The sequence below is a fragment of the Parapusillimonas sp. JC17 genome (assembly GCF_052180245.1).
In the GTDB taxonomy this organism is placed as follows: domain Bacteria; phylum Pseudomonadota; class Gammaproteobacteria; order Burkholderiales; family Burkholderiaceae_B; genus Parapusillimonas.
Window position 1 is genome coordinate 3,785,423 of record NZ_CP197474.1, and the last position, 114,555, is coordinate 3,899,977.

Genomic DNA, 114,555 nt, shown 5'->3' on the forward strand with positions numbered 1-114,555 from the left:
CGAGGGCCGGACCTGGTGCAGCCAGGAACACGCCCGCCTGGGCTCCAAGCAGTGAGCACATTGTCGCTGGACCGGCACGGCTGGCTGCGGCCGTCGGCCGACGTCGTCCTGGCGCCTTCGCCCAATCATGATGAACGCCCGCCGGGCCAGGACGCAACCCTGCTCGTCATGCACAACATCAGCCTTCCTCCCGGCCAGTTTGGCGGCACGGAAGTCATCGATCTCTTTCTGAACCGGCTGGACTACGATGCGCACCCCTGGCTTCCCAGGCTGCGTGGATTGAAGGTTTCCGCGCACTTCCTTGTGCGGCGGGACGGCCGGATCGTGCAGTTCGTCGCCACGCATCTGCGAGCTTGGCATGCCGGCGTGTCGCGCTTCGAGGGACGCGAACGCTGCAATGATTTTTCGATCGGCATCGAAATGGAAGGCACGGACACCCAGCCCTACACCAATGAACAATACGCCAGCGCCAAGCGATTGGTGGCCGCTTTGCGTGCCCGGCATCCGCTGAAGGCTGTGCGAGGCCATGAACATATCGCCCCCGGCCGCAAGACGGACCCTGGACCGGCCTTCGACTGGAGCCGCTACGGCCGGGAAGGCGGCTGGCTGCGCAGGCAGCTGCCGCCAGCCTGACCGCCGAGCGCATATCCATCATTCCAGAAAGCGATGAAGGGCCATGCTTATTTATCGCTTTTTAGAAATGATCGGGCTTCATAGAATTAGCAGCACACATTCAAACAATGGACGGATACAACCCCATGTCGATCACACAAAATGAAATCAACGAGCTCGTCGAAGCCTATGCGAGCTCGTCGACCGCCATCATCAGCGACAACCTGGCGCGCGAACCGGGCGCCGTCGGCATACGGCCCTTTCATCGCTGCACCTCGGCCGTGGCCGGACGCGCCCTGACCGTGCGGACCCGCGCCGGCGACAACGCCACCGTGCACAAGGCGCTGGACCTGATCCAGCCGGGCGACTTCATCATCGTGGACGGCGGCGGCGACGAAAGCCGCGCAGTGATCGGCGAAATCATGGCAGCCATCGCCAAATCCCGCGGCGCGGTGGGCTTCGTCATCGACGGCGCCATCCGCGACGTAGACGTCATTGCCACAGACACCTTCCCCGTGTTCGCCAAGACAGCCATCCACCGCGGCCCCTACAAGAACGGCCCCGGTGAAATCAACGTATCCGTGTCCGTAGGCGGCATGGTCGTGAACCCCGGCGACATCGTCGTGGGCGACGGCGACGGCATCGTGGCCTTCCCCGTGGAAGGCGCCAAAGAACTGCTCGTGGCCGTGCGCGCCCAGGAAAAGAAAGAAGCCGAGATGCTGGCTTCCATCGCGAACGGCACGTACACCAACGCCTACGCAAAGTAAGCGGATGGGGCGAGGGGTCAGACCCCGTACGGGGTCTGACCCCAACTCGTGCGGCCCAGGGTCTGACCCCAATTCAAGCGATACAGGGTCTGACCCCATGCGGGGTCTGACCCTTCATCCATCAGCGTCGAACCCTATCGGGCCCGACCTTTTTCTCACCCCATCAACAACTTGTTCATGCGCTTCACGAACGCAGCCGGGTCCGCCAGGCCGCCGCCTTCGGCCAGCATGGCCTGATCCAGCAGCACCTGGGCCCACTCATTGAACGCATCGTCCGACGCTGCCTGCACCTTGCCGATCAGGCCGTGTTCCGGATTGATTTCCAGAATAGGCTTGACCTCGGGCGCGCTCTGGCCGGCGGCCTGCAGCATGCGCAGAAGATGCGGGCTGAGCTCGTGCTCGTCGACCACCACGCAAGCAGGGGAATCCACCAGGCGGCCCGTGACGCGCACATCCTTCACCTTGCCTTCCAGCGCCGTCTTCAGACGCTCGACCAATGGCTTGAAGGTTTCGGCGACTTCGGCCTGGTGTTTCTTTTCTTCCTCGTCCGCCAGCGAATCGAGATCCAACCCGCCCTTGGCGATCGAAGCCAGAGGCTTGCCTTCGAACTCGCGCAGGTAGGACAGCATCCATTCGTCCACCCGATCGGACAGCAGCAGCACTTCCAGGCCCTTCTTGCGGAAGATTTCCAGGTGCGGGCTGTTGCTGGCCGCCGAATAGGTTTCGGCGCTGACGTAGTAGATCTTGTCCTGACCTTCCTTCATGCGCGATACGTAGTCGGCCAGCGACACGGTCTGCGCCGGGCTGTCGTTGTGCGTGGACGCAAAGCGCAGCAGCTTGGCGATGCGCTCGCGGTTGGACGGATCTTCGCCCGTGCCTTCCTTCAGCACCTGGCCGAACTGCTCCCAGAACACCGTGTAGTCTTCCGTCTTGTTCTCGGCCAGGTCTTCCAGCAGCGACAGCACGCGCTTGGATGAACCCTCGCGGATCACGCGCACGTCGCGGCTTTCCTGGAGGATCTCGCGCGATACGTTGAGCGGCAGGTCGGCCGAGTCGATCACGCCCCGCACGAAACGCAGGTAGGCCGGCAACAGTTGTTCGGCGTCGTCCATGATGAAGACGCGCTTCACGTACAGCTTCACGCCGCGCCGGCCTTCGCGGTCCCAGAGATCCAGGGGCGCGCGCTTCGGAACGTACAGCAGCTGCGTATATTCGCTGCGGCCCTCTACCCGATTGTGCGTCCAGGCCAGCGGACCGTCGAAGTCGTGGGCGACGTGCTTGTAGAATTCTTGATACTGCTCATCGGTAATGTCCGACTTGGAACGCGTCCACAAGGCGCTGGCCTGGTTGATGGTCTCCCATTCGGCCTTCTTGACCTGCTCCGACTTTTCGCTGTCCCATTCTTCCTTGAGCATCTGGATGGGCAGGGAAATATGATCGGAGTAACGGCGCAGCACTTCGCGCAGCTTCCAGCCGCCGGCGAATTCCGCTTCGTCGTCGCGCAGGTACAGCGTGATCGACGTTCCCCGGTCGGCCTTCTCGACCGGCGTGACCGAGAATTGGCCCTGCCCGTCGGATTCCCACATGATGGCTTCGGTTTCGGGCGCGCCGGCGCGGCGGCTCAGCACCGATACCTTTCCGGCCACGATGAAGGACGAATAAAAACCCACCCCGAATTGCCCAATGAGCTGGGCGTCCTTTTGCTTGTCGCCCGTGAGCTGGGAAAAGAATTCCTTGGTGCCGGAACGCGCGATCGTTCCCAGGTTCGCGATCGCTTCGTCGCGGGTCATGCCGATGCCGTTGTCGGACACCGTAATGGTCTTCTTGTCCGTGTCGTATTCGACGCGTATGCGCAGTTCGCCGTCGCCTTCATACAGATCGGGATTGTCGATGGCCTCGAACCGAAGCTTGTCGCAGGCATCCGAAGCATTGGAGACCAGTTCGCGCAGGAAGATTTCCTTGTTGCTGTACAGCGAGTGGATCATCAAATGAAGCAATTGCTTCACTTCCGCCTGAAAGCCCAAGGTTTCTGACTGTGGAGGTGTTTCTGTTTGAGTCATGGTCGCAACCTGATGAAGAGGAATGTTCAAAAAAAGACGGACGTCTATCGCGCGCCGACCGTTTCCACAAGGGATCCTTTTCACAATGGGGACTCGCTCTCCGTTTTTCAAGGGCGAGCAGGCTGAAATATATACATACGGTTACAACAAACTTGAAATAGAACGTGTACGGTTGATGCCACGACTGACAGTACATGAAATAAGTCCGTCTTGTTCACTGGTTCATTGCCCGTAGCAAGGAGTTCCATCATGCAGGCGCATACGCTTTTCAATATCCTGAAAATAGTGAGCCGTGTGGTTCTGGTACTGATGGTCGTGGCCATCGGGTACGCCTGTACCATCGGGGTCGCATACTGGTCCGGCATCGGCGTCTGACCGCGGAGACTACGATGAATAAACGTCAAACCCGCGTATTCGCCATCGCGTCGACCGCCATTGCATCGCTGATCTTCCTGGTGCTTACGGTAGACAGCCATCGCCAGTTTCCCAAGCTGACCAACTCTGACCAGATCACGGACGCCGTCGTGCGCGGCCAGGATGCCTGGCACCGCAACAACTGCATCAACTGTCATACCATACTGGGCGAAGGCGCCTACTATGCGCCCGACCTCACCAAGATCACCCAGCACCGCGGCGCGCCCTACCTGACCGCCTTTCTTAAAGACCCGTCGCAGTTCTACGACGAGCAAACCCATCGACGGCTCATGCCCAACCAGAATCTCAGCGACCAGGAAATCGAAGACCTGATCGCCTTCATGGATTGGGTAAGCAAGGTAGACAACCAAGGTTGGCCGCCCCGCCCCATCCTGGTAACAGGCGGCTCCATCCCGGGCACCGACCTTAGCCTTGCGCAGCAACAGGCCGGCGGCGATGCTGCCACGGGACAGCCCCCCGCCGCGCGGCCCGTTACCTCGGCCAACGACCCCATCGCCCTGGGCGAAGCCCTGTTCCGGTCGGCCGTGCCGACCTGTGCCGCCTGTCACTCCACCGCGCCGGGCGTCAACCTGGCGGGGCCCACCCTGGCCAACATTGCCGCCACCGCGGAAAAAACCATGGCATCGCCCGACTACAAAGGCAAGGCCAAGACGGTCGAAGAGTTCATACACGAGTCCATCGTGGAGCCCAGCGCCTATCTGCACCCTGGGCCCATGTATTCCGCCAATGGGGTGTCCTTCATGCCCACCACCTATGGCAAGGACTTGACGCCGGAACAGATCGATCAATTGGTTGCGTACCTGGCCTCCTTCAAATAACGAAGGCCATACACCAGCACCGCCTCAAGCAAAACAGGAGTCGCCATGCGTTACCGCTCTCAATCCGTCGCATACTGGTATTTCGCGCTAGCCCTGATTCTCTTCGGGCTGCAACTCGTCTTCGGGCTGCTGTCGGCCGCCAAGTACCTGGGGCCCGACCCGCTGCTGAACATCATGCCCTTCGACGTCACCAAGACCATCCACACCAACCTGCTGATCGTATGGGTGCTGACGGGCTTCATGGGCGCCACCTACTGGATCATCGCCGACGAATCCCGTTCCGAGCTGCATAGCGTCAAGCTTGCCTACATACAGCTCATCCTCTGGGCCATCATGGGCGTCACCGCCATCATCGGCTATTTCTTCCGCTACGGCACGGGCAACAAGCTGCTGGAACAACCGCTGCCCCACAAGCTGGTCATCGTCGTGTGCATGCTGATCTTTTTATACAACATCGGCATGACCATCAAGAAGTCCGGCCGCTTCACCACCACCGAAGGCGTGCTGCTGCTGGGCTTGGGCAGCTCGGCCGTGCTGTACCTGCCGGCGCTGCTGCACTACGAGAACTACATCGTCTCCATCTACTACCGCTGGTGGACCATCCACCTTTGGGTAGAAGGCGTATGGGAAATGATCCAGGGCTCCTTCCTGGCCTACCTGCTCATCCGCTTGTCGGGCGCCGACCGCGAAGTGCTTGAAAAATGGCTGTACGTCATCGTGGGCCTCGTCTTCATTGCGGGCATACTGGGCACCGCCCACCACTATTACTGGGTCGGCGTGCCTTCGTATTGGCTGCCCCTGGGCGGATTCTTCAGCGCGCTGGAACCCGTCGCCCTGGTCGGCATGGCCATGTACGCCTACTTTGCCATGCGGCGCACCGGCGTTCGCCACCCCAACGGGCTGGCCCTGCACTGGACCATAGGCAGCGCCGTGTTCACCCTGTTTGGCGCCGGCCTGCTGGGCCTGGCGCACACCTTCCCCGACATCAACAAATGGACGCACGGCACCCTGATCACCGCCATGCACGGGCATGCCGCCTTCTATGGCGCCTACGCCATGATCGTCATGGCCGTCATCAGCTATGCGCAGCCCAGCCTCACCGTGGGCCGCAGCGACCAAGGCACGCCCATCGGCTACTGGGCCTTCTGGCTGCAGATCGCCGGCATGTTCGGCATGACGCTGTCCTTCGCCACCGCGGGCATCGGTCAGGTCTATCTGGAACGCGTGCTGGGCATCGGCTACCTGGACGTGCAACTGAAAATACAAGTGCACTTCCTGATGCTGGTCGCCACCGCCTCGCTGTTTGCCGTGGGCGTCGGCTTGTTCATCTATGACTTCTTCCGGCATGCGCCGCGACTGGAGCCCATACAAGAATTGGACGCTACCGACCACCACCACGCTGGCGGCCTGGCCAGCGGCCGGAGCGCCTGACGTGGCCGAGCAGTCCAACGCCGTGGCCAGGCTGGATAGGCGAGAGGGCAGCCAGGAACCGCCCTATTACCTGCCTGCAGCCGACGAGGTGGCACTGTTCGAACAGTGCCACCACAACAAATTGGCGGTCATGCTGAAGGGGCCCACCGGCTGCGGCAAAACGCGCTTTGTGGAGCACATGGCCTGGCGCCTGCAACGCCCGCTGATCACCATTTCCTGCCACGACGACCTCAGCGCCAGCGACCTCATCGGCCGCTTCCTGATCCGGCACGACAGCACCGTCTGGCAAGACGGCCCGCTGACCACCGCCGTGCGCAACGGCGCCATCTGCTACCTGGACGAGGTCGTCGAAGCCCGGCAGGACACCATCGTCGTCCTGCACCCCCTTACCGACTACCGCCGCCAGCTGCCCATAGACAAGACCGGCGAAGTCATCGACGCCGCGCCCGGCTTCCAACTGGTGGTGTCCTATAACCCGGGCTACCAGCGCATGCTGAAAGACCTGAAGCCCAGCACACGGCAGCGTTTTGTTGCCCTGGACTTCGACTTTCCGCCCGCCGACCGTGAAGCCCAGATCATCACCCAGGAAAGCGGCGTGCCGGCCGACACCGCCCATGCCTTGGTCGCCCTGGCCCACAAGCTGCGCGCCTTGCAGGACCGCGGCTTGGCCGAAGTGCCCAGCACCCGCCTGCTGGTCGCCACCGCCCACCTCATTGCCCGCGGCATCCCCATCAAGCGCGCCTGCCAAGTCGCCCTGGTGTCGCCCCTGTCGGACGACGCATCCCTGCTGGCCGCCATGAACGACCTGGTCGACCTGACCTTTCCGTGACCCCCGGGCAACAACATGGCTGAAGCGGAAGACGTCATCACCGATGCGGCCCGTCACGCCACCATCTATGCCCGCGACCTGTGGCAGCGCCATCGCGGCAAACCCGACACCCCTCGCCCACTGGGCCTTGCCGACGTCGCCCACCGCCTGAACCTGTTGATTGGCGCCGTCTTCAATACTCACTACCCACTGAGGATTGCCCAGGCGCCGGCCATCCCCAGCCTGCTGCTCAAGATATTCCGGCGGCAAGACGTGACCCCTGGCCGCAGCGCCCTGCCCGCCACCGACGGCAGGTCCATCTGGCTGCCCGCCGACCTGCAGACCACCGACCATGGCATCGCTATAGAGCGCTACCGCTGCCTGGCCCTGCAACAAGCCATGCGCGCCCAACGCGGCAGCCCAGCGCTGGCCGGCCGGGATCCCGACCCGCGCGTACGCGCCCTGTACCTGATCCTGGAAGCCCAGGCCTGCGACCGGGAACTGGCCCGACACTTGCCCGGCATGGCAGCATCGCTGAACCGACTGCGGCACTGGGCGATGCAAGCGCGGCCCGACATACGTCAGCTTCCCGAGTCATGCCGCCCGTTGGAACAATGGTTGCAGAGCCTGTTGATCCAACCTGTGGGTGTAGCGAATACCACCTCCCAGGACTTGCCCAACTGCATCGCCCCACAGGAATCACTGAGTCTCGCCCGGCAGCTAGTCAAAGACCTGGACGACCGCCAGCCTGGCAAAGCGCCCCACACTCACGCCCTGATCAAGGACTTCTGGACCGGCGACCTGATCGCAGCAGACGGCGCGACCGCATCCCCGGCAGACTCGCCAGGCCACGATCAGAACCAGGAGTCCGACCAGACGCCCCGCAGCGCCCGCATGCCGCGTCGTCCCAAACAACGCCAAGCCAAAGAAGACGAAGACGACGACAAGCCCGGCGTCTGGATGGTGCAGACCAACGCACCACTGGAGAAAGCCGAAGACCCCATGGGCATGCAGCGCCCCGCCGACCGCGACGAAGACACACCCGCCGACGAGTTCGCCGATGCCTTGTCCGAACTGCCCGAAGCGAGACTGGTATCCACCCCCGGCAAGCCCAAGGAAGTCCTGATCTCGGACGACCCGCCCGACCAGCGCAGCAAAGTGGCGCAGACCAACACACAAACCGCCCGCCAATTGCTCACCTACCCCGAATGGGACTATCGCCAGAACGGCTACCGCCACCCCGGCGCCCTGGTCCACCTGATGGCGGCCGACCCCGGCCCCCAAGCCTGGATAGACGCCACACTGACCAGCTACCGCAGTATGCTGGACACCATACGCAAACGCTTCGAGATCCTGCGCGCCGAACGCCAATGGCTGCGCCGCCAGATGGACGGCGAAGACATAGATCTGGACGCCTGCATAGACGGTGCCGCCGAAGCCCGCGCCGGCCTGCCCATGCCCCAGGCCCTGTACCGCCAGCAACGTCCCCAGACCCGCAACATGGCCATTACCCTGCTGGTGGACATCAGCGGATCCACCGATTCCTGGCTGGCCACCAGCAAACGCATCATCGACGTAGAGCGCGAAGCCCTGCTGCTGGTGGCCATCGCCCTGGAAAGCATGGGCGAACCCTACAGCATCCTGGCTTTCTCCGGCCAAGGCGCACCCAACGTCAGCATCTACCCCATCAAATCCTTTACCGAAGCCTACGACAACGACATCGCTCGCCGCATCGCCGGCCTGGAACCCCAGTACTACACCCGCGCCGGCGGCGCATTGCGCCACGCCACTGCGGAGCTGATGAAACAACAGGCGCAGCACAGGCTGTTGCTCCTGCTGTCGGACGGCAAGCCGAATGACGAGGACCACTACGAAGGCAGGTACGGCGTGGAAGACATGCGCAGCGCTGTGTACGAAGCCAAGGCGCAAGGGATCTTCCCCTTCTGCCTGACGATAGACCGGCAGGCGGCGTCGTATCTGCCCAGGGTATTTGGGGAAAGGCAGTATGCCTTGTTGAGCCGGCCTGAGGCGTTGCCGGTGGTGTTGCTGGATTGGATGAAGCGGTTGGTGTCGCGGTAGGGGTGGGTGTTAGCTGAACTGAAGGGCCGGAGCAGGAATGCAAAATTTTTAGAGTCTGCGTATAATTACGCCTTCTTGCCACGCCCCGAGTTCTTCGGGGCGACTACTTGAAGTGCCCGGGTGGTGAAATTGGTAGACGCAGGGGACTCAAAAATAGGCACTTCTACCTATATACAGCCCTCTGAAAACGTCGTCAAAGCCGCGCCAGGCAAGGGTTTTGAAGGTTTTAGGGTTCTTAGACAGAAGGCCGTTTTTTCGGTCTAGGAGCCATATAGGAGCCAACAGCCATCATGGTGGCTCCAGACAGGTAGTACGAGGTAGTAGTTGTTGTACACTGCTTCACGATTTTGCCCGGGTGGTGAAATTGGTAGACGCAGGGGACTCAGACCAAATTTGAGCCCTCCGAGGGAAACCTCAGAGGTGAAGCCCGTCAAACTCGGTGAAGGCCCTGGACGCAAGTCCGAGCTAATGCCGAGCCAAGCCTTGGAGCCGAAAGGTTCCTCGGAAGGTGTAGAGAGCAGACGGCGGGCACCTAAGGCTGAAAAGCTATGGTGAAGGCGTGCTCCAGACCACGAACGTCATGCGCAAGCATGGCGGCGGCGAAAGCCGAAGTGGGAAGAAAATCCCCCGCCGCAAGGCGTGCCGGTTCGATTCCGGCCCCGGGCACCAACGGCTTGTTCCAGACACGTTCAAGTTGCACCAAATTCTCAAGGAAATCATGCGGTTAGGTTAGAAACCTAACCCATGAGGTTCCATCAAGTTTCAGCAAATCCCAACGTTGCGTGCCCCCCAAGGTGTACCCTAGACTAGTTGTACCCAGTTTTCTTTTTGCAGGGGTACACCTATGGGATTCTTGACTGACCTGAAGATCCGCACCCTCTCGCCCAGCGTCAAAGAACAGATGTTCAGTGACGGCGATGGCCTCTACCTTCGCGTGCGCGCATCCAGCAAGAGCTGGCTCTATCGGTACAAATCCGGTACGAAGCAAATCAAGATCGGCCTGGGCGCCTACCCCACCGTGACCCTCGCAATGGCACGTGAACTCACCAGAGAGGCGAACGCGCTACGCGCCCAAGGCATCGACCCGCAGGACGCCCGACGTGAGCAGCAAGAGCAAGCCAAGATCGCCAAGATGAATACTTTCGAGCTGATGGCGCGCGCCTGGCTCGAAAGTGCCAGCAAGGATCGCGTCTGGTCTGCCGGCTACAAAAGCAAGGTCACTCGCCACCTGGAGATTCACGTATTTCCCTGGGTAGGTGACAAAGCAATGGAGACCATCAGGCCCCCGGAAATCGTTCGATGCCTGCATCGCATCAAGGATCGTGGCAACCTGGAAACGGCACAGCGTGTCCGCGAGGCCGTCCAGCATGTCTATCAGTACGCTGTAGATACCGGCGTACTGGAACCGGCCCAGAACTTCGTCAACAACCGTACGGGTGGCTTGCCAACACCACGCGGCCGTCACTACGCCGCCATCACTGACCCGCAACTACTGGGCCAACTGTTGAGGGACATGCGCGCCTACTCCGGCAACTTCATTTCCGTTGCCGCCTTGCGCTTGGCGCCCCTGGTCTTCCAGCGGCCCGGCCAGCTGCGCCTGGCACATTGGGAAGATGTCGATCTCAAAAAGGGACTGTGGCGCTGCCCGCCAGAGAACATGAAGATGCGCGAGTGGCAGAAACGCGATAGCCGCACCCCTGCGCATATTGTGCCCCTGTCACGCCAGGCGCGACGGATTCTAGAGGATCTGCTGCCGATTACCGGCCCGTCCGGCCCTGTGTTCCCCAACATGGCCAGGCGCTCTGACAAATCACGCTATATCAGCGAAAACACGATCAACTCGGCTTTGCGCACGCTGGGGTACGACACCAAGGAACAAATCACGGGCCATGGCTTTCGGGCCACCGCACGCACGATGATCCGAGAATATCTTGGCTGGGAATCGGACGTCATCGAACGCCACCTGGCGCACGTGTCGAAAGAAGAACTGGGTGCCAGCTACGACCGCGCCACCTTCTTGGCTCAGCGCAAAGTGATGGTGCAGCAGTGGGCGGATTTTCTGGATGAGCTGGAGGCGGGAAAAATGCCCAAACTTGCGGAAAACGTCCTCTGGCTCAAGCGTGCGTAGTCCAAGCCTGCTTGGTTTTCCATAGTAACCCAGAGCATCCCAGAAATGGTATATTCACATGGAGCCTTCCACCATGAAGCCGCTTTTCTGGCTTGGCAGCAGTAAGAAAGACCTGTTGGCTCTGCCGGTGGCCGTACGAAAGTTCTTCGGCCATGCGCTCGACACCGCCCAGCGCGGCGAACAGCACGAAGCAGCGAAAGTGTTGAAGGGTTTTGGCAGTGCTGGCGTACTGGAAATTGTCGAAGACCATACTGGCGGCACTTACCGGACTGTGTACACCGTGCGTTTCGCTGAAGCCATATTCGTACTGCACGTTTTTCAAAAGAAGAGCAAGCGAGGTATTGAAACACCCAAGCCTGATATGGACATCATTCGTCAGCGCATGAAGGCCGCCGCAACCGTCGCGCAGGAGTTGAGAAATGAATAAACGCATCATTGAAGGGATTGAGGTCGAAGCCAGTTCGGGGAACGTGTTTGCCGACCTGGGCCTGCCTGGTGCCGACAAACTACAGATCAAGTCTGGTCTGACCGTCGAAATTGCCAAAGCCATCCGCGAACGCGGGCTGACGCAAGCCGAAGCGGCGAAGCGCATGAGTCTGACCCAACCCAAGGTGTCGAGCTTGCTACGTGGCGAGTTTTCGAATTTCTCCGAGCGCAAGCTGATGGACTGCCTGAACCGTCTGGGCTATGACATTGAAATTCGTGTGCGCGAGACGGCAGAGCCAATCGGTCATCTGGTGTTGACCCACGCCTAAGTCGATGACTAGGATGTGGCCGCTGCAACACGCCTGACACGGCCACCAGCGGAGCTGGTTTCCTCCACACAATGGGTTAGTGGCCGATAGCTCACCGGATCTTCGATCCATTCCAATAATGCCGCGCGCCGCCATCCTTTAGCTCGTCCACCGAGCGATACAGGAGCGGGAAAATCCCCTGATGCAATACGACGGTAAAGACTTGAACGGCTCAAGGCTGTAATCCGTAACACGTCCGCCATGCGGTAAAAGGCTGGTTCAGGCTGGCCGAGTTTTTCGACAACATCTGACTGTGACATAACTGCTCCCATAGGTCTCCGATAGCACCTATAGGATGCCTGACCGTATCATGCAGCAAAACTCACTGGAGAGTGCTACAGCAAAGTACGGCAAGGTGGGCTGGACCTTATGCTACCGTGAGGCGCGTCTTGAAGTTCGAGAAGGCTTGCTGTAACGTACTCGGTCGCAATAGAAACAGCGAACATGCCCAGATGTCACCTTCGCCATACTCAACGAAGGCGAAAATTACAGCACACTCGCGCTCTTCCAGAAAAATGGGACTGCACTTGCCGGACGTGCTGCTTGTCCCGTCGCTGGCCATGCAAGAACTTGGATCATGCGGTCTCTCTACTACCTTCTTCTTCGATGCTCAGGACCGCCTGGTGCGTCGCATGTGGGAAGCTGATACTTGCCACCTCAGCCGCACCGTCTCTCGCCGCTTTACCCTATCGCTCGATCACAACCAAAAGAGGAAGCTGGCCTATCCCTCGGTCAAACTGACGGGGATCTTGAGGTAGCGCACGCCGTTGAATTCAGCCTCCGGCAAGCGGCCCGCACGGATGTTGACCTGAATGGAAGGCAGCAGCAGCGTGGGGGCCGGAAGTGAGGCATCGCGAGACTGGCGCATCCCGATAAATGCCTCGGCACCCACGCCATCGCGCACATGCACATTGCTCTGGCACTGCTCGGCAACGGTCGATTCCCACGCATACTCGGTGCGCCCCGGAGTCTTGTAGTCGTGGCACATGAACAGACGCGTTTTTGGCGGCAACGCCAGAAGCCGACGAATCGACAGGTACAGCATGTATGCGCTACCGCCTGGAAAGTCAGCGCGAGCCGTGCCGTAATCAGGCATGAACAAGGTGTCCCCCACGAACACAGCGTCACCGATACGGTACGACACGCAGGCAGGCGTATGGCCTGGCGTATGCATAATCTCTACGGTCAGCGCACCGATGTGGAAGGTTTCGCCATCGCGAAACAGCCGGTCGAACTCGCTGCCGTCGCAGGAAACATCGTCCAGGTTAAACACTGGACGGAAAATCCGCTGTACGTCGCGAATATGCTCACCGATAGCGACAGGCGCACCTGTACGAGTTTTGAGGTAAGGCGCTGCGCTCAGGTGGTCCGCATGCGCATGGGTCTCAAGAATCCATGCAATCTGCAGTTCACGCGCATGGACGGCGGCCAGCATGCGATCAGCAGAGGTGGTGGAAGCCTTGCCGCTGCGGTGGTCGTAATCCAGCACCGGATCAATGATGGCGGCTTGGCGGGTGGATGGGTCAGAAACTAGATAGCTCACCGTATTGGTGGCTTCATCGAAGAAGGACTGAATGTCAGCGGCAGGAAACATAACTTGTCCATCCAGGGGTACGGAGTCTTGAATATATATTAGTTTATGCTAAATTAGAAAAATACGAAATAAATTGTGATTGTGACTATGAAAGACAAGCAGTTCCTACAAGACGGAGCGAAGCAGGCGGCTGCCATGTTACGAACCGTCGGCAATGAGCACCGCCTGTTGACCCTCTGTTTACTGATCGAGCATGGGGAAATGACGGTAGGTGCGCTGCATGAATACGTACCCTTGAGCCAATCCGCGCTGTCCCAGCATCTGGCCAAGATGCGCGAAGAGGGCCTAGTGACGTTCCGCCGAGAGGCACAAACGCTGCATTATCGGATCGACAACCCAAACGTGGCCACCCTCATTGCCACACTCAAGGCTATTTTCTGCCCCTGAACCCGACTGTCCGGAGTCAATTTTCATGTCTTTAAAGTCTATTTCCCCCCAAGAAACCCGCGACCTTATAAGTCACGGTGCAATCCTGATCGACATCCGTGCAGCGAACGAATATGCTCGCGAGCACATCGCCGCCGCACGCCACGTCCCCATGGAAGATCTGAAAAGCTCAGCACCGCTCGACGCCACGGCGGGCCTCATCTTTCACTGCCGTTCCGGCAATCGCACACGTATGAATGCTCAGACACTCAGCGCATGTGCGGCCTGCGAGGCTTATGTACTGGACGGGGGACTCGATGCCTGGAAGAAGGCAGGGCTGCCCGTGGTGACAGATACTTCCCAGCCGATGGAGTTGCAGCGCCAGGTGCAGATTACGGCAGGCTCGCTGGTCCTGTTGGGCGCTGTGCTGGGCGCCACAGTCTCGCCCTGGTTTCATGCGCTGTCGGCAACCATCGGCGCTGGCCTGGTGTTTGCTGGTGTATCTGGATTCTGCGGGATGGCCAGCCTGTTGATGCGTATGCCATGGAATCGTAAGGCTGTGGCCGGCTAGGCTGGATACGTCTGCCTCCAGGCATCTTATCACCACGCTCCTGTCTTTCCGACGTTTCTATGTGACTGGCGCACTGCACTCGCAAAAGGCATCAAATCAGCCATTTTTCTCCCTGCTGCTCCATTCGCCACCTCTTCTAAACCCACGATCTCCCGCTATGAACGCCTCCAGCATGTGCGGGATCAACGTCACTGTACTCACGGTTTTCCCGTAAGTCTGCGTGTGTAACGCTGCATAGCGGTCGAGATCGGCTTTCAGGCTGGCCGGACATACGAAGGTTACCTTGACAGTTTCAGTCTTGGGAAGCGGTCCCAGCCGCAGTTTTCGGGTGGTGCTCATTGTGATGCTCCCTTGTTGAAGAACAGTGGCTGGTACGGCCGCAGCACCAGATCGCGATTGACGATGATGCGCACCGGCAAGCCGGCGCGGATGGTCAGGGTCGGCTGAATATTCATGTTGCGCCGGGTCATTTCCTGGCCAACCTGATTGATGTTGTCTTGGGCGCTGTCGCGTCCGGCGATGATGACACGGTTGCCGTCCTGCCGGTTTTCCGGCGCGGCCAACTCGGCTCCGACGCCCAAGAGCGTCGTCAGCACGGCACCGCCTATGATGCGATTCCAATGCCAGTCCACATCGTCTTCCAGACCGGCGAACCCAGTCGGGTCGGCACCAACTAGGTTATCCAGCGTCAATGAGGACGTATCAGGCAGGATGACCCGATGCCATACGACCTGCACCCGGCTTTGCCCATAGCTGACCTGGCTGTTGTAGCGCCCCAGGATGCGCGAACCTTGGGGAATCAACAGGTGCTTTCCGGTCGCGGAATCGTAGACAGGTTCAGTCACGGTGCCGATCACATCCCCCGGAAGGTCAGACTTGATGCCCGTAACCAGCGCAGCGGCGATTACAGTCCCCGCCATAACCTGATACGGCGAGGCCGGCATTTGCAAATCCCCAGAATTACGGGTTTGCGTAGAACCGGATTGCAGGAAGGCTTCTTTCTGGTCTTGCCGGTTCTGTGCCGCAGTGGGATCGGTAGATTGCGCCTCCGTCGAGGCTGGCCCTGCGGCCAACGGGTCGAACGCAGCTAAGGAACCATCCATTCCGGGCGCGACAGGCATCGCCTGCGCAGCCGTTACCGTGGGCTGGCCGGACTGGCCCTGGCCGGTGCGGAAGAATACAGGTGAAGCGGCTGCTGCTTCTGCTTCCTTACGCCGCGCTTCGCGTTCGGCAGCTTGCGCGTCAACCCCCGGCGGCGCATAGGTGGCAACCGCCGGCTGCTGACTATTCACGATGGCCGGCCCCAGGTCGCCCGGCAGGGGCGGCCCGAGCTCCGGTACATCGGACGGCACGTCCGGGGCCGACAGCATGGAATAGTCAGCGGGCAAGATGTCCAACCCTTCCGACTTGGACACCCGGTCGACGTTGTACAGCTCAGTGTGCTCGCCCGCGCCGCGCCGCTGCGGTTGCAGTGACCATATGGTGGCACCCAAGACCGCCGCCGACAGCCCTCCCACCAGGAGGGCGAGCATGCGACGGTTTAGTCGCGTGACGGGCCGTGGCCGTGCGCGCAGCGCCACGGTTTCAGGGGCCACCTTATCCGTCGCCAGTGGCGTGGCTTGTTCGGATCTGTGTTCCTCACTCATACTCAGTCTCTCCGCGCCACGCCATCGGTACGCTCTATGCGCACCACGTCGCCTCGATCACCGCCCAGACGCAGTTCGGCTGCGCCAAAGAGTCGATCCACGATGTAGTACGGCGAACGGAAGCGATAGTTGACCAGTTGACCGTCGCCCTCAGCACCGATCACAAAGAGCGGTGGCAGCTCCCCTTGAGCAATCCCTGCAGGAAACTGGATATAGACCTTCTGTCCGTCATCAAAGGCGCGCAGCGGTTTCCAGGGCGGATTGCTGCCGCTGACTGCGTACCGAAAGCGCAGGCTCTCCAGCGCCAGCCCGGTATCGACGGGCGCGCCAGCCTGCGCGGCCCGGTTCTGGCGGTGCAAGGCTAGCATCCGATCCTTCGGGTACTCCCAAGACACCGACGCCATCCATGTCTTTTCGGTGGACGTCAGTTCCAGCAGATAGGTCCGGCGATTGGTGGTGATGACGAGGTTCGTTTTCAGGCCTGAGCGGATAGGCTTGACCAGCACATTCACGCGCAAGTCCGCGCCACTGCCGCTGGACGTATCGCCCACGATCCAGCGCACGGTGTCGCCGGCGGCCACCGTCACCAGCTCCTCGCCGGGCTGCAGCGCAATCACCGTTACGCGGCCCACGCCGGTATAGACCTGATAAAGCGCCCCATCGCTATAGGGCCAGACCTGAATGGCATTGACATAACCTTCGCGTGTGGGCGCAATCCGCGCTTCGGCATTGGCTCGGGACACCCGGACGGTTTCATCGGCGGGCTCGGGCGTGGACTTGCCCGCGTCCGAGCCCGGCAAGGGTTTCAGTTGCGCCGGCAGCGCCAGCGGTTCGGGCACGGCAATCACTTCGACCGGGCTGGGTGGTTCGGGCAGCAGCTCGGCGGCTACCGGCTCATCGAGCGAAATGGCTGGTGGTGGCTCGCCGTGCGTAGCGCACCCAGCGAGGATGATCAGGGTTAAGGGGGCAACCCACATGCGGACAACATTAATCATGGCTGTGCTCCTTCCGACACGTTCAAATCTCGACTCCAGGACAATCCATGAACATACAGGCCCAAGGAATTCTTTCTCAGTTCGTCCTCTGTTTTCGGCGCCTTATGGACAAGCGTGACGACGGCAGACCAGCGCTGCGTGGACGCAAGAGCGCCGTTGGCGTAGTGCCGTTCAATCCAGCGAATGTTGAAGGTCATGTCGCTGGCTCGAACCACGCTATAGACCTCCACAGTTGTGGACTCCTTACCCACTTTTGCGAAAGGACTGTTCTGCCGTGCATACTCGTTCAGTACGGCGGCACCGCGATCCGTCGTGTAGCGGTAGGCTTCAAGCCAGTTATCCCTCACTACCACGGGGTCAATAGAAAGCGAGCGAACAAGCTTGATGAAGCGTTCAAGATGCGTAACGATCTCAGCCTCCTTCGGGCTGTAGGGTTCTGTAGCTTTGCCGACCGCCCGCGTATTCCCCAGGCTATCGACCTCCACTACATAGGGAACGATCGTGGACTGCATCGAGCGCCACACCAGGCCACCGGCCATGAATAGCGCGAGCAGCAGGCAGCCGAAGGCCATCAGCCGCCAGTTTTTGGTCTGTACGCGAGCCGAACCGATCCGGTTATCCCAGACCTGGGCGGCGGATTGATATGGGGTTGCAGGTTGCGGTGTCTCGGCATAGCGCACCTGCGGTCGTTTGAAACGCATGGTTTTTCTCCTTATGAATCGGCATCACGAAGACTCGGACCTTGGCCCGTGCCGCCGCCATCCCCACCGCGTAGAGCGTGGGCAGCAGTCGTGGCGGCTTGCGTCAGTTGTTGTCGGCGGTGCAGGCGCTTGGCCCAGGCCGGTTGTGCGGTGCCGGCTGTTTCAGATGACGCAACACCGGACGCACCCATCCCGGCGCCAGAAGCGGAAGTCACCCCCGCCGTTCCTTTAAGGCCACCACTCGCCGCACCTGTCTGGAAGGCCGACCGAATGCTGCCCGCGCTTGAACCGATGGAGCGCGCTGCGCCGGATGTCATGCGGGCGGCACCCGGGACCATGCGCGCGCCTGCCGCCACCGCACCACCGACCCCTGTGGCGGCCGCACCGACGGCAACCGCAGTCCCGACAGCACCCACGGCGGCACCGGCCATGGAGCCCGCGCCCAACTGCGGCCCGCCGGAGACAAGCCCCGTAGCGATGCCCGGCCCGAAGATCCCTAGCGCCAGCAAAGAGAGCGAGGCCAGCATGATGACCAGCGCATAGTCGATGGACGGCTCATCGGGATGCACCTGGAACTCGGCAAACAAGCCGCTGCCAATGCCAACGATCACGGCCAGCACCAGCACCTTTACCCCTGAAGACACCACATTGCCCAGCACCTTCTCGGCAAGAAACGAGGTTTTGTTCCAGAGGGCAAACGGCACCAGCACAAAGCCGGCAAGTGTGGTCAGCTTAAACTCGATCAACGTCACAAAAAGCTGGATGGCGAGCACGAAGAAGCTCAGCACCACCACCGTCCAGGCCAGGAACAGCACCACGATGGGGTCGATGTTGGCGAATACTTGGGGAAAGCCCGCCATGTCGCCGATCTGCTCCAGAATCGGCGCGGCGGCATCAATGCCGGTCTTGGCCAGCCGCCCGGGCTGCAGAAAGTTACCCATGCTCAACGACGAGCCCGAGGCCATCAGCCCCAGTCCCGCGAACGAGCGGAACAGGATCCCAGCCAGCGCGTTGAAATTGCCGATAATGTAGGCAAAGGCGCCGACGTAAAGCACCTTGCGCAGCAGCTTGGCGATCACGTCATCGCCCTGGCCGCTGGCGTGACCCATTGCCCAATACAGGCCGGCCAGCGTCATGTCGATGACAACGAGGGTGGCGGTGAGAAACGCCACATCACCTTGCAGCAACCCGAACCCCGAGTCGATGTACTGCGCAAAGGTAGCGAGAAAACGGTCGATCACCGCCACGTCATTCATGGCTCCAGCGCTCCTATCAGTTGCCGTAGAAATTCACGGCTTGCGGCGTATACGGCGTGCCGCTGCCCTGAAAGCGCTGGCGCACTTCACGGGCGCGCTCGGTGGCCGCTGCCTGGCGTGCCAGCTCCAACGAGGCGGCGCGGTCCTGGGTGATCTGAAGCTGTTGCGCCTGGATGCCCTGCTTGGCCTGCAAGGCCAGAAGCTGGTTGGTCGCTTGCATAGCCTGCAACGCGCCTTGCGCCGACTGGCTTTGATTCACCAGATCGACCAGCGTGCTTTCATCGTCGCGCAGGTTCTGCGAGGCTTGTGCCTGCACCTGCATGGCGGTATGCAGGCCATCCAACGTATTCTTCCAGCGCTCACGGGCATCCTGAGCCATGCTGTCGCCGCTCACGGTGGCGGCATACTGGTCGGGATACAGGCGCGCGAACTCCTGGTCCATGTTCGCCACCTCGTAACTGAGGCCCTGCGCCTCGCCGATCAGGCGCTCGGTAGCGGCCAGCGTGGTGCGCAGGCGGTTGACAACATTGAAATCCAGACTCGCCAGATTGCGGGCCTGATTCATCAACATCTGTGCCTCGTTCTGAAGCTGGTTGATCTGGTTGTTGATCTGCTGCAGCGTGCGAACGGCGGTCAGCGTGTTTTGCGTATAGTTTGATGGGTCAAAGACCGTTTTCCAGGCCCAGGCGGGCTCAGCGGCGAATAACGACGCCGAAAGCACGGCAGCAAGCGATACAGATAGCATGCGGGTTTTCATGACAGGTTCTCCTGTGGGTGGGAAGGAACGGCGGTGACTGAGGATGCGAAGCCGGGAAACCCAGGCAACAGATCTGCGGCCCAATCCAGGCCGCGATGGCGCAACCAGCCGCCCGCAAACCCAGGTACGCCGGCGTCCTGCAGAATGCGGTCGATATCTCGCTGATCCTCTGGGGTAGACGCTCCGGCAAAGGCCAGCGTGGCCGGCCCCAGATCAAGGTCGAACAGACGATTGCCCAAGCGGGATTGGTAGTAGTAGTCGCGCTTGGGTTGAGCGGTTGCCACAATCTCGATCTGCCGGCTGTTCAGGCCAAAGCCTTCATAGATCGAGCGAATCTGCGGCTCGGTTGCCTGCGGGTTGGGCAAGAAAATGCGGCTGGCGCAGCTTTCAATAATCGCGGGCGCAATGCTCGAATCCTTGATGTCAGCCAGCGACTGCGTGGCAAAGATCACCGAGACATTCTTCTTGCGCAGGGTCTTCAACCATTGCCGGATGCGGGCGGCAAAGGACGGTTCATCCAGAAACAGCCACGCTTCATCCAGAATCAGAAGGGTTGGCGCACCATCGAAACGCTCATCAAACCGGGCAAACAGATAGCGCAGTACCGCCTGCACGGCGGCGGGACTATGCATCAGCTCTTCCATCTCAAAGCCCTGCACGTCGGCCCTGCCCAGCCGGTCATGATCAGCGTCCAGCAGCTTGCCGTGCGCGCCGCCCAGCACATAGGGCGCAAGCGCCTGGCGCAGCATGTTCGATTGCAGCAGTACGGAAAAGCCCGTCAACGTACGCTGCTCCACCGGCGCACCCGCCAAGCTCCCCAGCGCCGACCAGATAGCGGCTTTGTCGTCGGGGCTAACGGCCATGCCTTCGTGCTGCAAACGGCCTTCAATCCATTCCGCCACCCAGGTGCGGTAACCTTCGTGGTCAATGCGTGCCAACGGCTGAAAGGCAATCTCGCCATCATTGCCAAGGTCATAGTGCTCGCCCGCCAGACCCAGAATGGTGGCGCGCATCGAGCGGCCCATGTCGAAAGCAAAGATGCGTGAACCGGGATACCGACGAAATTGCTTGGCCAGGACGGCCAGCAATACCGACTTGCCCATGCCGGTCGGCCCGGCGACCAGGGTATGGCCCACATCGCCGATATGCGTCACCAGCCGGAATGGCGTCGCGCCTTCGGTGCGCGTGACAATGAGCGGCGGCCCATCCAGATGCTCGTTCTTCTGTGGCCCAGCCCACACTGCCGACACTGGCATCATGTGAGCCAGATTCAATGTAGACACAATAGGCTGGCGCACGTTGGCATAGGCATTGCCGGGAATGGATGACAGCCAGGCATCCACGGCGTTCAGCGTCTCGGGAATGGTCACGAAGCCTCGGCCCTGAATGACGCGCTCGACCAGCCGCAGTTTTTCATCGGCTACGGCAGGGTCGGCATCCAGCACCATCACGGTAGTGGTGACATAGCCAAAGGCAACTTGGTCGCTGCCCAACTCCTGCAGAGCGGCATCCGCATCGGCGGCCTTGTTGCTGGCATCGGTATCGACCAGCGGCGACTCCTGTTGGAAAATCGTTTCCCGTAGCAGCGCCACGACGTTCTTGCGCTTGGCGAACCATTGACGACGCAGGCGGCGCAGCTCCTTTTCCGCCTCGGCTTTGTCCATGCACAGAAAGCGCGTGCTCCAGCGATAAGCAAAGCCAAGCCGGTTCAGGTCATCCAAAATGCCCGGCCAGGTGGAAGTCGGAAAACCTCGCACCGATACCACGCGCAGATGCACATCGCCCAACGTCGGTGCCAGCCCACCCACCAACGCGGAGTCGGTCAGTAGCGCATCAAGGTGAAACGGGACTTCCGGCACACCGATGCAGTAACGCCGTGTCGAGATAGTGGAATGCAGGTAGGTCAACGTCTGGCTATCGTCCAGCCAGGAAATTTCCGGCATGACGCCATCGAGCAGGTCAAAGACGCGATCCGTTTCCGCCACGAATGCGGCCAGGCGCTCGCGCCAGTCCACACCTTCGGAGGGACGGTTCTCGTACAGCAGCCCCGCCGCGCGAGCACGGGATTCCTCGGGCGGCAGAAACACCAGCGTCAGGTGATAGCCGCTTTCAAAGTGGTTGCCCGCCTGCTCGAAGGCGGCGCGGCGCTCCTGATCGACCAGCCAGGACAGGGCTTCAGGGAAGTCCGAATGGGGATAATCCGCCGCTGCACGGCGTTCGGCTTCAATGAACAACGCCCAGCCCGACCCCAGGCGGCGCAGTGCATTGTTCAAGCGGGCCGACGTGGCAATCAGTTCGCCTTGCGTCGCGCTATCCAAGTCCGGCCCGCGAAAGCGTGCCGTGCGCTGAAAGGAACCGTCCTTGTTCAGCACCACGCCCGGCGCAATCAGTCCCGCCCAGGGCAGCCAATCTGCCAATAAGGCGGGACGCTGACGGTATTCGGCAAGGTTCAGCATGGCGTCATCCTCTACACGTCCAGCAGCGGTTTGTGCTTGATGTGGCGCGCGAACACCTGCATGAACTGCGGATCCACCCGCGCACCCCATACCGCCAGAGAATGGCCTACGATCCAGAGCACCACGCCAGGAATCCACAATTGCAGGCCCAGCCCCACGGCGGCGGCCAGCGTGCCGTTGGCAATGGCCATAGTGCGCGGCGCGCCACCCATCAAAATCGGCTCGGTGAGTGAACGGTGCAGCGGAATCTCAAAGCCAGGGGCGAAGCTGGATGGGCCTTCGGTGCCGGTATTCATACGACGGCCCCGCCGGAGAATGAAAAGAACGAGAGGAAGAACGAAGATGCAGCGAACGCAATGGACAGGCCGAAGACAATTTGAATCAGCTTGCGAAAGCCGCCGCTGGTGTCGCCAAAGGCCAGCGCCAGGCCCGTGGCAATAATGATGATGACGGCAACGATGCGCGCCACCGGCCCTTGGATGGACTCCAGAATGGATTGCAGCGGCCCTTCCCAAGGCATGGAGGAACCAGCGGCGTGTGCTGCGCCGGCCAGGAGCATCAACATCATGGCCAACAGCAACCCTTGCGCGGCATGCCAGACAAGCAGACGCAGGCGGTTCATAGTAGAAAGCGGAATCACGGAAATACGAAATACATCAGCAGGCGTCATGGCTGTTCTCCAAGGGCGTCAGGGGATAGGAAATTCGCTGTAGCCGATACAGCATCGGCAACAGGCGACCGTGCAGAAAGCGGTGCTGCCAAGGCATCCGCCAGGTGATAGCCCGCCGCATCGAAGCCCATGACGCGGGCAATACTGTCAACACGGCGCTTGCGGCCCCGTCCGGCGATGTAGATCACGACGTTGACTGCCTCGGCAATCAGCGCCCGGGGCGGATTCACTGCCACTTCCAAAATCAGTTGCTCCAGGCGCAGCAGCGCACCCACGGCAGAGCCGGCGTGAATGGTGGCGATGCCGCCAGGGTGACCCGTGCCCCAGACCTTGATGAGATCCAGGGCTTCGCCGCCACGCACTTCGCCGACCACCACGCGGTCGGGGCGCAAGCGCATCGTGGCGCGCACCAGTTCCCGCATTGACACCACCCCAGCACGGGTGCGCAGCGGAACATGGTCGCGGGCGGCGCATTGCAGTTCGATGGTGTCTTCGAGCACCAGCACCCGGTCGCCCGTGGCAGCGATCTCGGCCAGCAAGGCATTGGCAAGCGTGGTTTTGCCGGTACTGGTGCCGCCGGCGATCAGGATGTTCTGGCGCTCACGTACCGCACGCCGCAGAAATTCCGCCTGGTCGGCAGTGAGGATGCCATCGGCCACATAGCGATCCAGGCTGAGAATGCTTACGGCCCGCTTGCGCAGCGCGAAGGCCGGGCCGGGTGCGGCGGGCGGCAAGACGCCCTCGAAGCGTTCGCCCGTCTCGGGCAATTCAGCGCTCAAGAGCGGCTGGCCGCGATGCACTTCCGCGCCGACATGGGCCGCGACCAGACGAATGATGCGTTCGCCATCGGCTTCAGGCAGTTCAACGCCCAACGGCGTGCGGCCCATAGAGAGCCGATCCACCCAAAGGCTGCGGTCGGGGTTGAGCATGATTTCCACCACGTCTGGGTCTTCCAGCGCGGCGGCGATCAGCGGCCCCATGGCCGTGCGTAGCATCTGGATACGACGATCCAATGACGTGGACAAAGAAGACTTGGGAACGGCACTCATGAGACACGCTCCTGCGCTTCGAAATGCGCTGGCGCGTCATCCATCCGTATCGGCTCGGGGTGCAACTCTTCCACCACGTCGCGCACCAGGCTGCGACCGCGCAGCAGGTGGCGGCCAAGCTGTTCGACGAACTGCTCAAAGCGCGCTTTGCCTTGGGCGCGGGCCGCCTCCTGATGGGCCTCGGGCACCGGCGTACTGACCGTCAGGTAATAGCGCACGAACAGCGCCAGCGTTTCGATCTGGATGTTTTGGTCACGCTCCAGACGCTCGAACTGGCGTGACAGGCGATCAAGTCGCTTGGCCATCGCCGCTTCGCGCTGGTCGCCGGCATCGGGCGAGAGCCAGGATGCCAAGGCGGCCGCCACGATGGAGGATTTGGACACCCTTTTCTTGGCCGCCAGCTCATCCAGGCGCTTGGCGTGTTCAGGGTGGATAAAGAGGTTCAGGCGATATCGGCTCATAACTGGATTCCGTCATCAGGGTCGAGGGCAGCCATGCGCGCCACACGCTGCATGGCCGGATCAAGCTGGCGGGGAAGAACAGGCGGCAGGTCGTCGTCATCGAGCAGCGCCAGGTCGCTGGCCGGGTAGTCCGGCTGCGGGCTGTAGGCAACGGCCTCCGATAACTCGGGCTGATGACGCGGGCCGCCGTCGTCGGCGGTGCCCGCCATGCCCTCGCTGTCCGTTGAGGCGGGCGCAACAGGAACAGCCGGAATCGACAGACCACTCCAGTCGTCAGGGCGGGCCGGTGGCGCATCCGCATAGCGTCCGGCGGCGAGCACGGGCGGGGGCAGCACGCGGTGCTTGAAGTTGGCATCCAGGTAGTAACGCAGCTTCTTCGCCTTGATCGGCGCCACGCTGGACACCATCACCACGGCCTCATCGGGCGGAAGCTGCATCACCTCGCCGGGGGTCAAGAGCGGCCGCGCTGTTTCCTGGCGCGACACCATGAGGTGCCCTAGCCAAGGTGCAAGGCGATGGCCAGCATAGTTGCGCTGCGTCCGCAGTTCGGTAGCGGTGCCCAGGGTTTCGGAAATCCGCTTGGCGGTGCGCTCATCATTAGTGGCGAAGGTCACGCGCACATGGCAGTTGTCCAGAATGGAATGGTTCTGGCCGTAGGCTTTGTCGATCTGGTTCAGCGACTGCGAGATCAGAAAACTGCGGATGCCGTAACCCGCCATGAAGGCCAGCGCCGTCTCAAAGAAATCCAGACGGCCCAGCGCCGGGAACTCATCGAGCATCAGCAGCAGCTTGTGGCGGCGCTCGATACCGTCGGAACCGTCGAGCGATTCCGTCAACCGGCGTCCGACCTGATTGAGAATCAGGCGAATCAGCGGCTTGGTGCGACTGATGTCGGATGGCGGCACTACCAGATAGAGCGATACTGGATGGTCGGAAGCAATCAGATCCGCGATGCGCCAATCGCAGCGCGAGGTAACTTCGGCTACTGTGGGGTCGCGGTATAAACCGAGGAACGACATGGCGGTGGACAGCACACCCGAACGTTCGTTATCCGATTTGTTGAGCACCTCACGGGCGGCGGAGGCCACCACAGGATGCGGTCTGCCTTCATCCCCATCCGGGCCCAGGTGCGGGGTCGTCATCATCCGGTGCAAGGTCAGCTCGAACGGACACGCCGGATCACTGAGAAAATTGGCAACGCCGCGCAGCGTCTTGTCTTCACCGGCATAGAGCACATGCAGGATGGCGCCCACCAACAACGCGTGACTGGTCTTTTCCCAATGGTTGCGACGCTCCAATGCACCTTCGGGGTCAACCAGAATGTCGGCAATGTTCTGCACATCGCGCACTTCATGCGCGCCGCGCCGGACTTCCAGCAGCGGGTTGTAGCCTGCGGATTGGCTATCTGTGGGGTTGAACAGCAAGCAGTGCGAGAAGCGCGCACGCCAGCCGGCGGTGATCTGCCAGTTCTCGCCCTTGATGTCGTGAATGACGGTCGACGCCGGCCAGGACAGTAAGGTAGGCACTACCAGGCCCACGCCTTTGCCCGAACGCGTGGGTGCAAAGGCCAGCACATGCTCCGGCCCTTCGTGACGCAGATACTGCCCCTCATGCTGACCCAGGAAGACGCCGACAGGTTGGGTCAATCTGGCTTCGCGGATGTCGCGAGTCTCGGCCCAGCGTGCCGAACCGTAGGTGGTGACCAGCCGCGCCTGGCGCGAACGCCAGATCGACATGCCGATGGCGACCACCACGGCAACCAGGCCACTGCCGCCTGCGATCACACCGCCGGTATTGAAGACCTCCGACGCGTAGGCGTCGAAGAAGAACCACCACTCGAACAGGCGCCAGGGGTGATAGATCGGCGTACCGTAGAAATCAAACCACGGCGAGCCCAGGCGTAGCTGATAACCCAGGGCGGCAGCTGTCCATTGTGTGGCGCTCCACACTCCGGCGATCACGATGCCGAATACGACGGCGATCTGCCCGAACAGTACGTTCGTCCCTTGCATGACCCAGCCTCCGACTTTCTTGCCTGACTTTCTCGCTCAACAGCGGCACACGAATGTGCCTGCCTATGAGGATCGGTGCCAGATCAGTGCTGGTCAAAGACTGTTATCGGGACAATGCTGATAAAAAAAGCATCAATTCATGGAGGGGCGAATACAAAGAAAACGCCGCAGGCGCGGGCGCGTTACGGCGTGTTGGTAAAGAAAAATGGGGTTCGTAGGGAAATGCCGACGACTCAGAACTTAGGTAGCGTATCCGGTGGGGAGTAAGGTACGGTGCCGTCACCGTAAAAGCGCTGACGCGTTGCTTGGGCCACCCGGTCACACAGTAGATCTTCCATATTGGTACGATCCGTCTTGCACTGCCCGCGTAGCTCTTTTAACATCGTAGGATCGGCAGCCAACTCTTGTACGGTCGGGACATCCGGCTTCTGTTCAGTCGTTTCTGACTGGCCGCAACCGCTCAGTATGACTACCAGAAAAATAAAGATGACTCGTTTCATGGCTCTATTTGCTCCTTAGAGTCGACCTCAGATTACATCGGCTTGAGCTGACGGAGTATGTCAATAGCCTGCACGCGCTTGATAAAGCGGGCCAACTCATCAGAAACGTCGTCATCCCGACGCAGCAGATACGTCATTAACACCGGCGAGCGGCCCGCAAGCGGCCGTGCCACTATACCTGGCTCCCGACTTGCTGCAATATGTGGGGCGCCAGCTAGGCTGAGTGCAAAACCCGCCGACACCAATGCCATCATCAGGTCGTAAGATGCAACTCGCTCTGCGATGAGAGGCTCTACTTCGGCCTGCCGCAACACCCGGTCTATTTGACGAGAGAACCCTTCACACGCCAAAGGATCACACAGCACAAGTGGATACCGTAAGACTTCACTCAGAGGAATTCGCTTATAACTCAGCAACGGATGTCTCGCCGGCACGGCTACCATCAGCGGGTCGCTCCATACCGGCTCGGCAACTATGCCGTCCCCAACCTCATTGGATTGTGCAAGCCCCACATCGTACAAGTCTTCTTGCAGCCCTTTGAGCTGCTGCGACACAGGCACCTCGAATAGGCGGATCTCAATCTGAGGTTCCTCCTGGCGGCAGAGCGCTAACAAGGCCGGTAAGCGTGATGGAGTAATGCCATCGGACAACGCGAAGCGCAATTGACCGTAGAAGCCATTGGCCGCCGCTTTGACACTGTCTCTGGCTTGCTCTAAGGAGACGAAGACTCGTTGTGCATGCTCCAAGAACAGTAGCCCCGCTCGGGTTAGCCGAGTGCTTCGTGTAGTTCGAGCGAACAACACCACACCCAACTCATCTTCTAGCTCTTTGATAGCACGCGACAGGGGTGACTGCTCGATGTGGAGCCGCTCCGCGGCGCGGGCAAAATGGAGCTCTTCAGCAACCGCTAGAAAGCAACGCAGATGACGCAGTTCCACCGTACTCTCCATTAATTAGCTTGACCAGATCCCACGAGCACTTAGCAAGTGTCGTAGTCCGTTAAAGGCGTTTTCCCCAATATCGATGTCCCGACTCTCAAATGCCTCCATTACTTCTGTAGCAGGACTCCGGCGCGTTCGAGTGCCTCCTGTTCGACAAGCGACGGCTATAACGACATCGGGCAGCAATCGTCAGAAAGACCGCCACCAATATCAGCGCGGGGATATCGCCGAAGCGGGTATACGGAGTCAGGCCCGTCATACCTTGCACAGTGACCGGCAGCACACCAGAGCGGTGCGGGGGCAATGCGGCTAGAACACGGCCATGCGGATCAATAGCTGCCGTAATGCCGGTGTTGGTGGAAGTAACCATAGGTCGAGCAGTCTCAATGCTGCGCAACCGGCCAATTTGTAGATGCTGGCGAAGTGCCCACGTATCACCGAACCAGCCGAGATTGCTTATGTTGACGATAACGCTCGCGCCTTCGTCGCTACCGGAGCTTGTGAGTAACGCCGGTAGAATTTCCGGCCCGAACACGTCCTCATAGCAAATGTTGAAAGCCAGTTGCTGCTCGCCTACCGTGAACGGAGTCTGTCGGATGGGACCACGGTCGAACTCGCCCATGGGCATGTCGAGCATCTGCACGAACCACTCAAAGCCCGGTGGCACATATTCGCCCCATGGCACTAAGTGGCGCTTATCATAACGCTGCGGCATCGTGCCTTCTATCAACTGCTGCACCGGCGTACTAGCATCAAAGCCGATTGCACTATTGGTATACCGAAACTCTCCGCTCGGTTGTGCGATTCGAAGAGGCGCCCCCATAGCAATCGTACTGTGCTGACGCTCGGCAATGTCGCGCCACGCTTCCCAGACATGGGTTTCGAGTTCATCCTGGAATACTGGTAGTACGGTCTCAGGCAGCACGATTAGATCGGGAGCTGGTTCGTCAGGAAGAGGCGGTTTCGCCGCAAGCTGCAAGTGTCTGGCAACGCCCAGTTCAAGCAATGCCGGATCAAACTTCTGAGACTGCTCAATATTGCCTTGAACTAGCCGAATATTCAATGGCTTACCTTCGGCCCAAGACCATTCGACATGAGTCAAAAGCTCGCCCACGCCAACTGCAACTAGTAGCCCGGATAGCGTGAAAATGGTAGGCCGGCGCAAAGAAGCAGGAAACGAACAAAGAGTAGCCAGTGCAGCCGCTACGAACGCAGCTGACAGCGCGGTACCATGCACGCCCAGGACTGTCGCCCATCCTGCCAGCGGGCTATCAACATGAGCGTAGCCGATATTCAGCCATGGGAACCCGGAAAAGGCCACAGCGCGCAGCCACTCCATACTTGCCCATGCTCCCGACCAAGCCAAAGCACTCATTAGTGGCGCTGTGCGCAAAGACGATGGCCGCAACCAAGAAAAAATTGCACATGCTATACCGGTAAATAAAGCCAGAAAGGCCGATAACGCAATTACACCAGCAGCAGCCAGCGTAGCGGAAAGACCTCCATAGTGATTCATGCTAATAAAGAGCCAGTACAAACCGACTCCAAAGCTCACCGCGCCGAACCACCAACCCCGTATGGCAGCTTGTTTAAGCGACTTGGCATCGCCAACGACGCGCACAAGCACCGCCAAAGATGCGATCTGTACAATCGCCAACGACCAGGAAGGCAGCGGGCCGACCGCGAATGTCATTGCGTGTACGCCACCAGACAGGGTCAACACCGTAGCGGAACGCAAATACCCGACCGGGAAGGAGGCTGACTTTATGCTTGGGAACACGCTATGCCAGATGGACAAGCTATTACGAACGAATGTATGCCCAACCGCTTTGTTGTAGGCGAACAAGCTCAAGGACTGCGGCTCTATCCAGTAAGCGAAGCGGCTGTCGATTCTGCCTATTGATTCGAGCAAGAGTATTCGGACACACCCATGTGAACTCGTCCGTATCTGGATGCGCCTCATCCAAGGCTTCGGCAACCGCCTCAGCATTAATGACGATACACACATCTGCTCCAGGGTCCTCCCGTCTCAAGTTCATCGCGTTGTTACGCGCCCGCTGAAGCGCCTCAGACGTCGGTGCGTGAAACACAACTTTCAGTTCATTATCTTGCTGCATACTGGTCATCGTAATTAGGACGTTAAATCGAGCAGTTGGCGGCTCGAAGGCCACGCTATATATGGATTACAAAAGCTGATCCGAGAATAAAGCTAGGAATCGAACGGGCATGGACAGTCATAAGCGGCTCCTATGAATGTGGGTCACTTTAAGTACCGATTTGCTGGGACGCCGATTTCAATGCACTCTGCAACATCTCCTCGATGGAGGGATGGTAGTACGGCATGGTCAGTAGCTCATCGACGGTTTGCTTCGCCTGAATCGCCCAGGCGAGCAGGTGCGCTATATGTTCACCTTGAGTCAGCAGCATGCTGGCGCCAAGCAAGATGCCCGTATCCGGCTCGGCATAAACTCGCAGCAGGTTATCTTTTGCACCCAATATCTTGGAGCGACCGTTGCCACTGCCTTCGGCCAACCCTATGATCGCACCCTTCTGCATCGCGGCAGCGTAGGACACCCCTACTGTGCAAACATCCGGGCCCGTAAACAAGATCGACATCGGTACCCGGCGTGATGCACTTGGCCACTGCTCATCGCGCAAGTAGGACAACGCGGCGTGCGCCGCCATTAGCCCTTCATCCGCTGCTTCGTGCATCAGAGCCCGGTCGGGCTGCACGTCACCAGCAAAGAAAATCGGCACATCTGATGCCTGCATGGTAACGGGGTCAATAGAGGGTCTACCTTGATCATCCAGCGAAATTCCCGCAGCCGCCAGATTCAGTGCATCAGTATTGGGAGTCCGCCCTGTGACGACCAGAAGGCGGTCCACAACGGCACTATGCTCACTCGTACGCATGAGCACACCGTCGCCAGCCGGGTTGATTTCCACCGAGTCTCCCAGCCACATCGGCAACTCGCTTATGAATGCAGAAATGGCCCGCTCCTGGACCATGGGATCTTGAATGCCACCGATAGTATGGCGCTGATCGGCTCCTATTACTTCTACGTCTAGACGAGCGAGCGCCAAACCCAGCTCAAGTCCAACCGCTCCCATGCCAAGAATTCCCAATCGTTTCGGCAGTGATTCCTGGTCGAAAAGCGTATCGGTTGTCAGGATTCTAGTCGCTACACCTTCAAGTGCTTTCGGCACAACGGGGCTAGAACCGGTCGCTACAATGATGGCGTCGGCTTCGAGACGCTCCGATCCTACCTGCAAAACGCCGGGTTCAATGAAGCTTGCTTCGGCCAAAATCAAGCTATCCTTTGCCGCATTGCGCGTACGCTCTGCTGCTCCGTTCGCCAACATGTCCCGTGTCTCGCGAGCATGTTTCCACAAAGCCTGTCGTCCCCGCGGGAAGAGGACAGCTCCGTCTGGCAATTGCTTTGCGGTCTCCCAACGCATACCCGCATGCAAAGCAGCTTTCGACGGCATACATCCGACGCGAGCACACGTCGTGCCCAGCGGCCCTCTATCAATGAGTACCACTTTCTTGCCTGCAGCCTTTATCGCATGGAATGCAGCGATTCCTGCGGTGCCTGCGCCAATAATGGCGACATCAATTTTCCGGTTGGGCATTGAACTCCCTTTATCCATAATTAAAGAAATGGGCGCTGAAGCACGTTCGCAACAGCACACCAGTCTACGAACGGCTATCCGATATTGCGCATGAGCATCATGGCCGCCACCACAACGCAGGCGATCGCAAAAACTCGTTGCAATACCGTTGAGGAAATCTTCGGCACCAGCAAACGAGCGCTCGCCATGCCTGCGAGTGTGGCGGCCGAGAATGCCCAGGTCCCAGCAGTAAGTAAAAGACCTTGTTCCGACGCAATGAAGACGGTGACTACAGATAGCAGTGCAATCACCAGCAGAGATGTTGCGACGATACTGTGCATGCGAAGTTCGCTGAAGTACCCCAGCGCGGGGACGATGATGAATCCACCGCCGACGCCCAACATGCCGGTAAAAAGACCCGAGACCACTCCGATACCGCCCAGCGTTGTGACGGTGCGTGGGTTCCAGATGAAGCGTCCGGTCTCCTTGGATACTTTGCAAACCCCAGATTGCACCATGGGCAACTCGCCATCGTTTTGAGCACCGCGTGAAGACATGAACATGCGGTAGGCGACCACAAGCATGACGGCGACAAAGATCAAGCTCAGCCACCGGGAAGGAAGCCAGTGAGCCAGCCTAATGCCGAGCGGCGCAGTAATGGCACCCGCTGTCGCCAAGACGATCGCGGCTTTGTATCGGACAAGGCCTTGGCGCAGCCCTTGCAATGCGCCAAGCATCGCTGCGGAGCCAACGGCCATGAGTGCCATAGGAGCAGCCGCACGCATATCCATACCCAGGCCAAACACCAGTGCCGGGACGGCAAAAATACCGCCTCCAGCCCCAGTGAGCCCTAAGACAGCGCCGATTACAAGCCCAAGCAGCCCGCCACTAAGCATCATGCCCCCTGCCTGGCACATAATTCCGTACGTCTGTACTCAGATGATCCATCAGCGCGGACCCAACACTTCGGTCAACGCGCCCTGTTGCGGCATGCCGTTGTACTTCTGGATAAACCCCTTGTCGTCCTGAACGATGATGCCAGGTGTGCCTCGAAACCCCATCGAAAGCATGAGCATTTGATTATCTTCGAGCGTCCGCTGTACATCGTCCGGTACGCTCTTGGCGGGCGTAATGCCGCCCTGATCGAACTTGACTTCATTCTCGCGCAACGCAGCCGAAGGGTCGGCTGCGCCAAGAATCGCCGCCGCTTTGGCCGGGCTGTCCTCTTTGATGACGCCGACCAACAGGTGGCGCAACTGGACCTTTCCAGCATCCACCCACGGGCGCGCGGCCTCCCAGAACAAATGGCAATAGGGACAATTTGCATCGGTGAAGGCATAGATAATACGCGGCGCGTCGGCCTTGCCATCCAGCACCCACGTGGCCGACTCCAGCTGCGCCCAAGCCTGGTCGCTGATGGGCTTGGCAACCAGGCTCTGCAGTGTCGCTTGGTCAATCGGCTCGCCCTTGGCATTCAGGCGCGTGCCCGCAACGGCATTGCCATCGGCCAGAACGTAGACCGCGACGGGGCTGTCGCCCAGGACACCGGCGAAGGCGCGCACGCCTTTACCGGCCTCGAACTCCTGCTTGAAGATGACACCTTGGTCTTCCAACGCGTCGATAACCGGCGGTTTATCCGTGACCTGGGCCTGGCCTCCGCTGGGTATCAGAATGAGAGGCGCCGCAGTCATAAAAGCGAAAAGCACACGCTGTGCAAACATAGTCGTTCCTTATCCGTACTGGGTTCGATGAATGGTCAAAAATGGCGTGATATCTTGTCTTTGAGATCGCTCATCGTGATCTCGCCTAAATGCAAGTCCACCATGCGCCCTTGTGCATCGAAAAAGAAGGTTGTGGGCAAGCCACCCGTTCGCATTTCCTGCATCGCCTTGGACGGTGGATCGAGCAGAACATCCTTCAAATTCAGACCTTCGCTATGAAGAAACGCTTTAGCCTGTTGCGCGCTTTCCCCCTGATTGATCAAGACGAAGGCAATGTCGGGAAATGCCGTCTGGGCCTGCTCGAGCACCGGCATCTCGCGCCGGCATGGTGGGCACCAAGTCGCCCAAAGATTGAGCACGACCGGCACCCCCACATACGAGCTCAAGTGGGCGGGACGCTCCTCCAGCGTCATTAGCTGCAAGTCCGGCAAACGCAGCGCGGCCTGCTGCGCCAGCTTGTCGGCTTCCAATCCCCGTGCTGTTGAGGAGTTTTCTGCGTTGTCTGTCTGATTGCAGCCCGCCATCAACACGAGAGTGACGACAATAAGAATGGGTAGGCGTAAAGCCGGTGTAAGCCTGGTTATCATTTTTCGGCCCCCGAGCCGGAAGATAGGTCGAAACGACGCAGCATCTTGTCCTTGAGACTGGGCATGGTGATCTCGCCCAAATGCATGTCCACTTGGCGCCCTTGCGCATCGAAAAACAAGGTGGTGGGCAAGCCGCGCGAGTTCATTGTGCGCATGGCTTCGGAAGCGGGGTCAAGTAAAACATCCGTCAAACTCAAACCCTCGCTTTCAAGAAAAGCCTGCGCCTGCTGCGCGCTTTCCCCTTGGTTAACCAACACGAAGGCCACATCCGGAAAATCGGTCTGAACCTGCTCAAACACCGGCATCTCGCGTCGGCATGGCGGGCACCAACTCGCCCAAAGATTGAGTACGATGGGGCGCCCTGCATACTCGCTCAGCGAAACGGGATGTTCGTCCAGCGTCGTCAGTTGCAGGTCCGGCAAAGGCGGCGCGGAGCGCAGCAATAAAGCGAGCACCCCGCCCGCGAGGGCCCATGCGACGACGCCGACCATGACGCCCGCCAGCACGGGGATGCGCAAGATCTGAGCGGACCGGGTTCGCTGCCAGATATAAGCAACGACCACCAGCACGCCGACCCACCAGACAAATCCACCATCGCCGATGGCGATCATGGATCTGGGTGCGGCCGAGTACTCCTCCCACCACTGCGCAATGTATGCCAAGCGTGCAGTCAAGAGTCCCCAAACCACGGCGTCAAGAATCATTGATCCGGCGGCTTTGTAAGGCACATCGGGCGTCCGCCGACCGACAATTCGTGCTGTCAGCCAAGCCAGCAGTACGGCGGCAATAACCGTGACGACCTGTATAGGAAATGGACCAATGCCGCTCATGACACCCCCGCCGCGTCCATGCGGTCCTGAAACTCGCGCGCACCGATCTCACCCACCACGCGCAGATCCCGCCGCTCCGTACCATCCGGCCCCACGAGTATGAGTGTGGGCGGCCCCATGACGCCCCAGTGTTTGAGCAGTTCCTTATCCGTAGCGTCATTACGTGTCACGTCTGGCCGCACGATCTGCATACGCGCCAGCTGCGCCGCAACCGCGGGATCGCCGAATACATTGCGCTCGATTACATGGCAGCTGACGCACCAGTCGGCGTAGAAATCAATCAAGGTCCACTGACCGCGCGCGGCGCCTTCCGCGAGGCGAGCATCCACGTCGGCCACCGATTTCGCCTGGATATAACTGACCTCGGCGGTTGGCGTGGCCGCAGCGGGCGCGCCGCGCAGATGCGCCAGGGGCTGCAAGACGGCATCACCCCCTGAAGCGGCGCCCATGAGCATCAGGACAGACCACAGACCGACGAATGCCGCCGCCGAACGCAAGCTCCACGCCAACCGCTGCCTGTTCGCAACGGCTTGCGCCCAAGCGACGAACCCCACCGCCACCAGCAGTATCCAGACCCCCCAGAGCAACAGGCTCATCGTGCCGGTCAGGAAACGCGTCAGCATCATCACTGCCATGCCAACCATGACATAGCCGAAGGCGACGCGCACCCGATCCATCCACGCACCGGGCTTGGGCAGCACACGGGCGCCGAACACAGCAATGGCCAACAATGGCAGGCCCATACCCAGACCCAGCGCAAACAAAGCCAGTCCCCCTTGAATCGCACTGCCCGTCTGACCGATGTACAACAGCGCACCCGCCAACGGAGCCGTCATGCATGGACCAACCAAAAGCGCCGACAGAAAACCCAGCACCGCCGCACCGGTGATACTCCCCCCCGAACGAGCAGGCCCCGCTGCCTGGAGGCGATTCATCACAGCGGATGGCAAGCGCAACTCGAACAGACCGAATAGCGAACTGGCCAGGATGAGAAAGAGTGCTGCGAAGGCGCCGAGCAACCAAGGCGACTGCAGCGTGGCTTGTAAATTGGCGCCCGCCAGTCCGGCCGCCACCCCCACTGCGGCGTAGGTACCCGCCATCGCCAGGACGTATGACGACGACAAGACGAAAGCCCGACGCGGCTTGGCCTGGCTACCAACGACCATGCTGGAAACGATGGGAATCATCGGCAAAGTGCAGGGCGTAAAAGCCAACAATAGGCCGAATCCGAAAAACAGCAGCGTGCCGGCGATAGGCCCCAGCGCAGCAAGCCGCTGAGCAGCCGCCTGATCCTCGCCAACGCTGGCGCCCGAAGGCGTGCCGGCCGAATCAGGCCCGCGCTCCGAGGCTGATTCAGGTTCCGATGCCTGAGGCGGCTGCTCGACAGCCTGACCGTCAGCTACCGCTGTTGCTACTGGCGCGCTGATCTGTATCGTCTGCGGTGGATAGCAGATACCGTCTTCTGCACAGCCTTGCCAATGCAGTGTCAGTGGGCCGGTTACAGCCGTCGGGAAGCGCAGACGGGCCGTATCGCCGGTGTAGATGACGGTATCGCCAAAAAACTCGTCGTGCCGGGGCGTTCCAGAAGGGAGAGCCAGATCAACAGCATTCTCTTTGTCGTCGACCAGCTTCAACGAGTGGCGGTAGACATAATAGCCGTCGGCAATATGCCCTTCGACTATATACTCTCGGCCTTGCTGCTTCACCTCCTCTACCTTGAATACATCCGAGGCTTCAAGAAATTCGGGTTCCGTGGCCGACGAGAATAGACCGTTACTGGCCCAGGCGTTTCCGACGGCAAAACAAAACAGTACGAGAGCCGCACGGGCAATCCGGTAGACAGACAAGCTGAACTCCTGCAGATAAACTTAGGTGGATCATGCACCTGCAGGATTAAGGGAAGCTTAAGGCTTCGCAGGAAACTCAAGAAAGCGTAGTATCGTCCGCTATTGGAAGCGTAAGTCGCGCTTCCAGCCCGCCGCCATCGCGTTCCAGAAGCTCAAATGCACCCGCATGTCGGCATGCAATCGCGTTCACAATAGATAGGCCTAGTCCGTAACCGGGTATTTTGGGGTCTCCACGCCAAAACCGATTAACTGCTTGAACCCGCTCTTGCGCATTCAGGCCAGCACCTTCGTCCAGCACACTAATTTGCATGGTGCCATTGCTTTGCGGCTCCAGACGAATTGTAATGGGAGTGTCGGGGGGTGCGTAGCGTATTGCATTATCAATTAGGTTTTGGATGGCCCCAACTAGAAGTGGCCGCGCAGCGCGTACCGGCCGCGAGCTGTCAACCCCTTGTACCGATATTCTAGCCACAGAGTCACCGTACATTGGCTTCAATGCCTCAATTGCAATGGATGCCGCCTCAATCGGGTCGCTAGCTTCCTTCGCGATGGAATGGCCCTCTAACCGCGCCAGATCAAGCAAACGCTGAAGGATATTTTGCAGCTGCTGTACCCCTTGGTCTGCGTTGGTCAGCGCAGCTTCCATAGTGGCTCTTTCCTCTCGCCGTTGCAGTGCAAGCTTCGCTACTTGAATGTGTGTTTTCACACCGGTAAGTGGCGTACGCAATTCGTGCGCAGCGCTATCGGTGAATCGGCGTTCTCGCACGATTGCATCCTGCAGCCTTTCCAAAAGTTGCTCAATCGTATGCAAGAGTGGCTGTAACTCTATCGGGGCCTTCACTTCCGGCAACGGGCTATCGTCGCCGGGTCGGCGCCGTGCCAGAAGGCTGCGGATACGCTCCACAGGCGCCAGTCCACGGGTGATGCCCAACCACAGCACGATCAGGGTGCCAAACAAGGCGACAACGAACGGCACCCCCGCCGAAAGGATCAACTCTTTGACCAATGCCTCTCTGACCTCGATGCTGTCGGCGGTGGCGATCTGAACATCGCCCTGCCGCAGTACATAAGTGCGCCATCGCTTATTACCGTATGTATAGGTGCTGAAGCCTGGATCAGCGTGCATCAGTTCAGGGCTGCCTGCCGTACGTGCCACGGTTTCAATCACGACTTCGCTGCGCACAAGGCTTACTTCGCACGCCACCCCATCTCGGGCGACGACGTCCAATGGCTTATCACCCATTGCGGCAATATCTCGAGGTTCGGGAAATTGGGAAACCAGCCCGGCAACCATTCGTGCCGACGCCGCCAGACGGTTGTCCAATGCCTGGCCTAACGACTGACGGGCGTCAATGAACATCCAGGTCGCCACCAAAGTCCAAAGCGCAGTCAGCGAAATACCGATATACAGCAGAAGGCGCAGCCGCAGACTCATGTTTCCGCTACCTTCTCGGTTGAGCCAAGCCTATAACCGAGTCCACGCACTGTTTCGACAATATTGTTTCCAAGCTTGCGGCGCAAATGATAAATATGGACGTTGATCGCATTGCTTTCCACGTTCTGCTCGTAACCATAGACGCTATCACAAAGCTGTTCTGTGCTAAGGATGGCCTGAGGATTCTGCAACAACGCGCGCAGCAATGACAGCTCACGGCGTGCCAGCGTAACCGGCTTATCGGCTAGCCATACTCGGCCTGTTGACGAACAGAACTTCAGTTCCCCGTGATTCATGCAGTCGGTGACACGACCTGCGACCCGGCGCGTCAGTACGTGCAATCGAGCCTGCAACTCATCCAAGTCGAAAGGTTTAACCAGGTAATCGTCGGCCCCTCCAAGTAACCCCTCCACACGGTGACTGAGTGCGTCACGTGCCGTCAACACGAGAACGGGAAGATCACGACCTTCTTCGCGCCAGCGGCGCAGTAACACCATTCCGTCTTCGTCCGGCAACCCAAGGTCAAGGATGCATACATCAAAGTATGACGTCGCCAATGCAGCATCCGCCAAGTTAGCCGTGCTCACATGGTCGATCGTCAGACCATGCAATCTCAATCCCGCCACGATACCGCTCGCGACGAGGAGATCGTCTTCGACGAGCAAAATATGCATTTCATTCTCCTTGCGTACCGGCGCTAAACATTCTCTGAACTCTCTATCAAGCAAAAATCTTAACAGCCTTTCAAGCTTTGCTCACCCGTTCCTCACCTCTTAATACTGCCTTAATTCTGGCAACTTATTGTGTCGTCAATTTCGCTGCTTTTAATCTGGATTGCCGCGTACCTCCTGAGGCGGGATCGGATTACGAATCTACCAAACGCAGCTGCCACTGGAAGCGGACACGTATGCTATGACACCTATACTGGGAACTTTGTTAGCGACAAGCTTTGTCGCTTCATTGGTGGCGCTGGGCATTCTCGTCTGGGCTGTTGCCAATAAGTTGATATTCGTGGGTAAAGCCGAAGCCTCCACGATTTTCATGGAGGGAGAGCTCGGCCATCCCGATGACAGCGCCTCTTTTGGTAAAAAGAACGAGGCCGAATCACATCGCTTCGACGTATTGCGGGCTGGCATCGATCACGCCGGGAAGGGCCCAGTTCTGGTTCTAATCACAGCTGGCATTCTCTGGCTACTGATAGGCTCGACGTTCGGCGTCATTGCATCTTTGAAACTGCACTGGCCAGATTGGCTCTCAGATGTTGCACAGATCACTTTTGGCCGTGCACGCACACTACATCTGAATATCGTTGCCTATGGCTGGCTTTCGGTCACGGGCATCGGCGTGGCTTTATGGCTGTTGCCACGAATCTTTCACACGCCGCTGCGACGGCCCAATATGGCCTATCTTGGGGCCTTTCTTTGGACGCTGGGTGTTCTGGGTGGGACCATCGCCGTCGCTAACGGCTGGTCCGATGGCATTGAGTGGCTGGAATTCCCATGGCAAATCGACTTGGTGCTTGCATTGGGCGGTTTCTTCCTTGCCTGGCCTGCGATTGAGACTGCTGCACGGCGGAAATCACGTCACATCTATGTGTCTGGCTGGTATTTCTTAGCCGGCATGATGTGGTTTCCCTTCTTGTTCCTAGTGGCGAACATACCCGGCCTACACGTGGGCGCCCAGCAGGCGACAGTGAATTGGTGGTTCGCCCATAACGTGCTGGGATTGTGGCTGACGCCCATGGGCGTTGGCATGGCCTACTACATTATTCCCAAGATCATCGGCAAACCGGTGTATTCATACAACGTCTCGCTCCTCGGCTTTTGGAGCCTGGCGTTGTTCTACAGCCAAGTCGGCATCCACCATCTGATGGGTGGACCCATCCCGACCTGGGCGGTGACGCTGTCCGTCGTCCACAGCATCATGATGTTTGTGCCGGTGATCGCTGTGGCGATCAACCAGCACGTCACTGTCGCCACCAACATGTGGGCGTTCAAGCAGTCAATGTCGCTCCGGTTCGTATGGATCGGCGCGCTGATGTACACCCTCTCTTCCTTTCAGGGCTCAATCGAGGCGATACGTTCGGTCAACTCGATCACTCACTTCACCCATTACACCGTCGGGCACGCGCACCTGGGCGCCTATGGCTTCGTCTCGCTTGTGCTATTTGGCACTCTCTATTACATGATGCCGCACATCGTTGGCCGGCGCTGGCCCTACCCGAAGCTGGTGCAAACGCATTTCTGGCTGGTGGTGGTCGGATTCACGATCTACTTCATCTCCCTCACCGTCGCTGGCGTCCTGCAAGGCATGGGGTTGATGAATCCGGGATCGAGCTTTGCCGAAATCACCCGATCGATGATTCCCTATCTCGAAGGCCGATCCATCGGCGGCACCTTGATGACCTTGGGCCACTTCGTCTTTGCCGCACATTTCGCCTTGCTGCTACTGAAAAAAGAATCGAGCACCAATTCCGTCGATACGTTCGCTCCTGTGAAAGCGTCATGAACAAACTTTTGCCACTTCTCATTGGCGCAATTGGCGTCTTGCTGCTCGCCACACTAATGCTGGTGATTCTGCCCGCCTGGCAGCTTCGCACATCGCAGCCGCCGGCGCAGCTCCAGCCCTACACCGAGCAGCAGTTGTTCGGACGCCAGCAGTACGTCGCCAACGGTTGTATCTACTGCCACAGCCAGCAGCCCCGCTCCACAGGCCAAACGCTATTCGACGGCGCCCGCGGCTGGGGCCGCGCCTCGACGCCGGGAGACTATTTCTACGACACGCCCCACCTGCTGGGCACCATGCGTACCGGCCCCGACCTGCTCAACGTCGGCGCCCGCCTGAAAAGCCGCGATTGGCATCTGACGCACCTGTACCAGCCGCGCGCCATCTTCGATTGGAGCATCATGCCTTCATATCCCTATATGTTCGACGTGAAGGATGAAGCTGCGCAGGACGACGTCGTGGTGCGCCTGCCTGCCCAGTTCCAGCCGCCGGGCGGCCGGGTGGTCGTGGCTCGCAAAGAAGCGCTGGATCTCGTCGAATACCTGCTCAGCCTGGATCGCACCTATCCGGCCAGCCACGAGGAATTGCAGAAGAGGGACCGCGGATATGACCACCGTCCGGAAACAGCGGCAGACGGGCATGCGGGTTAGGAACGCCATGAAAACTAATCACCACTCGACAACGCCCCGTGTCGACGACATCGATCCCACATTCGAACCTTGGGAGCCGCCCCGCCCGATTCCCATTTTCCTGCTGGCGGTGCTCATCGCCTTGGCGCTGGCCGGCGTCGGCATCTATCTAAGCGACCTGGCTCCATGGACGGACTCCGGCTCGCCCGATACGGTCGCCAGTGGCCCGGTCGCGCCGGTGACGCCCGCAGTGCCTGCCCCCATCGCGACGCAGGATGCACCCGAGCTGGTCCATGCCGGCCGAGGTAGCGTGTGGAGCTGCGCATCCTGCCATGGCGATCAGGGCGAGGGTGCCGGCAACACCCCCCGTCTTGCCGGCCTTTCAAAGGAATACCTGGCCAAGCAGCTGCGCGACTTCGCTTCCGACGAGCGCATCAACGAATCCATGCACTACGTGGCGCGCGAACTATCGGCTCACGATATTGCGGAAGTGACGGCCTACTATGCGAACCTGCCCGTCCCCCAGTTGATGCTGCCGCACTCCGATGCCGACATGGAGAGAGGCCGCCTGCTGTTCGAAAAAGGTGACTGGAAACTGGACGTGCCTGCATGCGTCAGTTGCCACGGAGACCAGGGACAAGGCGTGGGTGTCTCCTTCCCGCCCCTGGCTGCGCAACAGCCCGAATACTTGTTCGGCCAGTTGGCCGCCTGGAAAGGTGGTCACCGGCACAACTCACCGCAATCCTTAATGGACGACATCGCGAGCCGACTGTCCTACCAGGATCTGTATGCGGTATCCAATTACGCGGCGTCCTTGCCGGGAGACCGCGACGACACTGTCAAGTAAGCATAGAGAGCCAAGATGACACAAAACCATTCCTCTAACCGGCCGGAGCCGGGCATACGCAAGCGGATGTCAGGCGCCCGGCGGTTAGCCTGGAGCGCGGGACTGGGCATCCTGTTGTTCGGCGCCGGCTACCTGATTCATGACAGCGGCCTGATGTCGTTCTCTTTCACTTCCGAGAAAGGCGGCATTACCCAGATCGGCAGCCAGGTCTACACACGTGAAGCCATGGAGTCCGACCGCAAGACACACCAAGCAGACAGGGCTGCGCCCACAGCCGGCATGCCAGTCGGTGCCGATGGCTATTACTCCCCTCCATCGGAAAACAGTATTCCTGACAGTCCCTACGGCGATGCCGTCAAGCGAGGCCGCGCCATCTTCATGGAAACGTCGACCATGGTGTCTGACCACGTCGGCAATACGCTCGCTTGCGTCAATTGCCACCTTGATGCCGGACGCCGAGAAAATTCAGCTCCCATGTGGGGCGCCTATGTGCGTTATCCAGCGTACCGAAGCAAGACAAAGTCAATCAGTACCATTGAGGACCGCATCAAGGGCTGTTTCACGTACTCAATGAATGCACAGGGCTCACCATCGGGCCAGCCTCCACCAGCCGGGAGCGATATCTACCGCGACCTGACAACCTACTTCTATTGGATGGCCGATGGTGCGTCCACCGGAGAGAAATTACCCGGTTCAGGCTATCCCAAGCTCAAGAAACCCGAAGAAGACTACGACGTGATGCGCGGACAGACAGTCTACGCGCAGAACTGCGCCCTGTGCCATGGCGCGGATGGCCAGGGCCAGCGAGATCCCGACAGCGGTGTGGTGTTTCCCCCGCTCTGGGGCCCGAACTCCTACAACTGGGGCGCGGGCATGGCGCGTATCGATACGGCCGCCGGCTTCATCAAGGCCAACATGCCGCTGGGCAAGCCATTCTCGCTGACCGACCAGGAAGCTTGGGACGTTGCAGCTTTCGTCGACAGCCATGAACGCCCCAAGGATCCCCGTCAGACCGGCACCCTCGAAGAGGCGCGCGTCGAATTCCATGATGGGGAGGAAAGCTTCTACGGCAAGGCAGTCAACGGGAAGGTCGTCGGCGGGGGTACGGAACAAGAGGACTGATCACGCCATGCAGTCGACGACAACGGCCGCCGCAGCCAACACATTGGACCTAGAGTCGCTGCGCCCCGCCGGACGCATGATTTTTTCCGTGCGCGGCATGTTCTGCGCCAGTTGCGCCATGGCGGTGCAGCGCGTCATCGATAAAGCGCCGGGAGTGCTGGAGAGCAACGTAAATTTCACCTCCGGCTCCGCCTTAGTTCGGTGGGAACCGGCGCGCTTCGATTTTCAAAAGCTTTTTGATCGGGTGCAGGGCCTAGGCTACGAAATGTCGCCGCTGCTGGACGACAACGAGGTGAACCTATCCCTGGAAAAACAAGCATCGCGGATACGGCTGCAGTTGATCGTTGCTGCCTTCTTCGGCATGTGGAGCATGCTGGGATCCTGGATGCTTTACTTTGGCATCGAGGCCGTGGCCGGTATCGATGCCTTGCTGGTAGGCTGGACCGCAACCATTTTCAGCCTGCCGGTGGTTCTATACAGTGGCCTCGATTTTTATCGGGCGGGCTGGAAAACAGTGCGAGCCGGAGTTCCCGGCATGGATGCCCTCATATCGCTGGGCGTCTGGGGCTCCTTATTGCTGTCGCTATGGAACCTCACTCGAAATTCGCCCGCCGTATACGTCGATGCCGCCACGATGCTTATCACATTCCTGTTGGTGGGGCGGCTGATCGAGATCCAGGCACGCAAGCACAGCATGGTAGCGATCGACGCCCTGCGCCAGCTCATGCCGGAAACGGCACGCATCATCCAGCCTGACGGAAATAAAAAAATCGTTGCGCTGGAGTCGGTCCAGACGGGCTCACTAGTTTACGTGCTCGCTGGCGAACGCATACCTGTCGACGGGCTCATAGAAAAGGGCGCGTCGCATGTAGACACGTCTTTGCTGACGGGAGAATCTCTGCCGCTGGAGCGCAGCGCCGGCGAGTACCTGCATGCCGGCATGGTGAATCTGCAGGCCCCGTTAGTGCTGCGGGTGGAAAAGTCTCAAGGCGAAAGATATGCCGATAAACTGGGTCTGCGCATGCATGAGCTGTTCGGCGCGAAGTCCTCGATGTCGAAACTCGCCGAACAATTTGCCCGATGGCTACTTCCAGTGGCTGGCGCGATATCGCTGCTTGCGCTCATGCGCCACCTATGGATGGGTATGGCCGTCGACCACGCATTACTAGCCTCGCTCTCGGTACTCGTCGCGGCTTGCCCCTGCGCCGTCGGGCTTGCCCTGCCGCTGGCATTCTCGGCAGGCAGTGCTCGCGCTTCGCGCGCCGGCATCCTGTTCAGGGATCCCGCCAGTGTCGAAGCCCTGGCGCGAGGCCGCACATTTGCGTTTGACAAGACGGGAACGCTCACGACGGGGCAATTGACAGTGGCGCGCATGACAAGCGAGCACCTGGCGCCCGACGATCTCCTACGAGTCGTCGCGAACGCGGAAACAGGCGTTGCCCATCCTGTGGCCAACGCCATCGTCCAGCATGCTCGTTCTCGTGGAATCGAAGATCTGCCGCTGACGCCCCTTGTGGAGCGGCATGCGGCCGGCGTACGTTATATCGCGCCCGATGGGGCGACATGGCTGATCGGAGCCGTCAAGTGGCTGGAGCGGCAGGGCGTGCGCTGCACCGAGAAGGAGGAAGCAGCCGCTGATCCCGCAACAGGCCCAGCACCAAGCGCCACAGTGCACATTTCTCGTAACGGGCGATGGGAAGGCAAAATCGAACTGCAAGACAATATCCGGGCCGATTCGCTGAAGTCCTTGAACTTCCTGCGTAAAGAAGGCTGTCGAACTCTGCTGGTAACGGGCGATCACGCCATGGCGGCAAACTGGGTGGGTGAAAAACTCGGCTTTGCGCCGAAGCACGTTCACGCAGCCAGCAAGCCGGACGACAAAGTCGCAATCCTTCAGAAACATGGGCATGACACTGTTTTTGTCGGCGACGGCATCAACGACACACTGGTCCTTGCTGCGGCCGGCTGCGGTGTGGCCGTCACTGGTGCAAATGCCATCGCCGTCACGGCCTCAGGCGTGGTGATCACGCGAGGCGGCATGAGCCAAGTGGTCCTGGCACGTCAAATGGCCCGCCACATCATGCGGCGAATCCGTCAAAACCTCTTTTTCTCGATCATCTACAACGTTGCAATCGTTGCGTTGTTCTTGCATATCGGCGTTACCCCCGGTGCGGCCGCCGTCGCCATGCTTCTAAGCAGCATGACGGTCCTCGGTAATTCTGCTCGTCCATTTCAGTCCAACGGTCTGGCTTAGCCGCTCATTGAGCAGCACCGCCAAACCTTTCATCCCTCTTGCCTGGAAACTTATCCATGATCAAAGAACTCACCTCCGAAAATTTTGATACCGCCATTGGCCTACCCGGCGTACACGTTATGCGCTTCTGGGCTGAATGGTGTGGACCATGCCGGGCCATGTCGCCCACATTCAAGCAAACTGCCAGTGACATGGCCGACAACGCCCAATTCGGCGAGATCAACGTTGATCATGCGCCGGAATTGGCGCATCGCTTCGAGGTTCAGAGCATACCCGCAGTGCTGGTATTCAAGAATGGTTCACTCGTGAACCGAACGGTAGGAGCGATTGGAAAGGCCCAATTGAACAAATTCGTCAAGCAACACTTGGAGTGATCGAATGAGCACGCACCGTTCTCTCATTATCCTTGGCTCAGGCCCTGCGGGATGGACCGCCGCCGTCTATGCTGCACGAGCCAATCTTAGGCCCATGGTCATTACTGGCTTACAGCAAGGTGGTCAGTTGATGACTACTACAGAGGTCGATAATTGGCCTGGCGACGCACACGGCTTGGTGGGGCCGGAGTTGATGAGCCGCATGCAGGCACATGCCGAGCGCTTCGATACGGAAGTGGTGTTCGATCACATCCACACCAGCGACTTGTCGCGACGTCCCTTTAAACTTGTCGGCGACAGTGGCGAGTACACTTGTGACGCTCTCATCATCGCGACCGGCGCAACAGCTAAATATCTGGGGCTTGAGTCAGAAAAAAAATTTATGGGACGCGGCGTGTCGGCCTGTGCCACCTGCGACGGCTTCTTCTACAAGGAGCAGGACGTGGTAGTGGTCGGCGGCGGCAACACAGCAGTCGAGGAAGCACTATATCTGTCCAACATTGCCCGCAAGGTCTATCTGATCCATCGCCGCGATACGTTACGCGCCGAGAAGATCATTCAGGATAAGCTGTTCGAGAAAGCTGATATGGGAAAGATTGAACCCGTCTGGCATCACACCATTGACGAAGTGCTCGGCAACGATACGGGCGTCAGCGGCGTGCGAATCAAGTCGGTATCCGACGACAGCACTCGAGACATCGATGTACAAGGTCTCTTTGTAGCTATCGGCCATCATCCTAATACCGCCTTATTCGAGGGGCAGTTGGCCATGAACAACGGCTACCTGGAAATCAATTCGGGACTTGGCGGAAATGTGACACAGACGTCAGTGGAAGGAGTGTTCGCCGCTGGCGATGTGACCGATCAACATTATCGTCAAGCCATCACGTCCGCCGGATTCGGCTGCATGGCGGCGCTGGACGCAGAACGGTTTTTGGATCAGCCGCCTTTCGTGTGACTCTGCGAATAGAAGCAAACCTGACAGCCTCTGCCAGTTCAAACCGGCCCAAAGGCTGAAACCGGAGTTACATACGGCCACTGCGCCTTTAATATTGACTTAATCGGGTTGGCGTATCGTGTGTAATGATTGGCCCAATCGAACGGGTCATTACCCATACGAATGCGCTGAGCAGTGTGAATGAATCAACACATGCAACCTGCGCTTTTACCGATTGGGAGTAATCCCATAAATTGAGGTGAAGTTGTTCAAAGCTCTCAACCTAGAATGTGTACGCGGTGATCGCAGCTTGTTCAACGGCCTGAGTTTTCATCTCAAGGCCGGAGAGTGTCTGGTGATTCATGGCGACAACGGTAGTGGAAAAACGAGTCTGCTACGCACACTTGTGGGGCTGGCAGCCCCCGCTGCTGGCGCACTGTACTGGCACGGGCGCAAGATCGACTCTCTGGATGAAGAATACCGATGTCAGCTCATTTACGCAGGCCACCTCCCAGGACTGAAGGAAGAGCTAGATGCAGAGGAAAACCTGCAGTTTGCCTTGACCCTGGCGAATGAACCGTCCAGCGTAAGTGCGATACACACGGCATTGCATCAGGTCGGATTGCAAGGCAAGGAAAATCTGCCGACGCGGCTCTTGTCTGAAGGACAGAAGCGTCGAGTGAGCTTGGCTAGATTAGTACTGCAAAAACGCCCTTTGTGGGTATTGGACGAACCTCTGACCGCCTTGGACAGCAAAGCCGCCCAATGGGTGACGGAAACGATAGACCGGCACCTGTGCCGTGGCGGAATAGCCGCTGTCACGACGCATCATGAGATGAAACTGAAGCATGCGACGTATCACATCACATGCGGATAAGCACATGAGTGCGCCCCTGGGGCTGGCTTCTTTCCATGGAGTGATCAAACATGATTTAAAAGTCGCCATGCGTTGCAAGTCCGAAGTCCTGACTTCGCTTTCGTTCTTTGTCATCGTGGTCAGCTTGATTCCATTGGGCGTTGGCGCTGAACGAGACATACTCAGACAGATTGCACCCGGCATTCTCTGGATTGCCGCATTGCTGGCCACCTTGATCTCGTTGAATCGCCTGTTTGAACGGGATTATCTGGACGGGACCCTGGAGCAACTGCTCCTGTCCCCCGCTCCGTTGGGCGTACTGATATTGGGCAAAGTCGTCGCGTACTGGCTATTGACCGGCCTGCCGCTGACATTGCTGGCGCCATTTTTGGCACTGCAATTCGACTTGCCGCCTTCATCTCTATACGCGCTGACAGCCTCGTTATTGCTCGGCACCCCGGTGCTGAGCCTGCTTGGAGCGATTGGAGCCAGCCTGACATTGGGCTTGCGCAGCAACAGCGTGCTGCTGACACTGCTGATTTTGCCGCTTTACGTACCGGTGTTGATTTTTGGCACGGCCGCTGTTGACGTCGCCACCGGCGGGGCACGCACAGGCGCGAATATTTCGCTGCTGGGAGCGATGTTGGTGCTGGCCGCGTTTTTTGCTCCTTGGGCGACGGCTGCCGCGCTGAAGATTGCGCTGGAGTAATGAAAAACAGATGATCAACTGGTTCAAATACGCATCGCCAAGAACGTTTTATCCGCTTGCTGGGCGCCTGATCCCGTGGTTTGGCGCAGCCTCCGTCCTGTTGACTGCGGCGGGGTTATACGCAGGTTTCTTCATGGCGCCCACCGACGCCCAGCAAGGCGAGGGATACCGCATTATCTTCGTGCATGTGCCCGCCTCATGGATGTCGATGTTCATCTATTTGGTGATGGCTTTCTGGGCCGCAGTGGGGCTGGTTCTCAACAGCCGCCTGTCGGCCATGATGGCATCGGCCCTGGCCCCCACCGGCGCCATGTTCACCTTTCTCTCCCTATGGACCGGCGCCTTGTGGGGCAAGCCCATGTGGGGAGCCTGGTGGGTGTGGGATGCGCGCCTGACCTCAGAACTGATTCTGTTCTTCTTGTACATGGCCTTCATTGCGCTCCAGTCGGCCGTGGACGACCCTCGACGCGGCGACAAGGCCGCTGCCGTGCTGGCTCTTGTCGGCGTGGTGAACATTCCGATTATCTATTTCTCGGTCCAGTGGTGGAGCACCCTGCATCAGGGGGCCTCGGTCTCGCTGACACGCGCTCCGTCCATGGCAACGATCATGCTGGCCGGCATGCTGCTCATGGCCCTGGCCGCATGGGCGTACACCATCGCCACCGCACTAAGACGTATGCGCTGCATCATTCTGGAGCGCGAGCGCCATGCCGGGTGGCTGAACGAATTGAAGGAGATGAAAGAATGACATGGTCAAGTCCAACTGAATTCCTGGCCATGGGCGGCTATGGTGCATACGTATGGGGCGCCATGGGAATGTCCATCATCGCTGTGTGCGCCGAACAGATGCTTCTTGGACGGCGCCGTAGATCAGCGCTGCTGCAAGCAGTTCGCGAGCAGCGCATGCAAAAAAAGGCAGTCCAATGAAGAAGCGCCATCAACGCATCTTGCTCATTGGAGGCGGGCTGGCCGCCATCGCCATTGCGACGGCGCTCGTCCTCAATGCATTCCAGAATAATCTTGTGTTCTTCTTTACGCCTACGCAGGTCAATGCGGGCGAGGCTTCCCAGGAACGCCTCTTCCGCGTCGGGGGGATCGTGCAGGCGGGCAGCGTACGGCGTGACGGCCTAACCGTGCAGTTCGTCGTGACCGACAACGCCAAGACGGTACCCGTTAGCTACACGGGCATACTCCCCGACCTCTTCAGCGAAGGCAAGGGTGTAGTAGCGCAAGGCAGGCTTGAGCCTGGCGGCCGGTTCCTGGCCCAGGAGGTACTGGCAAAGCACGATGAAAACTACATGCCTCCCGAAGCTCAGCATGCATTGAACGAAGCCGAGAAAGCCACCAATGCAGGGAGGCCATGATCGTCATGCTTCCCGAGATCGGACATTTCTCACTAATCCTCGCACTATTCGTGGCGCTAGCGCAGGCCAGCCTGGCCCTTGCGGGCGCCGCGCGTGGCAATGCCGCCTGGATCGCCTTCGCGCGTCCCGCCGCCCGCGCTCAGCTTCTATTGGTGGCCATCAGCTTCATCGCGCTCGGCGGGTCGTTCTTCACCAACGACTTTTCAGTTCTCTACGTGGCGCAGAACTCCAACTCCCAACTGCCCTGGTTCTATCGAATCGCCGCGACATGGGGCGGACACGAAGGGTCGCTGCTGTTGTGGCTGCTGATGCAAACCGGATGGGCGTTTGCCGTAAGCTTTTTTTCAAGGCAACTGCCCGAGGCCATGGTGGCACGCGTACTGGGCGTGCTGGGCTTGGTCACCGCCGGGTTCCTGCTGTTTGTACTGGCAACCTCCAATCCGTTCGAGCGGCTTATGCCTCCCGCCATGGAGGGGATGGACTTGAACCCGCTACTGCAGGATATCGGCCTGATACTTCATCCACCTTTACTGTATATGGGGTATGTCGGGTTCTCGGTGGCTTTCGCATTTGCCGTGGCCGCCTTACTGGCCGGAAAATTGGATTCTGCCTGGGCGCGATGGTCCCGGCCCTGGGCTACGGCTGCCTGGTTGTTTCTGACACTGGGCATCGCCCTGGGTAGCTGGTGGGCCTATTACGAACTCGGATGGGGCGGATGGTGGTTCTGGGATCCGGTGGAAAACTCGTCCTTCATCCCCTGGCTTGTCGGCACTGCCCTGATTCACTCCTTGGCCGTGACGGAAAAACGCGGCAGCTTCAAGAACTGGACAGTGCTCCTTGCCATCTGTACGTTCTCGTTTTCCCTGCTGGGGGCCTTTCTGGTGCGTTCGGGTGTGCTGACGTCCGTGCACGCCTTTGCCACCGATCCCCGAAGAGGCGTGTTCCTGCTCATTCTTTTTGCTGTTGTGGTGGGAGCATCATTAGTGCTCTTTGCTCTGCGCGCCCCCAAAGTAAGCACAGGCGGCCAATTCTCATTGGTGTCGCGCGAGACTCTCTTACTGGTGAACAATGTGCTGCTGGCTGCAGCGGCCGGCGCCGTAACCCTCGGAACCCTGTATCCGCTGCTGCTCGACGCCTTCGACCTAGGCAAGATTTCGGTCGGTCCCCCGTACTTCAATGCCATCTTCGTGCCGCTGATGATTCCCGCCCTACTGCTTATGGCCATAGGGCCCGCAGCCAACTGGAAATCGGCGAAAATCGCGGCCTTGACAAAGCAGCTTCTGCATCCCGCATGGATAGCGCTGATCGTCGGCATCGGTGCCCCGCTCTTGCTGGGGCGATGGTCTGTGCTGATAGCGCTGGGACTGGGCCTGGCGGCCTGGATCGCGGCGTCGGTGGCCATCGGCGTGATGCAACGTGTGCGCGCCACCCGCAGTGGCCCGCTGAAACAGCCGCGCAGCTGGCTGGGAATGCATCTGGCTCATTTGGGCATTGCCGTGTTTGTCACGGGCGTCACGCTAGTCATGGGGTATGAAACCGAACAAGACCTACGCATGGAACCCGGCGCTACGGTGCAGGCGGGAAGCTATGACTTGACGTTCCGCGGGGTCACCAAGGCAACAGGCCCCAACTACGAGGCGGAAATTGGCGACGTGCTGCTCTCAAAGAACGGCAAAGCGCTGCGCACACTCCATCCCGAGAAACGCGATTACTTTTCATCGGACATGCCGATGACGGAAGCGGCCATTGACGCCAACGGCCTGCGGCACGTGTACGTCTCCTTGGGGGAACCTCTGGGCGGTGGATCGTGGAGCGTGCGGGTCTACTTCAAGCCGTTTGTCGATTGGATCTGGATCGGCTGTATCTTGATGGCACTTGGCGGGCTGTTGGCCATCAGCGATCGACGCTACCGGCTTAAACGCCGCCGGCGCCAAACAGACACGGCTGCCCATGGAGTTGACGCATGAATCGTTTTTTTTGGCCTTTGGCCGGACTGCTGTTACTGATAGGCCTATTGGCTATCGGCTTGACGTTGAAGCCCAGTGAAGTGCCTTCTCCGCTTATCGGCAAACCGGCACCCGTCTTTAGCTTGCCCAAGTTGGCAGCCCCGGACGAAACATTCTCGCCGCAATCCATGGACGGCAAGGTGTGGCTGCTGAATGTCTGGGCCTCGTGGTGCCCGCCCTGCCTTGAAGAGCACCCCGTCATTACCGATTTGTCGACCATCCACGGATTGTCGATTGTCGGTCTGAATTACAAGGATATGGCTGATGATGCAATCGCCTGGCTACAGCGCCATGGCGATGCCTATGAAGCAGTGATCACAGATCCCGAAGGCGTCGTCGGTATCGACTATGGTGTTTATGGCGTGCCGGAAACATATATCATCGATAAACAGGGTGTCATCCGCTACAAGCATATCGGCGCGGTCAGCTTCGGCGATGCTCGCGACACCATCCTGCCCCTGGTTCGAGAGCTGCAAAAATGAAGCGCATATGGCTGTTGCTGCTTTGCGCATCGGTTTGCCATCCCGTCTGGAGCAACGGCAGCGCGATTGAGGCGCGAATGCTGGATATCGCCACCGAGTTGCGCTGCCTAGTGTGCCAGAACGAATCAATTGCCGCCTCGCGCGCTGACTTTGCGAGGGACATACGGGAGCTGATTCGTAATCAGATCAAGGCGGGACGGTCAGAAGCTCAGATTCAGGATTTCCTGGTGGCGCGGTATGGCGACTTCATACTCTATCGGCCGCCATTGAAAGCTACCACGCTTTTTCTGTGGCTCGGACCCATGCTGCTGATGGTGGGCGGGCTCCTGGTGCTCGCCATGACACTGCGGCGCCGAAATAGAAACGCCGCGCCTGACCCGCTTGACGAAGACGAACAACGCATGGCTGACGCCCTTTTACAGCGCAGCACCAGCGAAACTCATTCAAAAGGTAATTCATCATGAGCTTGCTCTTCGCTGGCATCGTGTCGTTGCTTTGCACAACGGTGGCATTGTGGCTCGGCCGCGCCCTTTGGCGCGGCCCAGGCCAAGGTGATGAGATCGGGCATCACTCGGTCAACGCAACAGTTTTGCGCGATCAATTGGCTGAATTGGAAGGAGACGTCGCAAACCGTACACTATCCGAGCACGATTTTTCCGTGGCCAAGCAAGAGTTGCAGCGCCGCGCGCTGGATGAGGCGATACCTGGCTCGGTTCCCGCTACCGGTGCGCATAACAGCCGACGAGCAGCCGCGGTAGTGGGCATCGTCTTGCCTGTGGCCGCCCTGCTGGTGTACGCATACCTTGGCAGCCCGGCCGCAACGCGGCCCGCCCCAGCTCCCAGTGCTGCCACAATGACTCAGGCTGATGTGCAGAAGATGGTGGAATCTCTAGAGGCGCGCCTGAAAGAAAATCCGGACGATCCCGAGGGCTGGCTGATGTTGGGCCGCTCTTATCGATACTTTGGAAGATATGCAGATGCAGCCCAAGCTTTTTCCAAAGCTGCTCCCATCATCGAGGCGGACCCGCTTTCCCTGGCGGAATATGCCGAAGTGATCGCACGCAGCAGCGCAAGCGGATTTACCCAAGAAGCGACGCGACTACTTGACCGCGCCCTTACCCTCGACCCGGACGAACCATTCGCCCTCACCTTGGCGGGAAGGGCTGCATTCGAGCGCGGCGAATATCAGGCGGCCATTGGCTATTGGCAACAATTACTGGAACAGTTCCCGGCCGGTTCGGAAGCGGCCCAGGCGGTACTAAATGGCATTGATATGGCTCGACGAAGTGCTGGTGCCGCCTCTCCATAACCCATCAGCATACTTCGAACTCGCTTGGAAATCGCCTTCAAACCAGCTAATCGGTTTCTCGCATATAAGCCCGGGGACTGCACTTCATCTCGGTAGATCGATTCCAGACAGCTTGTCCGGACATCGATGTACGCTTGGACACCAACCACAAATCGGTGGACTTCGCAGCCCAGCGCATCGATATCGGTGTGCGCTACGGCATGGGGGGCTGGCCAGGCCTGAAGGCCGACAAGCTCATGGATGAAGAAGCTTTTCCCGTATGCTCCCCTGAGCTGCTGCATCAGTTCAGGCAACTACGCAAGCCAAGTGATCTAATTCGCGAAACGCTGATCCATGACTTGACGATGGCCGGCCATGCGGGCTTCCCGACCTGGGAGGAATGGATGAAGAAAGCCGGCGTTAGCGACACAGCGACGATCCATCGCGGCATGCCCCTCAATAACTCTGCAGCCGTGCTGCAGGCAGCTATTGAGGGGCATGGCATCGCGCTCGCACGCAGCATCATGGCCCGCGACGATCTGTCGAGCGGGCACCTCGTGAGGCTATTCCCAGACATCAGCTTAGCGTTGAATGCCTCTTATTACATCGTTTACCGACCCGAGTGCGCCAATCTACCCACACTAGCGGCATTCAGGGAGTGGTTAATCACTGAGGCGGATGACTAATCACAAAGTAAAATTTCAAACGGAAGGGCTGCGCTGTCGCCCAATCTCCCACGACACCCCACCGCCATGCACTGTTGCGGCGATCTGCTGGCCCAGCCGCTGCTCGATCACCGGTCGCCACGGCACCAGACTGAACCCCATGCCGTCATCAAGCATCGCGTAACGCCCGCTGACGAGCATGATTGAGCGTCGGTAGATACCGGCCACGCGCTGCCCATCAGCCACGGGCCGATGCTCCAGACCGGTTTCGGCGGCAATGTCCTTGGCAGCCCGCGCCAGTTCCCGATTGCGCAGCGTGCTCAGCAGATTGCCCGCCAGGATCACGCGCTGCCCGCGCCGCTGGACCAGTCCCTGTTCTTCGAGGAAGTCGGCGCGCTGCTGCATGGCTTGTTTGGCCTCGCCACCAAAACCCATATCCTCCAGCCCCTTGCCGCGGCCAATCAACTGGTGATCAAGCCAGGTGGCCCCAATCACGCGAGTTTGCCGCTCGATGGGAAGGTGCGATTTCAGTTCCACCGCCACACCTCCCTGCCGCTGCGCGTCATACTGGCGCCCACGTTCGGGGAGGTCACGCGGTACTTTCCATAGACCATCGGTCACGCGCTCCACAATTCCGGCGCGGCGCAGGGCTTCCAGCCGGCGAACATGCGCCGCGACGACTTCCTGCGGGTCGCGACCAGCTTTGGCGCGACCTTGCTCAATCGCCAGGTGATGATCGGTGCGATACAGTCCGTCGCTTGCCAGTTCCACGATGTTGCGGTCAGCCGCTCGAATGTCGGCGGAACCCTTCACTTCTACCACCGCACCGGTGGGATAGTTGGATGGCTCGTCACGGGCGCTGAGCACAACGTAGTGGGCCTTACCGTCCACCCCGTCAACTACCAGATAGCCCCGGTCGCGGAGCTCATCATTCAGCCCCTTGGCCGCTACGCGACCAACGATGGTACGGCCATCCTCGCCAGGCTGGAACACCGCCAGTTCACGCGGCTGGTCGCTCATGGCCCGCTGCATGGTGCGGATGATGTCGCCGCGCTCGCCGAGGGCGCGCAAGGTCTTTTCGGCTTCGGTATGAATGGCCCAGGTGCCGGGCTGCACTTCATCAGCTAGCCCCAGGCGCCGTAAGCGTTGCAGGCGGCCAATCAACAGCAGACGTTGGCGTTGCAGCCGGGTTTCGTTGAAGCGTTCGATCTGCACCTGGCCATCGTCGCTCACCTCCCGTTGCAAGGTGCGATCCAGGCTGGTCCACCGCTCCTGCTCCACTTCGCGCTGCATGGTCTGCTGGATCTCCAGCTCGGTGCGCGGCCCCAGCCATTCCGTTGCCAGCTCAGAAGCACGATGACGAAAACCCTGGGCGATATAGTCGCCCGCGATGATGAGATCTTTGCCGGTGTCATCGCGTCCGCGCACGATCAAGTGAGTGTGCGGGTTGTCGGTGTTCCAGTGATCGACAGCCACCCAATCCAGCCGTGTCCCCAAGTCGGCTTCCATCCGGTTCACCAGATGCCGGGTATAGGTGCGCAGGTCGTCCAGCTCGGCACCATCCTCTGGGGAGACGATGAAGCGGAAATGGTGCCGGTCCTCGGCGGCCCGCTCCTTGAAGGCATTCAGGTCGGCAACGTCCGCCTGCGGTCCATAGGCCCGGCCCGGTTCGCCATCTCGGCCTGCACCGTCGCGCTCGATGTAGCGCAAGTGCTTGGCGAGCGACTGCGGGCTGGCACGTTGGTGATTGACCAGCAGCGTCTTGATGGTCACGCGCCGCGACATGGGCGTCAGCTTCGCGCCAGCAAAACGCGCCGCCGTATGGCCGCGCCCCAGGCGCGAGCCGGGGCGCTGGCCAGCGCGTGCGCTATTGCCAGCGACCGCGCGGCGCATTGCGGACTTGCCGCCGCTGGCCTTGCCGGTCTGCTTGAGCACCTTGGAGACGAAGCTCTGGCCCTGCCCCTTGCCCCGGTTCTTCGGCGCGCTGGGACGCACCCTCAGATCATCGTCGCGGCGGTCGGTCATGGCTGCGCTTCTTGCAAACGTTGGGCGAAGCTATGGCGTAGTCGGTCGTGCAAAGCACACGGCCACCCCTGTCTTAGCGCAGGCCCCGCGCCCCAAGCGGCACGGCGGCAAAGCCGCGTCGTGCCGCGCCACCCCCATGTGCAGACTGGCTTTGCGGGCGGCTGTGTGCTGCACCCTTTTGTCTTGCCTTCCGCCTTTGCCTGTCGCTTTCGCTCCCGACGTCGGCGGTCCGGCAGCGCTGTGCTGCCGACAGCCAGCCCGCCGGCGAACGCGCCAATGGCCGCAGGCCGGGCGCGTTCGAGGCAAGACGCCTGCTCGTTGGACGGCTGCGCCGGATGTTGCGCGAGGCGCGGCGCGAATGCGCCCGTGCTGCACGCGCGACGACACGGCGGAAGCAGCCGGAACAGCATGCCCGATGGCACGATGAGATGCACGGCAACGTGCAGCGAATCGGCGGCCATCATGGATGTGTCTCCAGCCAGATCGGATGCGCGACGCCAATCACGCCGGATGCGCTGACCGGGCCGAAATAACGGCTGTCGAACGACGCCGGATTGGTCACGCTCAGCAGGAACAGTTCGCTCTCAAGGAGTGGTCGGCAATGCGGCCAGAAGGGCAGCGGCCGGCCTAGCCGGTCGGCAGGCAGTGCGGCGGCCACCGGCACGCCGTCGATACGCACCTGACCGTCGATAATGCAGACGTGCTGCGGCGCGACGGCGCCCACACGTTTGAGCAGCGGGATATGTGCGGGCAGGTAGCCGCGCTGCGCGGCCAGTACGGCGGCGTCAGCAGGCAATCGGGTCAGAACGAAGCTGCCCACGTGTAGCCGACGAGACAACGAGCCGGACTGATGTTGGAACGGTTCGACGCGATACCAGCCGACCGCTACGCTATCGGACGAGTTGTAGGTCAGGCGCGGCAACGGCGGCACAAAAGTCGTCCAGGCCAGTGCAGCAAGGCTGACGATGGACAAGCCCGCCAACACGATGCGAGCGCGCAGGCGCGAACGAGAATGCGGCCCGGTTCCAGCGGCCTTATTGAGCGTGGCAACCGGCCTCATGACAAGGCCCGCCCGGCCAGCCAGGCGGCATGCCGCTCGACGGTGTAGTCGGGCAAGGGCAAACGCGCCGCCAGACGATTGGCGAGCGTGCGCCAGTACGCGGGCGAGACGGCGGCGGGCGCAATGCCCAGCGCCTCGATGGCATCCATGCGTTGCAGCACGGCGCGTACATTGGCATCGCCTTCAACGTGCAGCAGCAGGCGTGCTCCCGGCTGCACGCCGGGGATGCGCTGCGCCGCGTCCAGCGGTGTGCAAGCCTGCATCACCATAAGCTGCCAGCGCACCGTACCATAGTCATTGGCCTGCCAGCGGATGCGGCATAGCACCGCGCCCGGCAGAAACACCGCCCAGCGCCGCCAGCGGTCCAGCCGCAGCGTGTGTGCCGGTTCACCAAAACGCAGGTAAAGATTGAAGTGGGGTTCGATTGTGGCCAGCGCCACCCGCGTCAGCGGGGCGCGGTTGGCATGAGGGCGAAGCGCGGCGGAGAGCGGCAGTGATGCCGCCGTGGCCGCACCAGCGGCAGGCGAAACAAAGCTATTCATGGCGTGTCCTCTTTGCGAGGTTCTGGAAACTCCCTATCCAGCAGACCGCGCAGCAGGTCGGCCACCGTCACGCCTTGCGTGAAGGCCGAGACCTTGATGCGCGCCCGCAGGGCGGGGGTGATGTCCAGCGTCAGGCGAGCGGTGTAGAGATCACCCTTGTTCAGCGTGTCGGCGTCGCCCTGGCGAATCCACGCCTCAGCGTGCGGATTCGCGGGTGGGCGCGCACCAATGCCCACGCGCTTGGCTGGACGTTTGCTGTTCAGTGGCAGCTTGGCTGTCATGTCGGCCACCGCAACAGTTCATCGACCAGCGCGGTGATCTCACGCGCCGCCGCGCTATCGGGCGCCGTTTCACGTGCCAGCCGCCCGGCGGCCACGCTGTCGGCAAAGACGATCCGCTGGCGAACCTCGGCGTGCAGCGCCGGCAATGGTTGCTCAGCCAGCGCCCGACGGGCTTCGCGTCCGATCACCGTGGTGCTGACCCGCCGGTTGATGACAAAGGCCGCTTGCAAAGCAGGCCGAAACACCTGGGCCTCGCGGATCAGCACCGCCATCTCAGCGCTGGCCCACAGGTCGTAGGGGCTGGGTTGCACAGGAATCAGCACGTAATCGGCTGCCAGCAGCGCGGAACGCGCCAAGGCGGCGATTCTGGGCGGACCATCAATAACCACGTGATCGGCCCGCTTGGCGAGTTCCGGCGCTTCCTGATGCAGTGTTTCGCGTGCCAGGCCCACGGCGCTGAACAGCCTGGGTAAACCTTGCTGGCTTCTGCGCTGAGTCCAGTCCAATGAAGAACCCTGCGGGTCGGCATCCAGCAGAATGACTTGCTGACCGCGCAGCGCCAGTTCTCCGGCGATGTGCGTGGCCAGCGTGGTCTTGCCCACCCCACCTTTCTGATTGAGCAAGGCAACGATCATGGCGCAGCCCTCCCATCTGAAAAACCCCTGAGTTCTTCTACTGTCGAGAGTGGCTGTTTTTTGCCTTGTTGAACGAAATGGTTTTTTCGGCTGATTTCTCCCGTCACGCTGTCGGGTGTTTCCCTTTTCAGGGTCTATCCAACGTGGCGGCGGGTCTTTATCAATAGTTAGAGTAGTTAAGTTAGATAAGTTAAGGGGCGCGCAAACCCAGTGCTGGCGAGGCTTTGCAGCCGATTGGCACGCCTGATAGCACGATAGTCCCACGCCCGATAGCACGATACCGGACACGCCTGATAGCACGACACTATCCACAGGGTATTCACAGCTTTTCCACAGACTTATCCCCGTGCCATATCCGGCACGGGCCGAAAGGTCAGCAACTCGCGCCCGCCTTCGGGAATCAACTCGATGCCCAGCACATAACCGGGCAGCGACTGCTTTGCCACCAGGGCGCGCAGATCGCAGGCGAAGTCGGCGGGCTTGGCGGTACTGCCGGACTTCTGGTGCAGGTAGCGAAAATCGAAACGCCAGCCCTCCGGCTGCTTGCCGCCGTGCTTGCGCACCAGGCGGTACAGCCAGCGCTCGATACCGCCCGTGAGCCGGAAGTACGCCGGGTCGATGGTCAGCACCAGGGCGGCATCCAGCACGCCCGCATAGAACCAGTCCGGCAGAATCAGTTCGATGCCCAGCGGCTTGCCGCCGGCATCGGCCAGCTCCTTCCATTCGTTGATCCACGAAAACCGATGCAGCCGCCGCCCCGTGGTTTCGCGGATGGAGGTTGCCACACTGGTCGATTGCAGCCGGTCGAGCGCCGCTTTCAGGCGCTGATAGTCGCGCAAGGAGGTGCCGCGCCCGATAAAGCGGAGGATTTCGTAAGGCGTGGCGCGTATCCAGCGCGAAGGCGTGATGCCTGCATCGCGTGCCTGCACAATCTGCGACGCGGCCCAGATCAGGATATCGGCATCCCAGATCGTGGCAATGCCGTGCTCCTGGGTGCCTTCCACACGGATGGTGACGTTCCCATTGCGAAAGTCGATGGGCGTGTGGCGGCGCGACTTCGCCAGCGAGAAAAAGGGATACGCCATCAAGTCCTGGGCATCGCGCGGTGCCATATCGCCGGGCAAGGCACGAAACAGGGCAAGCTGCTCCTGTTGCGATGCTGGCTGCGCGGCGGGCGAACGAGACATGGGGATGGCCGGCAGCGCGCAGACGATTAGCGGCCGTCACGATAATCACCCGCATGGCGTTCGGCGTACTCCGGGTCGGAAGTCGCTTCATAGCTGCGCGCATCGGCCCAGGTATCCAGATCGGCGATCGCATACATGACGCGCCGACCGAACTTGCGGAACTTCGGGCCGCCGCCGATCACGCGCTGCTTTTCTAGCGTGCGCGGCGACAGGCGCAGGTAGTCGGCGGCTTCGTCATTGGTGAGGTAGCGTTGGGGCTGCGCGGGCGCAGTGGCGGGAACGGCGGCAGGCCGTAAGGGTGCTGGTCGCATGGGGTGAGCCTCCATCGGTTGAGAGCGCCCGGCCACATAGCGAGGCCGGATGGAGACAGTCTCAACAAAGTCGGGCGACCTGCTCAGGGACGTTTTGCAGGGGATGAAGATCGTCCCTGTACAGGCTCGGCCAACTGTGCCAGGCGGCGATAGCCGCCGCGCATCAGCGTTTCGCCCCGGCGCACCAGGCGACGCATGCGGGCACGCAACGCGCCGTCGGCATGCCAATCGCGGGCCACTGTCTTGGAACCAAACAGTCCTTCGGCGATGTCGCGCAAGGACGCCCCCGCCAGGGTGGCATCGAGCGCCTGCAAGGTGTGCAGCTCCTGCAAGGCCGATAAAGCGGGCCGGGGCCGCACGACGGCAATAGGAATGGCATCGCTGGCCAGGGCCAGCTTGTTCATTTCCAGCGTGAATGCTTGCGCGTACACCAGGGGGTCGGCGCCGGCGCGCACGGCGTAGACGTAAGCCATGCCGTCGGCCAGGCCAGGGGCGAGCGCAAGCCGCAGACGGCCACCCGGCCAGCGCACCCGCAGCACCAGACGCACGCCGTCATGAATCAGGGATTTGTCGCCGGGGATGCGCCAGAGCGCGAACCGCTCGGCATCCGGCATGGGGTCGGTGTCCGGGTAAAGATGAACGCCATAAGAGTCGGGGAACCAGATGGGATGCGCGTCACGCGCATCCAGGGTGGGGTCTTCCAGCAGACGCAAGCCCCAATTTTGCGCCGCGTCTGGCCGCTGAAGACGATGCAACCAGTCGTGCCTGTACTCGGGATGACGGCGCAGGTATTCCCAGGCCAGTGCCGGGCCATCCAGATGCAGAACGTAGAGATACGCAGCAACCGGATGCCAGTGCTTGAAGCGCAAATCGACCATAAGGCACCCCCCCTTTCATTCAGCGGGGCCACCTCATCGCAAAATGCACAGAGCGCAGTTTCAATACGTTAATATCTGAATACTAATCGCATCAAATGAAACTGAAAATATCAAGTCCGATTGCGTCTTAACCGTTGCGCTGACAATCAGAATGCGACGATGGCTCCGCTGAAAAATCAGCAATCAGCATCCATGACCCTGCCGCATTTCGCGCAAAAGATTATGACTCTTTAAGTCTGGGCCGTCACGTATTTATGCAAGGCCCATGATTCAGACTCTGCTGGTCTTGAATATGACTGAAATAGTCTCAATACGCCTTGATTAGATGGACTGCGTGGGATGGACTGCGCGCTTTGATCGCAGTCATCGGTTTCAATCCGTGATCGAACCGTTTTCTTGCGCCAGGCGCACATATTCCGATAACGGGCGCACCGCCTGGAAATAGCAGTCACGCATTACGGGCTGCTTGCGCGGGCCGACGATAACCGCCAAGGCGGAAAGCTGCACTGTTCCCAGCTCCGGCATGCCTATCCCCAGGTCGATCAGCCCATAGGCCGTATCGCCGTCTTGGGGATCAAGGCAGGCCAGCAGCCAGCTCGCATGAGCATCTGGCGTGAAAATCCGCACCACAGGCAGCGGGTCAATGCTCTGGCCTGCGGCGCGAGCCTGCCCATGGGCAAGCAATTGTGCGCGTTCGTCGTCGGTAATGAGTGGATGATTCACGTGTGTTCTGCCAAAGCGTAAAGCCGCCGATCTGTCTTTGTGCGTTCGCGTAAAGCCCCGAAAGCGGTTTTTCTCGAATCCGTAAAAGCGGGCAAGCGTAATGCCGTTTATGCGCAAACCCTGAAAAGCACGATTGTGATTCTCCGCTTTTAAGGGAATCCACACTTACGGATTTCATTAATTACACAAGAAAAGACGAAACCCCAATAAATGAGTTAAAGATAACGTGGTTTTAATTGTGCCGCTAAACGACGCTTCTGTCTATGCAGAAGCGACCCGTACAGCGCGGCCGGCCACCCGGCGCCACCACCTTTGATGCCGAACTGGCCCAGGCCTTCGGCAGTGCGGTGCGTGCGCTGCGCACGGAACGCGGTATCGCCCAGGAAATGCTGGCGAACCTCGCGGGCATCGAACGCTCCCACCTGGGCAAGATTGAGCGCGGCGAGCACATGCCCACGCTGGCGATTATCTTCAAGATCGCCGACGCGCTGGAATGCAGCACGGCAGTGCTCATGACTCAGACAGAAACCCAGCTTACCGAAGGTAAGGTCTAACCATAAGGCCTGTGGGGCTGTGCCGCCATCGGCCTTTGAGTGGATACGCCCCGCCAAAAGGCGGGGCGTAGGGCTTTAAGCCGTTTGCGGCTTGCTGCGCGTCCACAGCAGATCATGCGTGCCGTCCTCGCCTTCGATCAGGCGAGCATAGACGGTGGCCGGGAACGAGGGGTCATCCAGAGTTACCGACAGGTATTCCCGCCCGGCCTCACTGGTTTTCTTCCACGCCGCGCCGATGTCATTGCCGGCGGCCTGCAGACGGAAGTCGGGGGCTTTGCCGTTTTCGCCCTTGTCGTTGGCAACCAGCTTGACCTTGACGTTAAGCGTCAGGGTGCGCAAGGTGCCGGTGTAGCCGTTGGTATCTGCGGTGAAGGTGCCGATGGTAGCCATGGTGATACTCCTTTCAGGAATTCAAGGTCGCGCTAGTGCGTCCTTGTTGTGATCCGGTCGGCGGGGGTGGGCGGGCTGCACCGCGCCAGCGGCCGTAACAGCGTGAAGGGCCGGGAAGCACACAGAATTTGTCTCGCGAGGAATGCGCGACAGCGCAGGGGAAATTGTTTGTGCTGGACGGTTGCGGCCCATAGCCCAAGGCGCAGCCGCCCCCCGCCAGGATTCACGACAAGACAAGGACGTACAGGCCGACCGCCCTGCAAGGAGAGATGGTGCACTCGGTTTCGCCGTATATACGCTCGACCGGCCAGTACCCTGATGCCGGCAAGAACCAGGTTGCCGACGTGGGGCGCAAAACTCCCCGCCGCACGCTGCGGCGCTGCCTTTGAAAGCGCGGTGTGGAAGCTCCATAACCAGGCTGGGCGGCATGTTGGTGAACCGCCCCTCGTGATGTCCAGACAAACAACCGCCAGCATCGAGGACGACACGCTTGCGTGCAACCTGCGCCAGCAAGCCCAGGCGTAGTCTTACCCGCACCGCCTGTGGCGGGGCACCATATAGAAGAAGCCGCAAGCACTTGAGCCTGCTTATCTGACAACCGCACAGGACATAACGCCCTGTGCGGTTGTCGGGGCTTTACATCTGCCCCAGCTCTGCCAGTGAGGCCGTGCTAGCCGCCGTCACGATGACATGATCGAGCAACCGTACATCTATCAGCGCCAGCGCGTTTTTCAGATGCTTGGTCAGATTCAGATCAGCCATGCTTGGTTCGGTTGAACCCGACGGATGGTTATGCGCCATGATGAGTGCGGCAGCGTTCAAGCGTAGCGCCGTCTTGACGATCTCGCGGGGATAGACGCTGGCCTGGCTCAACGTGCCCGACCCCTGTTCGATATAGCGAATCGGCTTGAAACGTGAGTCCAGATACAGGAAGGCAGCGCATTCGTGGCCCAGCCCGGCCAGCTTGGCCTGGAAAAACTGCTTCACCTTGGTCGGCTGATCGACCGGCGACGATTGGGAAACCAGGCTTTCCGCAGCCGTGCGGCCCGCCGCCAGAATCTGCTCGTCGCTGGCCAGCTTGTAGCGGCCGCTGGGACTGCGCACATACAGGGTGCATGTCTCGTCCATGTTGTCATAGCTCAGTGCGGCGATGGTGTTGTTCATGATGCTCTCCAGTGTTCAGGGCGGGATTGCCCGGAACCCGAAGGCATGGCGCAGCGCAGGTTTCAAGGGTCGAAGACGGCCAGCGGCCGCAAGCGGTGCCCACGGCGACGCGCCGCCCTTTAAACCGAGACCGGCATGACACAATGACCGGAAGCAAAACAGCCCCCACCGTGTCACTGGGGTTTGCGTTGGAATCCTCTGCGTAAAGCGCAGCCAGACTTGAATCGTTGCGCATCGCGCAGCCGGCAAACGAATGTGCGCAGCGCCGCAGGCGCGAAGGCGTGAGCAACTGTCTTGAAAGTCAAATTTCTCACAGAGCCCGGTCAGCCCCGCCTGCTTCTCAAGGTGGCTTTGCTTGACGACACTATCGAATTTCGTTATCGTTTTTCGATAATGAAAAAACAACCGATACCGCGAACGATGGAGCACCACGACCTGCTGTCGGGGTTGATCCGTTTGCATGTACTGCACCACGCGGCCGAGCAGGAGATCTATGGGCAGTGGATGATCGATGAGCTGGCTCATCACGGCTACCGCCTCTCCCCAGGAACGCTGTACCCGATGCTGCACAAGATGAAGCGAGACGGCTACCTCGTCTCCCACCAGGAACGTGAGGGACGAACCGTGCGCAAGCTCTACACGATCACCCCCAAAGGCAGGGAAGGCCTAGCGTTGGCCAAGGACCGCATCCGGGAGTTCGCCGGGGAGGCAATGCACAAATGACAGATCCAACCGGTACCGTGCAACAAGAATCCACTGCAGCACACGGCTCGCCCGTGGAGGTTTTCGGCGCCTTTCTCAAGCTGGGACTGACCTCCTTCGGCGGGCCGATCGCGCACCTGGGCTACTTCCGCTCGGAGTTCGTCGAGCGCCGCCGCTGGCTGGACGACCGCAGCTATTCCGATTTGGTCGCCCTGTGCCAATTCCTACCCGGCCCGGCTAGCAGCCAGGTGGGTATGGCGCTGGGCTTGGAGCGGGCGGGTTGGTTGGGGCTGCTGGCGGCCTGGGCAGGGTTCACCTTGCCGTCAGCAATCGTGCTGATCCTGTTCGCCTTGGGTATCGACAACTACCAGGGGCTGGCCCAATCCGGCTGGGTGCACGGGCTCAAGATCGTGGCCGTAGCCGTCGTGGCGCAAGCCGTCTGGGGGATGGCCAAGTCGCTGTGCCCGGATCGCCCGCGTGCTGCCCTGGCTATTCTGGCGGCGCTGCTGACCATGGTCCTGCCTTCGGCCACGGGGCAGGTTGCCGCCATCGTGGCGGCGGGCTTGCTGGGCTGGTGGGGGTTGAAAGTCGAGCAACCGCGCGGCGGCCAGGCCCACAGCTACCCAGTCTCGCGCAAGCTGGGCGTTGCCGCGCTGCTGTTGTTTGCCGTACCGCTCGCCGGGCTGCCGCTGTGGGCGGCGGCCACCGGCTCGTCTACGCTGGCCCTGGTGGAAGGGGTTTATCGCTCTGGCGCGCTGGTCTTCGGCGGCGGCCACGTCGTGCTGCCTCTGCTGCAGGCAACAGTCGTGCCCAGCGGCGCCGTGAGCAATGCCGACTTCCTGGCTGGCTATGGCGCGGCGCAGGCCGTGCCGGGGCCGCTGTTCACTTTCGCGGCCTATCTCGGCGCGGTGGCCAATGGGCCGCTGCACGGATGGGTTGGCGGGCTGGCGCTGCTGGGCACGATTTTCCTGCCCGCCTTCCTCATGCTCGTTGGCGCGCTGCCGTTCTGGGAAGGGCTGCGCCACCGCGCAGGCATCCAGACGACCATGGCCGGTATCAACGCCGGCGTGGTCGGCATTCTGGTGTCAGCCTTGTACGACCCGGTGTGGACAAGCGCCATCCACAACAAGGCTGACTTTGGACTGGCGCTGCTCTCGTTCGGACTGCTGACCGTAGGGCGGGTGCCGCCAGCGCTCGTGGTGCTGCTGGCCGGGCTGGCGGGCTGGGTCATGGTGATGGGTATCTGAAGCCGATCGGCTGACCATGCACAGTAGCACCACCCACTATTTTCAGGCCTGTGCCGACTGGTCACTCCATGGTCGTCCGCTTTTCACCATAGCATTCATGATGACCAGCAGCTTACGCATGCAAGCCACGATGGCCACTTTCTTTGGCTTACCAGCCGCCAGCAGGTGCTCATAACAACGCCGTATCACGGCGTTGTGGCGCATGGCGACAATAGCAGCCATGTACAACGCGCTCCTGACCGTGGCCCGCCCGCCACAAATGATGCGTTTACCGCGAGCCTGGCCAGAGTCCCGATTCATCGGTGCGACACCCACCAGTGCGCAGATCTGCTTGGCCTTGAGATGGCCAAGCTCCGGTAGCTCGGAAATCAGCGTAGCCGCCGTTGCCGGGCCGACTCCCTTGACACTCTTGAGCAATGCAGTCAGATCAGACTGGTATTGAACCAGATGCTCCGCAATCCTTCGATCCAACATCTCAAGCTGTTTTGCCAGCACATCCATCAGTTCCGCAATATCCTGCACGACCTCCGCATGTGCCATGTGTTTGCGCTGACGCTCGCTTACCAGCAAGCGCACCAGTTGCCGACGTCGAAGTACCAATGCGTGCAGCTGCTGTTGTGCTTGGTCGGGCATTGGTTTGATGAAACGATCTCGATCAGGGCGCTGATTTAGCACCTGTGCCAGTTCAGCCAGCATCCTGGCATCCACACTGTCAGTTTTAGCCAATCGCCCCATGGCCTTGGCGAAGTCCCGGGCCTGCCGCGGGTTGATGACGACGACAGCGAACCCCGCAGCCTGGAGAGCGCAAGCACAGGCCAATTGATACTGGCCGGTCGCTTCCATCACGATCAGCGAGACCTGATAGTTCTTCAATGCTGTAATCAGCGCTTGATGTCCAGCATCATCGTTACTGAACACGGTCGTGGACTGCTGCTCATGTCCAATGGCTACGTCCATAGTTCTCTTTGAAATGTCGATACCGACTGCAACTTGATTGGCCATGATTTCTGTGTCCCTTCCTTGCAAATGCGAACGACGTTCACGCAACTGTTCGGGCTTTCAGAAATCGGACGCAAGCATGCGCCCAGGACTCACGCACGGGCTCAAGAGGCACCGAGGGATGACGAGCTACATGCTAACGGCCAACCCTGAACCCTGACAGGTCCAGGCGTGACGGCACCGCCGAACACGCACCTCAAAGATACAAGGGATTGAAGCCTAATGGCCGTGACGACAACGTCGGCACGGGGCGCAGCCCGAAAGCCCGGCGGCGCTCGCGCCGACACGCTCAGGCTTATCCACAGATTCTGTGCGCAAGCCTGTGCATAAAAGATGAAGACTTTATGACAGCCCTTGTCATTCCGTGCTTTGCGCCTGGATGGGCTGCGATTTGTCCAGCGCAGCGATGGCCGTCCGTCCCCTGGCGCTTGTCTCACATGCTCCGGTCGCCGCTGCCCCTCCGAAGCGGCGACCGGCTGATTTGGCTTTTTGCCTTGGTTGTTGTCACCGGGCGCGGCGATGCAGCGCCCGGATTTTTGACCACCGGCCCCAATGACGCAACGGCGTTGGGGACGGTGAGATCTGAACCAATGACCACAGCCAGCGTCCCGGCTGGAACCGGGGCGCTGGCCTAGCTTCAAGATTATGCGGCTACTGCATCAGTCGGTTCAGTGGGTGTGTCGGCATCCTCGGCGGTTGCTTCGTCTTCCTCTGCCGCCGTGTCCTGCGGGCTTTCCACCCGGAAAATAGCGGGCATCCACCCCGTACCGGCCACCAATCGTTCCGCTTCGCTGGCAATGTCGGCTTTCTTGAGCTTCGCCAGCCGGGAAACGTGGTCAGGTGCGAACTCTCCCACTGCATCCAGAATCACGGCCTTGGACAGATGCTTGAAGTAGCCTTCACTGGTCGGCTGCCACCATGCCGCCATATCCAGCCCCACGGCCTGCGCCAGTTTCTCACCCGGTTGCTGCTCCGTAGCGCGGGGTGTGGTGACATCCACGCTTGCCGCCGCGCATACTGCCAGCAGCCGCACCAGTTCATCTTGTGACTTTGCTAACAGGACGGCAAACAGATCAGGACTGTCTATCGGCAACGCCTCGCCTATGGCTTTTTGCTGTTCGATCAGCGCAACGGCGGCGGGGGATTCGGGCGAGTCCGGGGCCATACTTTCCAGCCGGTCTTGTACGGTCAGCCGTATTTCCAGCGGTAAACTGTCGCGATAGTAATAACCCTTTTGCAAGACCGTCTGCACCATGCCATGCACCACAGCAGCCAGGGCGGCGTGTGGATTCCGCGCCAGTTCGATTTGCAGCGCGGCAGTGCGGTGGGCGCTCAAGCGTTGCGCCAGCCGGTCGGACATGACGGCAGCCTTGGACTGGTCGTCATCCTCGTTGTCTCCTTGCGTTTCGTCCTCGCAGCTGAACCCCTGCCACAGCCGTTCCAAGGTGCGCAATGCCTTCGCTTCGGCTTCACGCATCAGGCCGCGATGCACGACAACCTGACCTTGCCGATCAAGCGTGACGATGGCACCGGCAGCGGCTTTGACGTTCGGGGCGTAATCCAGCAGGCGATCTTCCAGCGCCTGCAATTGTTCGCCCAGGCTGTCGCCTTCTTCCTGCAAGGTGTCGGCCTTTTCTTCGTCGCCATCTTCCAATGCGGCATCAATCGCTTCACCAATGGCCTGCATCTTCGTTTCCAGCTTGTCCATGCGGTCGCTTTCCCGCTTGGTGGGATTGCGCCGCTCACGCGGGGCGCGTTGGAAGGCTTGCAGATCGGCATAGGTGGCGGCGGGCGTGGCATCCACCCATGCCCACCCCTCGGCCTTCACGGTGGCAGCGTGTTCGTCCAGCTTTTGGCGTACCAGCGTTTCCAACAGCGCCGCATCGGTGACATACACGCCGCTATCGTCTTGCGCGAATAGATCACGGCGGATACAGCCGCCTGCGGCTTCGTAGGCGTCCAGCCCCACGAAACGCACCAGTGCATGGCCTGCGTCGATTTCCCGCCCGGTCAGACGGTCGCGCAAGGCGTGGGGCTGGCGCTGCCATTCGGGCGCTTCATAGAATGCGGCTTCCTGCGCCGCGTGGTCATCCGTGATGGCAAGCGCCATCAACTGTTCAAGGGTGACGGCATCGGCGCGATAATCGGCCAGTAGACGCCGCGATACATTCGCCAGCTTCAAACGGCGCTGCACCACCAGCGGGGTGACGCTGAAATCCGCTGCAATGTCTTCGATGGGTCGGCCTTCGGCCACCAGCGCGGCGAACGCTTCAAACTGGTCTGCCGGATGCATGGCTTCGCGCTGCACATTCTCGGTCAGGCTCACGGTGCGAGCGCTGGCATCGGCCACCAGCAGGCACGGCACCGCCCAATCCTTTGGGATACGCCGGGTCTTTGCCAGCAGCTTGAGCGCGGCCAGCCTGCGGCCACCGGCTACAACTTCGAAATGCTCGCCGTCGCGGGCCAGAATCACGGTGAGGTTTTGCAACAGCCCCACGCGGACGATGCTCTCAGCCAGGACATCAACAGACTGCCTGATCTTGCGTACATTGCGCTTGGAAGCGCGAAGCTGCGACAGTGGCACGACAATCCGGTTTTGCGCCGGGGCGATGACTTCCTGCGTAGCAGTGTCGATGGCTTGGGTTTCGGTTTGGTTGATCGCGTTCATGGTGAAAACTCCTTGAGGTTTTAGTGCAGCCATGAAAGGCGCGGCAAGGGCGGCTGCCTGTTCCCTGCCGCGTAAGGGGTCAGGCTTTAAGCTGGCGCATACCCTCGGCCAGCAGCCACAGGGAACGGTTCAGGCGAATGTCGGAATCAATGCCTTGCACCGCCCGGGTGCTTTGGCGGCGACCATTGGCGCTGCGGCCCCGCAAACCGCCTTTAATCAGGTTTTCTTGCAAGCGGTTGAAGGTCATCCACAGATCGGGGCGGCGGTCATCAAACCGGCGCGGCATCAGAATCTGGCTTTCCGTGATGGGCGCGGGCTTGTCGGGGTCGTCGTATTTCAGGGCCAGCGCGGCGCGGGCGAATACTTCGGCTTCGCCCTCGTCCAGCGTGATAGCCTGCATGGCTTCGCGGGATTCCTGTGCCCGTTCAAAGCCGCTCAATACTTCATACGCGCCTTCGATCACCTGCCCGGTAATGTCGCCTTTATGCGGAATGCGTACGTCGGCCACGGTGTCGCCGCACACCAGACCATTTGAGCAGACGAATCGGAACGCGCCTGCCAGCATCTGATAACTGCTTGTGCCATCGTGGGAATTGAGCAAGATAATTTCATTGGCGATGCTGTCATTCACCTGATTAGCGTGGCGTAGCCGAATCATGTGCTTGGTGTGTTCGCGCCGGTCTTGGTTACGTACTCGGGTCTGCGTCACCATGAAGGGTTCAAAACCCTCTTTCCGTAGTTCCGTCAGCACCGCCGCCGTGGGGATGTAGCTGTAGCGTTCTGAACGGCTTTCGTGTGGGGCATCGGCATAGATGGACGGAACTACGGCCCTGATCTGATCGTCCGATAGCGGGCGGTCGCTGCGAAGCACCGGGGAATGGGAACCGAAGCGGGATGCAAGCATGATGTTTCTCCTGACAAAGAAAGGGTTTGCTGTTCACCGCACACCGGATTCCGAGATTCGGAAGCCCAAGGGTTTGAGCTGTTGATGTGCGGTCGGCACGAAGAACCCGGTTGGCCTCGTTGCCACCGTCTTTCCTGAGTTCGTCGCCCGCGACGGTCAGGAGCCCACGAACGTGGGCCGTCAAGGAAACAAGCGTCAGGGTGGTGCGGCCCGCAGGCGCAGCCGAGGACACGGCCTGGCGCGCCTTGACGGCACGCGGCCACGGGCTACAGTCGCGGATAAGGTGATGAAGTCAGGAAAGACGTGAGCCAAGCAACGACTAGGTCTTTGGTGCCGCCCGCAGGCAAGCGTCAGCGCGCAGGCCCGAAGATGGGAAGCCGGGCCGGAGGCGTCAGGGATGGGCAAGGCTGGCCAAGGCCAGTCCCGCCAGGGATGAGCGGACACGCGAACCTGAAGCAGCCCGGTCCGGCAGGCGGAGACGCAAAGATTATTCAGGCGCACCGGTAGAATCCACAGGGCCAGCTACGCCCCCCCATTGCCGCCGAGGAAGATAAATTGGTCACTGTGAGAACTACGAATAGACAGCCCCGGCCCTATCGCGCAAGATGGGACACGCAATCACCTCAGGGCATATGCATGTTCCACCCGGACGACAACGATGAAGCATTGGCGCTATTTGACGGTCCTCCCGCAGCTTGGATCGCACCGCCGCGCGTGGTGAACCAGCACGTCGCAGCAGCATTGGCCGCGGCGGTGCGCCTGGCCAACCAGGAACTGAATCAACCCAGCGAGGCCGCCATCATGCGGATTTTTCAAACAATGATGGACAGGACGGCTTTTGGAGAAAACGGCCACGACATCACGCCCTCCTCCCTACACTGACGGTCGTTCAAAGGAAAAGCGCATGGAAAATTTGAATCTGCTCAAGGCATTGGTCGAATCGGGCTGCGCACTGGCCGTAAACGTCCCTACGCTGAGCGGAAACCAAACCGTGATAGCGACGCCTGAACAGGCGTTGCGCCTGCTGCAAGACAAATACGCAGTCTACGGCGAGCTGATGGGTTTGAGCCGCACGGACCATATCGAGTGGGTCGCCAGCCAAGGCAGTGTGTACTGCTCGGCAACAACACAGAAGGGCATCGCTGCCGCAACCCTACCCCACACGACGTCAACGGATACGGTATCTACGTATAGCCACGCCTAAGAAAATCGCACAAAATGGAACCATGAATAATGAAACAAGTATTTGCAACATGATCCGCATGGCCAAGCGCATCGCCCGGGAAGAGCTGGATACGGACAACGTACCAGCCGTACTGGCTGTATTCGAGCGCCTCTGTCTGGAGCGCGACCATAAGCGCTTTCTGTCTGAGCCCTTACCAAGCGCATAAGACATGAATCAACCAGATATCGCTCGTGGCTTAGAGTGATTGAGGCTTAGAGCATGAAGGCAGGCTGAGTAATAACGACAGGGGTCACTACGTCACGAATTTCACAAAGGCCAGCAATGAGCAAGTCGTGCTGCTCGACACGCCGCCCTTGGTCCCATATGACTGGCAGTACTTTGCGGTATGGACTGCCGTGTTTCAGATAGAGGCTGACGTCCTCAGCGATCTGCGAGATCAGACCTTGTGGCGACGTCTTAACTCGCCAATACTTAACCTCAATCACCAGATACAGTGACGGGATCACCAGATCTGCTCGTGGCTTCTTTTGTCCCACTGAGGCTAACCATTCTTCATCACGCAAATCCGGGAATACCGGAGCCAGAACCGCCCACAGAAGATTCTGAAAATGGTATTCATTCTCAACAGCCCACTTCTGCGCGCTTGAGTTCGGCGTCTTTTTCTCCTCGTCCCAGGTCCACCTACGCAATCCGGATTGGAGCCGGCGCAGCAGAATACCCGCATCCTGCAGGCTCGGGGCGTGCAAATCTATATGAGAAGCCCCCTGCGTCAGAAAACGAAAGACAGCCAAATCTATGGCTGCCGGTTCAGGCTCTTCATAGACAACAGATTTAATGCGGCCAAGTACCTGCAAGGCCAACTCGTTATCGGACAACGACAGAAATCTTGCTAATCCGCGTGCCACATAGATAGCTGCCCCCACACTAGCCGGCATCAACTGCAGCTCGCTATGCAACCGCACCTCGGATCGCATCTTAACCATGCACAGCAGCTCCTGGCGCCATCCCCCTTCCGCAGACAGAAGAGGCTGCAGCCTTGCGAAGAGGGTAGCGAACCAAGCTCCAAATTTCTGCCATCGCTCATCATCGTCAATCGCAACCAAACCAATCAGCACTCCAGTGAGCGCTACAGGTTGCATCAGACTCGTCAAGGCTGTCTGCGAATCGCCACGGCGCCCCATCAGCCAATCCACTCCCTGCGCAAAGGAGTTCTGATTTGCTCCGATTAAAGACCTATCAATGCCCAGCAGAAAGCCTAAGGCCCCCACGGCCTGAATTGACCGGCCGCCGCCTGCGACTTCCTCGCTCAGCTCCTGAGCTAGCGGCATAGCCTGTGCGATGGGAAACTCCTCGGCGAGTACCCAGTGATAGAAAGCCAACGAAAGCGGGCCTGCGCTGGTCAATGTATCAGCCTGGCTCGATATAGCCCGCAGTGCCTCATGCAAGAGTGGGGTGCCGTCTGTCATAGAAACCACCTCGTTGTCCCGATCTTGCCAAGCATCACGCTTGGACTCCACCTACTACCTAATCGATCCAGCCGGCCTAAGAGGCTCGCAACGAGGCTGGAGTAGTATATGGTGACAGGCATAGCTGCCGGCAGGAAGCTGCGCCAGGAATGGTTCGAAAACCAGTAGACCTGCTTCGTGAGATAGATAGTGTCCCTGAACGTCGAATCACGATGCAGAGTCAGCAACAATGGCTTGGGCAATCCGTCCGTCGGACGCTTGAGTTGCTGAGGCCCGGTCAGAGTCAGCAAAGTTTCGTTGTCGCCAATCTCCGCATAGAGCCCCCGTATCGGTGTTTTCTCCCCCCTTCCTTTTATTCCGACAGAGTCGGCATCGAACAGTAGGTAGGGGTGATCTTGCTTGACATGCAGGAACGCGAACTGCAGATCAAACTCCGCGAATTCCTGGAGTGCCGTCTTGACCGACTCGATCTCTGTGTTGCGCATAGGTTTGAATGCGTGCACGATCACCCGAACAGAATCGCCCTTAATCCAGTTCATTTCGCTGCGGACACGATGGAGAGTTGCCTGCAACGAATCCGTCAGCGCCTCACTATACTTCTCCATCGGCACAGCATTTGACAGGTTGGAGAGCAGGTAGCCGCCATCACCGCGAAAGACACTAGTGATACCTACAATCCTTTCCCTCTTTAAGAATCGTGACTCGCCTATCGCTGCGCTACCCAAGCCAATGACCACTTCGTGCGCGATTCCCTTATCCGATTTGATCAACCAGGGTATACCGCCGAGCTTGGCATAAACAGCAAGTGCGAGATTACTCAGTGTGTAAGCCAGATTACCAGGTGCCATCGCGAAGGTCTCGACGGCAATGAACTGCGTGGGAATCTGGTTGGAGAGAAACGCCGCTTTGGCAACCAGATAGGGATTGCGTTGCGGTGGCAACTGTCGCGACTCCCGCTCGGTCTGCACCAAAGCCAAGTGCCACGACGTCCCTTCCGCGCTCATACGCACGGCCTTGGAAGCAGCCGCGTGGTACGCGTCTGCGGTGAAGCCGTCGGCCTCCACAAATGTCAGCGTGATGTCCTGCAGACCGTAGATTCCAAGAAATCCTCTACCGAACGGCAGTGACTTGCCGTCGACCGTCAATCCGTCCCGGAACTTCCTGAGGAACAGTTCGAATTGCCCACGTCGCGCCCGATCACAGATCACACAAATGTTCGGCCGTGTTGGCGTGAACACATGTCTGCTATAAGGGCCGAACTTCGTCAGTCCTACCGCCGCGCGCGTCTCTGACTTGAGCGTGCCAGCATCGAACACGTAGGTCGGTGTGCTGCCTTCAGCGAAACGCGGAAATACCGGACTATCTTTCTCGTTGATCAGGCTACCAATACTGACGCTCAGCCCTTCTTGCAACCCGATAGCACCCAACCCCCGGACCCAGTTCGAAATCCGGGTAATGTGCTCCATCCGAGAGCGCCCCCTGCTGTTCTCGAACACGATCTCGTCGATCTTGCTCTGCGCCCTTCCGGAGGCGTTCCCTGTGAAGTGCTGCAATAAATGCCGAATGTTCTCAGGCGAGGCCTCTAAGTACAACTCGCCCAGGGGCAGCAGCTCCTCAATACTCATAAACCGCTCAGACAGCCGAGCCTTGCCGTCTGCGATGCTCCCAACACGCCCAACAAGCCTGCGCTGGGGCAGCATGCGCACATCTTCCACCGATGTTTCTCGCTCCACCACCAATCCATCCAAGCAAACGCCATGCTCGCTCAGCACCGCCAGGCTGGTCGCGCACGTTTTCTGGATTTCAATATCCCATAGCAGTCCAAGCACGTAAGAGCCCTGTAATTTCAAGGATCGAATAGAGATCAAAACGCGCGACTGCAGATGAATATGCTCATCAGCATCCAGAAATCCTGTCGGTAGTATGCGTCCCACTGTCGTGATCGGGTTGTAGCGTGCTACTGGCCGCCTGTTTGCACTCAGCAATGACACCAGCCGCTGTTCAAGCAACGGTCGAATCAGCGAGGTGTGCTCGAGCGCCGAGACCTGTTTTCCCTGACCAATGGGCGTCGCTCCAGGCTCAAGTGGTAACGCAACAATTTGATCTGCCCGACGGATTACTGCAAACTGCGTTCGGTACTCATTACGTAGGTCATGCAATTGCTGTGAGTCTGTAAATGGCAAGGTCTGGAGTCGGATCACATCGCCATGCACAAGTAACGGTGTGAAGTTAAGTTGCAATCGTCGTCCCATACCCTCTCCTATTTTTTTCTCAGTCTTGGACCGTTCTCCCGGTCGCTGAAGTAGCCCTGCATCAGCCTGCCTCCCGGATGGAAGTGATCAGTGGCGACTCGTCCTCGTCGTAAGTAAGATGAATCTGCGTCTTAGCGCGCGTCACACCTACATAGAACAGCCGGGCCGCCTCTTCCAGCTGTTCTTCGGTTCTGTCATAGCCACTGGGAAATACACCATTTTCCAGTCCAACCATAATGACCGCCTGGAACTCCAGCCCCTTCGAACTGTGTAACGTCATCAGATTGATCTGATCCGGACTCTTGCCCTGATTCCCGAATATATCTACCGTGAATGCCTGCAAGGGCCCACCTGCTGCAGCGGCTTTTACCAAGTCATTCAAGTTGTCTTTCTCATCGGCGAGACCCGGCTCCTGCTGGAGCAGATCATCCAGCACGTCGCGACGCAACGCTGAAAGCCATTGGTGCAAAGGCAACGCACCATCCCGCAATGAGAACAAGGCCGCAATCAAGCACTTGCGAGCATTCAGCAATTCGGCTTCACGTGTAACTGAACGGTGCAACCGTCGCCAAGCCTTGAGCAATTGCGAAAGAGGCACCGTCCCAGTCTGCCAGCCCCCGGCGCACCATTGCGCTACGTCTGTAAGCCATTCAGTCAGGCGAGTACGCTTGATCGGTGAACCGTTATCAAGGCGGAAGTAGCGCAGACCAAGAGCATCTGCCGCTTGTGCGATCGGCGTCCCCTCATTGAGGGTGCGATAAAGCAACGCGATATCTCCCGGCGACCATAGCGGATTGGCCTCGAGCAGCCCTGGCACCAGCGTTCCGAGCGCATAGTCCGCCTGCTCGCGGATGTTGCGCTCCAGGCGGTGGATGTGGATTTCGCCCGCGCGGCCATCATGGGAATGAAACTCAGCCGGTTCAGGCAAGAGCGCCATGGAGGCCGCGATGATGCGATCAGCGCACCGGTAATTTAGTTTGAGCCTGATTGACTCCATCTGTGGGAGACGGGACAACGCTCGCAACAAGCCCGGCTTAGCGCCGGTGAACCCATAAATGGACTGATCCGGATCCCCTACCGCAACGATCCGGGTTCCTGCCCGAAGCAACGCCAACACGATACGGTGTAAGGGCAGACCAAGATCCTGATATTCGTCGATCACAACCACTGGATATTTAGCTTGAATGGCACGCTGGACCCACTCATGCTTCTCAACAAGCTGCAGGCCGGCAAGGACCAAGCCATCAAAGTCGATCAGGCCGTTTTCCAGAAGCAAGGCTTCGTAAGCCTCAACCACCGCCGTTTCGCGGGTAGTCCACGCACGCCACTCATCACTTCCCTTATCCGGGATGGTACGCCGCAATCTGTCACAGGCCATCCGAAACGAACTCGACACATTACCACCCACCTGCTCACGATAAGCATCTGCAAATATCGTTCGTGCCTGCGCCGGCGACGCCACAACAAGCGGATCTGGTATTTCGACACCTGCCAATGCTGCATAAGGCGACACCAGTTCCGTCAGACAAAAGGAGTGCACAGTGGAGAGCAAGGCACGATCACCGTCGTCCACACCGAGCTTGCTCAACCTTGATCGCAGTTCGCCGACACAAGCATTACTATAGGTAATGCATGCCAGTCTACGTGGACGGTGTACAACCTCAGCAAGCAGCCGGGCGATCTTGACGGTGATGGTCTTGGTCTTACCACTGCCGGGCCCGGCCAGGATGACACAGTTGCCCGTCGATTCGTACGCGCGCCATTGATCCTCGTTCCCGCGCAAATCTTCCGCGACCTTTAGAAGAGGGGAAGCTACAGCGGTCATCCCAGCCTGACCTTCAGGTAATCCAGCGCAGACTTGATGTACCTAGGGCATACATCGGCATTTTCCGCTATCAGCACCGACGCCAGCCGTTGCGCCATCCGCCCCTTGCCGATGGAATCGATATCTTTAAGGAACTGTGATGGGTCAAGCGAATCCGGGTCGGCTGCAAGGCTCGTGAAGCGAGCGTGCATCTTCTTGTTAGTAGTGAGTTCCTCGACGGCCGTCAGGAAGTAATCCTCTGCCCCTGTCCGGAAAACATCGATTTCAAACGTGAATTCATTCAGGAACACGCCATGCTTTGGGGCGAGCCCCAGCACCTGCGCAAAATTACTTGATTCCCAAGTATCTTCATCCAGTATATGCCTCATAATTTGGTTGACAACACGATTCTTGCCATAGCTATCTAAGACGCCTCCATCATCCGGATCCGCATCCTCCTGACTCGCAGATTCCTTCTTTGGATCAAAATCTGTCAGCACTACAAACGGGATATCAAGCCCCTTAGGGCCCAGCAATTGAACATAAGGAGCGAAGGTGGTACCGGCGATGGAGCACACGAAGATACCCATCGCGTCAAAATCCAGACTTTCGTCATATAGCTTGGCTAGCGTCGGTAGGAGAAACTTCTCCGCATCGCCTTCTACCAGAATGACGCCTTTCGAGAAAAACAGCTCGCCACGCGTGACGTCGAGATACCGTTCCAGATCTTCACGATCGCTGACATCGAGCTTTACGCCTCTGAGCGAACGCCCGATGGTATGCCCTTCGCCCATGACTTGGCGCAGGACAACCACATTGGCGAGCGGTGCCACACTTGCCACATTAGGCGAATGCGTGGTGAGCAGGATACTACGCGGTCCAGGCCCCGCTTGAGTGTCACCACGCGTTTGCAAGTAATTTCGATAAATGAGTCGCTGCAGATGAGGATGCAAGTGGGCTTCGGGCTCCTCTATCGCCAAAAATGTGTGTTGCCGCTCCCCCTCGTCCACAAGATATTGATGTTCCAGATGCTTTAGTGCGAGATAAAGCACGTTAGCTGAGCCGAGGCTGGCCTCTGCCACACCCCGCTTGCCACCGTCGATCATCATTTGTAGTGCGCGTATTAACCGTTCCGGCTCCGTCGGCGCAAATCCCAACGCCGTTTCGATGGCGTGCTTGTCTCCCACCATGACAGTAAGCTGATCGTTGACCTGATCTACAACTCCGGCAAGTTCAGGTAATGCTGCAATTCTTGAGGTGGTTGTGTGCACTTCATCAGCGATCGTGCCGAGTGCTTTTGCATCTATCGTCTTCGCAGCACGGTCAAGAAGCGGACGCAGCGGGGAGCGCCCCCAGCGCGCGAGGTCCGACTCGGCATCGCGCAACGCCGGGAACAAGTCCAGCGGCATCCAGCGCCTCAGGTCATAGCCGACCGCATTGTCGGGTCGGTCTCCGCCAAACACAATAAACTCGTAATCCGCCTCGCTGCGCGGTGCAGCTTCAAGCCCCTGCATTGGCTGATAGCGATACGTGATCCTTGCCACCATCGGGACAGGGCACACCAAATGATCAGCTAATACTGCCAGCAGATTTTCATTGTCTTCAAAATTTCTAAACTCTACCGACACCTCGATTACATCTTCTATTTTCAGCGGTCGTGCCAGTCCGTCCCAGAAGTCATCAAGGCGTAATCTACGCGATGAGTCAGGAAGTGTGGGGTCAAGAATCAGCCTCAATGCAAACAGCAGATTGGTTTTGCCGACTTTGTTCTCACCAAGTACTACTGCATGCTGCCCCAGCCGGACATCAAGATGCTTAAAGTTTCTGAAGTTCTTAATGACGATACGGCTTAGTCGCACAATTACACCCTTCTTATACTTTGATCTTCTTGATATCGATAAGAGGCAGATCGTTGAAAGAAGAACTTGACTAGCCTAACGTCGCCTCGCACTTACTCCAAATCATATCTTGTTTCATTGTGATAATGTTGTGAGCTGATTTCAAGCTCCCACTACAACCCTTTACCGCATCCCCGACAGCGTCTTCGCTGTCTCTCCCTCCTGTAAGAAGTTGACGCAGATATCCAACACTTTGTTGATCGGTATGCGCCCCTTCCCCCTTAAACAGCACTCCCAGATGGTGAGCACACGCCAGCCCAATGAAAGCAGCGCTTCATGCGCTATGGTATCGCGACGCTGATTAGCAACGATCTTTTCCGCCCAGAACTCGCTACGTGTTGCAGGCAGACGAAACATCGGGCAGTCATGTCCATGCCAGAAACAGCCATGCACCAGAATGACAGTCTTATATCGGGGAAACACGAGATCCGGCCGCCCCGGAAGACTACGGTCCTGCAACCGGTAACGAAAGCCCCGTGCATGCAACCCCCGCCGGATCAGCATTTCAGGTTTGGTATCACGTCCACGAATGCGGCTCATATTGAGCTGACGCTGCGCTTCGGTCAGGACGTCAACCATATATATGCTTTCCTACGCTGCAGCGTCTTCAACAATAGTCCGCAAGCCTGCCTGCAGATCGTCTGCGCTCATGCCGGGCCGTAGCGTTAGTGCACCAAAGCGGAACTGTTTACGGTATTTCGGATGAAACAGACGTCCCGGCATGACCGTCTTCTGGAACTCTGCCCCCAGAACCGGCACGTGCGGCGTGAGTAGATAGGCAGCGGTAACGATGCCTTCCATCTGGCCGTTCTGCACTTCCTGAACCAGCGCATCCCGATAGGTGTGGATCGAATTTAGCGCCTCATTCAAGCCGTCGTTGATGCGGTACTTCGCATCAAGCACGATCACCCGCCGCGTAGTGCTGCCGGTCTTCTTTTCCGCAAACACGATATCAGGAACCATCGTACGACTGAAACTGCCTTCACCCTCCGGTTCAACCCAGTATTCCCGGTATTGCCGCTGAAAGCAGAGCAGCTTGTCTGTCCCCACCGGCACAATGACGGAGCCTGCTGCAATCGTCACCCCACCCGCTGCGTTGGCAATGAACAGATTACCAAGCTCCGCTTCGGCCGGGTTGTACTCCTGCACAGCAGCGCGCAGCAGCCGCAGAAAGCACCACAACTCATAGAGCTCGTAGGTCCGGGCCAGTGGCATCTGCAGGAAATCACCAAACAACGCCGCCAGTCCAAGATTCATATCCTGCCAGAGCCGGTAGAAGCGGTGATAGACCGGATCATTACGAAACAGCGAAGACATCTGCAACGTCGCCGGGCTGTCACTGACCTCGGCCATGAAGCCTGTGTTGGTTGCGTCGTTGAACGCACGGGCGATACGTCGCGCGCGCTGCGCCCAGCCTCCGGTGGTGGTACGGACCTCCGGATCGTCTCCCTTGTCTGCCTTTGCAAGCAGCTCCGCGACACCAGACAACCAGGCAGCCCACGCTCTCAGGCAGCCTTTGATCTGCCGGTGCTCCGGAATATCCACACTGTTCTGGCGCTGCCGCAAGGTGATCTGCGCAGGCAGACGTCCCCCGAGCGCCGTCGGCAACCTGGAAGGCGTACTCATCTCGGTTCTTACCCGGCCAGTCCTGAACGATTTGATAATTTCAGGACCGGTCGCCCGCACGGCTCTGTGCAGAGGTACTGTGACTTCTGTGGCTCGCAGGAAATGACGCGGCGATCGGTTGATCGCGGAGACTGTCTGCATAATCTCATCCGCACGCGAACGCAGAAATTCCAGCCGTGCCAGCGGTGGCGGCCGGTTACCGGGTTGCCGGGCGATGCCTTTGCGAAATGCGCTGAGTGAAAACAGGGCGAAGGTATCTTCGAGCACCTCCCGTACCATGGTGTCGAAGTCGGCCCGCGTCAGTTTGCGCAGGTCCGGATCGGTGGTGATCTCAAAGCGGCGTATCCCGGTACCCGGAATACGCAGTACCGCTTCAGAAACACCTGCGTGAAAGCCGGGCGTCCAACGCCAGCGCGCTACCCGGGGCTGGCGCGACCGCAACGCCTCCACCGGAATATCATCAATAGACAGGTCCGCATCAAGGGCACCATCGCAGTCGCGCAGTTCAAACAGATAAGAAACGGCTTCGCGCACTTCCCCGGCCGGGATTTCATCCTGCACCGGCCAGACCTGCCAGGCAGATCCGCCATTTTCGCGCAGGATATATAGTGCGGTCACGCATTTACCTCATTGCCTGAAAAGACCCGAATTCGTCCAGATCATTGAGGAGTCCGCGGATGAAGGCTTGCGCGCGTGGCAGGCCTTCGCAACTCTGGTCCAGACTGTTAAGTAAAGATCGCTGGCGTTCCGAGCCACGCAGTTTGACCAGCACCTTCTGCACCAGCAGCTGATCGGTCACTTCATCAGGCGCATTTCTGAGATGCTGTGCATCAAAGGCGTGATAACGCACAAACTCCTCAATCAGACGGTAGCCGAACCCAAGACCATGCTGCTGCATAAACCCGTGAACCTCAGTCAGCTTCGGCTCGGACACGGCACGGGCAGCAGCCAGCTCTGGATAACGCGCTTCCAGCGAACCCAGGAAACCGGGTATATCCACCGTGGACATCTCAATCACCGACGCCCGGTCCAGCACTTTATCGCTGACCGGATTGGTCGTTTCATCGATGTTAATCGTGCCGATAATAAAAAGATTGTGCGGTAACCGGATCTCTGCTCGGACGCTGGTGCCAGTTGTGCCTTCCAGCGGAACGCTGTTGGAATGCAGTTGCAGCGCCCCTCTGGACTCGATGGCAGATAGCACATCCGAGAGGTAGTATTCCACCCGTGCCAGATTCATTTCATCCAACACCACAAAGACGGGCGAGCTCCTGTGCGCTGTCGCCACCAGCACCGCTTCCAGAAATGTCGGCACAACATATCGGTTAGTCAATACGTCGTAATAGCCTGTCAGGCTGGACGGATCCGTCCATTCAGGACGCACCGGACACTCAAAAATCAACGGATCAGCGTCAGTGTCGGAAGTCAGGCCATGTACTGCCCGGGCATACTTCAGCGCCAGCTGTGTCTTGCCTGTTCCTGACAGGCCCGAAAGAATCACGAAATGCTTGTGATCCAGAAAGTTCAGCGCAGCGTGAAACCGACGCACTTCTCCATTGGGGTAGTGGCCACCCAGCGCACTGACGGCCGCCTCAATCTGCTCGACCGGAATCATCGCAGGCATGCGGCACATGTCAGGGCTCAGCGTCGCCGTATCAGTCCAGACCGGCAGTTCGTGGATTTTCTCACGACCCACAAGCGTACCGAGCCAGCCAATGAACTCACGGGCGAGCAGACTGCGCCTGGCTGATGCGGTGGGGGGATGCAATGCGACTACGATTTCATCCGGCTCAGTACTCGGACCGAAAGGTGTCAGATCAAAGGCAAGACTATCCCAGAACTTAGCATTCCGTAACCACAACCGCCCGTCCTGCGCCAGATAGATCGGCACCAGATTATTCCGGGCGCTGTATCTGATGGTGGCTCCTGGAGTCTCGGAAGAGTCGTCATCACCACCGGACGCTTCCAGGGAAAATGCAGACGCGTCGGCACCATCGCTTCTTGTTGCCGCCCCCAGACGTTTCATATCAGCAAGACGCTGCAGAAAGTTCGCCTTGTCATTGCGTACCAATACCGCAAAATAGACCTCATCCTCGGGCGGGAAGCGTAGCACGCAACCAAAGATCATCGCCTCAATGTCGCCCCTCACATTGTCCAGGTTCACCACGCCAAGCTGGATACCGCCTTCAACAATCTTCGCGCTATTGGACACTCCGAACAACTCACGGGGCCGGACGACCCTCGACGTTCCGAAATGCCGCTGTGCCGCCTCAAGAAACTGCCGCTGCCGTTCGACAAGGCTCATCGGCCGCCTCCTTTTCAGTCACTGCCACTTTAAGCGTCTGCATCATATGCACAGCAAGCGCCTTAGCCAGCAAGGGTGGCACAGCATTACCAATCTGCTTGAAGGCAGGATTCATGGTGCCGCTGAAGCGGAAACCATCCGGAAATGATTGCAGGCGTGCCGCTTCACGCACCGATATCGTGCGCGCCTGTTTGCTGTCGTAATGAATATGGCTGTAGCCATCTTTACCCAGGTGCGCCATTAGTGTCCGTGCCGGCTGGTCACGCCACATTTTGCGCCACTTATTCGGAAATTTGCTTGCGTCATAGGGAGGCACAATAGACGCCCAGAGCGCCTTGTACTTTGCAGAGCCCTCAGGAATCTTTTCTCCCTGTGCTCTGGCCGAGGCCAGCTTCTCTTCAAACATGGCTACAGCGTGTACATACGCCTGAGGATACTGGTCGCCAGGATTCATCCGCGCAAACAGTTCATAGTCCCGGGGAAGATACCGGATCACATGGTCGGTTATTCCGTCTGCAGGTGCCTCATGGCCCGGCCAGTTACGCATCAGTTCTGCATAAGCAGAGGTTTTTCTGCGACCGTAACTGACTGGCGTATCAAAACGGCGTGCACCCCGCGCAATCTTGCCCGCCGCGAGCAGCTCCCGGGCATTGATAGCCGGCAGGTCCCCTAAAGCATCTTCAGCCGTCACCGCCTTCGGAAGATCCTCGCTGGCAGCAGGAGGAGCGATATAGGAGTGTGCCTCGCATTCAAGACTGCGCAATGTTTTCAGCGCGACCGACCGGGAGCCCTCGTAGCCAGGAGGCAGTACAAGCCAGTTCGTCGGTGAGGGAAATGACACGTCAGTGGCCAGCTCGTTGCGGTAGGCGATGAGGAACATCCTCTCCCTCATCTGCGGTACGCCGTAGAAAGCCGCGTTCAGCAGCGTATAGCCACAGCGATAGCCCTTACCCTCCAGAACTTCGCAGGTTTCCTCTGCAACGTTATGACCACCATGGTTCAGGATATCCGGCACATTCTCCATGAGCACAGCCAGCGGCTGGAAAGCGTCGACATACTCAAGGTATTTTTTGTAGAGCTGAGCCCGCGGATCATGGATGAAAGCTTCCGGATGCTCCTCAATTTCACGCAGCTTTGACCGGCCCACTCGGGCAAAAGCCTGACAAGGCGGACCACCGACGACCACATCAAACGCCTCTGCCACGCTTCCCAGACCAAGCTGCTCGCATAACTCGGCAGGCGTCGTCTTCGTAATGTCGATCGCCTGACTGTGCGACTCAGCACCATTATGGAAATTGAGGCCATGAGACCTCGCTGCTTCGGGGTCGAACTCGACCGCGCCGCCTATCTCAAAGCCGGCAGCTTCAAAGCCCAGGGAGATGCCGCCACAACCAGCAAACAGGTCCAACACCCGGGGTTTGGCCCCAGCCCTCAGGCGCGCCAGCTTACGAAAAATGACGTCATTACTCATCTAAGTCAGATCCTTCTCGGGAAGACAGGCGCAAGGGAAGCTCAAGCTGCCCCTGATGCTCATCCAGAAATCGCTGCACCGCCGTACGGATAATCCAGGCGGCGGATACATGGTTTGCATCAGCAAGTGCCTGGACGCGCAGGTGCGCCCCTTCCGGGAGCATCACAGAGGTTCTTACAGTTTTCCGGTCAGGAGTGATCGGACTTCTGGCCATATCTCGTCCATCAGTTGGAGGGAAATGGTGTCATTATGCACCACTATGCATACCACTGCACCATCGTTGTGGTAACCTGCAGGCAACGCAAAAAGTAACCAAAAGAAAGAAGGAACCTGCATGCCCCGCAAACTGGCATTGAAACGTCTGACCGCATCAGATCTGACATTTTTCAAGTGGCATTTTCAGTATCAGCCAGCGGGAAACCAGAAAGCATTCAATCTGGACGCCCGGATTCTGACTGGAGCAATGTATCCGGAACTGGGCAGGCCATCTACATTACGAAATCCCATCTATCTTCTCACCCTTCACCTTTTCGGGCCTGGCCTTGTACAGCCATACACGCTGGCGCGGAAGATTCTGAAACAGCAGAAGAACTGGCGTCTGAATGGCGAGCAGATTGATAACCCTGACGACGACCCGGAACGTTACAACATACTCTCTCCGGGAGACTTCGCATTGTTCGAGTTCTCGGGCAATGACAAACCGGAAGCAGTGAAAATCAACTTCGTGGCGAGCGGTGTTGCCGCAGATACGGCGATACACCGGGAGCTTGCCCGCAGATACCCCTCAGGCTCTATGTGGCTACTGCAGGAAACCATCATTGCAGACGTTCTGGCGGCAGCGGCACCTCCGGCCGGGCATCCACTTAATGGTTGGATTGAGAGCGACGCCCTCGAGGATGCAGCGTTGGGCGGCGCCACCGGTACCGCAGCCATCAACAGGCGCTCGGGAGGCCGTGGCATCACCCCCGAAGATTTCATCCGTTCCCGGCAAGCCGCAGAGCAGACTGGCGTTACAGGAGAGAACCTGCTGAATACCTATCTGGACTATGAACGTTCTCAAGGCCGGATCAGCGAATTCGAATGGACCGCCAGTATCAATGCCGTTGCTCCATTTGACTTCCAGGTGAGTCCAACTCCTGGTGAAACCCGTGCCATTGACGCGAAAAGTACCAGCGGAGCATTTACCAATCCGCTGCACCTTTCGCTCGGAGAGGTACAGCGGGCCGTTCACGGCCCCGAACCCTACGACATCTATCGTCTGTACGAGGTGACAGATGACACCGCAAAAATGCGGATTGCACGCGACATCGGTCCACAGCTACGAGACATCCTGGACCAACTGAGCGCTCTTCCCTCGGGTGTCACGGCGGACGGCATTTCCGTCAGGCCTAGTGTCCTGAACTTTGATACAGAGGAGCTTTTTCTCGCAAGCTCATATGAGGAGGATGCTGTCCAACGCCAGCACATATGAGCCCATCCCAACCTTACCATTATATGACGACACCGTTACCTCCAGCCACGGTCAATAATGCCAATCGCGTGCACCCGTCAGCTGAACCCTTTTAAGAGAAAGACTCCAAACACTGTAGTTGCAAGGAGGCACAGAACATGAACTTGGAACGGCGGAGTCCTTATGAAAAGTCCACCATTACTTTTTCGTATCTATTTGTTAGACTTCGTATGCTAGCCAACGAGTTAACCCATGGACGACTTATCTAGGGCGGCCCCATTAGGGCAAGTTATTTATCTCAAGGGCGATCGCGTATGGAGACCTTTCACAACCCTGACCGCTTCATGTCAGACCTTCGTCAGGTGCTCTCACAAGGACGAAAACGGGTAGGATTGCTTGTAGGTGCCGGTGCACCATTAGCGGTACGAGTCAATGATGAAGGGAATTTGGACCCAAACGGAAAGCCACTTATCCCGGGCGTAAATGAACTGACAGAGTTAGCAACTGCCAACCTGACAGACACTCACTCACCGGCCATGAACGCCATCAAACAGGAACTTGGCGCAGAAGCGAATATTGAATCGATACTCTCGCGGATCCGTTTGCTGCATCAGGCATTAGGCGGAGTTCAAGTTCATGGACTCGATAGCGATGGATTTAAGGGCCTTGCTGAAACTATCTGCGCTCAAATAGGTGCTGTAGTTGGTGCCGCTTTACCAACACAACGCAATGCATATTCCGAGTTAGTTGCATGGATAGGTGGCGCGATCAGAACACACTCCGTAGAAGTGTTCACCACCAACTATGACCTCCTGTTTGAAGAAGCATTTGAACGCGCAAGACTCCCTTATTTTGATGGATTCTCAGGTGGTAATGCTCCATTTTTTGACCCAGTATCTGTGGCTAGCGATGATCTACCTCCTCGTTGGGCAAAACTATGGAAACTTCACGGCTCCATTGGGTGGGGAATTGAAGAGGGTACCGTGGTCAGAGGCAAAGGAAAAAAAGCAACGGAGCTTGTTTATCCGGACCATTTAAAGTACGACCTCACACAAAAACAACCCTACTCCGCACTATTCGAGCGGTTGAAGAATTTTTTGCTAACTCCCGATTCGCTCCTACTGGCGATCGGGTTTTCGTTCCGCGATGCTCATATATGTGCCGTATTGGACGAGAGCCTGGCAATGAATGCCAACAGCGCGGTTCTCGCCTTCCAATATCAAAGCCTCGAAAATGAAGGGCCAGCCGTCAAGCTTGCAGACGCACGCCCTAACTTGAGCGTTTATGCGTCCGATGGAGCAGTGATCGGTGGCGTACATGGCAAGTGGGTACCCGGCGAACTACCAAAGAATTGGGGTAGTATCCGGAGAAGCTTTTGGGCACCAAGGTGGCCGGACCAGCCCGCCGTATTCCTCTTAGGCGATTTCATGGCATTTGCCCGTTTCTGTGCCTTGGCTCAGGCCACTGATCTTGCAAGTTCAGTGCTGCCTACCAACAACCCAAATGACATTGAGGAAATAACAGAGCCGTCAGATCCCACTATCGCTTCTAACCAAAACGATACCGGGGACATATGACTGGAAATGACCCTACGTTTCTAGGCGTCGTGAGCGCTGTCGCTGGTGCCACCCTCACTATCAAACTGGCTGAATCCTTAGATTCTGGTCTCGCCGTCATAAATGGACATACTTACCGGGTCGGGCAGGTGGGAAGTTTCATTCGAATTCCTCAAGGCTATCAAGATCTATTCGGAATTGTTTCTGAGGTCGGAGCGACAGCGGCGCCGGATACCGCCGCTGCTGAGGGCGTAGACTCAGGCCGCTGGATGAAGGTACAACTCGCTGGCGAGGCGATAGGTGGAGTATTTGAACGAGGGTTGAGCCAACACCCCAATATCAATGACTCCGTACATCTGGTGACCGAGTCGGACTTACGTCGCATATATGGCTCTGGTGGTGACGACCAAGTGGTAATTGGAAGTCTTGCAAGTGCTGAGAACGTTACCGTTCGGCTATCCTTAGATGCACTAGTAACACGTCACTCCGCCATACTTGGCTCAACAGGATCGGGAAAATCCACTACTGTCGCCAGCCTTCTTCGCTCCATCATTCGGAAAGGGAAACCAACTGGATCGCCAGCCGCACGAATTCTTATGCTAGATATTCATGGCGAGTATACCGATGCACTTGGAGATTTAGCTCGGGTCTATAGTGCTACACCGTCGCCAGGAGAAAGCCCGTTATTCGTACCTTTCTGGGCCTTACAAGCGAAAGAGCTATTAGAGTTCGCAGTGGGTGGGCTTTCCGATGCTCACGAGCTCGCCTTTGCAGATAAAATTCTGGAATTAAAGGCGAATAGCCTAGCAGCGCATCCACTTCCTGGCTTAGATCCAAAATCTTTGACAGTGGATAGTCCCGTTCCTTTCAATTTGAAGCGTCTTTGGTACGAATTGATCGATTTCGAGACAGCCACGTTTACGGGGGCCCAGCGAGATGTGCCAGCACTCGAACACGAAGGAGATGCCAACGCCCTCACCCCTCCAAAATACACACCGCATGCAATGGGCTCGGCCGGACCATTCATGAACAATGCAGCAAAAGGAATACGACGACCATTAAACCTGCTTCGTTCACGATTATTAGATCGGCGCTACGATTTTGCCCTTCATCCTGGTCCATGGGAGCCTGAATTGGATGGAAAAATCCAATTAGACTTGGATAGTCTGCTGCAGGGATGGTTGGGTCATGATCGCCAAATCACAATTCTAGATCTTTCAGGTGTTCCCAGTACAGTCCTTACCAGGCTGATTGGCGCTATCCTGAGAGTAGTCTACGAGGCTTTATTCTGGAGCCGGGAGAAATCAGAGGGAGGTGTGCAACGCCCCCTAATGATCGTCATGGAAGAAGCTCATCGATATCTCGGACCAGATGCTGGCACGGATGCAATAGAAATGGTCAAACGCATCGCCAAAGAAGGACGCAAGTATGGCGTAGGAGCCATGATTGTCTCTCAGCGTCCAGCAGAGGTCGATGAAACGGTGCTTTCACAATGCGGAACAGTTATCGCATTGCGCCTTTCCAATCCTGTAGATCGCAACCGTGTTAAAGGAACCCTCCCAGATAATTTAGCTGGACTAATGGACTTATTGCCGGTACTGCGGACGGGAGAGGCCATTATTACAGGCGAAGCGGCCAGATTACCTGTCCGTTGTCGGATAACGTTACCTGGTGAGCAGCATCTCCCACAGAGTTCAGATCCACAAGTAACTCAGGCGTGGGCGACGCGAAGAAAATCTGAAGGTTATGACAGGGTCGTGACCTCATGGAGAAGTCAGAGTACCACTGCCGTGGTTAACAATCTGTCCATTAAACGCTCGCCAGTAACGGACACTGACACATAAGGGGAAAACATGATGCGAGAATCCGTAGCCTCATCGAACATAGCCTCCATAGGATATGACGACGCTTCTGAAACTTTAGAAATTGAGTTCCATAACGGTACTATTTATCAGTTCTACAACGTCTCCCAAGGAGTATATGAGCAACTCATTAGCGCCCCTTCAAAAGGACAATTCTTTAGCGCCTACATCCGACCTGCATTTCCTTATTCCAGGGTGGGATGACAACGGACAATAGTCGTGCAAGATTTACATCGAACGACGCCCCAAGTATTAGCATTGACACGCACGGGGTTGGTTTGCACTTCGAACGTCTCTTCCATGCAACGATTACATTGATAGTCCCCCACTGTGTACCCTTAAAATCAAGAAAACCCTGAAACCCTCATAAACACTGGCTTTACGGCCCTCATGTGATTCCGGCCCCGGCACCAACCACTAGAGAAAGCCGTTCCTGCGATTGCGGGAACGGCTTTTCTTCTTTTGCTTCATTAACCCTGACGCTTAAGGTAAACATTAGATTTAGCCCCCTTCTAGAGGCCACATTCGTCAGTCCTCAGGCCTATCTTTTTCCTTAATTGCTGAGGCCTGCGATGAAGAAGACGGAGCTATTACTCGATGAGGGTAGAACCCAGGGCGCCCAACTCCAACTACACCAGTAAACTCAATTGGCCCCAGAATTTCAGCCGTATCGGCTGAAATGCGCTCGTTTTCTAAGACGACAATCTGACCAAGACCAGAAAACTCAGCCAGCCAGCTATAAAACTTCTCAGTAACGGTTGTCACCGCAACATCGTGCTGCTCATTTGAGTCTGGGTCGGCGTAAGCTTTCAGCGGTGAATCAATCACGACGACACCAAGATGCGGATGCCCTTCTCTCAGCGCATGCTCCATAAGGGCAATAACAAGTGCAGAAAGATATAGTGCGCGACGTCCAGCACCGAAACTGAGGCGAGCTCGGTCGTTAACGACCAAGTCACACTCTTTTGCGTCAAGTGCGATGTTTTCTATGTCCGTAAAGCCCCAGAGTTCTAGATAACCCCGAGCAGCGTCTGCCACTGCCCTTCCTGAGACTCCGCCTTCACGGACCACTTGAGTCTTCGGACGAAGCTTCAGCTTTTTCAATCGCTCAATTTCTGCATGAAGACGCTCGATTTCGTCGAATATTAAAATTTGGGCCGAGAGCTCACTTCGACGGATCGCAAGTTGCTTGGGATCTGCTGAGAACTCTATGCGTGCGCTTTGCACTACTAACGCCTCTTGATTCTGGAGCACAGAAAGCTGCTCACTGTACTGATCCACCGATTCCTGCCAAGAGCTCAGACGCCGCCGCTCGCCTTCCAGGGCAACCAAAAGCCCAGCTCGAAGAGCTCGAATCTTTTCCGCCTCAGCATTAATAGCAGCCCGGTAAAGTCCCGCACTCTCAGGTCGCAAGATTTGACCTTCCGCCTGTACATCAGTTGGCGTCCTGCAAAGCGGGCACGGTATGGATGGAAGCTCCTCGAAGAACGCAACTCCTTCGTTAGCTGCGCCAAGCCGATCCAGATCATTCGAGTATTTCTGCTGTAGAAGTTCGAATCGGCCAATCATCGATTTCGCATGATTCCTGGCATTTGTAGCTCTAGAAAGTCCGTCTGAAGCATCAGCAATCTCACATCGCAATTTCCGCAACTGAGCTGCTCTTTGGTCATACTGAGCCGACATCGCCATCAATACTTCATCAACCTTATCAAGAGCATCGGAGACGTCATTTCGCTCAATGTCATTCGGGATCCCAGCCTGCACGCGCTTAAGCGCGTCCTCTGCCGACGACAGCTGACCCTTTATTCGCTCCACCTCTGACGGCTTCTTTCGAAGCACTACTGCAGCGTCGTCTACACCAGTAAGGAACAAACTGAACGAAGCTGTCCTCTTGGGCGCCGCAAAGCCGTTACCACTAGTCGGTTCCTCGCTCAGCATGGCTGTTTGTGACCACAAAGACCAATGTCTGACATCATCTCCAGTCACAGGGCCTCTCTCGCTCAATGACCGAATAATTTGCTTCCCGGTGGCACCGCTAAGCTCCACCAATAGCTCACCAAGATCTTTCTCAACAGGTTCAAAGGCTTGGTCTTGTACTCTTCCAACTGCCCGGCCGTATACCGTCGACTGGCCGCCGATTAAGGCGCGACGCACCTCATACTCAAAGCTGTCGCTCTCAAACCGCAGTTGTAGTTCTTGATATCCTTCTGCAAGTGGAAACTTCTTTGGGAGCTTTTCCCCACCAAGCAGGTACCACAGGCAATCCCGAATATATGATTTCCCCGTGTCGCTGGGGCCTCGGATGAGCGACCTCTTTACGTCAAATTCGATAACTGCATCTTCTCGATCCGACCCAACGGACTTTAGTCGCTTTAGGACAATTGCCACGAAACCTCCACACTAGTTGCCGTAGTCTCTAGTTCTGCGCCCCAAAGGTGGCCGTTTTCTGCAAACTTTCCAGCCAGATCTGCGGAACTGGCGCTTCCAAAATTATCTGCAACCCAGTCACATCGGGCTTCTAGTTTTCTCAAATAATCTGAAGTCAACGCAGACACCATGAACCTAGACGCTTCTCCTGCATGGTACGTGATGCCATCTTTATCCCAAGATGCGGTTACCAGACCGCGAGTACTCATCAGATAAAGCCCTTGTTCGATAAGCTCTCTTCGACTCAGAAGCTCTGCTCCCCGAAATGGAATTGGGGTATGCAAACTGCTCGGGCCTTTCAGGTCGGCAGAATATACGACGGCATAGTCCAAAAGAACGAGCTTCTGCAAGTCTGCACCATGCGGAGCCAAAGACCTAAGCAAATAAACCATTCGAATCCCCAACTCAAATGGTGAGTTGAACACGGGTAATGTACGCCTTTTATTGCGTTTCACTTTACCCATTTCAGCTTCCCTTCATTAGCCAGATGATGACAAGTTCCAGGCAAATCTCCCGCTCGCAACCTTGGCGCCAAAACACTATCGTTAATTTTGAGACTTGTCGCCATATAAATACCAGCACCCAAGCGTTCTTCTCCGGTCTTGTGTTTGAGACTATTAACGCTTGAACGGACCCCAATAAGCACCATTTCGAGCAAAGTGTTGAACTCATCTTCACCATAGAGGTCTCGACTAAACATCTTCAGCCCCTCTGCACAGTAGAAAAGTGCCCTATGTCCCTGCAAGTGTTCGTTATAACTCTGCTCTTGGAGCACTTGCTGAAGAGTTATCGGCCGTCCAGCATGTTCCTCATAAAGTCGACGGAGTTCTTCAATGTATGCAAGCTCTACCATTGTCGGAATATCAGGAGCCGAAGGGTCATCACCACGCTCCGCCTCTATTCCGAACAGTTCGAAATGCTCTTTCCGATTAAGCTCATGCCACGCTAGTAAGTCGCGCAACTGGCATTCGATAATTTTTGAGAAATCGTACGCAGCAACGAGGTCTTGCACTGGTTTAGTAAGTTCATCACTGCGCCCCTGAAGCCCCGTCTTGCCTGCCATCCAATCCCTGAGAAAGCGGGCCTTGAACTCCACCGGCTTGCTAAGCAGATTATGCAAGTCATTACCAACACCTCGGGGCGCGCATAGAAGATAATTACGTGGCGGGGGATACGTACCAGCGACTAGTTGGAGGAAGAATTTAGCCAACTCCGGAAAGAATTCAGATGGGCTGAGACGAGTGCTGTAATGTTTTGCTTGGTAAAGATCCCACTGGCCCTCAGACAACGCTGTAACGAGTCGTGCTTCAATATCACGACCACCGTCACCGGCCCCTCCAAGTTGTTTCACAACAGAATACAAAGCACCATTAGGCGAAGTGCGCTGACGACACGCCTCCTCAATAAACTTCTCCCACTGATCCGGGGAAAAATGGAGAACTAGCGAGGATGGGGGCACCACCCCACGTTTCACCTCAAAACGGTTCTTCCTTGGCTTTCGTGAAGTGGTCGTTGACGTTGTCATATTATTTAGTTACTGCGTTCTCTACATCCCATTACAGATCTCATGCGCCCAAAGTATATGAAACCTATCCAAACACAAAGGCTCCCGTATAGCTTCGACTAACTATTTTCTACCGCTAAACGTGGTTCCTCACTTCTAATGCACAGAAAACCGTTTTCTCAACAAAGCTTGGGCGGTGATCACTCACGCACATCAACTCAAAGTTACTTTATTTTACTTTCTTAAAACCCCTGTCGCTAGCCATAAACCGCTCCAACATGTACGGAATCAACGTTAAAGCATCCACGTTTTCCCCATGTTCCTGGCTGTGAGCCGCCGCATACCGTTCTAAATCATCCAAAAGCGCCTGCGGCATCTGCACCGTCACCTTCACCTGCCGCACCTTAGGCAGCGGCCCTAATCTCAGTTTTGTCGCCATACCCTCACCTATTGATGAACAGCGGCCGATAGGGCCGCAGCGTGATGTCACGGTTCACGATCACCCGAACCGGCATTCCCTGCCGAATGGTGAGCGTGGGCTGGATGTTCATGTTGCGCCGAGTCATCTCCTGCCCGACCTGATTGATGCTGTCGTGCAGGCCGTCCCTGGTCGCCACGACCACTCTTCCTTCACCGCCTGACAGATCAGGCGCAGCCAGTTCTGCCGTCACACCAAGTAGGGTGGTCAGCGCCGCGCCCGCCAGGATTCGGTCCCAGTGCCAGTCCACATCGTCCTCCAGTCCGGCGAATCCGGCAGGATCTGCTGCCGCCAGGCTGTCGAGCGTTACTGATGAGGTATCCGGCAGCACGATGCGATCCCATACGGCCTGCACCCGGCTCTGCCCATAGGCGACCTGGCTGTTGTAGCGCCCCATCAAGCGCGAGCCCTGCGGGATGAGTACATGTTGTCCTGTCGCGCTGTCATAGACGGGCTCTGTGATGTTCGCGATGATCTCTCCAGGCAGATCAGACTTGATGCCCGTCACCAAGGCAGCTGATATAACGGTGCCAGCCATCAGGGTGTACGGCGCGCGTGGCGCTGTCAGCGCTTGCATAGCGGCATTGCTTTGCTGCCCCGACCGGGCAAACGCCTCTTTGTTGCTCTGGAGGTTCTGGGCAGGTACAGCATCCACTGCGCCCGCTGTACCAGCGGCATTTAGCGCCAAGTCCGGCACTTCCATGCCGGGAGCAGTTCCTGCAATAGCCTGACCCGGGGCGCTTTTATCCGTCGTCTTGTAGAACAACGGCGCCCGCGCCGCTTCCTCGGCTTCCTTCAACCTTGCCAACCGTTCTGTTTCTGCTGCATCCGGCCCGCCAGCTAGCCGTGCCTCAGTTTCACGCTCCGCACGCAGAATGGGACGCCCCAAGTCTCCGGGCAAGGGGTCGCCCAGTACTGGCACAGGCTCGACCGGCTCAGGCGTCAATCTGATCTGGCTGTAGTCACGCGGCAAGGTCTCCAGGCCTTCTGCCCTGGAAATCCGATCAACGTTGTAAAGCTCCTCCGTCTCACCTTGCCCACGTTTGACGGGCTGCAATGACCACATCAGTGCGCCCATCACCAGCAGCGTTCCGCCGCCAGCCAGTACTGCCAGCGTGCGACGGTTCAAGCGTGTGACGCGCTGCGGTTCGGCGCGCAGCCGCACGGACTCGGGAGAGACCTTGGGCTGCATGCTGTCCTGCTCGATCTGGTTCTCACTCATGGCGGCCCCCATCAGCGGGATTTCGCATCATTGCTACTGATACGCACGACCTGCTGACGCTCACCGCCCAAGCGCAGCTCCACCGCTCCAAATAGCCTGTCCACGATGTAGTACGGAGCCTGGTAGCGGTGATTCACCAGTTGCAGATCGCCTTCCGGCCCTACCAGGAACAGGGGCGGCAACTCGCCCTGAGCGATGCCGGCCGGGAACTGGATATAGACCTTACGTCCATCATCAAAGGCTCGCAATGGTCTCCAAGCAGGTTTATCGCCGGTGATGTCATAGCGGAACTGCAACTGATCGACAGACAGGCCTGCAGCCAGTGGCGTCACCTGCTGGGCCGCCTGCGCCTGGGCATTCAAGGCGTCGAGCCGATCCTGCGGATAGTCCCAGGAGACCGAGGCCATCCAGGCAGATTCTGTAGAGGTCAGTTCCAACAGGTAGATGCGCCGGTCGGTCGTGACCACCAGATTGGTCTTCAGGCCTGCACGAACAGGCTTGACCTGCAGGTTCGGACGCTGTGTCGCGCCGCTACCGCTCATCGAATCGCCCAGGATCCAGCGCACGGTATCGCCAGCAGACACATCAATCAAACGCTCGCCCGGCTGCAACTGGATAAGGGTTACCCGGCCAGGGCTGGCATAGACCTGATACAGCGCGCCTTCCGTGTACGGCCAGACCTGGATGGCGTTGATGAAACCATCGCGTGTCGGGGCCATCCTGGCTTCCTTGTTGGCCTGCGCCACACGCGCCGTGGGGCTGGCAGGCTCGGCCTTGGCAGGTTTGGCGTCGATTTCCTTCAACTGCCCGGGCAACGGCAGCGGCTCGGGCATGGCTACCACCTCGATGGGCGTGGGCGGCGCATCCAGCGCAAAGGCTTCCGCCACAGTCACCTCATCCAGGGAGATTTCCGGTGGCGGCGTGCCGCGCGAAGCGCAGCCAGCAAGGACGGCGCAAGCAATCAGCGTCAGGCTCAACGATTTCATGGGGTGTTTCCTCCTGTAGATTGGCTCGACGACAACTGACGGCTCCAACTGATGCCGTCCACGTAGATGCCCAAGGGGTTGGCGCGCAGCTTTGCCTCCGTATTAGGTGCTTGCAGCACCACGGTCAGAATCGCCGTCCACCGCTCTGAACCGGCCAGAGAGCCGTTCACATAGCGGCGCTCCATCCACTGCACCTGGAAGGAGCGTTCACTGGCGCGCACGATGCTCTCGATCTCCACCGTGGCCGTTTCCTTGCCCACCTTGGCAAAGGGGTCGTTGGCACGGGCGTGCTCGTTCAGGAATGCCGCGCCCCTGTCCGTGGTGTAGTCATAGGCAGCCAGCCAGTTGTCGCGCACAACGACAGGATCCAGGGAAATGGCTCGCACACGCTGCATGAAACCTGCCAGGTGATGAGCGATCTGGGCGTCAGTCGGCCGGTACGGGGCTTCAGCAGGCCCGACCGCCCGCACTTGCCCGAGCGTGTCCACTTCCACCACAAAGGGCGTGACCAGCGATTGAGAGGTTCGCCAGACATAAGCAGCCGACATGGCGATGGCCCAGGCAATGCAAGCAAAGGCCATCAATCGCCAGTTGCGCGTCTGGGCGTGCGAGCTGCCCAGACGGCCATCCCAGACCTGACCGGCTTTCTGATACGGCGTGATGGGCTCCGGTGTCTGGCTGTACTTCACGCTGGGTCGTCGAAACAACATGAGTGGTCTCCTTTAAGAATTCGAGTCGTCACGCAGGCTGGGACTGGGGCCCGATCCTCCGCCGCCGTCACCCGAGCGCACGGCATGCGCGGCCATCGTGGCGCCATGCGCTGCTCGCTGTCGTGACTGCGCCCGTTTGGCCCACGCCGGTTGAGCACCGGCGCTGACTGCCGCGCCACCAGCCGCAGCACCGGCGCGTGCGCCACCGGCAGCGCCCATAACAGCAGCCTTGGCGCGCTTTCCTACCGCACTCGCTCCTGATCGGGCCACCTCTTTCAAGCCAGCGGCGACGGCCTGCTTGCCGGACTTCCCGGAGAAGCTAGCCCCTTGCACATAGGCATTGCGTGCGCTCTTTGCCACGGATGCGCCGGCTCTTACGCCGCCCAGGCCAGCGCGTCCGGCAGCAAGGCCTGTTCGCGCCGCGAGACCTGCGCCGGCCACGCCGGCAGCAGCCACACCTGCCACACCCAGGGCGGTACCGGCAGCGGCTCCTGCGCCAAGCTGAGGCGCACCAGATACCAATCCCGTAGCGATACCCGGCCCGAAGATGCCCAAGCCCAACATGGCAAGAGATGCCAGCATCACGGCCACGGCCTGATCCATCGTGGGCTCGGCCCCAATGCCAGTACGGAAATCGTTGAACACGTGTGTGCTAATGCCCAGGATTACGGCGAGCACCAACACCTTGATGCCAGACGCCACCACATTGCCCAGTACTTTCTCAGCCAGGAACGCTGTCTTGTTCCACAGGGCAAATGGCACCAGCACAAAACCCGCCAGGGTCGTGAGCTTGAATTCCAGCAGCGTGATGAACAGTTGAATGGCAAGAATCAAAAAGCTGAACACCACGATGATCCATGCCAGGAACAGCACGACGATGACATCCAGATTCGCAAAGACCTTGGTAATGCCGGACAACTCCCCGATGCGTTTCAAGAGCGGCGCGCCGGTATCCACGCCAACCTGCGCCACGCGCCCAGGCTGCAAGAACTCAGTGATGGACAGTGACGAGCCAGAGGCAACCAGCCCAAGACCGGCAAAAGACTTGAACACGATGGCCGAGAGCGCATTGAAGTTGCCGATGATGAAAGCAAACGCCCCGACGTACAGCACCTTCTTGATGAGCTTGCCCATCACATCGTCCTGGTCGCCCGTCGCCCACAACAGGCCTGCCAGCGTCATGTCGATGACGACCAGCGTGGCGGTCAGAAACGCAACCTCACCGCCCAGCAGCCCAAAGCCGCTGTCGATGTAGCGTGAGAACACCTGCGTGAACTTGTCGATAATGGCCAGGTCGTTCATGGTCAGAGCCCGTCCACAGGTTGCGGGGTGTAGTTGGATTTGCCGTCGCCGTAAAAATGTTCGCGTACGGCCCTGGCCTCACGCTGCGCCTGTGCCACATCCTCAGGCATGACCTCCAAGGCATCCGCAGCACTTGTCTCTTGCGCCCGCTCCCCGCAGGCAGACAGGACAAAGCAGCAAGCCAGCGCAGCAGAAAATCGCATCCACATGACCCGCCTCCTTCAGTCGTAGAACCGAACTGGCTCAGGGGAGTACTGCCCCTTGCCATCGCCCAGGAAGCGGCGGCGAACCTCACGCGCCTGCGCTTCGTCCGCCACAGCCCTCGCCTTGTCGATGGCAATGGCGCGGTCCTGCGCGATCTGCAGTTGCTGCTGTTGAATCGCCTGCTTGGCCTGCAGGGCCAGCAGTTGGTTCGTCGCCTGCATGGCTTGCAGAGAGCCTGCTGCAGACTGGCTTTGCGCCACCAGATCGGCGAGCACGCCTTCGTCATCGCGCAGGTTCTGTACGGACTGGGCCTGCAGCTTGACCGTGGTGCGTATCGCCTCCAGTGACTGGTTCCAGCGCTCGCGAGCATCGACCACCATCTGATCGCTGGTCAGTGCAGCGCCCATTTCTTCCGGGTACAGACGCGAGAAATCCACCTCCAGCCGCGACACGTCGTAGGCCAGGCCTCGGGCCTCATCGATCAGGCGCGTGGTCGTGGCAATGGCTGAGCGCAAGCGGTTGACGCTGTCAAAATCCAGAGACGCCAGATTGTTGGCCTGGTTGATCAGCATCTGCGCTTCGTTTTCCAGTTGCTTGATCTGGTTGTTGATCTGCTCCAGTGCCCGCACAGCCGTCAGCAGGTTCTGGCTGTAGTTGGTCGGATCGAACACGGTCAGGGCGTGGGCGGGAATCGCCATCCAGAGGGCGGCGGCCAGCAGACAATGCATGGGCTTTTTCATGAGACATCCTCCGTCGGTGGGTTTTCCGTGAGGTGGGTGGCGGGCGCGCCGCTGTACTCGCTCAACATCTGCGCTGCCCAGTCCAGACCCTTGTGGCGCAGCCAGGCCGAGGCAAAGCCCTCAGGCCCACTGGCTGCCAGCACAGCATCCATATCTCGCTGGTCTTGCGGCGTAGATGCGCCGACAAACGCCAGCGTCACAGGGCCGAGCCCCAGATCAAAGACACGATTGCCCAGCCTCGACTGGTAGTAGTAGTCGCGCTTGGGCTGGGCCTGAGCGAGCAATTGGATCTGCCGGGCGTTGAGCCCAAATCCTTCATAGATCGTCCGAATCTGCGGCTCAGCCACCTGAGGATTCGGCAGGAAGATGCGGCTTGCGCAACTTTCGATGACGGCAGGCGCAATAGAGGATTCCTTGATGTCGGCCAGAGACTGGGTATCGAAGACGACCGAAACCTGCTTTTTCCTCAAGGTCTTGAGCCACTGCCGCAGCCGTGCCGAGAACAAGGGATGATCCAGAAACGTCCAGGCTTCGCTCAGGAACAGCATGGTCGGGGAGCCATCAAACCGCTCTTCCAGGCGCGCAAACAAATAATCCAGCACCGCCAGCACAGCTGCCTTGCTGTGCATCAGTTCTTCCATCTCGAAGCACTGCACATCGGCCATGCCCAGTCGGTCATGTTCGGCGTCGAGCAACTTGCCATGCGCGCCGCCAAGTACATACGGCGCGAGCGCCTGACGCAGCCGGTTCGACTGCAGGAGCGCACACAAACCTGTCATCGTGCGCTGCCCGACCGGGGCGCTGGCCAGACTTCCCAGCGCCGACCAGACGGCGGCTTTTTCCTCGGGGCCGACCGTCTCGCCTTCCATGACTAACCGCCCTTCGATCCACTCAGCGGCTTGGCTGCGGTAAGCAGGGTCGTCAATGCGAGCCAGCGGTTGAAAGGCAATCTCCCCTTCAGCGCTCAGGTCGTAGTGCTCTCCGCCCAGGCCCAGGATGGCAGCGCGCAGCGACCGGCCCACATCAAAGGCGAAGATGCGTGAGCCGGCATAGCGCCGGAACTGCAACGCCAAGGTCGCGACCAGCACCGACTTGCCCATGCCGGTCGGTCCGACAATCATCGTGTGCCCAACGTCGCCAATGTGCGTCACGAGTCGGAAAGGCGTTGCGCCATCGGTGCGCGTAACAATGAGCGGCGGCCCGTCCAGGTGATGGTTTTTCTCCTGTCCGGCCCAGACCGCCGAGACGGGCATCATGTGTGCCAAGTTCAGCGTGGAGACCAGGTACTGACGGACATTGGCGTAGCAATGCCCCGGCAAGGACGACAGCCAGGCATCGACCGCGTTCAAAGTCTCGGGCATGGTCACAAAGCCACGCCCCTGAATGGCACGCTCAACCAGTCGCCGTTTTTCATCGGCCAGGCTGGGATCGGGATCCATAACGACGATTGTGCTCGTCAGATAGCCATAGGCCACATCGTCCGAGCCCAGTTCCTGCAAGGCCGCATCGGCATCCATCGCCTTGTTGTCGGCATCAGTATCGACCAGCGGGCTTTCCTGCTGGGACAGAGTCTCGCGCAGCAACGCCACCACGCTCTTGCGCTTGGCAAACCACTGACGTCGCAGGCGCGTCAGTTCCGACTGGGCTTGCGCCTTGTCCAGACAGATAAAGCGCGTCATCCAGCGATACGCAAAGCCCAGCCGGTTTAAGTCATCCAGAATGCCGGGCCAGGTCGAGGCCGGAAACCCGCGCACCGACACCACTCGCAGGTGCTGATCACACAGCATCGGCGCAAGACCCCCGACCAGCGGGCAGTCCGGCAGCAAGCTGTCCAGGTAGAACGGCACTTCGGGCACGGCAACGGGATGACGACGCGTGGAAATCGCGCTGTGCAGGTAGGTCAGCAATTCGGCACTGTCCAGCCAGACGATTTCAGGCACGACGCCTTCCAATAGGCCATAGAACCGCTGGGTTTCCGACACGAATCCGGCCAGCCGTTCCCGCCAGTCCACGCCTTTGCTGTCCTGGTTCTCGTACAGCAGCTTGGCAGCGCGTGCGCGAGACTCTTCCGGCGACAGCCAGACCACCGTCAGGTAGTAGGCGCTCTCGAAGTGCGAACCCACGTCCTCGAAGGCTGCGCGCCGCTCCTCGTCCACCAGCCAGGACAGCCCTTCCGGGAAGTTCGATTCCGGGTAGGCTCTGGCCGGACCGCGCTCGGCTTCCACGAACAACGCCCAGCCTGAGCCCAGGCGTTTAAGCGCATTGTTCAGTCGGGCAGTGACTGCCACCAGTTCGGAGTCCGTGGCGCTGTCCAGATCCGGCCCACGAAACCGCGCCGTGCGCGCAAATGAACCATCCTTATTTAACACCACGCCCTCGGCAACCAGCCCCGCCCAGGGCAGCCAATCGGCCAACAGTGCCGGACGCTTGCGGTATTCGGTCAGATTCATCATGGCCGCATCCTCAACCATCCAGCAGCGCGGGATGCTTCACATGACGCGCGAACACCTGCATGAATTGCACATCCATGCGCGCGCCCCAGACAGCCAGCATGTGGCCGACGAACCAGCAAGCCACGCCTGCCAGCCAAAGCTGCAGGCCCAGGCCGATGGCGGCGGCCAGCGTGCCGTTGGCAATTGCCACCGTGCGCGGTGCGCCGCCCAGCAGGATCGGTTCGGTCAACGCCCGATGCAGCGGCGCTTCAAAGCCGTCAGGCAGGCTGCTCATACCAGCGCCCCGCCCGAGAAGCTGAAGAAGGACAGAAAGAAGCTGGACGCCGCAAAGGCAATGGACAGACCAAAGACGATCTGAATCAGCCGCCGAAAGCCTCCGCTCGTATCGCCAAAGGCCAGCGTGAGACCTGTCACGATGATGATGATTACCGCCACGATGCGGGCCACCGGCCCTTGCACGGACTCCAGAATGGATTGCAGCGGCGCTTCCCAGGGCATCTTGGAACCTGCCGCTTGCAAGCCGCCGGCCGCAGCCAGCATCAGCAGCACGCCCAGACGACGGGCATAGTCACGGGTTTGAACGGTAAAAGAACGGACGGGTTTCATGCGATATCTCCCAGGGTGCAGTGTTGTGGTTCAAGCAGGTAGCGGTCGCCTTGGACGCCGGTGACGCGCACGATCTCGCGCACGCGACGAGCCGTTCCGCGCCCGGCGAGGAACACAATGACGTTGACGGTCTCGGCGATCAGCGCCCGAGGCGGCACCGCTGACACTTCAAGGGTCAGTTGCTCCAGCCGCATCAACGCGCCATAAGCGGAGTTGGCATGCAGCGTGGCGATGCCCCCCGGGTGACCGGTGCCCCAGGCCTTGAGCAAATCCAAGGCTTCGGCGCCTCGGACTTCGCCGACGATGATGCGATCAGGCCGTTGGCGCAGTGTGGAGCGCACCAGATCCGCCATCGAGGCCGAACCCGGCTTGGTGCGCAGTTGCACGTGGTCTTCGTTGACGCACTGCAGCTCTACCGTGTCCTCAAGAATCAGCACCCGATCGCCGCTGCGCCCGATCTCTGCCAGCAACGCATTGGTCAGGGTGGTCTTGCCGGAACTCGTGCCGCCAGCTACCAGGATGTTCAGGCGCTCGGCCACGGCCTGGCGCAAGAACTCGGCTTGTTCATCGGCCAGAATGCCGTCGCGCACGTAATCGTCCAAGGTGAACACGCCTGCCGCATGCTTGCGGATGCAGAATGCGGGGGCATAGACGATGGGCGGCAGCACGCCCTCGAATCGCTCGCCATTGCCCGGCAGTTCCGCTGACAGGATGGGCAGGCCGCGATGGACTTCCTGCTGCACGCTGGCCGCCACCAGCCGGATGATGCGTTCGGCATCCTGGCTGGAGAGCATCACATCCGTGCAGACCCGGCCATTGCCCAGGCGGTCCAGCCACAGCCGTCCATCGGGATTGAGCATGATTTCCACGACCTCCGGGTCAGCCAGCGCCGCCGTGATCGCCGGGCCGAAGGCGGTATGCAGCATTCTCAGGTTGCGCTGCTGAGATTCATCGTCTGGCGACTGCCATGCCTGCCTGCTCATGTCTCATCTCCTTGCTCGCTTGCGGGTGAAACCTGCGCCATCGCTTCGTTATCCTCGGCCTGCGTCGCCACGGGGGCTTGAGCGGAATCCCCGCGGAAGAGCCCGGATTGCTCGGGATAGATTTCTTCATGCACCTCACGCACCAGGCTGCGCCCGCGCTGCAGGTGACGGGCCAACTGGTCAATGAACTGGGCGTAGCGGAGCTTCCCTTGAGCGCGTGCCGCCTCCTGATGCTCGGCTGGCACCGTCGGCGAGACAGTGAGCGAGTACCGGACGAACAGGGCCAGGGTCTCGATGAGGATGTTCTGGTCGCGCTCCAACTTGTCGAACTGACGAGACAACCGGTCCAGGCGACGAGCAAAAGCCGCTTCGCGCTGGTCGGCGGCGTCCGGCGACAGAAACGAGGCCAACGCAGCCGCGACAATGGACGATTTCGATACGCCGCGATGCGCCGACAGATCCTCCAGGCGCCGGGCGTGATCGGGCTGAATAAAAAGATTCAGGCGGTATTTACGTCCCAGGCTCATAGCGGTATTCCATCGTCTGGATCAAGGGCAGCTAGCCGCGCCGCCCGCTGAAGGCGGCGGTCTGGCGTCATGGGCAGCGGCATGTCATCCATGTCGGCCAGCAACCCGAAGTCGTCGCTCTCTTCGGCCAGCGCCACCTCAGACTCCAAGTTCAGTTCGGGCTTGACCTGCAGACCGCCGTCATCGACCGACTCAGCCACAGACGTGGCTATCGCATCCTCAGTCTCACGCACGCGAAGATGGCTCCAGTCATCGGGCCGTGGCGCAGGCCGGTCCAGATACGCCCCTTCACCCAGCACGGGCGGCGGCAGCACCCGGCTGGTGAAATTGCGGTCTTCGTAGTAGCGCAGCTTGTTGGCGCGGATGGGCGGCTGGCCGGACACCATGACGATCTGCTCGTCAGGCGGCAGTTGCATGATTTCTCCGGGAGTACGCAGCGGTCTTGCTGTCTCCTGGCGCGACACCATCAGGTGTCCCAGCCACGGCGCGAGCCGGTGTCCGGCATAGTTGCGCTGGGCGCGTAGTTCTGTGGCCGTACCCAGGGAATCAGAAATGCGCTTGGCCGTGCGCTCGTCATTGGTCGCAAACGTCACACGCACATGGCAGTTATCCAGAATGGAGTTGTTCGGCCCGTAGGCCTTGTCCACCTGGTTCAAAGACTGTGCGATCAGGAAGGCGCGCAGGTCATAGCCCGCCATAAAAGCCAGCGCCGACTCGAAGAAATCCAGTCGGCCCAAGGCCGGGAATTCGTCGAGCATCAGCAGCAGTTTGTGCTTGCGCTCAATGCCATCCGAGCCATCCATCGACTCGGTCAGGCGGCGTCCGATTTGGTTGAGGATCAGGCGGATCAGCGGCTTGGTGCGGCTAATGTCCGAAGGCGGCACGACCAGATACAGGGAGACGGAGTTGTCGGCGGCAATCAGGTCGGCAATACGCCAATCGCACCGTGAAGTCACTTCGGCTACTGTCGGGTCGCGGTACAGGCCCAGGAACGACATGGCGGTGGAAAGCACGCCGGAGCGTTCGTTCTCGGACTTGTTCAGCACTTCACGCGCAGCAGAAGCCACCACCGGATGCGGCCCATCGTCCAGGTGCCGAGTGTGCATCATGCGATGCAAGGTCAGCTCAAACGGACACTCGGGGTCCGACAGGAAGTTGGCGACGCCGCGCAGCGTCTTGTCTTCGCCAGCGTAGAGCACGTGCAGAATGGCTCCGACCAGCAGCGCGTGCGAGGTCTTCTCCCAGTGATTGCGCCGCTCCAACGCCCCTTCGGGATCCACCAGGATGTCGGCAATGTTCTGCACATCCCGGACTTCGTGCGTACCCAGGCGCACCTCCATCAGCGGGTTGTAGTGCGCCGATAGTGGATTCGTCGGGTCAAACAGCAAGCAATGAGAAAAGCGTGCACGCCATCCGGCCGTCAGCTTCCAGATCTCGCCCTTGATGTCGTGAACTACGCAAGAGCCCAACCAAGACAGCATGGTCGGCACCACCAGCCCCACGCCCTTGCCGGATCGGGTCGGTGCGAACGCCATGACGTGCTCTGCTCCTTCATGGCGCAGGTAGTGATAGTGCTTTTTGTCTTTGATGCGCCCAAGGAACACGCCTTCCTGGCGCAACATGCCGCTTTTACGGACTTCCTCGAAGCTGGACCAACGCGCCGAGCCATAGGTCGAGACTCGCTTGGCAAGTCTGGCGCGATGCACTGACATGCCGACGGCCACGCCGGCTGACAATATGCCGCCCATTGAGGCAATCGCACCGCCCCGGGAGAAGACGTCCGGAGCGTAGGCTTCATATGAGAACCACCAGGGAAACAGTTGCCAGGGGTAATAAACAGGAACGTCGGCAATATGGCCTACGGGTTCGCCCAAACGGGGCGAGTAGCCCAAGGCTGCGGCCGTGTACTGGGTTCCGGCCCACAAGCACGCGAAGGCAACAGCGCAGACTGCAATAATCTGCCCGAACAGCACGCCTGTTTGTGCCGATGCCTTCTCCGCCATGTCGTCTCTCCGCTGACAATCGTGTGGTCAACAGGCACGCAAGCGCGTGCTGTATTCACACGTGATCAGTCTCGTTCAGAGGCGCTGAATCAAAAACCCGCTCGGGCGTAGTCCAGCGCAGGTAATGACAAATGTCTCGACAGGCGTCGGCAAGACGCGGCCCGTGCGCGCAACCATGCGCACAGAGCAAGTATTGGTAGGAAAGTGACCGTCAACTCGGTCAGGCGCAAAGCAGCCCGTTCAGGATGCTGCAGGCAAAGTCATGCGCAGGTTGCACCCATCATGATGACCGTTCAAAGAAGGGTCAAATAACGGGCAAGTGCTTGATTGATAACGGTGACAGAGCTAGACAATGCCTATGATGTCAGCCTTGCGACGCCAAGAACCGCCGCACCGCCTCGAAGAATTGCCGATCTTCCACACGCAAGCCGCCAGATCGATACACCGCCGACACCTGAAACGATGCCTCGCACTGCTCGATCGGCAGAAACCTGACGCCATCGCGCGGATTGCGGGCGATCTGGGATTTCGCGATGAAGCTGACCCCAAACCCCGACGCCACCAACGTCAGCATCCCAGGCACACTCGAAGCATATTGCGCAATAGTCGGCTCAATGATTTTCTCCGCTATTGCCGCACGCAGTTGGTCGCTGCCGCCATCATCGCTGTCGGGATGACAAACGATCAGGCTGCACTGCTTGAGATCGTTTCTGCTCAGCACTGACTTACTGGCCAACGGGTGTGCGGCTGGCACCACTGCCCACATCGGATCAGTCCAGAGCTTCTGAATGACCAGGTCCTCTTGGCGCAGATTGCCCACGGCAATACCGACGTCCAGCACGCCGTCGCGCAGGCTGCGGATAAGTGTGCCGTGCTCGTACTCGGTAATGTACAGATCAATGTCCTGCAAGGTTTCCCGCAGGTATGCGAGCAAGGCATCAAGTCGGGGGTGGGCCAAGCCGACCGTCATGCCAGACAGGCCGAGCCGTATCCGCTGCTGGACAGCCTGGGTCGCCTGTGACGCATTGCGCTGCACCTCCGCATAGGCATTGAGCACCCGTCGCGCATCAGGCAGCAAGCGCTTGGCGACCTCGGTAATCTGCGTACTGCGCTGGGTGCGCTTGAAAAGCAGCACGCCCCACTCAGCCTCCAGTCGCTTGATCGCCAAGGACAACAGCGGTTGCTGAATGTTGAGCCGCTCGGCGGCACGACGAAAGTGTTGTTCTTCTGCCAGCACTAGAAAGCACTGAAGGTATTTCATTCTCATAAACAACATCCCTCAATGCTTCAGCTTGAGTTGGCACCCCAGATAAGGTAAAAAATCATCAAAAGCACAAATCTCATCTAACACGAGACTAAAAACATGGAGAATAATATTCCTCCACCTTTCATAAAATATTCCCCTAAGTCAAATCAAGCTCATACAAGACATACCGGCGATTACTGAACAAACGTTTAAGTTTCACTGGCAATGCCTTTAAAACATCTAGTCGATGATTTTTAGATACTGCAATCAAGATCGAGCGTTCTGTTTTCACCAAGCCCTCTAGCTGCTCCGTCGAGACGACCATAGCTTGACCACGAGAATAAAATCTCGCAGAAAATGGCCGATTATCGATGTAGTACAATTTTTTCCCTACTTTCATTTCTTCAACAGCCGCATTGATCAAGGTCTTTTCAGTCTTAAGCCGATTGGGTTGAGTCAATGACACCATTCCCAACACAATAGAGGCAAGCGGCACCAAGCTCAGCGCTAGAATTAGGGCGAATTTACTGTATTTAGAAAGCGATTTATTCAGCCATGGCTGCGCAGTTCTGGCAAGAAGCAAGGCAACCGCAGGCAAACTAGGTAACACGTAGGTCCATAGAATATTCCCAGAAAACGTGAAAAAAACAGGTGCCGCGGGGGTGTCAGAAATTCCGTGTTCGAGGCGGGTTGAGCATTACATGGAACGGCGGATGAATCGATCCTCGTAGAGAATGGCGAATTGGTTCATGGCTTGCTTCCAGTCGTGAGCGGAACGGCTCCATTTTGCCGTGATATTACGCAGCGCCAGCCAGAGCAGTTTAGCGGCAGCCTCATCGTTGGGGAAATGCCCTCGGGTCTTGATGATTTTGCGCAGTTGCGAGTTGATGTTCTCGATGGCGTTGGTGGTGTAGATCACGCGGCGCACGGCCGGCGGGAAGGCGAAGAACGGAATCACCCGATCCCAGGCATTGCGCCATGCCGCGCTGACGGTTGGGAATTTCTGTCCCCAAGGGCCGTTGGCAAAAGCCTCCAATTCGGCCTGTGCGGCCTCGGCACTGATGGCGGTATAGATCGGCCGGATGGCAGCCGCCAGGGCTTTACGGTCTTTCCAGCTCGCATAATCCAGGCTGTTGCGGATCAGGTGAACGATGCAGGTTTGAAGCGTGGTGGCCGGGAAGACGGCGGCCAGCGCCTCGGGCATGCCTTTGAGGCCATCGGTGACGGCGATCAGGATGTCCTCTACGCCCCGGGTCTTCAGGTCGTTAAACACCTTCATCCAGAATTTGGCTCCTTCGGTGCCCTCGATCCACAGCCCCAGGATGTCACGGGTGCCGTCGGGCAGCACCGCCAGGGCCAGGTAGACGGCCTTGTTGCGTACGACGGCATCCTCGCGGATCTTGACCCGCAGGGCATCGAAAAAGACCACCGGATACACCGGCTCCAGCGGCCTAGCCTGCCAGGCGGCGACCTCGGCCATGACTTCGTCGGTAACGGAACTGATGAACTCCGGCGAGACCTCAGTGGCGTACTGCTCCAGCAGAAAGCCCTGGATCTCGCGCACCGTCATGCCCCTTGCATACATGGCGACGATCTTGTCGTCAAAGCCGGTGAAACGGCGTTCGTGTTTGGGGATCAGCAGCGGCTCGAAGCTGCCGTCGCGGTCGCGAGGCACCTCGATGCGGATCGGGCCGTCCTCGGTCAGGACCGTCTTGGCACCCTTGCCATTGCGCTGGTTGGTGACCGCCGCTGGCTTGGCGGCTCCGGCCGGGTAGCCCAGGTGATGGTTCATCTCACCGGCCAGGGCGCGCTCGATCAGCGCCTTCTTGAAGGCCAGCGATGCAGCATTGATGGCTTCGGCCGTCATCGGGCCGTTACCGAACGACTCCAGCAGTTCTGGGGCAATGGTCGGCAGCGTGGTCGCTTGGGTTCTTGGTTTGCGTGGCATAGACACTCCTTGGCGTCATGTTATGCCTCAAACACGAAATTACTGACAGGCCCGGTGCCGCCAAGGCCCATGCAGTCAAATAAGTTGTATTACCCTCCCGAAAAAAACTGCTAATTTCCTTTTTGCGCGATGTGATCAGAAAATATAGAAAAGCGACGAGCCCAACCAATCCCCAGGGCATGGACGCAAGGATAAACTCTATCCATATACTGCCCAAAGGCCTTTCATGAGCAGTGCCATAAAGGTCGCCGCTCCAACCACTGTCGACAAACCGTAGAAAATGCTCACCGACAATGAAGTACTGCAAGAACCCTGGCGTTTTGATCTCTGAGGCCATGTACCACGGCAAACTTAAAGCCAAGACAATCAGTGAGCCAGAAAACCAAGGAAAAACACTGATCCGACTGCGCCAATCATTTTGAAAGATCAGCCAAGGTACGATTGCCATCCCTATCAAAACCAGAACCAATGGACCTTTTGATAGCAGACCAATAACAATTCCGATGAAGAATCCATAGCGCCAAAATCGTGTGGGATGCACCGCAGAAATATGGAAAGCCAGCATCGAGAGCGTTACACCCAGCGCGAGGAAAGGATCTGTCAACACAGCTCCAGCACTTACAAGTGGCAGAAGCATCGTTGACAAGATAAGGCACCCTAACTGCGCCGTCCGTCTTCCAAAGTAGATATCGGCTGCTCGGTAAACAAGAGCCAACAGTATCACCATGGCGACAAAAGACGGGAGACGAACCGCTATCTCCGATACACCGAAAATTTTTATGCTAAGAGCCTGCGCCCAAAAGGAGAGCGGCCCCCGCTGCCAGACTAGTTGGAACCTCTACAGATGTTAGAGTTTGAATATCCAACCCGGGGCAGTGAGAAGGTTCCCATGAAGTATTCCCCTGAGCGCCGTGAGGCCATCCTGGCCAAGCTGGAGGCGCCCTACAACCGTACGGTCAGCGAGCTGGCGACCGAAGAAGGTATTTCGGCTGCTACGCTGTATAACTGGCGCAAACAAGCCCGTCGCACGGGTCGTTTGCTGCCGAACGCATCGCCGACCACGGAAGGCTGGAGCTCCCAGCAGAAGTTCAATGCTGTGCTGGAGACGGCCGCGCTGACTGAAGAGGAGTTGGCTGAATACTGTCGGCGTCGTGGTTTGTATCCCGAACAGATTCGCCGTTGGCGCGCCAGTTGTGAGCAGGCCAATGACCAGTCTGACCTGGCGGCAGAGCGGCAATCGGAATCGACCAAGGCCGAACGTAAACGGATTCGAGAGCTGGAACGGGAGCTGCGCCGCAAGGAGGCAGCGTTGGCTGAAACGGCAGCGCTACTGGTGCTGCGAAAAAAAGTTCAGGCGATCTGGGGGGACGAGGAAAAATGACCAATGCCATAGATCGCCGCCGAATTGTGGAATTGGTCAATGAAGCCGTGGCAAGCGGGGCTCGCCTGCGTAGCGTCTGTGCTGAGCTGGGGATCGGACAGAACACCTACCGGCGCTGGTCCGGTGGAGGTGAGGATAAACGGCCCCACGCCATACGACCGACCCCTTCCCATGCGCTGAGTCAAAAAGAACGTGAAGCGGTGTTGGACGTCTGCCACCAGCCGCAGTTCGCGAGCTTGCCCCCAGCGCAGATCGTGGCGCGACTACTGGATGATGAGCAGCGCTATCTGGCCTCGGAGTCGAGCTTCTACCGCATTCTGCATGCGGCGGGAGAACAGCGCCGGCGCGGTCGACAGGCGGCGCCTCGGCACAAGGGGCCACCCCGTCGCCATCGTGCCGACCATCCGAACGCCGTATGGAGTTGGGATGTGACGTATCTGCCCACACGGGTTCGCGGCCAGTTCCTCTATCTGTATCTGATCATCGATATCTACAGCCGCAAGATCGTGGGCCATGAAGTCTTTGAATCGGAAAACATGGCCAACAGCGCCCATGTCATTCAACGCGCCGTGCTACGTGAGCAATGCGCCCACCACCCCTTGGTATTACACGGCGATAACGGTTCGGCCATGAAAGGCTCGACCATCCATGCCAAGCTTGAAGAATTAGGCGTCACACCCTCGCACAGCCGTGCGCGCGTCTCGAACGATAACGCCTACTCTGAGTCCTTGTTTCGCACCTGCAAATATCATCCTACGTTCCCGGCGTCTGGCTTCGCAGACCTGGTTAACGCTCGTAAGTGGGTGGGGCAATTCGTGCATGGGTACAACGACCTTCATCGTCACAGCGAAATCCGTTACGTCACGCCTGCTCAGCGCCATGCCGGCCAGGATCACGCCATACTTGCGCGACGTCATGCGCTGTATCAGGTGGCTCGTGCTCAACACCCTGCGCGCTGGTCGGGGAACACCCGTAACTGGCAACCCATCGGTAGCGTCTGGCTGAATCCCGAGAAGGAAATATCATTTACCCAAGATCAGAAAGTATTAGAAGCCGCGTAACTCATGTTCCAACTACCTTGACAGACGCCGGCGGAGGCTTACCCCAGAACGGTATTCCTGGCTCAAACCAGGGAGTAATCCAATCCCCTGTCTCTGCCATAATCCTAGCTATTTCGGCGTAGCGTGGCTCTGACGTATCCATGAGTGGCATGACGATCATGCCAAACAGTCGCGCCAAGGCTATAACAGCCAGCGCACATATAAAACGGCGATTAGTAATAAGCAATGCCGCCCCCATTTCCTGCCGTGGGGTCGACAATGCTTTGCAAAGGTGACTCGATCACGTCTCGCACAACGTAAACCGGCCGCTGTTTCGCTTCTATGTATGTTTTTCCGACATACTCTCCAAGCAATCCTATGGTTAACAACTGGATGCCGCTCAAGAGAGTGATGGCAGCTATCATTGACGGATACCCAGGAACATCTTCACCAAAGAAAATTGTCTTGAAGATAATCCAAAATCCGAAAGAACCACCAAGGAGCGCCGCGAATGCACCAATGATGGTTGCACATCTTAAAGGCTTCGTCGAGAATGAGGTAATGCCCTCAAAGGCGAGCCCAAGCAAAGAAAGGTAATTCCATTTCGTCTTTCCTGCCGCCCGCCGTTCCCGATCATATTCAATAATGGTTGTTGGAAATCCAATCCAGGCATATAGCCCCTTCATGTACCTGCATCGCTCCCGCAATTGCAGCAAGGTATCAACGACTCGCCGGCTCATCAAACGAAAATCGCCAGTATCGGATGGGACTGCTGGTCTACTCAATCGGTTCAAAATACGATAAAACGCATACGCTGAAAGGCGCTTGAACCATCCCTCGCCATCGCGGAATCGCCGCCGCATTGCGACTATGTCCGCTCCGGCCTTCCACGCAGTCACCATATCTGGAATTAGCTCAGGGGGATCTTGCAGATCTGCATCCAGCACAATGACGGCATCACCTGAGGCGTGGGCAAGCCCAGCGCTCATGGCGGCCTCTTTTCCAAAATTTCTACTCAGCCGAATAATTTTCGTTTTAGTGCTTTCACGCGTAATATTGACAAGGGTGGCTACGCTATCGTCAGAGCTTCCATCATCAACGTAAAGTATTTCATATTGCTCCCCCATCACATTCAAAACGGAGCTTAACCTTGCGTGACAGTGCGGCAAAACCTCTTGTTCGTTCAAAAACGGGATTATTATTGATAACTTTACTGCGCCAGCATCGGGAGGCTCAGCTTTGCTACCAGTCTGGATCGTGCTCATAAAATATTGGGTCTAATAAAAAAACAATACTCTATAGACGTGAGCACGACAGCAGTCAGACTTCAAAATTACATATACGTAATGCTTTAAGAGACTTAAATTTCGTCATCCATAGCCTCCACAACTGTTTCATGGCCGTTCAACCCGAACCCACCATCATGGCAAGCTATTGTCAGAATATCCGCTTGTATATGAACGCTAACCACACGCTAGCTGCACAAAGGATCGATAACATGACCGCCGCGCTGCCTAAGTCTTTCGCACGGCCTAATCTGGCATCCCATTCTAGTGAGACAGAATCGGCAACAGCTTCAATCGCACTGTTGATCAGTTCTACAACCAACACCAAACACAAGACAAGAATCAACAATATGCACTGATAGAAGGTTTGCCCCACGACAAAGGATAGAGGTAATAGAAATGCGAATAATAAAAGTTCCTGGCGAAATGCCGCCTCATTCAAGAATGCCGCTTTAAGCCCAGACACCGAGTAAGAAAATGCATTGCCTATCCGCGCAATTCCACCATGACTCTTGAATGGGCTCTTCCTCTCAGAATTTCTCATTTTTACCCTTCTGACAATCTTCAAGATTCATAGTATTAGATATATATCTCACAGCGAAATATTTATCGATCAATTCATGGTATTCGTTTGCTATACGCTTCTCAACGTTGGAAGCGTATAGCTTCCTGTCCGATAAGCAAGATCAGGCCACAAAGCATGCGCCAATGCTTCACGGCGTAATTGCTCATCCAGGAGTACCGCAATCAAATCATTAGAAATTGTGTAGCGCCATTGTGTCGCAGGGCGGTTCGGCTCGAGAACGACCAATTGATCACCTTTGAGATAACCGAAGTTCTCGCCATACTGCATCAGCGCCCGCCCTCCTGCTTGTCGGTCTGTTAGATCATGACCAATCATCGGGTGCTCTGTCTCTATCCCCAACATGGACAAAAGAGTAACTGGCAAGTCAATTTGACTCACAATGCGTTTGTCCACGCGTGGTTTTACACCACCACCCAGAATCATCGCGGGAATGTGAAAATATTTTACCGGTACTAGCTGCTGACCGCCGACCCTTGCCTCATGATCTGCTACGACAAGAAATAGGGTGTTATCCCAATACGAACTGCGACGAGCCTGCTCGAAGAAGCGGCCAAGAGCCCAATCAGCATAGCGAACAGTATTCTCCACTGTTGCCGGCTCACCTTGCGGCAAGATACGGCCAGAGGGATACTCCCAAGGGGAGTGGTTGGAGACAGAAAAAGCCAAAGTAAAGGTCGGCTGCACAGATCGTTCGGAAAGTAGGGTGTGAAGACGATCAAACATATCCTCGTCACTCACCCCCCACGTTCCTACAAACTTAGGATGGCGAAATGTTTCGAGATCATGCAATTCCTCGAATCCGTTGCCAAGAAAGAAACCCTTCATGTTGTCGAAATGCGCCTCACCTCCATAAATAAAACGCGAGCGGTATCCTTGGTTTTTAAGCAGATGAGCCAAAGTGAAGAAGCGCGACTGCGCACCCGGCAACCTGAGTACGGCGTCCGAGAGTGAAGGAGGGAATCCGGCCACAAGCGCCTCAAGACCTCGCACCGAACGAGTACCTGTGGCATAGGCTCGTGTAAATGTCCAAGCTTCATCGCTTAACGCATCAAGGTTTGGAGTCAGAGGCAAACCGCCTAGATGGCCGGTGTATTTAGCACCTAAGCTTTCCTCGACAATTAGCACAATATGTCGGGGGGTAGGATCGCGATGTACAGTCACTGATCCATGCTTATGCAAGGTGGGAATCTGCGCCGAATCGATTGTCGGTGACATGAAGGCTTGCCGACGTATCAAGGCTATGACTTCTTGCTCAGGCAGTTCCCCGTAGGCATCTGCGGGTGATCTCTCATTCTTCATACTGTAGACGGCGTACGCCACGCTGTACAAAGAATTTAGGGCTAAAGCATTAAGCAGCGGATCGCTGCAAAATGCCACAGTTGACGGGTTGATAGGCCGATGACGTAGCGTACCTCGAATTGCCAGAGAAACCAGCAAGCTGCTAGCCAACAATATTCCGCTCTGCTCTATGAGCCCCGACGGCGAGAAACCTGGTCCCCAAGCTGTAAACAGGAAACGACCCATAACAGACAAAAAAAGCAGTCCTGCAACAACCAGAACCGCCACTGTCTTATAGCCTTTCCAGATCATGCCACAGACTTCTCTCGGATGCTTCAAATAATCTACATAAAGTCGATTCGGACGCGTATCATATTCAACAATAAACAGAGGAGTAGACAATTCAAGCAAGCAGATGAGTATCCAAGCCATCTGAAACCAAGCGCCAATGACCGCAGCAGCCACATTAGAGCCCGACAACCAGGGAGCCACAAGCACCGCAGGTGCTACACATATGGCAAT

The 114,555-nt window shown here is 58.5% G+C and carries 111 protein-coding genes and 2 pseudogenes (2 of these 113 only partly in view); 41 read left to right on the forward strand and 72 right to left on the reverse strand.

Annotated elements, in window-relative coordinates; genetic code table 11:
• The 3 genes from ACSBPU_RS18320 to ACSBPU_RS18330 form a co-directional block, all read left to right on the forward strand.
• Positions 1-55 carry the 3' portion of a PP0621 family protein gene (locus ACSBPU_RS18320; RefSeq protein ID WP_442593242.1) on the forward strand. It extends 194 nt beyond the left edge of the window, so the window shows 55 of its 249 coding nt (coding positions 195-249); its start codon lies off the left edge, out of view; its stop codon occupies positions 53-55.
• Entirely contained in the window at positions 52-633 is a 582-nt protein-coding gene (gene ampD / locus ACSBPU_RS18325) for a 1,6-anhydro-N-acetylmuramyl-L-alanine amidase AmpD (RefSeq protein WP_442593243.1), read from the forward strand. The genes ACSBPU_RS18320 and ampD overlap by 4 nt, the downstream gene beginning before the upstream one ends.
• A gap of 125 nt (positions 634-758) precedes the next feature.
• On the forward strand, positions 759-1,379 hold the full coding sequence (locus ACSBPU_RS18330) for an RraA family protein (RefSeq protein ID WP_442593244.1): 621 nt from the start codon (positions 759-761) through the stop codon (positions 1,377-1,379).
• 155 nt (positions 1,380-1,534) lie between these two features.
• Here ACSBPU_RS18330 and htpG read toward each other — a convergent pair whose 3' ends face one another.
• Positions 1,535-3,439 (reverse strand): molecular chaperone HtpG, encoded by a 1,905-nt coding sequence (gene htpG, locus ACSBPU_RS18335; RefSeq protein ID WP_442593245.1) that lies wholly within the window; start codon positions 3,437-3,439, stop codon positions 1,535-1,537.
• Between the two features lie 249 nt (positions 3,440-3,688).
• Here htpG and ACSBPU_RS18340 point away from each other — a divergent pair, with 249 nt between their 5' ends.
• From ACSBPU_RS18340 to ACSBPU_RS18360, 5 genes are read left to right on the forward strand one after another with little or no spacing between them, the layout of a single operon-like run.
• On the forward strand, positions 3,689-3,814 hold the full coding sequence (locus ACSBPU_RS18340; RefSeq protein WP_281389378.1) for a hypothetical protein: 126 nt from the start codon (positions 3,689-3,691) through the stop codon (positions 3,812-3,814).
• 14 nt (positions 3,815-3,828) lie between these two features.
• On the forward strand, positions 3,829-4,692 hold the full coding sequence (locus tag ACSBPU_RS18345) for a c-type cytochrome (RefSeq protein ID WP_442593246.1): 864 nt from the start codon (positions 3,829-3,831) through the stop codon (positions 4,690-4,692).
• Positions 4,693-4,737: 45 nt separating this feature from the next.
• On the forward strand, positions 4,738-6,123 hold the full coding sequence (locus ACSBPU_RS18350; protein ID WP_442593247.1) for a cbb3-type cytochrome c oxidase subunit I: 1,386 nt from the start codon (positions 4,738-4,740) through the stop codon (positions 6,121-6,123).
• Complete coding sequence (locus tag ACSBPU_RS18355; protein ID WP_442593248.1) at positions 6,023-6,952, forward strand: CbbQ/NirQ/NorQ/GpvN family protein; 930 nt, start codon at positions 6,023-6,025, stop codon at positions 6,950-6,952. Before ACSBPU_RS18350 ends, ACSBPU_RS18355 begins: the two co-directional genes overlap by 101 nt.
• A gap of 15 nt (positions 6,953-6,967) precedes the next feature.
• The gene (locus tag ACSBPU_RS18360) at positions 6,968-9,010 is read left to right on the forward strand and encodes a nitric oxide reductase activation protein NorD (protein ID WP_442593249.1); all 2,043 of its coding nucleotides are present in this window, start codon (positions 6,968-6,970) and stop codon (positions 9,008-9,010) included.
• Positions 9,011-9,542: 532 nt separating this feature from the next.
• Here the strand turns inward: ACSBPU_RS18360 and ACSBPU_RS18365 are convergent.
• On the reverse strand, positions 9,543-9,710 hold the full coding sequence (locus tag ACSBPU_RS18365; RefSeq protein ID WP_442593250.1) for a hypothetical protein: 168 nt from the start codon (positions 9,708-9,710) through the stop codon (positions 9,543-9,545).
• A 144-nt stretch (positions 9,711-9,854) separates the two neighbouring features.
• Here ACSBPU_RS18365 and ACSBPU_RS18370 point away from each other — a divergent pair, with 144 nt between their 5' ends.
• The 3 genes from ACSBPU_RS18370 (at position 9,855) to ACSBPU_RS18380 (ending at position 11,893) form a co-directional block, all read left to right on the forward strand.
• Positions 9,855-11,138: a tyrosine-type recombinase/integrase gene (locus ACSBPU_RS18370; protein WP_442593251.1), complete on the forward strand. Its 1,284-nt coding sequence runs from the start codon at positions 9,855-9,857 to the stop codon at positions 11,136-11,138.
• A 73-nt stretch (positions 11,139-11,211) separates the two neighbouring features.
• The gene (locus ACSBPU_RS18375; RefSeq protein WP_442593252.1) at positions 11,212-11,565 is read left to right on the forward strand and encodes a type II toxin-antitoxin system RelE/ParE family toxin; all 354 of its coding nucleotides are present in this window, start codon (positions 11,212-11,214) and stop codon (positions 11,563-11,565) included.
• Positions 11,558-11,893: a helix-turn-helix domain-containing protein gene (locus ACSBPU_RS18380; protein ID WP_442593253.1), complete on the forward strand. Its 336-nt coding sequence runs from the start codon at positions 11,558-11,560 to the stop codon at positions 11,891-11,893. The genes ACSBPU_RS18375 and ACSBPU_RS18380 overlap by 8 nt, the downstream gene beginning before the upstream one ends.
• A gap of 8 nt (positions 11,894-11,901) precedes the next feature.
• On the opposite strand, the gene ACSBPU_RS18385 is transcribed toward ACSBPU_RS18380, so the two are convergent.
• Complete coding sequence (locus tag ACSBPU_RS18385) at positions 11,902-12,204, reverse strand: helix-turn-helix transcriptional regulator (RefSeq protein ID WP_442593254.1); 303 nt, start codon at positions 12,202-12,204, stop codon at positions 11,902-11,904.
• A gap of 449 nt (positions 12,205-12,653) precedes the next feature.
• A complete protein-coding gene (locus tag ACSBPU_RS18390; protein ID WP_442593255.1) occupies positions 12,654-13,526 on the reverse strand; it encodes an MBL fold metallo-hydrolase in 873 nt (290 codons plus the stop codon).
• A gap of 87 nt (positions 13,527-13,613) precedes the next feature.
• Here ACSBPU_RS18390 and ACSBPU_RS18395 point away from each other — a divergent pair, with 87 nt between their 5' ends.
• Together ACSBPU_RS18395 and ACSBPU_RS18400 are read left to right on the forward strand one after the other, a co-directional pair.
• Positions 13,614-13,913: an ArsR/SmtB family transcription factor gene (locus tag ACSBPU_RS18395; RefSeq protein ID WP_228255684.1), complete on the forward strand. Its 300-nt coding sequence runs from the start codon at positions 13,614-13,616 to the stop codon at positions 13,911-13,913.
• 25 nt (positions 13,914-13,938) lie between these two features.
• Positions 13,939-14,463 carry a rhodanese family protein gene (locus ACSBPU_RS18400; protein WP_442593256.1) on the forward strand — a complete coding sequence of 175 codons (525 nt, stop codon included), beginning with the start codon at positions 13,939-13,941 and terminating at the stop codon, positions 14,461-14,463.
• Positions 14,464-14,559: 96 nt separating this feature from the next.
• Here the strand turns inward: ACSBPU_RS18400 and ACSBPU_RS18405 are convergent, their stop codons facing one another.
• From ACSBPU_RS18405 to ACSBPU_RS18515, 23 genes are all read right to left on the reverse strand, one after another.
• On the reverse strand, positions 14,560-14,802 hold the full coding sequence (locus ACSBPU_RS18405; RefSeq protein ID WP_442593257.1) for a DUF2274 domain-containing protein: 243 nt from the start codon (positions 14,800-14,802) through the stop codon (positions 14,560-14,562).
• Positions 14,799-16,109 (reverse strand): TrbI/VirB10 family protein, encoded by a 1,311-nt coding sequence (locus ACSBPU_RS18410; protein ID WP_442593258.1) that lies wholly within the window; start codon positions 16,107-16,109, stop codon positions 14,799-14,801. The genes ACSBPU_RS18405 and ACSBPU_RS18410 overlap by 4 nt, the downstream gene beginning before the upstream one ends.
• Positions 16,110-16,111: 2 nt before the next feature.
• On the reverse strand, positions 16,112-17,104 hold the full coding sequence (gene trbG / locus ACSBPU_RS18415; RefSeq protein WP_442593259.1) for a P-type conjugative transfer protein TrbG: 993 nt from the start codon (positions 17,102-17,104) through the stop codon (positions 16,112-16,114).
• Entirely contained in the window at positions 17,101-17,805 is a 705-nt protein-coding gene (gene trbF / locus ACSBPU_RS18420; protein ID WP_442593260.1) for a conjugal transfer protein TrbF, read from the reverse strand. Before trbF (ACSBPU_RS18420) ends, trbG (ACSBPU_RS18415) begins: the two co-directional genes overlap by 4 nt.
• An 11-nt stretch (positions 17,806-17,816) precedes the next feature.
• Positions 17,817-19,061 (reverse strand): P-type conjugative transfer protein TrbL, encoded by a 1,245-nt coding sequence (gene trbL, locus ACSBPU_RS18425; RefSeq protein ID WP_442593261.1) that lies wholly within the window; start codon positions 19,059-19,061, stop codon positions 17,817-17,819.
• 16 nt (positions 19,062-19,077) lie between these two features.
• Positions 19,078-19,818 carry a P-type conjugative transfer protein TrbJ gene (trbJ, locus tag ACSBPU_RS18430; protein WP_442593262.1) on the reverse strand — a complete coding sequence of 247 codons (741 nt, stop codon included), beginning with the start codon at positions 19,816-19,818 and terminating at the stop codon, positions 19,078-19,080.
• Positions 19,815-22,274: a conjugal transfer protein TrbE gene (trbE, locus tag ACSBPU_RS18435; RefSeq protein WP_442593263.1), complete on the reverse strand. Its 2,460-nt coding sequence runs from the start codon at positions 22,272-22,274 to the stop codon at positions 19,815-19,817. Before trbE (ACSBPU_RS18435) ends, trbJ (ACSBPU_RS18430) begins: the two co-directional genes overlap by 4 nt.
• An 11-nt stretch (positions 22,275-22,285) precedes the next feature.
• Entirely contained in the window at positions 22,286-22,570 is a 285-nt protein-coding gene (locus tag ACSBPU_RS18440) for a VirB3 family type IV secretion system protein (RefSeq protein ID WP_442593264.1), read from the reverse strand.
• The gene (locus ACSBPU_RS18445; protein WP_442593265.1) at positions 22,567-22,944 is read right to left on the reverse strand and encodes a TrbC/VirB2 family protein; all 378 of its coding nucleotides are present in this window, start codon (positions 22,942-22,944) and stop codon (positions 22,567-22,569) included. The genes ACSBPU_RS18440 and ACSBPU_RS18445 overlap by 4 nt, the downstream gene beginning before the upstream one ends.
• Positions 22,941-23,993, reverse strand: a complete 1,053-nt coding sequence (trbB, locus tag ACSBPU_RS18450; protein WP_442593266.1) for a P-type conjugative transfer ATPase TrbB — start codon at positions 23,991-23,993, stop codon at positions 22,941-22,943. The genes ACSBPU_RS18445 and trbB (ACSBPU_RS18450) overlap by 4 nt, the downstream gene beginning before the upstream one ends.
• A complete protein-coding gene (locus ACSBPU_RS18455) occupies positions 23,990-24,454 on the reverse strand; it encodes a CopG family transcriptional regulator (RefSeq protein ID WP_442593267.1) in 465 nt (154 codons plus the stop codon). The genes trbB (ACSBPU_RS18450) and ACSBPU_RS18455 overlap by 4 nt, the downstream gene beginning before the upstream one ends.
• Positions 24,451-26,466 carry a conjugal transfer protein TraG gene (locus ACSBPU_RS18460; protein ID WP_442593268.1) on the reverse strand — a complete coding sequence of 672 codons (2,016 nt, stop codon included), beginning with the start codon at positions 26,464-26,466 and terminating at the stop codon, positions 24,451-24,453. The genes ACSBPU_RS18455 and ACSBPU_RS18460 overlap by 4 nt, the downstream gene beginning before the upstream one ends.
• Positions 26,467-26,699: 233 nt before the next feature.
• Complete coding sequence (locus tag ACSBPU_RS18465; protein ID WP_442593269.1) at positions 26,700-26,966, reverse strand: EexN family lipoprotein; 267 nt, start codon at positions 26,964-26,966, stop codon at positions 26,700-26,702.
• Between the two features lie 32 nt (positions 26,967-26,998).
• Positions 26,999-27,904: a LysR family transcriptional regulator gene (locus tag ACSBPU_RS18470; protein ID WP_442593270.1), complete on the reverse strand. Its 906-nt coding sequence runs from the start codon at positions 27,902-27,904 to the stop codon at positions 26,999-27,001.
• Positions 27,905-28,001: 97 nt separating this feature from the next.
• Positions 28,002-29,600 (reverse strand): apolipoprotein N-acyltransferase, encoded by a 1,599-nt coding sequence (gene lnt / locus ACSBPU_RS18475; RefSeq protein WP_442598415.1) that lies wholly within the window; start codon positions 29,598-29,600, stop codon positions 28,002-28,004.
• A 572-nt stretch (positions 29,601-30,172) separates the two neighbouring features.
• A complete protein-coding gene (locus tag ACSBPU_RS18480) occupies positions 30,173-31,540 on the reverse strand; it encodes a dihydrolipoyl dehydrogenase (RefSeq protein ID WP_442593271.1) in 1,368 nt (455 codons plus the stop codon).
• A 74-nt stretch (positions 31,541-31,614) separates the two neighbouring features.
• Entirely contained in the window at positions 31,615-32,418 is an 804-nt protein-coding gene (locus tag ACSBPU_RS18485) for a sulfite exporter TauE/SafE family protein (protein ID WP_254499632.1), read from the reverse strand.
• A gap of 48 nt (positions 32,419-32,466) precedes the next feature.
• Positions 32,467-33,240: a thiol:disulfide interchange protein DsbG gene (gene dsbG, locus ACSBPU_RS18490; RefSeq protein ID WP_442593272.1), complete on the reverse strand. Its 774-nt coding sequence runs from the start codon at positions 33,238-33,240 to the stop codon at positions 32,467-32,469.
• 35 nt (positions 33,241-33,275) lie between these two features.
• Entirely contained in the window at positions 33,276-33,710 is a 435-nt protein-coding gene (locus tag ACSBPU_RS18495) for a TlpA family protein disulfide reductase (RefSeq protein WP_442593273.1), read from the reverse strand.
• A 113-nt stretch (positions 33,711-33,823) separates the two neighbouring features.
• Positions 33,824-34,657, reverse strand: coding sequence for a prolipoprotein diacylglyceryl transferase family protein (locus ACSBPU_RS18500; RefSeq protein WP_442593274.1), 834 nt, complete (start codon positions 34,655-34,657; stop codon positions 33,824-33,826).
• Positions 34,654-36,504 carry a protein-disulfide reductase DsbD gene (dsbD, locus tag ACSBPU_RS18505; RefSeq protein ID WP_442593275.1) on the reverse strand — a complete coding sequence of 617 codons (1,851 nt, stop codon included), beginning with the start codon at positions 36,502-36,504 and terminating at the stop codon, positions 34,654-34,656. The genes ACSBPU_RS18500 and dsbD overlap by 4 nt, the downstream gene beginning before the upstream one ends.
• A 76-nt stretch (positions 36,505-36,580) precedes the next feature.
• A complete protein-coding gene (locus tag ACSBPU_RS18510) occupies positions 36,581-37,939 on the reverse strand; it encodes an ATP-binding protein (RefSeq protein WP_442593276.1) in 1,359 nt (452 codons plus the stop codon).
• Entirely contained in the window at positions 37,936-38,613 is a 678-nt protein-coding gene (locus ACSBPU_RS18515; RefSeq protein ID WP_420375404.1) for a response regulator, read from the reverse strand. Before ACSBPU_RS18515 ends, ACSBPU_RS18510 begins: the two co-directional genes overlap by 4 nt.
• A gap of 238 nt (positions 38,614-38,851) precedes the next feature.
• Here ACSBPU_RS18515 and ACSBPU_RS18520 point away from each other — a divergent pair, with 238 nt between their 5' ends.
• The 17 genes and pseudogenes from ACSBPU_RS18520 to ACSBPU_RS18600 form a co-directional block, all read left to right on the forward strand.
• Positions 38,852-40,447, forward strand: coding sequence for a cbb3-type cytochrome c oxidase subunit I (locus ACSBPU_RS18520; protein WP_442593277.1), 1,596 nt, complete (start codon positions 38,852-38,854; stop codon positions 40,445-40,447).
• Positions 40,444-41,094 (forward strand): cbb3-type cytochrome c oxidase subunit II, encoded by a 651-nt coding sequence (locus ACSBPU_RS18525; protein ID WP_118994223.1) that lies wholly within the window; start codon positions 40,444-40,446, stop codon positions 41,092-41,094. Before ACSBPU_RS18520 ends, ACSBPU_RS18525 begins: the two co-directional genes overlap by 4 nt.
• 7 nt (positions 41,095-41,101) lie before the next feature.
• Complete coding sequence (locus ACSBPU_RS18530; RefSeq protein WP_442593278.1) at positions 41,102-41,920, forward strand: c-type cytochrome; 819 nt, start codon at positions 41,102-41,104, stop codon at positions 41,918-41,920.
• 15 nt (positions 41,921-41,935) lie between these two features.
• Positions 41,936-43,042 carry a c-type cytochrome gene (locus tag ACSBPU_RS18535; RefSeq protein ID WP_442593279.1) on the forward strand — a complete coding sequence of 369 codons (1,107 nt, stop codon included), beginning with the start codon at positions 41,936-41,938 and terminating at the stop codon, positions 43,040-43,042.
• Positions 43,043-43,049: 7 nt separating this feature from the next.
• Positions 43,050-45,296 carry a heavy metal translocating P-type ATPase gene (locus ACSBPU_RS18540; protein WP_442593280.1) on the forward strand — a complete coding sequence of 749 codons (2,247 nt, stop codon included), beginning with the start codon at positions 43,050-43,052 and terminating at the stop codon, positions 45,294-45,296.
• A gap of 56 nt (positions 45,297-45,352) precedes the next feature.
• Positions 45,353-45,670 (forward strand): thioredoxin, encoded by a 318-nt coding sequence (trxA, locus tag ACSBPU_RS18545; protein WP_442593281.1) that lies wholly within the window; start codon positions 45,353-45,355, stop codon positions 45,668-45,670.
• Between the two features lie 4 nt (positions 45,671-45,674).
• The gene (gene trxB / locus ACSBPU_RS18550; RefSeq protein WP_442593282.1) at positions 45,675-46,628 is read left to right on the forward strand and encodes a thioredoxin-disulfide reductase; all 954 of its coding nucleotides are present in this window, start codon (positions 45,675-45,677) and stop codon (positions 46,626-46,628) included.
• Between the two features lie 289 nt (positions 46,629-46,917).
• Complete coding sequence (ccmA, locus tag ACSBPU_RS18555) at positions 46,918-47,484, forward strand: cytochrome c biogenesis heme-transporting ATPase CcmA (RefSeq protein ID WP_442593283.1); 567 nt, start codon at positions 46,918-46,920, stop codon at positions 47,482-47,484.
• A gap of 4 nt (positions 47,485-47,488) precedes the next feature.
• A complete protein-coding gene (gene ccmB / locus ACSBPU_RS18560) occupies positions 47,489-48,172 on the forward strand; it encodes a heme exporter protein CcmB (protein ID WP_118994218.1) in 684 nt (227 codons plus the stop codon).
• 10 nt (positions 48,173-48,182) lie between these two features.
• On the forward strand, positions 48,183-48,920 hold the full coding sequence (gene ccmC / locus ACSBPU_RS18565; protein ID WP_442593284.1) for a heme ABC transporter permease CcmC: 738 nt from the start codon (positions 48,183-48,185) through the stop codon (positions 48,918-48,920).
• Positions 48,917-49,099: a heme exporter protein CcmD gene (locus ACSBPU_RS18570; RefSeq protein WP_118994216.1), complete on the forward strand. Its 183-nt coding sequence runs from the start codon at positions 48,917-48,919 to the stop codon at positions 49,097-49,099. The genes ccmC and ACSBPU_RS18570 overlap by 4 nt, the downstream gene beginning before the upstream one ends.
• Complete coding sequence (ccmE, locus tag ACSBPU_RS18575) at positions 49,096-49,536, forward strand: cytochrome c maturation protein CcmE (RefSeq protein WP_442593285.1); 441 nt, start codon at positions 49,096-49,098, stop codon at positions 49,534-49,536. Before ACSBPU_RS18570 ends, ccmE begins: the two co-directional genes overlap by 4 nt.
• Positions 49,537-49,541: 5 nt before the next feature.
• Positions 49,542-51,503: a heme lyase CcmF/NrfE family subunit gene (locus tag ACSBPU_RS18580; RefSeq protein WP_442598417.1), complete on the forward strand. Its 1,962-nt coding sequence runs from the start codon at positions 49,542-49,544 to the stop codon at positions 51,501-51,503.
• Complete coding sequence (locus ACSBPU_RS18585) at positions 51,500-52,024, forward strand: DsbE family thiol:disulfide interchange protein (protein ID WP_442593286.1); 525 nt, start codon at positions 51,500-51,502, stop codon at positions 52,022-52,024. Before ACSBPU_RS18580 ends, ACSBPU_RS18585 begins: the two co-directional genes overlap by 4 nt.
• Positions 52,021-52,488, forward strand: a complete 468-nt coding sequence (locus ACSBPU_RS18590; protein WP_442593287.1) for a cytochrome c-type biogenesis protein — start codon at positions 52,021-52,023, stop codon at positions 52,486-52,488. The genes ACSBPU_RS18585 and ACSBPU_RS18590 overlap by 4 nt, the downstream gene beginning before the upstream one ends.
• A complete protein-coding gene (gene ccmI / locus ACSBPU_RS18595) occupies positions 52,485-53,333 on the forward strand; it encodes a c-type cytochrome biogenesis protein CcmI (protein ID WP_442593288.1) in 849 nt (282 codons plus the stop codon). Before ACSBPU_RS18590 ends, ccmI begins: the two co-directional genes overlap by 4 nt.
• Before the next feature lie 92 nt (positions 53,334-53,425).
• Positions 53,426-53,998 (forward strand): annotated as a pseudogene (locus tag ACSBPU_RS18600) (LysR substrate-binding domain-containing protein); the annotation flags it as partial.
• 15 nt (positions 53,999-54,013) lie between these two features.
• Here the strand turns inward: ACSBPU_RS18600 and ACSBPU_RS18605 are convergent.
• The 9 genes from ACSBPU_RS18605 to ACSBPU_RS18645 form a co-directional block, all read right to left on the reverse strand.
• On the reverse strand, positions 54,014-56,002 hold the full coding sequence (locus tag ACSBPU_RS18605; RefSeq protein ID WP_442593289.1) for a DUF3363 domain-containing protein: 1,989 nt from the start codon (positions 56,000-56,002) through the stop codon (positions 54,014-54,016).
• 460 nt (positions 56,003-56,462) lie between these two features.
• Positions 56,463-57,062 (reverse strand): S26 family signal peptidase, encoded by a 600-nt coding sequence (locus ACSBPU_RS18610; RefSeq protein WP_442593290.1) that lies wholly within the window; start codon positions 57,060-57,062, stop codon positions 56,463-56,465.
• Positions 57,059-57,604: a DUF2840 domain-containing protein gene (locus ACSBPU_RS18615; RefSeq protein WP_442593291.1), complete on the reverse strand. Its 546-nt coding sequence runs from the start codon at positions 57,602-57,604 to the stop codon at positions 57,059-57,061. Before ACSBPU_RS18615 ends, ACSBPU_RS18610 begins: the two co-directional genes overlap by 4 nt.
• Positions 57,601-57,885: a chromosome partitioning protein ParB gene (locus ACSBPU_RS18620; RefSeq protein ID WP_180066102.1), complete on the reverse strand. Its 285-nt coding sequence runs from the start codon at positions 57,883-57,885 to the stop codon at positions 57,601-57,603. Before ACSBPU_RS18620 ends, ACSBPU_RS18615 begins: the two co-directional genes overlap by 4 nt.
• Positions 57,882-58,520, reverse strand: coding sequence for a ParA family partition ATPase (parA, locus tag ACSBPU_RS18625; protein WP_442593292.1), 639 nt, complete (start codon positions 58,518-58,520; stop codon positions 57,882-57,884). Before parA ends, ACSBPU_RS18620 begins: the two co-directional genes overlap by 4 nt.
• Before the next feature lie 338 nt (positions 58,521-58,858).
• The gene (locus ACSBPU_RS18630) at positions 58,859-59,707 is read right to left on the reverse strand and encodes a replication initiator protein A (protein ID WP_442593293.1); all 849 of its coding nucleotides are present in this window, start codon (positions 59,705-59,707) and stop codon (positions 58,859-58,861) included.
• 26 nt (positions 59,708-59,733) lie between these two features.
• Positions 59,734-60,018: a helix-turn-helix transcriptional regulator gene (locus ACSBPU_RS18635; RefSeq protein WP_442593294.1), complete on the reverse strand. Its 285-nt coding sequence runs from the start codon at positions 60,016-60,018 to the stop codon at positions 59,734-59,736.
• Positions 60,019-60,101: 83 nt separating this feature from the next.
• On the reverse strand, positions 60,102-60,896 hold the full coding sequence (locus ACSBPU_RS18640; protein WP_442593295.1) for a DUF7011 domain-containing protein: 795 nt from the start codon (positions 60,894-60,896) through the stop codon (positions 60,102-60,104).
• A 372-nt stretch (positions 60,897-61,268) separates the two neighbouring features.
• A complete protein-coding gene (locus tag ACSBPU_RS18645; RefSeq protein WP_442593296.1) occupies positions 61,269-61,619 on the reverse strand; it encodes a DUF2958 domain-containing protein in 351 nt (116 codons plus the stop codon).
• 263 nt (positions 61,620-61,882) lie between these two features.
• Between ACSBPU_RS18645 and ACSBPU_RS18650 the strand changes: the two genes are divergently transcribed.
• On the forward strand, positions 61,883-62,173 hold the full coding sequence (locus ACSBPU_RS18650; RefSeq protein ID WP_442593297.1) for a helix-turn-helix domain-containing protein: 291 nt from the start codon (positions 61,883-61,885) through the stop codon (positions 62,171-62,173).
• Positions 62,174-62,248: 75 nt separating this feature from the next.
• Here the strand turns inward: ACSBPU_RS18650 and ACSBPU_RS18655 are convergent, their stop codons facing one another.
• Both ACSBPU_RS18655 and ACSBPU_RS18660 read right to left on the reverse strand, forming a co-directional pair.
• Complete coding sequence (locus ACSBPU_RS18655) at positions 62,249-62,563, reverse strand: DUF736 domain-containing protein (RefSeq protein WP_442593298.1); 315 nt, start codon at positions 62,561-62,563, stop codon at positions 62,249-62,251.
• Positions 62,564-63,199: 636 nt separating this feature from the next.
• Positions 63,200-63,727, reverse strand: coding sequence for a JAB domain-containing protein (locus tag ACSBPU_RS18660; RefSeq protein WP_442593299.1), 528 nt, complete (start codon positions 63,725-63,727; stop codon positions 63,200-63,202).
• Positions 63,728-64,021: 294 nt separating this feature from the next.
• On the opposite strand from ACSBPU_RS18660, the gene ACSBPU_RS18665 reads away from it, so the two are divergent.
• The gene (locus tag ACSBPU_RS18665) at positions 64,022-64,450 is read left to right on the forward strand and encodes a PadR family transcriptional regulator (protein WP_442593300.1); all 429 of its coding nucleotides are present in this window, start codon (positions 64,022-64,024) and stop codon (positions 64,448-64,450) included.
• Positions 64,447-65,676 carry a chromate efflux transporter gene (gene chrA / locus ACSBPU_RS18670; protein ID WP_118993949.1) on the forward strand — a complete coding sequence of 410 codons (1,230 nt, stop codon included), beginning with the start codon at positions 64,447-64,449 and terminating at the stop codon, positions 65,674-65,676. The genes ACSBPU_RS18665 and chrA overlap by 4 nt, the downstream gene beginning before the upstream one ends.
• A 42-nt stretch (positions 65,677-65,718) precedes the next feature.
• Here chrA and ACSBPU_RS18675 read toward each other — a convergent pair whose 3' ends face one another.
• The 3 genes from ACSBPU_RS18675 to ACSBPU_RS18685 all read right to left on the reverse strand — a co-directional run bounded on the left by ACSBPU_RS18675 (position 65,719) and on the right by ACSBPU_RS18685 (position 70,250).
• Positions 65,719-66,678, reverse strand: coding sequence for an IS110 family transposase (locus tag ACSBPU_RS18675; protein ID WP_442593301.1), 960 nt, complete (start codon positions 66,676-66,678; stop codon positions 65,719-65,721).
• A 640-nt stretch (positions 66,679-67,318) separates the two neighbouring features.
• Positions 67,319-69,343, reverse strand: coding sequence for a chromosome partitioning protein ParB (locus ACSBPU_RS18680; RefSeq protein ID WP_442593302.1), 2,025 nt, complete (start codon positions 69,341-69,343; stop codon positions 67,319-67,321).
• A gap of 79 nt (positions 69,344-69,422) precedes the next feature.
• Positions 69,423-70,250, reverse strand: coding sequence for a DUF932 domain-containing protein (locus ACSBPU_RS18685; RefSeq protein WP_442598419.1), 828 nt, complete (start codon positions 70,248-70,250; stop codon positions 69,423-69,425).
• A gap of 633 nt (positions 70,251-70,883) precedes the next feature.
• Here ACSBPU_RS18685 and ACSBPU_RS18690 point away from each other — a divergent pair.
• Genes ACSBPU_RS18690 through ACSBPU_RS18700 form a run of 3 tightly spaced genes read left to right on the forward strand, consistent with a single transcriptional unit; the run spans position 70,884 to position 71,638 of the window.
• A complete protein-coding gene (locus ACSBPU_RS18690; RefSeq protein WP_442593303.1) occupies positions 70,884-71,129 on the forward strand; it encodes a hypothetical protein in 246 nt (81 codons plus the stop codon).
• 22 nt (positions 71,130-71,151) lie between these two features.
• A complete protein-coding gene (locus ACSBPU_RS18695) occupies positions 71,152-71,451 on the forward strand; it encodes a hypothetical protein (protein ID WP_442593304.1) in 300 nt (99 codons plus the stop codon).
• 22 nt (positions 71,452-71,473) lie between these two features.
• Positions 71,474-71,638 (forward strand): hypothetical protein, encoded by a 165-nt coding sequence (locus tag ACSBPU_RS18700; protein WP_442593305.1) that lies wholly within the window; start codon positions 71,474-71,476, stop codon positions 71,636-71,638.
• A 46-nt stretch (positions 71,639-71,684) separates the two neighbouring features.
• On the opposite strand, the gene ACSBPU_RS18705 is transcribed toward ACSBPU_RS18700, so the two are convergent.
• From ACSBPU_RS18705 to ACSBPU_RS18740, 8 genes are all read right to left on the reverse strand, one after another.
• Positions 71,685-72,899 (reverse strand): hypothetical protein, encoded by a 1,215-nt coding sequence (locus ACSBPU_RS18705; protein WP_442593306.1) that lies wholly within the window; start codon positions 72,897-72,899, stop codon positions 71,685-71,687.
• Positions 72,896-75,151: an argonaute/piwi family protein gene (locus ACSBPU_RS18710; RefSeq protein WP_442593307.1), complete on the reverse strand. Its 2,256-nt coding sequence runs from the start codon at positions 75,149-75,151 to the stop codon at positions 72,896-72,898. The genes ACSBPU_RS18705 and ACSBPU_RS18710 overlap by 4 nt, the downstream gene beginning before the upstream one ends.
• Before the next feature lie 61 nt (positions 75,152-75,212).
• Entirely contained in the window at positions 75,213-76,976 is a 1,764-nt protein-coding gene (locus tag ACSBPU_RS18715) for an ATP-dependent helicase (RefSeq protein WP_442593308.1), read from the reverse strand.
• Positions 76,973-78,814 (reverse strand): ATP-dependent nuclease, encoded by a 1,842-nt coding sequence (locus tag ACSBPU_RS18720; RefSeq protein ID WP_442593309.1) that lies wholly within the window; start codon positions 78,812-78,814, stop codon positions 76,973-76,975. Before ACSBPU_RS18720 ends, ACSBPU_RS18715 begins: the two co-directional genes overlap by 4 nt.
• A gap of 162 nt (positions 78,815-78,976) precedes the next feature.
• Positions 78,977-79,432 carry a very short patch repair endonuclease gene (locus ACSBPU_RS18725; protein ID WP_442593310.1) on the reverse strand — a complete coding sequence of 152 codons (456 nt, stop codon included), beginning with the start codon at positions 79,430-79,432 and terminating at the stop codon, positions 78,977-78,979.
• A 12-nt stretch (positions 79,433-79,444) separates the two neighbouring features.
• Positions 79,445-81,097: a DUF2357 domain-containing protein gene (locus ACSBPU_RS18730; RefSeq protein ID WP_442593311.1), complete on the reverse strand. Its 1,653-nt coding sequence runs from the start codon at positions 81,095-81,097 to the stop codon at positions 79,445-79,447.
• Positions 81,098-81,101: 4 nt separating this feature from the next.
• Positions 81,102-82,784: an McrB family protein gene (locus ACSBPU_RS18735; RefSeq protein ID WP_442593312.1), complete on the reverse strand. Its 1,683-nt coding sequence runs from the start codon at positions 82,782-82,784 to the stop codon at positions 81,102-81,104.
• Positions 82,750-84,255: a DNA cytosine methyltransferase gene (locus ACSBPU_RS18740; protein WP_442593313.1), complete on the reverse strand. Its 1,506-nt coding sequence runs from the start codon at positions 84,253-84,255 to the stop codon at positions 82,750-82,752. Before ACSBPU_RS18740 ends, ACSBPU_RS18735 begins: the two co-directional genes overlap by 35 nt.
• A gap of 334 nt (positions 84,256-84,589) precedes the next feature.
• Between ACSBPU_RS18740 and ACSBPU_RS18745 the strand changes: the two genes are divergently transcribed.
• The 4 genes from ACSBPU_RS18745 to ACSBPU_RS18760 all read left to right on the forward strand — a co-directional run bounded on the left by ACSBPU_RS18745 (position 84,590) and on the right by ACSBPU_RS18760 (position 89,327).
• Entirely contained in the window at positions 84,590-85,726 is a 1,137-nt protein-coding gene (locus tag ACSBPU_RS18745; RefSeq protein WP_442593314.1) for a protein NO VEIN domain-containing protein, read from the forward strand.
• Between the two features lie 293 nt (positions 85,727-86,019).
• The gene (locus ACSBPU_RS18750; RefSeq protein WP_442593315.1) at positions 86,020-87,282 is read left to right on the forward strand and encodes an SIR2 family NAD-dependent protein deacylase; all 1,263 of its coding nucleotides are present in this window, start codon (positions 86,020-86,022) and stop codon (positions 87,280-87,282) included.
• A 29-nt stretch (positions 87,283-87,311) separates the two neighbouring features.
• Entirely contained in the window at positions 87,312-89,105 is a 1,794-nt protein-coding gene (locus tag ACSBPU_RS18755; RefSeq protein ID WP_442593316.1) for an ATP-binding protein, read from the forward strand.
• 12 nt (positions 89,106-89,117) lie between these two features.
• A complete protein-coding gene (locus ACSBPU_RS18760) occupies positions 89,118-89,327 on the forward strand; it encodes a KTSC domain-containing protein (RefSeq protein ID WP_442598421.1) in 210 nt (69 codons plus the stop codon).
• 324 nt (positions 89,328-89,651) lie between these two features.
• Here ACSBPU_RS18760 and ACSBPU_RS18765 read toward each other — a convergent pair whose 3' ends face one another.
• From ACSBPU_RS18765 to ACSBPU_RS18860, 20 genes are all read right to left on the reverse strand, one after another.
• Positions 89,652-91,511, reverse strand: a complete 1,860-nt coding sequence (locus tag ACSBPU_RS18765) for a hypothetical protein (protein ID WP_442593317.1) — start codon at positions 91,509-91,511, stop codon at positions 89,652-89,654.
• Positions 91,496-92,014, reverse strand: coding sequence for an ABC-three component system middle component 2 (locus tag ACSBPU_RS18770; RefSeq protein ID WP_442593318.1), 519 nt, complete (start codon positions 92,012-92,014; stop codon positions 91,496-91,498). The genes ACSBPU_RS18765 and ACSBPU_RS18770 overlap by 16 nt, the downstream gene beginning before the upstream one ends.
• Positions 92,002-93,075, reverse strand: a complete 1,074-nt coding sequence (locus ACSBPU_RS18775; protein WP_442593319.1) for an ABC-three component system protein — start codon at positions 93,073-93,075, stop codon at positions 92,002-92,004. The genes ACSBPU_RS18770 and ACSBPU_RS18775 overlap by 13 nt, the downstream gene beginning before the upstream one ends.
• 208 nt (positions 93,076-93,283) lie before the next feature.
• Positions 93,284-93,493 (reverse strand): DUF2274 domain-containing protein, encoded by a 210-nt coding sequence (locus ACSBPU_RS18780; protein ID WP_442593320.1) that lies wholly within the window; start codon positions 93,491-93,493, stop codon positions 93,284-93,286.
• A 4-nt stretch (positions 93,494-93,497) separates the two neighbouring features.
• Positions 93,498-94,754, reverse strand: a complete 1,257-nt coding sequence (locus tag ACSBPU_RS18785) for a TrbI/VirB10 family protein (RefSeq protein ID WP_442593321.1) — start codon at positions 94,752-94,754, stop codon at positions 93,498-93,500.
• An 11-nt stretch (positions 94,755-94,765) separates the two neighbouring features.
• The gene (gene trbG, locus ACSBPU_RS18790) at positions 94,766-95,740 is read right to left on the reverse strand and encodes a P-type conjugative transfer protein TrbG (RefSeq protein ID WP_442593322.1); all 975 of its coding nucleotides are present in this window, start codon (positions 95,738-95,740) and stop codon (positions 94,766-94,768) included.
• Positions 95,737-96,450 (reverse strand): conjugal transfer protein TrbF, encoded by a 714-nt coding sequence (gene trbF, locus ACSBPU_RS18795; protein ID WP_414597676.1) that lies wholly within the window; start codon positions 96,448-96,450, stop codon positions 95,737-95,739. Before trbF (ACSBPU_RS18795) ends, trbG (ACSBPU_RS18790) begins: the two co-directional genes overlap by 4 nt.
• A gap of 12 nt (positions 96,451-96,462) precedes the next feature.
• Entirely contained in the window at positions 96,463-97,752 is a 1,290-nt protein-coding gene (gene trbL / locus ACSBPU_RS18800) for a P-type conjugative transfer protein TrbL (RefSeq protein WP_442593323.1), read from the reverse strand.
• Positions 97,753-97,754: 2 nt separating this feature from the next.
• Entirely contained in the window at positions 97,755-97,961 is a 207-nt protein-coding gene (locus tag ACSBPU_RS18805) for a hypothetical protein (protein ID WP_442593324.1), read from the reverse strand.
• A 12-nt stretch (positions 97,962-97,973) separates the two neighbouring features.
• Positions 97,974-98,696: a P-type conjugative transfer protein TrbJ gene (gene trbJ, locus ACSBPU_RS18810; RefSeq protein ID WP_442593325.1), complete on the reverse strand. Its 723-nt coding sequence runs from the start codon at positions 98,694-98,696 to the stop codon at positions 97,974-97,976.
• On the reverse strand, positions 98,693-101,149 hold the full coding sequence (trbE, locus tag ACSBPU_RS18815; protein ID WP_442593326.1) for a conjugal transfer protein TrbE: 2,457 nt from the start codon (positions 101,147-101,149) through the stop codon (positions 98,693-98,695). Before trbE (ACSBPU_RS18815) ends, trbJ (ACSBPU_RS18810) begins: the two co-directional genes overlap by 4 nt.
• A gap of 10 nt (positions 101,150-101,159) precedes the next feature.
• Entirely contained in the window at positions 101,160-101,423 is a 264-nt protein-coding gene (locus ACSBPU_RS18820) for a VirB3 family type IV secretion system protein (protein WP_442593327.1), read from the reverse strand.
• Entirely contained in the window at positions 101,420-101,755 is a 336-nt protein-coding gene (locus ACSBPU_RS18825) for a TrbC/VirB2 family protein (RefSeq protein WP_414597682.1), read from the reverse strand. Before ACSBPU_RS18825 ends, ACSBPU_RS18820 begins: the two co-directional genes overlap by 4 nt.
• Positions 101,752-102,738, reverse strand: a complete 987-nt coding sequence (gene trbB / locus ACSBPU_RS18830) for a P-type conjugative transfer ATPase TrbB (protein ID WP_442593328.1) — start codon at positions 102,736-102,738, stop codon at positions 101,752-101,754. Before trbB (ACSBPU_RS18830) ends, ACSBPU_RS18825 begins: the two co-directional genes overlap by 4 nt.
• Complete coding sequence (locus ACSBPU_RS18835; RefSeq protein WP_442593329.1) at positions 102,735-103,265, reverse strand: CopG family transcriptional regulator; 531 nt, start codon at positions 103,263-103,265, stop codon at positions 102,735-102,737. Before ACSBPU_RS18835 ends, trbB (ACSBPU_RS18830) begins: the two co-directional genes overlap by 4 nt.
• Positions 103,262-105,268, reverse strand: coding sequence for a conjugal transfer protein TraG (locus tag ACSBPU_RS18840; RefSeq protein WP_442593330.1), 2,007 nt, complete (start codon positions 105,266-105,268; stop codon positions 103,262-103,264). Before ACSBPU_RS18840 ends, ACSBPU_RS18835 begins: the two co-directional genes overlap by 4 nt.
• Positions 105,269-105,632: 364 nt before the next feature.
• Positions 105,633-106,535 (reverse strand): LysR family transcriptional regulator, encoded by a 903-nt coding sequence (locus tag ACSBPU_RS18845; RefSeq protein ID WP_442593331.1) that lies wholly within the window; start codon positions 106,533-106,535, stop codon positions 105,633-105,635.
• 136 nt (positions 106,536-106,671) lie between these two features.
• The gene (locus ACSBPU_RS18850) at positions 106,672-107,124 is read right to left on the reverse strand and encodes a hypothetical protein (protein ID WP_442593332.1); all 453 of its coding nucleotides are present in this window, start codon (positions 107,122-107,124) and stop codon (positions 106,672-106,674) included.
• A gap of 87 nt (positions 107,125-107,211) precedes the next feature.
• Positions 107,212-108,462 (reverse strand): IS256 family transposase, encoded by a 1,251-nt coding sequence (locus ACSBPU_RS18855; protein ID WP_442593333.1) that lies wholly within the window; start codon positions 108,460-108,462, stop codon positions 107,212-107,214.
• Positions 108,389-109,243, reverse strand: a complete 855-nt coding sequence (locus tag ACSBPU_RS18860; protein ID WP_442598423.1) for an ArnT family glycosyltransferase — start codon at positions 109,241-109,243, stop codon at positions 108,389-108,391. The genes ACSBPU_RS18855 and ACSBPU_RS18860 overlap by 74 nt, the downstream gene beginning before the upstream one ends.
• A gap of 108 nt (positions 109,244-109,351) precedes the next feature.
• On the opposite strand from ACSBPU_RS18860, the pseudogene ACSBPU_RS18865 reads away from it, so the two are divergent.
• A pseudogene (locus ACSBPU_RS18865) lies at positions 109,352-110,904 on the forward strand (IS3 family transposase).
• 212 nt (positions 110,905-111,116) lie between these two features.
• Here ACSBPU_RS18865 and ACSBPU_RS18870 read toward each other — a convergent pair.
• From ACSBPU_RS18870 to ACSBPU_RS18880, 3 genes are all read right to left on the reverse strand, one after another.
• Complete coding sequence (locus tag ACSBPU_RS18870; protein WP_442593334.1) at positions 111,117-112,148, reverse strand: glycosyltransferase family 2 protein; 1,032 nt, start codon at positions 112,146-112,148, stop codon at positions 111,117-111,119.
• Between the two features lie 172 nt (positions 112,149-112,320).
• Positions 112,321-112,713 (reverse strand): diacylglycerol kinase, encoded by a 393-nt coding sequence (locus tag ACSBPU_RS18875; RefSeq protein WP_442593335.1) that lies wholly within the window; start codon positions 112,711-112,713, stop codon positions 112,321-112,323.
• A 90-nt stretch (positions 112,714-112,803) separates the two neighbouring features.
• A protein-coding gene (locus ACSBPU_RS18880) for an LTA synthase family protein (protein ID WP_442593336.1) crosses the window boundary here: on the reverse strand, positions 112,804-114,555 show its 3' portion. It continues 153 nt past the right edge of the window; the window shows 1,752 of its 1,905 coding nt (coding positions 154-1,905); its start codon lies off the right edge, out of view; it ends in the stop codon at positions 112,804-112,806.

Bases quoted from the DNA above. Each gene is read 5' to 3' on its own strand.
- ACSBPU_RS18330 (WP_442593244.1), top strand. From the start codon at position 759: ATGTCGATCACACAAAATGAAATCAACGAGCTCGTCGAAGCCTATGCG.
- htpG (WP_442593245.1), bottom strand. From the start codon at position 3,439: ATGACTCAAACAGAAACACCTCCACAGTCAGAAACCTTGGGCTTTCAG.
- ACSBPU_RS18340 (WP_281389378.1), top strand. From the start codon at position 3,689: ATGCAGGCGCATACGCTTTTCAATATCCTGAAAATAGTGAGCCGTGTG.
- ACSBPU_RS18345 (WP_442593246.1), top strand. From the start codon at position 3,829: ATGAATAAACGTCAAACCCGCGTATTCGCCATCGCGTCGACCGCCATT.
- ACSBPU_RS18350 (WP_442593247.1), top strand. From the start codon at position 4,738: ATGCGTTACCGCTCTCAATCCGTCGCATACTGGTATTTCGCGCTAGCC.
- ACSBPU_RS18355 (WP_442593248.1), top strand. From the start codon at position 6,023: ATGACTTCTTCCGGCATGCGCCGCGACTGGAGCCCATACAAGAATTGG.
- ACSBPU_RS18360 (WP_442593249.1), top strand. From the start codon at position 6,968: ATGGCTGAAGCGGAAGACGTCATCACCGATGCGGCCCGTCACGCCACC.
- ACSBPU_RS18370 (WP_442593251.1), top strand. From the start codon at position 9,855: ATGGGATTCTTGACTGACCTGAAGATCCGCACCCTCTCGCCCAGCGTC.
- ACSBPU_RS18375 (WP_442593252.1), top strand. From the start codon at position 11,212: ATGAAGCCGCTTTTCTGGCTTGGCAGCAGTAAGAAAGACCTGTTGGCT.
- ACSBPU_RS18380 (WP_442593253.1), top strand. From the start codon at position 11,558: ATGAATAAACGCATCATTGAAGGGATTGAGGTCGAAGCCAGTTCGGGG.
- ACSBPU_RS18385 (WP_442593254.1), bottom strand. From the start codon at position 12,204: ATGGGAGCAGTTATGTCACAGTCAGATGTTGTCGAAAAACTCGGCCAG.
- ACSBPU_RS18390 (WP_442593255.1), bottom strand. From the start codon at position 13,526: ATGTTTCCTGCCGCTGACATTCAGTCCTTCTTCGATGAAGCCACCAAT.
- ACSBPU_RS18395 (WP_228255684.1), top strand. From the start codon at position 13,614: ATGAAAGACAAGCAGTTCCTACAAGACGGAGCGAAGCAGGCGGCTGCC.
- ACSBPU_RS18400 (WP_442593256.1), top strand. From the start codon at position 13,939: ATGTCTTTAAAGTCTATTTCCCCCCAAGAAACCCGCGACCTTATAAGT.
- ACSBPU_RS18405 (WP_442593257.1), bottom strand. From the start codon at position 14,802: ATGAGCACCACCCGAAAACTGCGGCTGGGACCGCTTCCCAAGACTGAA.
- ACSBPU_RS18410 (WP_442593258.1), bottom strand. From the start codon at position 16,109: ATGAGTGAGGAACACAGATCCGAACAAGCCACGCCACTGGCGACGGAT.
- trbG (WP_442593259.1), bottom strand. From the start codon at position 17,104: ATGATTAATGTTGTCCGCATGTGGGTTGCCCCCTTAACCCTGATCATC.
- trbF (WP_442593260.1), bottom strand. From the start codon at position 17,805: ATGCGTTTCAAACGACCGCAGGTGCGCTATGCCGAGACACCGCAACCT.
- trbL (WP_442593261.1), bottom strand. From the start codon at position 19,061: ATGAATGACGTGGCGGTGATCGACCGTTTTCTCGCTACCTTTGCGCAG.
- trbJ (WP_442593262.1), bottom strand. From the start codon at position 19,818: ATGAAAACCCGCATGCTATCTGTATCGCTTGCTGCCGTGCTTTCGGCG.
- trbE (WP_442593263.1), bottom strand. From the start codon at position 22,274: ATGCTGAACCTTGCCGAATACCGTCAGCGTCCCGCCTTATTGGCAGAT.
- ACSBPU_RS18440 (WP_442593264.1), bottom strand. From the start codon at position 22,570: ATGAATACCGGCACCGAAGGCCCATCCAGCTTCGCCCCTGGCTTTGAG.
- ACSBPU_RS18445 (WP_442593265.1), bottom strand. From the start codon at position 22,944: ATGACGCCTGCTGATGTATTTCGTATTTCCGTGATTCCGCTTTCTACT.
- trbB (WP_442593266.1), bottom strand. From the start codon at position 23,993: ATGAGTGCCGTTCCCAAGTCTTCTTTGTCCACGTCATTGGATCGTCGT.
- ACSBPU_RS18455 (WP_442593267.1), bottom strand. From the start codon at position 24,454: ATGAGCCGATATCGCCTGAACCTCTTTATCCACCCTGAACACGCCAAG.
- ACSBPU_RS18460 (WP_442593268.1), bottom strand. From the start codon at position 26,466: ATGCAAGGGACGAACGTACTGTTCGGGCAGATCGCCGTCGTATTCGGC.
- ACSBPU_RS18465 (WP_442593269.1), bottom strand. From the start codon at position 26,966: ATGAAACGAGTCATCTTTATTTTTCTGGTAGTCATACTGAGCGGTTGC.
- lnt (WP_442598415.1), bottom strand. From the start codon at position 29,600: ATGACATTCGCGGTCGGCCCGCTGCCTTCCTGGTCGTTGGCGATTGTA.
- ACSBPU_RS18480 (WP_442593271.1), bottom strand. From the start codon at position 31,540: ATGCCCAACCGGAAAATTGATGTCGCCATTATTGGCGCAGGCACCGCA.
- ACSBPU_RS18485 (WP_254499632.1), bottom strand. From the start codon at position 32,418: ATGATGCTTAGTGGCGGGCTGCTTGGGCTTGTAATCGGCGCTGTCTTA.
- dsbG (WP_442593272.1), bottom strand. From the start codon at position 33,240: ATGTTTGCACAGCGTGTGCTTTTCGCTTTTATGACTGCGGCGCCTCTC.
- ACSBPU_RS18500 (WP_442593274.1), bottom strand. From the start codon at position 34,657: ATGAGCGGCATTGGTCCATTTCCTATACAGGTCGTCACGGTTATTGCC.
- ACSBPU_RS18510 (WP_442593276.1), bottom strand. From the start codon at position 37,939: ATGAGTCTGCGGCTGCGCCTTCTGCTGTATATCGGTATTTCGCTGACT.
- ACSBPU_RS18515 (WP_420375404.1), bottom strand. From the start codon at position 38,613: ATGCATATTTTGCTCGTCGAAGACGATCTCCTCGTCGCGAGCGGTATC.
- ACSBPU_RS18520 (WP_442593277.1), top strand. From the start codon at position 38,852: ATGACACCTATACTGGGAACTTTGTTAGCGACAAGCTTTGTCGCTTCA.
- ACSBPU_RS18525 (WP_118994223.1), top strand. From the start codon at position 40,444: ATGAACAAACTTTTGCCACTTCTCATTGGCGCAATTGGCGTCTTGCTG.
- ACSBPU_RS18530 (WP_442593278.1), top strand. From the start codon at position 41,102: ATGAAAACTAATCACCACTCGACAACGCCCCGTGTCGACGACATCGAT.
- ACSBPU_RS18535 (WP_442593279.1), top strand. From the start codon at position 41,936: ATGACACAAAACCATTCCTCTAACCGGCCGGAGCCGGGCATACGCAAG.
- ACSBPU_RS18540 (WP_442593280.1), top strand. From the start codon at position 43,050: ATGCAGTCGACGACAACGGCCGCCGCAGCCAACACATTGGACCTAGAG.
- trxA (WP_442593281.1), top strand. From the start codon at position 45,353: ATGATCAAAGAACTCACCTCCGAAAATTTTGATACCGCCATTGGCCTA.
- trxB (WP_442593282.1), top strand. From the start codon at position 45,675: ATGAGCACGCACCGTTCTCTCATTATCCTTGGCTCAGGCCCTGCGGGA.
- ccmB (WP_118994218.1), top strand. From the start codon at position 47,489: ATGAGTGCGCCCCTGGGGCTGGCTTCTTTCCATGGAGTGATCAAACAT.
- ccmC (WP_442593284.1), top strand. From the start codon at position 48,183: ATGATCAACTGGTTCAAATACGCATCGCCAAGAACGTTTTATCCGCTT.
- ACSBPU_RS18570 (WP_118994216.1), top strand. From the start codon at position 48,917: ATGACATGGTCAAGTCCAACTGAATTCCTGGCCATGGGCGGCTATGGT.
- ccmE (WP_442593285.1), top strand. From the start codon at position 49,096: ATGAAGAAGCGCCATCAACGCATCTTGCTCATTGGAGGCGGGCTGGCC.
- ACSBPU_RS18580 (WP_442598417.1), top strand. From the start codon at position 49,542: ATGCTTCCCGAGATCGGACATTTCTCACTAATCCTCGCACTATTCGTG.
- ACSBPU_RS18585 (WP_442593286.1), top strand. From the start codon at position 51,500: ATGAATCGTTTTTTTTGGCCTTTGGCCGGACTGCTGTTACTGATAGGC.
- ACSBPU_RS18590 (WP_442593287.1), top strand. From the start codon at position 52,021: ATGAAGCGCATATGGCTGTTGCTGCTTTGCGCATCGGTTTGCCATCCC.
- ccmI (WP_442593288.1), top strand. From the start codon at position 52,485: ATGAGCTTGCTCTTCGCTGGCATCGTGTCGTTGCTTTGCACAACGGTG.
- ACSBPU_RS18605 (WP_442593289.1), bottom strand. From the start codon at position 56,002: ATGACCGACCGCCGCGACGATGATCTGAGGGTGCGTCCCAGCGCGCCG.
- ACSBPU_RS18610 (WP_442593290.1), bottom strand. From the start codon at position 57,062: ATGAGGCCGGTTGCCACGCTCAATAAGGCCGCTGGAACCGGGCCGCAT.
- ACSBPU_RS18615 (WP_442593291.1), bottom strand. From the start codon at position 57,604: ATGAATAGCTTTGTTTCGCCTGCCGCTGGTGCGGCCACGGCGGCATCA.
- ACSBPU_RS18620 (WP_180066102.1), bottom strand. From the start codon at position 57,885: ATGACAGCCAAGCTGCCACTGAACAGCAAACGTCCAGCCAAGCGCGTG.
- parA (WP_442593292.1), bottom strand. From the start codon at position 58,520: ATGATCGTTGCCTTGCTCAATCAGAAAGGTGGGGTGGGCAAGACCACG.
- ACSBPU_RS18630 (WP_442593293.1), bottom strand. From the start codon at position 59,707: ATGTCTCGTTCGCCCGCCGCGCAGCCAGCATCGCAACAGGAGCAGCTT.
- ACSBPU_RS18635 (WP_442593294.1), bottom strand. From the start codon at position 60,018: ATGCGACCAGCACCCTTACGGCCTGCCGCCGTTCCCGCCACTGCGCCC.
- ACSBPU_RS18640 (WP_442593295.1), bottom strand. From the start codon at position 60,896: ATGGTCGATTTGCGCTTCAAGCACTGGCATCCGGTTGCTGCGTATCTC.
- ACSBPU_RS18650 (WP_442593297.1), top strand. From the start codon at position 61,883: ATGCAGAAGCGACCCGTACAGCGCGGCCGGCCACCCGGCGCCACCACC.
- ACSBPU_RS18655 (WP_442593298.1), bottom strand. From the start codon at position 62,563: ATGGCTACCATCGGCACCTTCACCGCAGATACCAACGGCTACACCGGC.
- ACSBPU_RS18660 (WP_442593299.1), bottom strand. From the start codon at position 63,727: ATGAACAACACCATCGCCGCACTGAGCTATGACAACATGGACGAGACA.
- chrA (WP_118993949.1), top strand. From the start codon at position 64,447: ATGACAGATCCAACCGGTACCGTGCAACAAGAATCCACTGCAGCACAC.
- ACSBPU_RS18675 (WP_442593301.1), bottom strand. From the start codon at position 66,678: ATGGCCAATCAAGTTGCAGTCGGTATCGACATTTCAAAGAGAACTATG.
- ACSBPU_RS18680 (WP_442593302.1), bottom strand. From the start codon at position 69,343: ATGAACGCGATCAACCAAACCGAAACCCAAGCCATCGACACTGCTACG.
- ACSBPU_RS18690 (WP_442593303.1), top strand. From the start codon at position 70,884: ATGTTCCACCCGGACGACAACGATGAAGCATTGGCGCTATTTGACGGT.
- ACSBPU_RS18695 (WP_442593304.1), top strand. From the start codon at position 71,152: ATGGAAAATTTGAATCTGCTCAAGGCATTGGTCGAATCGGGCTGCGCA.
- ACSBPU_RS18700 (WP_442593305.1), top strand. From the start codon at position 71,474: ATGAATAATGAAACAAGTATTTGCAACATGATCCGCATGGCCAAGCGC.
- ACSBPU_RS18705 (WP_442593306.1), bottom strand. From the start codon at position 72,899: ATGACAGACGGCACCCCACTCTTGCATGAGGCACTGCGGGCTATATCG.
- ACSBPU_RS18710 (WP_442593307.1), bottom strand. From the start codon at position 75,151: ATGGGACGACGATTGCAACTTAACTTCACACCGTTACTTGTGCATGGC.
- ACSBPU_RS18715 (WP_442593308.1), bottom strand. From the start codon at position 76,976: ATGACCGCTGTAGCTTCCCCTCTTCTAAAGGTCGCGGAAGATTTGCGC.
- ACSBPU_RS18725 (WP_442593310.1), bottom strand. From the start codon at position 79,432: ATGGTTGACGTCCTGACCGAAGCGCAGCGTCAGCTCAATATGAGCCGC.
- ACSBPU_RS18735 (WP_442593312.1), bottom strand. From the start codon at position 82,784: ATGAGCCTTGTCGAACGGCAGCGGCAGTTTCTTGAGGCGGCACAGCGG.
- ACSBPU_RS18740 (WP_442593313.1), bottom strand. From the start codon at position 84,255: ATGAGTAATGACGTCATTTTTCGTAAGCTGGCGCGCCTGAGGGCTGGG.
- ACSBPU_RS18745 (WP_442593314.1), top strand. From the start codon at position 84,590: ATGCCCCGCAAACTGGCATTGAAACGTCTGACCGCATCAGATCTGACA.
- ACSBPU_RS18750 (WP_442593315.1), top strand. From the start codon at position 86,020: ATGGAGACCTTTCACAACCCTGACCGCTTCATGTCAGACCTTCGTCAG.
- ACSBPU_RS18760 (WP_442598421.1), top strand. From the start codon at position 89,118: ATGCGAGAATCCGTAGCCTCATCGAACATAGCCTCCATAGGATATGAC.
- ACSBPU_RS18770 (WP_442593318.1), bottom strand. From the start codon at position 92,014: ATGGGTAAAGTGAAACGCAATAAAAGGCGTACATTACCCGTGTTCAAC.
- ACSBPU_RS18775 (WP_442593319.1), bottom strand. From the start codon at position 93,075: ATGACAACGTCAACGACCACTTCACGAAAGCCAAGGAAGAACCGTTTT.
- ACSBPU_RS18780 (WP_442593320.1), bottom strand. From the start codon at position 93,493: ATGGCGACAAAACTGAGATTAGGGCCGCTGCCTAAGGTGCGGCAGGTG.
- ACSBPU_RS18785 (WP_442593321.1), bottom strand. From the start codon at position 94,754: ATGAGTGAGAACCAGATCGAGCAGGACAGCATGCAGCCCAAGGTCTCT.
- trbG (WP_442593322.1), bottom strand. From the start codon at position 95,740: ATGAAATCGTTGAGCCTGACGCTGATTGCTTGCGCCGTCCTTGCTGGC.
- trbF (WP_414597676.1), bottom strand. From the start codon at position 96,450: ATGTTGTTTCGACGACCCAGCGTGAAGTACAGCCAGACACCGGAGCCC.
- trbL (WP_442593323.1), bottom strand. From the start codon at position 97,752: ATGAACGACCTGGCCATTATCGACAAGTTCACGCAGGTGTTCTCACGC.
- ACSBPU_RS18805 (WP_442593324.1), bottom strand. From the start codon at position 97,961: ATGTGGATGCGATTTTCTGCTGCGCTGGCTTGCTGCTTTGTCCTGTCT.
- trbJ (WP_442593325.1), bottom strand. From the start codon at position 98,696: ATGAAAAAGCCCATGCATTGTCTGCTGGCCGCCGCCCTCTGGATGGCG.
- trbE (WP_442593326.1), bottom strand. From the start codon at position 101,149: ATGATGAATCTGACCGAATACCGCAAGCGTCCGGCACTGTTGGCCGAT.
- ACSBPU_RS18820 (WP_442593327.1), bottom strand. From the start codon at position 101,423: ATGAGCAGCCTGCCTGACGGCTTTGAAGCGCCGCTGCATCGGGCGTTG.
- ACSBPU_RS18825 (WP_414597682.1), bottom strand. From the start codon at position 101,755: ATGAAACCCGTCCGTTCTTTTACCGTTCAAACCCGTGACTATGCCCGT.
- trbB (WP_442593328.1), bottom strand. From the start codon at position 102,738: ATGAGCAGGCAGGCATGGCAGTCGCCAGACGATGAATCTCAGCAGCGC.
- ACSBPU_RS18835 (WP_442593329.1), bottom strand. From the start codon at position 103,265: ATGAGCCTGGGACGTAAATACCGCCTGAATCTTTTTATTCAGCCCGAT.
- ACSBPU_RS18840 (WP_442593330.1), bottom strand. From the start codon at position 105,268: ATGGCGGAGAAGGCATCGGCACAAACAGGCGTGCTGTTCGGGCAGATT.
- ACSBPU_RS18845 (WP_442593331.1), bottom strand. From the start codon at position 106,535: ATGAGAATGAAATACCTTCAGTGCTTTCTAGTGCTGGCAGAAGAACAA.
- ACSBPU_RS18855 (WP_442593333.1), bottom strand. From the start codon at position 108,462: ATGCCACGCAAACCAAGAACCCAAGCGACCACGCTGCCGACCATTGCC.
- ACSBPU_RS18870 (WP_442593334.1), bottom strand. From the start codon at position 112,148: ATGAGCACGATCCAGACTGGTAGCAAAGCTGAGCCTCCCGATGCTGGC.
- ACSBPU_RS18875 (WP_442593335.1), bottom strand. From the start codon at position 112,713: ATGAGAAATTCTGAGAGGAAGAGCCCATTCAAGAGTCATGGTGGAATT.